At 75.5% G+C, this 113,698-nt stretch carries 103 protein-coding genes, 1 tRNA gene and 2 pseudogenes (1 of these 106 cut by a window edge); 56 read left to right on the top strand and 50 right to left on the bottom strand.

The features are described 5' to 3' along the window. The 3 genes and pseudogenes from nrfD to fdh form a co-directional block, all read right to left on the bottom strand. On the bottom strand, positions 1 to 476 hold the start of the coding sequence (gene nrfD / locus ACI79E_RS08700) for an NrfD/PsrC family molybdoenzyme membrane anchor subunit (protein ID WP_456932125.1). 565 nt of this gene lie to the left of the window's left edge; only the first 476 of its 1,041 coding nucleotides appear in the window; it begins with the start codon at positions 474 to 476; the stop codon falls past the left edge of the window. A 40-nt stretch (positions 477 to 516) separates the two neighbouring features. Then, positions 517 to 1,602 carry a 4Fe-4S dicluster domain-containing protein gene (locus tag ACI79E_RS08695; protein ID WP_456932124.1) on the bottom strand — a complete coding sequence of 362 codons (1,086 nt, stop codon included), beginning with the start codon at positions 1,600 to 1,602 and terminating at the stop codon, positions 517 to 519. Between the two features lie 37 nt (positions 1,603 to 1,639). Continuing rightward, a pseudogene (fdh, locus tag ACI79E_RS08690) lies at positions 1,640 to 4,936 on the bottom strand (formate dehydrogenase). Between the two features lie 156 nt (positions 4,937 to 5,092). Between fdh and ACI79E_RS08685 the strand changes: the two are divergent. From ACI79E_RS08685 to ACI79E_RS08655, 7 genes are all read left to right on the top strand, one after another. After that, on the top strand, positions 5,093 to 7,687 hold the full coding sequence (locus tag ACI79E_RS08685; protein WP_456932123.1) for a putative bifunctional diguanylate cyclase/phosphodiesterase: 2,595 nt from the start codon (positions 5,093 to 5,095) through the stop codon (positions 7,685 to 7,687). 215 nt (positions 7,688 to 7,902) lie between these two features. Continuing rightward, complete coding sequence (locus ACI79E_RS08680) at positions 7,903 to 8,712, top strand: MBL fold metallo-hydrolase (protein ID WP_456932122.1); 810 nt, start codon at positions 7,903 to 7,905, stop codon at positions 8,710 to 8,712. Next, complete coding sequence (locus tag ACI79E_RS08675; protein ID WP_456932121.1) at positions 8,709 to 9,338, top strand: DedA family protein; 630 nt, start codon at positions 8,709 to 8,711, stop codon at positions 9,336 to 9,338. Before ACI79E_RS08680 ends, ACI79E_RS08675 begins: the two co-directional genes overlap by 4 nt. After that, complete coding sequence (locus ACI79E_RS08670; RefSeq protein ID WP_456932120.1) at positions 9,335 to 11,485, top strand: phage holin family protein; 2,151 nt, start codon at positions 9,335 to 9,337, stop codon at positions 11,483 to 11,485. The genes ACI79E_RS08675 and ACI79E_RS08670 overlap by 4 nt, the downstream gene beginning before the upstream one ends. Before the next feature lie 85 nt (positions 11,486 to 11,570). Beyond that, positions 11,571 to 12,563: a glucosyl-3-phosphoglycerate synthase gene (locus ACI79E_RS08665; RefSeq protein ID WP_456932119.1), complete on the top strand. Its 993-nt coding sequence runs from the start codon at positions 11,571 to 11,573 to the stop codon at positions 12,561 to 12,563. A 130-nt stretch (positions 12,564 to 12,693) separates the two neighbouring features. Then, entirely contained in the window at positions 12,694 to 13,203 is a 510-nt protein-coding gene (locus tag ACI79E_RS08660) for a DUF5946 family protein (protein ID WP_456932118.1), read from the top strand. Beyond that, the gene (locus ACI79E_RS08655) at positions 13,196 to 13,891 is read left to right on the top strand and encodes a TetR/AcrR family transcriptional regulator (protein ID WP_456932117.1); all 696 of its coding nucleotides are present in this window, start codon (positions 13,196 to 13,198) and stop codon (positions 13,889 to 13,891) included. Before ACI79E_RS08660 ends, ACI79E_RS08655 begins: the two co-directional genes overlap by 8 nt. Before the next feature lie 16 nt (positions 13,892 to 13,907). On the opposite strand, the gene ACI79E_RS08650 is transcribed toward ACI79E_RS08655, so the two are convergent. From ACI79E_RS08650 to ACI79E_RS08635, 4 genes are all read right to left on the bottom strand, one after another. Then, entirely contained in the window at positions 13,908 to 14,501 is a 594-nt protein-coding gene (locus ACI79E_RS08650) for a TetR-like C-terminal domain-containing protein (protein WP_456932116.1), read from the bottom strand. 143 nt (positions 14,502 to 14,644) lie between these two features. Beyond that, complete coding sequence (locus ACI79E_RS08645; protein ID WP_456932115.1) at positions 14,645 to 14,977, bottom strand: hypothetical protein; 333 nt, start codon at positions 14,975 to 14,977, stop codon at positions 14,645 to 14,647. Between the two features lie 91 nt (positions 14,978 to 15,068). Continuing rightward, positions 15,069 to 15,956, bottom strand: coding sequence for a 1,4-dihydroxy-2-naphthoyl-CoA synthase (locus ACI79E_RS08640; RefSeq protein WP_456922743.1), 888 nt, complete (start codon positions 15,954 to 15,956; stop codon positions 15,069 to 15,071). A 32-nt stretch (positions 15,957 to 15,988) separates the two neighbouring features. After that, complete coding sequence (locus ACI79E_RS08635; protein ID WP_456932114.1) at positions 15,989 to 17,038, bottom strand: hypothetical protein; 1,050 nt, start codon at positions 17,036 to 17,038, stop codon at positions 15,989 to 15,991. 94 nt (positions 17,039 to 17,132) lie between these two features. On the opposite strand from ACI79E_RS08635, the gene ACI79E_RS08630 reads away from it, so the two are divergent. Continuing rightward, positions 17,133 to 17,939, top strand: coding sequence for an endonuclease/exonuclease/phosphatase family protein (locus tag ACI79E_RS08630; RefSeq protein ID WP_456932113.1), 807 nt, complete (start codon positions 17,133 to 17,135; stop codon positions 17,937 to 17,939). Between the two features lie 19 nt (positions 17,940 to 17,958). Here the strand turns inward: ACI79E_RS08630 and ACI79E_RS08625 are convergent, their stop codons facing one another. Next, positions 17,959 to 18,432 (bottom strand): NUDIX domain-containing protein, encoded by a 474-nt coding sequence (locus tag ACI79E_RS08625; RefSeq protein WP_456932112.1) that lies wholly within the window; start codon positions 18,430 to 18,432, stop codon positions 17,959 to 17,961. 87 nt (positions 18,433 to 18,519) lie between these two features. On the opposite strand from ACI79E_RS08625, the gene ACI79E_RS08620 reads away from it, so the two are divergent. Both ACI79E_RS08620 and ACI79E_RS08615 read left to right on the top strand, forming a co-directional pair. Continuing rightward, entirely contained in the window at positions 18,520 to 19,089 is a 570-nt protein-coding gene (locus tag ACI79E_RS08620; RefSeq protein WP_456932111.1) for an LOG family protein, read from the top strand. 48 nt (positions 19,090 to 19,137) lie between these two features. Continuing rightward, positions 19,138 to 20,259: an NAD(P)/FAD-dependent oxidoreductase gene (locus ACI79E_RS08615; RefSeq protein ID WP_456932110.1), complete on the top strand. Its 1,122-nt coding sequence runs from the start codon at positions 19,138 to 19,140 to the stop codon at positions 20,257 to 20,259. Here ACI79E_RS08615 and ACI79E_RS08610 read toward each other — a convergent pair. From ACI79E_RS08610 to ACI79E_RS08595, 4 genes are all read right to left on the bottom strand, one after another. Continuing rightward, positions 20,246 to 21,292: a GGDEF domain-containing protein gene (locus ACI79E_RS08610; protein ID WP_456932109.1), complete on the bottom strand. Its 1,047-nt coding sequence runs from the start codon at positions 21,290 to 21,292 to the stop codon at positions 20,246 to 20,248. The genes ACI79E_RS08615 and ACI79E_RS08610 overlap by 14 nt on opposite strands. Positions 21,293 to 21,522: 230 nt before the next feature. Beyond that, positions 21,523 to 22,152 (bottom strand): GerMN domain-containing protein, encoded by a 630-nt coding sequence (locus ACI79E_RS08605; protein WP_456932108.1) that lies wholly within the window; start codon positions 22,150 to 22,152, stop codon positions 21,523 to 21,525. Beyond that, positions 22,149 to 23,522 (bottom strand): sensor histidine kinase, encoded by a 1,374-nt coding sequence (locus ACI79E_RS08600; RefSeq protein WP_456932107.1) that lies wholly within the window; start codon positions 23,520 to 23,522, stop codon positions 22,149 to 22,151. The genes ACI79E_RS08605 and ACI79E_RS08600 overlap by 4 nt, the downstream gene beginning before the upstream one ends. 79 nt (positions 23,523 to 23,601) lie before the next feature. After that, positions 23,602 to 24,324: a response regulator gene (locus ACI79E_RS08595; RefSeq protein ID WP_456932106.1), complete on the bottom strand. Its 723-nt coding sequence runs from the start codon at positions 24,322 to 24,324 to the stop codon at positions 23,602 to 23,604. A 136-nt stretch (positions 24,325 to 24,460) separates the two neighbouring features. Here ACI79E_RS08595 and ACI79E_RS08590 point away from each other — a divergent pair, with 136 nt between their 5' ends. The 3 genes from ACI79E_RS08590 (at position 24,461) to ACI79E_RS08580 (ending at position 26,397) form a co-directional block, all read left to right on the top strand. Continuing rightward, positions 24,461 to 24,799: an STAS domain-containing protein gene (locus ACI79E_RS08590; protein WP_456932105.1), complete on the top strand. Its 339-nt coding sequence runs from the start codon at positions 24,461 to 24,463 to the stop codon at positions 24,797 to 24,799. Further along, positions 24,796 to 25,038 carry an STAS domain-containing protein gene (locus ACI79E_RS08585; protein ID WP_456932104.1) on the top strand — a complete coding sequence of 81 codons (243 nt, stop codon included), beginning with the start codon at positions 24,796 to 24,798 and terminating at the stop codon, positions 25,036 to 25,038. Before ACI79E_RS08590 ends, ACI79E_RS08585 begins: the two co-directional genes overlap by 4 nt. A gap of 66 nt (positions 25,039 to 25,104) precedes the next feature. Continuing rightward, positions 25,105 to 26,397 carry an Nramp family divalent metal transporter gene (locus tag ACI79E_RS08580; protein WP_456932103.1) on the top strand — a complete coding sequence of 431 codons (1,293 nt, stop codon included), beginning with the start codon at positions 25,105 to 25,107 and terminating at the stop codon, positions 26,395 to 26,397. Between the two features lie 4 nt (positions 26,398 to 26,401). On the opposite strand, the gene ACI79E_RS08575 is transcribed toward ACI79E_RS08580, so the two are convergent. From ACI79E_RS08575 to ACI79E_RS08505, 15 genes are all read right to left on the bottom strand, one after another. Then, the gene (locus ACI79E_RS08575; protein ID WP_456932102.1) at positions 26,402 to 26,641 is read right to left on the bottom strand and encodes a hypothetical protein; all 240 of its coding nucleotides are present in this window, start codon (positions 26,639 to 26,641) and stop codon (positions 26,402 to 26,404) included. 34 nt (positions 26,642 to 26,675) lie between these two features. Continuing rightward, positions 26,676 to 26,762: transfer RNA gene (locus ACI79E_RS08570), tRNA-Ser, on the bottom strand. A gap of 152 nt (positions 26,763 to 26,914) precedes the next feature. Beyond that, on the bottom strand, positions 26,915 to 27,622 hold the full coding sequence (locus ACI79E_RS08565) for a class I SAM-dependent methyltransferase (protein WP_456932101.1): 708 nt from the start codon (positions 27,620 to 27,622) through the stop codon (positions 26,915 to 26,917). A 43-nt stretch (positions 27,623 to 27,665) separates the two neighbouring features. Further along, positions 27,666 to 28,526 (bottom strand): LLM class flavin-dependent oxidoreductase, encoded by an 861-nt coding sequence (locus ACI79E_RS08560; RefSeq protein ID WP_456932100.1) that lies wholly within the window; start codon positions 28,524 to 28,526, stop codon positions 27,666 to 27,668. A gap of 13 nt (positions 28,527 to 28,539) precedes the next feature. Beyond that, positions 28,540 to 28,953 (bottom strand): TIGR03668 family PPOX class F420-dependent oxidoreductase, encoded by a 414-nt coding sequence (locus ACI79E_RS08555; protein ID WP_456932099.1) that lies wholly within the window; start codon positions 28,951 to 28,953, stop codon positions 28,540 to 28,542. A gap of 166 nt (positions 28,954 to 29,119) precedes the next feature. Continuing rightward, a complete protein-coding gene (locus tag ACI79E_RS08550) occupies positions 29,120 to 30,151 on the bottom strand; it encodes an ABC transporter ATP-binding protein (protein WP_456932098.1) in 1,032 nt (343 codons plus the stop codon). Then, on the bottom strand, positions 30,144 to 31,202 hold the full coding sequence (locus tag ACI79E_RS08545) for an ABC transporter ATP-binding protein (RefSeq protein WP_456932097.1): 1,059 nt from the start codon (positions 31,200 to 31,202) through the stop codon (positions 30,144 to 30,146). The genes ACI79E_RS08550 and ACI79E_RS08545 overlap by 8 nt, the downstream gene beginning before the upstream one ends. Further along, positions 31,202 to 32,143, bottom strand: a complete 942-nt coding sequence (locus ACI79E_RS08540) for an ABC transporter permease (protein ID WP_456932096.1) — start codon at positions 32,141 to 32,143, stop codon at positions 31,202 to 31,204. Before ACI79E_RS08540 ends, ACI79E_RS08545 begins: the two co-directional genes overlap by 1 nt. A 22-nt stretch (positions 32,144 to 32,165) precedes the next feature. Further along, entirely contained in the window at positions 32,166 to 33,107 is a 942-nt protein-coding gene (locus ACI79E_RS08535; protein ID WP_456932169.1) for an ABC transporter permease, read from the bottom strand. Then, on the bottom strand, positions 33,104 to 34,630 hold the full coding sequence (locus ACI79E_RS08530; RefSeq protein WP_456932095.1) for an ABC transporter substrate-binding protein: 1,527 nt from the start codon (positions 34,628 to 34,630) through the stop codon (positions 33,104 to 33,106). The genes ACI79E_RS08535 and ACI79E_RS08530 overlap by 4 nt, the downstream gene beginning before the upstream one ends. A gap of 258 nt (positions 34,631 to 34,888) precedes the next feature. Next, positions 34,889 to 36,373 (bottom strand): aldehyde dehydrogenase family protein, encoded by a 1,485-nt coding sequence (locus ACI79E_RS08525; protein ID WP_456932094.1) that lies wholly within the window; start codon positions 36,371 to 36,373, stop codon positions 34,889 to 34,891. Between the two features lie 150 nt (positions 36,374 to 36,523). Then, a complete protein-coding gene (locus ACI79E_RS08520) occupies positions 36,524 to 38,296 on the bottom strand; it encodes a glycoside hydrolase family 2 protein (RefSeq protein ID WP_456932093.1) in 1,773 nt (590 codons plus the stop codon). A gap of 47 nt (positions 38,297 to 38,343) precedes the next feature. Continuing rightward, complete coding sequence (locus ACI79E_RS08515; RefSeq protein WP_456932092.1) at positions 38,344 to 39,198, bottom strand: MaoC family dehydratase; 855 nt, start codon at positions 39,196 to 39,198, stop codon at positions 38,344 to 38,346. After that, complete coding sequence (locus ACI79E_RS08510) at positions 39,198 to 40,538, bottom strand: 3-oxoacyl-ACP reductase (RefSeq protein WP_456932091.1); 1,341 nt, start codon at positions 40,536 to 40,538, stop codon at positions 39,198 to 39,200. Before ACI79E_RS08510 ends, ACI79E_RS08515 begins: the two co-directional genes overlap by 1 nt. 11 nt (positions 40,539 to 40,549) lie before the next feature. Further along, positions 40,550 to 41,833: an acetyl-CoA C-acetyltransferase gene (locus ACI79E_RS08505; RefSeq protein WP_456932090.1), complete on the bottom strand. Its 1,284-nt coding sequence runs from the start codon at positions 41,831 to 41,833 to the stop codon at positions 40,550 to 40,552. A 74-nt stretch (positions 41,834 to 41,907) separates the two neighbouring features. Here ACI79E_RS08505 and ACI79E_RS08500 point away from each other — a divergent pair, with 74 nt between their 5' ends. Further along, the gene (locus tag ACI79E_RS08500) at positions 41,908 to 42,573 is read left to right on the top strand and encodes a TetR/AcrR family transcriptional regulator (protein ID WP_456932089.1); all 666 of its coding nucleotides are present in this window, start codon (positions 41,908 to 41,910) and stop codon (positions 42,571 to 42,573) included. Continuing rightward, entirely contained in the window at positions 42,570 to 44,597 is a 2,028-nt protein-coding gene (locus ACI79E_RS08495; protein ID WP_456932088.1) for an acyl-CoA dehydrogenase family protein, read from the top strand. Before ACI79E_RS08500 ends, ACI79E_RS08495 begins: the two co-directional genes overlap by 4 nt. A gap of 135 nt (positions 44,598 to 44,732) precedes the next feature. On the opposite strand, the gene ACI79E_RS08490 is transcribed toward ACI79E_RS08495, so the two are convergent. Beyond that, positions 44,733 to 46,268, bottom strand: coding sequence for an amidase (locus ACI79E_RS08490; RefSeq protein ID WP_456932087.1), 1,536 nt, complete (start codon positions 46,266 to 46,268; stop codon positions 44,733 to 44,735). Between the two features lie 113 nt (positions 46,269 to 46,381). On the opposite strand from ACI79E_RS08490, the gene ACI79E_RS08485 reads away from it, so the two are divergent. Further along, complete coding sequence (locus tag ACI79E_RS08485) at positions 46,382 to 47,107, top strand: trimeric intracellular cation channel family protein (protein ID WP_456932168.1); 726 nt, start codon at positions 46,382 to 46,384, stop codon at positions 47,105 to 47,107. A gap of 1 nt (position 47,108) precedes the next feature. On the opposite strand, the gene ACI79E_RS08480 is transcribed toward ACI79E_RS08485, so the two are convergent. Beyond that, positions 47,109 to 49,952, bottom strand: a complete 2,844-nt coding sequence (locus ACI79E_RS08480; protein WP_456932086.1) for a SpoIIE family protein phosphatase — start codon at positions 49,950 to 49,952, stop codon at positions 47,109 to 47,111. Between the two features lie 185 nt (positions 49,953 to 50,137). Here ACI79E_RS08480 and ACI79E_RS08475 point away from each other — a divergent pair, with 185 nt between their 5' ends. Beyond that, positions 50,138 to 51,226: an EAL domain-containing protein gene (locus tag ACI79E_RS08475; RefSeq protein WP_456932085.1), complete on the top strand. Its 1,089-nt coding sequence runs from the start codon at positions 50,138 to 50,140 to the stop codon at positions 51,224 to 51,226. Positions 51,227 to 51,287: 61 nt separating this feature from the next. Further along, the gene (locus ACI79E_RS08470; protein ID WP_456932084.1) at positions 51,288 to 51,461 is read left to right on the top strand and encodes a DUF1059 domain-containing protein; all 174 of its coding nucleotides are present in this window, start codon (positions 51,288 to 51,290) and stop codon (positions 51,459 to 51,461) included. Between the two features lie 37 nt (positions 51,462 to 51,498). On the opposite strand, the gene ACI79E_RS08465 is transcribed toward ACI79E_RS08470, so the two are convergent. Continuing rightward, complete coding sequence (locus ACI79E_RS08465; RefSeq protein WP_456932083.1) at positions 51,499 to 52,422, bottom strand: aldo/keto reductase; 924 nt, start codon at positions 52,420 to 52,422, stop codon at positions 51,499 to 51,501. A 184-nt stretch (positions 52,423 to 52,606) separates the two neighbouring features. Between ACI79E_RS08465 and ACI79E_RS08460 the strand changes: the two genes are divergently transcribed. The 6 genes from ACI79E_RS08460 to ACI79E_RS08435 all read left to right on the top strand — a co-directional run bounded on the left by ACI79E_RS08460 (position 52,607) and on the right by ACI79E_RS08435 (position 57,982). Continuing rightward, a complete protein-coding gene (locus tag ACI79E_RS08460; RefSeq protein ID WP_091223132.1) occupies positions 52,607 to 52,891 on the top strand; it encodes an HU family DNA-binding protein in 285 nt (94 codons plus the stop codon). A gap of 179 nt (positions 52,892 to 53,070) precedes the next feature. Beyond that, the gene (locus tag ACI79E_RS08455) at positions 53,071 to 54,327 is read left to right on the top strand and encodes a serine hydrolase domain-containing protein (protein ID WP_456932082.1); all 1,257 of its coding nucleotides are present in this window, start codon (positions 53,071 to 53,073) and stop codon (positions 54,325 to 54,327) included. A 190-nt stretch (positions 54,328 to 54,517) separates the two neighbouring features. Continuing rightward, positions 54,518 to 55,378, top strand: coding sequence for a dihydropteroate synthase (folP, locus tag ACI79E_RS08450; RefSeq protein ID WP_456932081.1), 861 nt, complete (start codon positions 54,518 to 54,520; stop codon positions 55,376 to 55,378). Positions 55,379 to 55,443: 65 nt separating this feature from the next. Then, the gene (locus ACI79E_RS08445) at positions 55,444 to 55,824 is read left to right on the top strand and encodes a VOC family protein (protein ID WP_456932080.1); all 381 of its coding nucleotides are present in this window, start codon (positions 55,444 to 55,446) and stop codon (positions 55,822 to 55,824) included. Between the two features lie 51 nt (positions 55,825 to 55,875). Beyond that, positions 55,876 to 56,301, top strand: coding sequence for a PaaI family thioesterase (locus tag ACI79E_RS08440; RefSeq protein ID WP_456932079.1), 426 nt, complete (start codon positions 55,876 to 55,878; stop codon positions 56,299 to 56,301). Positions 56,302 to 56,368: 67 nt separating this feature from the next. Beyond that, positions 56,369 to 57,982: a 4-coumarate--CoA ligase family protein gene (locus ACI79E_RS08435; RefSeq protein ID WP_456932078.1), complete on the top strand. Its 1,614-nt coding sequence runs from the start codon at positions 56,369 to 56,371 to the stop codon at positions 57,980 to 57,982. 19 nt (positions 57,983 to 58,001) lie between these two features. On the opposite strand, the gene ACI79E_RS08430 is transcribed toward ACI79E_RS08435, so the two are convergent. Then, complete coding sequence (locus ACI79E_RS08430) at positions 58,002 to 58,985, bottom strand: AraC family transcriptional regulator (protein WP_456932077.1); 984 nt, start codon at positions 58,983 to 58,985, stop codon at positions 58,002 to 58,004. A gap of 152 nt (positions 58,986 to 59,137) precedes the next feature. Between ACI79E_RS08430 and ACI79E_RS08425 the strand changes: the two genes are divergently transcribed. Further along, positions 59,138 to 59,821 carry an NAD(P)-dependent oxidoreductase gene (locus tag ACI79E_RS08425; RefSeq protein ID WP_456932076.1) on the top strand — a complete coding sequence of 228 codons (684 nt, stop codon included), beginning with the start codon at positions 59,138 to 59,140 and terminating at the stop codon, positions 59,819 to 59,821. A gap of 132 nt (positions 59,822 to 59,953) precedes the next feature. Next, entirely contained in the window at positions 59,954 to 60,943 is a 990-nt protein-coding gene (locus tag ACI79E_RS08420; RefSeq protein ID WP_456932075.1) for an NAD(P)H-quinone oxidoreductase, read from the top strand. Positions 60,944 to 60,964: 21 nt separating this feature from the next. Here ACI79E_RS08420 and ACI79E_RS08415 read toward each other — a convergent pair whose 3' ends face one another. Then, positions 60,965 to 62,188 carry a cysteine desulfurase-like protein gene (locus tag ACI79E_RS08415; protein WP_456932074.1) on the bottom strand — a complete coding sequence of 408 codons (1,224 nt, stop codon included), beginning with the start codon at positions 62,186 to 62,188 and terminating at the stop codon, positions 60,965 to 60,967. 90 nt (positions 62,189 to 62,278) lie between these two features. Between ACI79E_RS08415 and ACI79E_RS08410 the strand changes: the two genes are divergently transcribed. Continuing rightward, positions 62,279 to 62,836: a bacterial proteasome activator family protein gene (locus ACI79E_RS08410; RefSeq protein WP_456932073.1), complete on the top strand. Its 558-nt coding sequence runs from the start codon at positions 62,279 to 62,281 to the stop codon at positions 62,834 to 62,836. Positions 62,837 to 62,999: 163 nt separating this feature from the next. Here ACI79E_RS08410 and ACI79E_RS08405 read toward each other — a convergent pair whose 3' ends face one another. The 5 genes from ACI79E_RS08405 to serS form a co-directional block, all read right to left on the bottom strand. Further along, positions 63,000 to 64,631 (bottom strand): methyl-accepting chemotaxis protein, encoded by a 1,632-nt coding sequence (locus ACI79E_RS08405; RefSeq protein ID WP_456932072.1) that lies wholly within the window; start codon positions 64,629 to 64,631, stop codon positions 63,000 to 63,002. Between the two features lie 244 nt (positions 64,632 to 64,875). Further along, positions 64,876 to 66,471 carry a methyl-accepting chemotaxis protein gene (locus tag ACI79E_RS08400; RefSeq protein WP_456932071.1) on the bottom strand — a complete coding sequence of 532 codons (1,596 nt, stop codon included), beginning with the start codon at positions 66,469 to 66,471 and terminating at the stop codon, positions 64,876 to 64,878. A gap of 142 nt (positions 66,472 to 66,613) precedes the next feature. After that, entirely contained in the window at positions 66,614 to 67,417 is an 804-nt protein-coding gene (locus ACI79E_RS08395) for an HAD hydrolase family protein (RefSeq protein WP_456932070.1), read from the bottom strand. An 11-nt stretch (positions 67,418 to 67,428) separates the two neighbouring features. Further along, positions 67,429 to 68,340, bottom strand: coding sequence for an HAD family hydrolase (locus ACI79E_RS08390; protein ID WP_456932069.1), 912 nt, complete (start codon positions 68,338 to 68,340; stop codon positions 67,429 to 67,431). Further along, entirely contained in the window at positions 68,337 to 69,629 is a 1,293-nt protein-coding gene (gene serS, locus ACI79E_RS08385) for a serine--tRNA ligase (RefSeq protein WP_456932068.1), read from the bottom strand. Before serS ends, ACI79E_RS08390 begins: the two co-directional genes overlap by 4 nt. A gap of 97 nt (positions 69,630 to 69,726) precedes the next feature. Here serS and ACI79E_RS08380 point away from each other — a divergent pair, with 97 nt between their 5' ends. The 3 genes from ACI79E_RS08380 (at position 69,727) to ACI79E_RS08370 (ending at position 71,907) form a co-directional block, all read left to right on the top strand. Then, entirely contained in the window at positions 69,727 to 71,169 is a 1,443-nt protein-coding gene (locus ACI79E_RS08380) for a GuaB1 family IMP dehydrogenase-related protein (protein ID WP_456932067.1), read from the top strand. Further along, on the top strand, positions 71,166 to 71,513 hold the full coding sequence (locus ACI79E_RS08375) for a metallopeptidase family protein (protein WP_456932066.1): 348 nt from the start codon (positions 71,166 to 71,168) through the stop codon (positions 71,511 to 71,513). The genes ACI79E_RS08380 and ACI79E_RS08375 overlap by 4 nt, the downstream gene beginning before the upstream one ends. 64 nt (positions 71,514 to 71,577) lie before the next feature. Beyond that, positions 71,578 to 71,907: a GroES family chaperonin gene (locus ACI79E_RS08370; protein ID WP_456932065.1), complete on the top strand. Its 330-nt coding sequence runs from the start codon at positions 71,578 to 71,580 to the stop codon at positions 71,905 to 71,907. A 36-nt stretch (positions 71,908 to 71,943) separates the two neighbouring features. Here the strand turns inward: ACI79E_RS08370 and ACI79E_RS08365 are convergent, their stop codons facing one another. After that, positions 71,944 to 72,411: a MarR family winged helix-turn-helix transcriptional regulator gene (locus ACI79E_RS08365; RefSeq protein WP_456932064.1), complete on the bottom strand. Its 468-nt coding sequence runs from the start codon at positions 72,409 to 72,411 to the stop codon at positions 71,944 to 71,946. 78 nt (positions 72,412 to 72,489) lie between these two features. On the opposite strand from ACI79E_RS08365, the gene ACI79E_RS08360 reads away from it, so the two are divergent. Continuing rightward, positions 72,490 to 74,619, top strand: coding sequence for an MMPL family transporter (locus tag ACI79E_RS08360; RefSeq protein WP_456932063.1), 2,130 nt, complete (start codon positions 72,490 to 72,492; stop codon positions 74,617 to 74,619). A gap of 16 nt (positions 74,620 to 74,635) precedes the next feature. After that, positions 74,636 to 74,713: pseudogene (locus ACI79E_RS08355) on the top strand (hypothetical protein); the annotation flags it as partial. A 128-nt stretch (positions 74,714 to 74,841) separates the two neighbouring features. Here ACI79E_RS08355 and pheA read toward each other — a convergent pair. Further along, complete coding sequence (pheA, locus tag ACI79E_RS08350) at positions 74,842 to 75,777, bottom strand: prephenate dehydratase (RefSeq protein WP_456932062.1); 936 nt, start codon at positions 75,775 to 75,777, stop codon at positions 74,842 to 74,844. Between the two features lie 110 nt (positions 75,778 to 75,887). Between pheA and ACI79E_RS08345 the strand changes: the two genes are divergently transcribed. The 3 genes from ACI79E_RS08345 (at position 75,888) to larC (ending at position 81,632) form a co-directional block, all read left to right on the top strand. Next, a complete protein-coding gene (locus ACI79E_RS08345; protein WP_456932061.1) occupies positions 75,888 to 77,543 on the top strand; it encodes a diguanylate cyclase in 1,656 nt (551 codons plus the stop codon). Between the two features lie 128 nt (positions 77,544 to 77,671). Next, a complete protein-coding gene (locus ACI79E_RS08340; RefSeq protein ID WP_456932060.1) occupies positions 77,672 to 80,356 on the top strand; it encodes a diguanylate cyclase domain-containing protein in 2,685 nt (894 codons plus the stop codon). Between the two features lie 103 nt (positions 80,357 to 80,459). After that, positions 80,460 to 81,632 (top strand): nickel pincer cofactor biosynthesis protein LarC, encoded by a 1,173-nt coding sequence (larC, locus tag ACI79E_RS08335; RefSeq protein ID WP_456932059.1) that lies wholly within the window; start codon positions 80,460 to 80,462, stop codon positions 81,630 to 81,632. On the opposite strand, the gene ACI79E_RS08330 is transcribed toward larC, so the two are convergent. Continuing rightward, positions 81,617 to 82,735, bottom strand: a complete 1,119-nt coding sequence (locus ACI79E_RS08330; RefSeq protein WP_456932058.1) for an MFS transporter — start codon at positions 82,733 to 82,735, stop codon at positions 81,617 to 81,619. The two genes, larC and ACI79E_RS08330, sit on opposite strands and share 16 nt — an antisense overlap. 327 nt (positions 82,736 to 83,062) lie before the next feature. Between ACI79E_RS08330 and ACI79E_RS08325 the strand changes: the two genes are divergently transcribed. Beyond that, positions 83,063 to 83,665, top strand: a complete 603-nt coding sequence (locus ACI79E_RS08325; protein ID WP_456932057.1) for a TMEM165/GDT1 family protein — start codon at positions 83,063 to 83,065, stop codon at positions 83,663 to 83,665. Between the two features lie 130 nt (positions 83,666 to 83,795). After that, a complete protein-coding gene (locus ACI79E_RS08320) occupies positions 83,796 to 85,244 on the top strand; it encodes a diguanylate cyclase domain-containing protein (RefSeq protein WP_456932056.1) in 1,449 nt (482 codons plus the stop codon). On the opposite strand, the gene ACI79E_RS08315 is transcribed toward ACI79E_RS08320, so the two are convergent. Continuing rightward, positions 85,221 to 85,802, bottom strand: coding sequence for a TetR/AcrR family transcriptional regulator (locus ACI79E_RS08315; protein ID WP_456932055.1), 582 nt, complete (start codon positions 85,800 to 85,802; stop codon positions 85,221 to 85,223). The two genes, ACI79E_RS08320 and ACI79E_RS08315, sit on opposite strands and share 24 nt — an antisense overlap. A 66-nt stretch (positions 85,803 to 85,868) precedes the next feature. On the opposite strand from ACI79E_RS08315, the gene ACI79E_RS08310 reads away from it, so the two are divergent. Next, positions 85,869 to 86,249: an antibiotic biosynthesis monooxygenase gene (locus ACI79E_RS08310; protein ID WP_456932054.1), complete on the top strand. Its 381-nt coding sequence runs from the start codon at positions 85,869 to 85,871 to the stop codon at positions 86,247 to 86,249. Positions 86,250 to 86,324: 75 nt separating this feature from the next. Here ACI79E_RS08310 and ACI79E_RS08305 read toward each other — a convergent pair whose 3' ends face one another. Continuing rightward, a complete protein-coding gene (locus ACI79E_RS08305) occupies positions 86,325 to 87,230 on the bottom strand; it encodes a haloalkane dehalogenase (protein ID WP_456932053.1) in 906 nt (301 codons plus the stop codon). Between the two features lie 11 nt (positions 87,231 to 87,241). Continuing rightward, a complete protein-coding gene (locus tag ACI79E_RS08300) occupies positions 87,242 to 87,859 on the bottom strand; it encodes a DinB family protein (protein ID WP_456932052.1) in 618 nt (205 codons plus the stop codon). 90 nt (positions 87,860 to 87,949) lie between these two features. On the opposite strand from ACI79E_RS08300, the gene ACI79E_RS08295 reads away from it, so the two are divergent. Beyond that, positions 87,950 to 88,705, top strand: coding sequence for a MerR family transcriptional regulator (locus ACI79E_RS08295; RefSeq protein ID WP_456932051.1), 756 nt, complete (start codon positions 87,950 to 87,952; stop codon positions 88,703 to 88,705). Between the two features lie 88 nt (positions 88,706 to 88,793). Here the strand turns inward: ACI79E_RS08295 and ACI79E_RS08290 are convergent, their stop codons facing one another. Next, positions 88,794 to 89,591 (bottom strand): methyltransferase domain-containing protein, encoded by a 798-nt coding sequence (locus ACI79E_RS08290; protein WP_456932050.1) that lies wholly within the window; start codon positions 89,589 to 89,591, stop codon positions 88,794 to 88,796. Positions 89,592 to 89,693: 102 nt separating this feature from the next. Here ACI79E_RS08290 and ACI79E_RS08285 point away from each other — a divergent pair, with 102 nt between their 5' ends. Both ACI79E_RS08285 and ACI79E_RS08280 read left to right on the top strand, forming a co-directional pair. Next, positions 89,694 to 90,779 carry an FUSC family protein gene (locus ACI79E_RS08285; RefSeq protein ID WP_456932049.1) on the top strand — a complete coding sequence of 362 codons (1,086 nt, stop codon included), beginning with the start codon at positions 89,694 to 89,696 and terminating at the stop codon, positions 90,777 to 90,779. A 65-nt stretch (positions 90,780 to 90,844) separates the two neighbouring features. After that, a complete protein-coding gene (locus ACI79E_RS08280; RefSeq protein WP_456932048.1) occupies positions 90,845 to 91,936 on the top strand; it encodes an FUSC family protein in 1,092 nt (363 codons plus the stop codon). An 88-nt stretch (positions 91,937 to 92,024) separates the two neighbouring features. Here ACI79E_RS08280 and ACI79E_RS08275 read toward each other — a convergent pair whose 3' ends face one another. Further along, the gene (locus ACI79E_RS08275) at positions 92,025 to 93,557 is read right to left on the bottom strand and encodes a glycerol-3-phosphate dehydrogenase/oxidase (protein ID WP_456932047.1); all 1,533 of its coding nucleotides are present in this window, start codon (positions 93,555 to 93,557) and stop codon (positions 92,025 to 92,027) included. A gap of 16 nt (positions 93,558 to 93,573) precedes the next feature. Between ACI79E_RS08275 and ACI79E_RS08270 the strand changes: the two genes are divergently transcribed. Further along, on the top strand, positions 93,574 to 95,280 hold the full coding sequence (locus tag ACI79E_RS08270) for an FAD-binding oxidoreductase (RefSeq protein ID WP_456932046.1): 1,707 nt from the start codon (positions 93,574 to 93,576) through the stop codon (positions 95,278 to 95,280). Between the two features lie 68 nt (positions 95,281 to 95,348). Here ACI79E_RS08270 and ACI79E_RS08265 read toward each other — a convergent pair whose 3' ends face one another. The 3 genes from ACI79E_RS08265 to ACI79E_RS08255 form a co-directional block, all read right to left on the bottom strand. Beyond that, positions 95,349 to 96,428 carry an alpha/beta fold hydrolase gene (locus ACI79E_RS08265; protein WP_456932045.1) on the bottom strand — a complete coding sequence of 360 codons (1,080 nt, stop codon included), beginning with the start codon at positions 96,426 to 96,428 and terminating at the stop codon, positions 95,349 to 95,351. Positions 96,429 to 96,599: 171 nt separating this feature from the next. After that, positions 96,600 to 97,085: a SixA phosphatase family protein gene (locus ACI79E_RS08260; protein WP_456932044.1), complete on the bottom strand. Its 486-nt coding sequence runs from the start codon at positions 97,083 to 97,085 to the stop codon at positions 96,600 to 96,602. A gap of 21 nt (positions 97,086 to 97,106) precedes the next feature. Next, positions 97,107 to 98,219: an NAD(P)/FAD-dependent oxidoreductase gene (locus ACI79E_RS08255; RefSeq protein ID WP_456932043.1), complete on the bottom strand. Its 1,113-nt coding sequence runs from the start codon at positions 98,217 to 98,219 to the stop codon at positions 97,107 to 97,109. A gap of 215 nt (positions 98,220 to 98,434) precedes the next feature. Between ACI79E_RS08255 and ACI79E_RS08250 the strand changes: the two genes are divergently transcribed. The 3 genes from ACI79E_RS08250 to ACI79E_RS08240 are packed head-to-tail and all read left to right on the top strand — an operon-like array spanning position 98,435 to position 101,109. After that, on the top strand, positions 98,435 to 99,028 hold the full coding sequence (locus tag ACI79E_RS08250; RefSeq protein ID WP_456932042.1) for a carboxymuconolactone decarboxylase family protein: 594 nt from the start codon (positions 98,435 to 98,437) through the stop codon (positions 99,026 to 99,028). Next, positions 99,025 to 99,894, top strand: coding sequence for an RNA polymerase sigma-70 factor (locus ACI79E_RS08245; protein ID WP_456932041.1), 870 nt, complete (start codon positions 99,025 to 99,027; stop codon positions 99,892 to 99,894). The genes ACI79E_RS08250 and ACI79E_RS08245 overlap by 4 nt, the downstream gene beginning before the upstream one ends. Positions 99,895 to 99,924: 30 nt before the next feature. Continuing rightward, positions 99,925 to 101,109 (top strand): NAD(P)/FAD-dependent oxidoreductase, encoded by a 1,185-nt coding sequence (locus ACI79E_RS08240; protein WP_456932040.1) that lies wholly within the window; start codon positions 99,925 to 99,927, stop codon positions 101,107 to 101,109. A gap of 90 nt (positions 101,110 to 101,199) precedes the next feature. Here the strand turns inward: ACI79E_RS08240 and ACI79E_RS08235 are convergent, their stop codons facing one another. Continuing rightward, positions 101,200 to 102,084, bottom strand: coding sequence for a sigma-70 family RNA polymerase sigma factor (locus ACI79E_RS08235; protein ID WP_456932039.1), 885 nt, complete (start codon positions 102,082 to 102,084; stop codon positions 101,200 to 101,202). An 84-nt stretch (positions 102,085 to 102,168) separates the two neighbouring features. Here ACI79E_RS08235 and ACI79E_RS08230 point away from each other — a divergent pair, with 84 nt between their 5' ends. The 3 genes from ACI79E_RS08230 (at position 102,169) to ACI79E_RS08220 (ending at position 103,842) form a co-directional block, all read left to right on the top strand. Further along, on the top strand, positions 102,169 to 102,570 hold the full coding sequence (locus ACI79E_RS08230) for a VOC family protein (RefSeq protein WP_456932038.1): 402 nt from the start codon (positions 102,169 to 102,171) through the stop codon (positions 102,568 to 102,570). A 35-nt stretch (positions 102,571 to 102,605) separates the two neighbouring features. Beyond that, a complete protein-coding gene (locus ACI79E_RS08225; RefSeq protein WP_456932037.1) occupies positions 102,606 to 103,031 on the top strand; it encodes a cupin domain-containing protein in 426 nt (141 codons plus the stop codon). Positions 103,032 to 103,284: 253 nt separating this feature from the next. Then, positions 103,285 to 103,842 carry a dihydrofolate reductase family protein gene (locus tag ACI79E_RS08220; protein WP_456932036.1) on the top strand — a complete coding sequence of 186 codons (558 nt, stop codon included), beginning with the start codon at positions 103,285 to 103,287 and terminating at the stop codon, positions 103,840 to 103,842. A gap of 58 nt (positions 103,843 to 103,900) precedes the next feature. Here ACI79E_RS08220 and ychF read toward each other — a convergent pair whose 3' ends face one another. Then, a complete protein-coding gene (gene ychF / locus ACI79E_RS08215) occupies positions 103,901 to 104,974 on the bottom strand; it encodes a redox-regulated ATPase YchF (RefSeq protein WP_456932035.1) in 1,074 nt (357 codons plus the stop codon). Positions 104,975 to 105,165: 191 nt separating this feature from the next. Here ychF and ACI79E_RS08210 point away from each other — a divergent pair, with 191 nt between their 5' ends. The 8 genes from ACI79E_RS08210 to ACI79E_RS08175 all read left to right on the top strand — a co-directional run bounded on the left by ACI79E_RS08210 (position 105,166) and on the right by ACI79E_RS08175 (position 113,586). Beyond that, positions 105,166 to 106,446, top strand: coding sequence for an acyl-CoA dehydrogenase family protein (locus ACI79E_RS08210; RefSeq protein WP_456932034.1), 1,281 nt, complete (start codon positions 105,166 to 105,168; stop codon positions 106,444 to 106,446). After that, positions 106,443 to 107,486: a phosphotransferase family protein gene (locus ACI79E_RS08205; protein ID WP_456932033.1), complete on the top strand. Its 1,044-nt coding sequence runs from the start codon at positions 106,443 to 106,445 to the stop codon at positions 107,484 to 107,486. Before ACI79E_RS08210 ends, ACI79E_RS08205 begins: the two co-directional genes overlap by 4 nt. Positions 107,487 to 107,619: 133 nt before the next feature. After that, complete coding sequence (locus ACI79E_RS08200; protein WP_456932032.1) at positions 107,620 to 108,669, top strand: LLM class flavin-dependent oxidoreductase; 1,050 nt, start codon at positions 107,620 to 107,622, stop codon at positions 108,667 to 108,669. After that, positions 108,666 to 110,258, top strand: coding sequence for a long-chain fatty acid--CoA ligase (locus ACI79E_RS08195; RefSeq protein ID WP_456932031.1), 1,593 nt, complete (start codon positions 108,666 to 108,668; stop codon positions 110,256 to 110,258). The genes ACI79E_RS08200 and ACI79E_RS08195 overlap by 4 nt, the downstream gene beginning before the upstream one ends. A gap of 93 nt (positions 110,259 to 110,351) precedes the next feature. Further along, entirely contained in the window at positions 110,352 to 111,152 is an 801-nt protein-coding gene (locus tag ACI79E_RS08190; RefSeq protein WP_456932030.1) for an alpha/beta fold hydrolase, read from the top strand. Continuing rightward, on the top strand, positions 111,149 to 111,883 hold the full coding sequence (locus ACI79E_RS08185; RefSeq protein WP_456932029.1) for an SDR family NAD(P)-dependent oxidoreductase: 735 nt from the start codon (positions 111,149 to 111,151) through the stop codon (positions 111,881 to 111,883). The genes ACI79E_RS08190 and ACI79E_RS08185 overlap by 4 nt, the downstream gene beginning before the upstream one ends. 135 nt (positions 111,884 to 112,018) lie before the next feature. Beyond that, positions 112,019 to 112,444, top strand: coding sequence for a nuclear transport factor 2 family protein (locus ACI79E_RS08180; protein WP_456932028.1), 426 nt, complete (start codon positions 112,019 to 112,021; stop codon positions 112,442 to 112,444). A 50-nt stretch (positions 112,445 to 112,494) separates the two neighbouring features. Then, complete coding sequence (locus ACI79E_RS08175; RefSeq protein ID WP_456932027.1) at positions 112,495 to 113,586, top strand: LLM class flavin-dependent oxidoreductase; 1,092 nt, start codon at positions 112,495 to 112,497, stop codon at positions 113,584 to 113,586. The last annotated feature ends 112 nt before the right edge of the window (positions 113,587 to 113,698 follow it).

Below are 113,698 nucleotides of genomic sequence, written 5' to 3'. Positions count from 1 at the left end.
TCGACCGCCGCGGTCGCCCCGGCCGCGGCGCTGAACGGCGACAGGATGTAGGTGCCCACCGACAGCGGCGACGTCGGCTTGAGCACCCGCAGCATGTGCAGGAACCGCTCCGGCCGGCCCAGGTCGTGGACGAGGAAGCCCACCGAGGCGATCGCCCCGCCGCCGGAGAGCAGCCGGGTGACCCGGGTCAGCTGCGGCCGGTCGGTGAGGTCGGCGATGGCCCCGAGGATCGACGCCGAGCCGGCCGCGCCGCCGAGGAACAGGTACAGCGGGACGTCGGGGCTCTTCCACACCGGCGGCTTGATGATCGGCCGGCCGTAGTACGAGGTGAACTCGGCCTCGTCGACCATCGGCACCTCGCCGCCGCGCCGGCCGCGACCGTTGCCGCGCCGGCGGCGCCGACCGCCGTCGGCCGTGACGTCCGAGCCCCCGGCCCGCCGCCACCCGGCGCCCGGGGTGGTGATCCCCTCGGTCACAGCGCCCCCTCCAGCGGCAGAGATGGCCATCTCTGCCCCGTCACCGGGACCGCCTCGAGCCGAGGACGGCGGTCAGCGCCACCCCGACGATCATGACCGCGCCCTTCGCGGCGGCCTTCCACATCGCCGGGAGGTCCCGGGTGGTGACGATCGGGTCCGGCGGCAGGCCGTAGACCTCCGGCTCGTCCAGCAGCAGGAAGAACGCCCCGTTGCCGCCGACGCCGTCGTCCTCGTCCCGGCCGTAGAGCCGCGCGGTCTCCACGCCCTGCGCCTTGAGCGTGGCCAGCCGCGCGTCGGCCCGGGCCTGCAGCTCGTCGAGGTTGCCGAACTGGATCGACTGGGTGGGGCACGCGCTCGCGCACGCCGGCTGCAGCCCGTCGGTGAGCCGGTCGTAGCACAGGGTGCACTTGAAGACCCGGCCGTCGTCCTTGCGCTGGTTGATCACGCCGTACGGGCAGGACGGCACGCAGTAACCGCAGCCGTTGCAGATGTCGCCCTGGACGACGACCGTGCCGAACTCGGTGCGGAACAGCGCCCCGGTCGGGCAGACGTCGAGGCACCCGGCGTGCGTGCAGTGCTTGCACACGTCGGAGCTCATGAGCCAGCGGACCTGCCGGTCGCCGGACTGCGCGGTCTGCGGGTCGAACTCGGTGAGCGCCTCGGCGTTGAGCACGCTGGTCTGCGCCGACAGCACCTGGTCGGCGCCGGTGCCGAGCTCGTCGGCCGGGTGGGTCTGCGCGTCGCCGGTGCCGCCCGGCGCGGAGACGTGGGACGGCGGCCCGACGGTGGGCATCGGCAGGTCGACGGTGCGCACCTGCTCGATGAACGCCACGTGCCGCCAGGTGTTGGCGCCCAGCTGCCCGGTGTTGTCGTAGGACATGCCCGACAGCCCGATGACGTCGCGGGTGCCGTGCGAGTCGTCCATCGGCAGGAGGTTCCACTCCTTGCACGCCACCTCGCAGGCCTTGCAGCCGATGCACACCGAGGTGTCGGTGAAGAAGCCCACCCGCGCCGGGTGGTCGGCGTCGTAGCCGGCCTCCCCCTGGACGTCAGGCAGCGGCCCGTACAGCCGGTGCTGCGGGTCGTTCCCGGTGAAGGCCGGGCTCGCCGAGCTGATCGAGGTCACGCCGGCCTCCTCTCCCTGGTCACTGCCTGGACCACGGTCACTGCGTGGACCCCTCCCCCGCCGAGGCCTCGACCGGGTCGCGGCCGTTGAGGCCCACCCGCCCGGAGGGCACCCCGGCACGCCGCCGGTAGGACTCCACGAACTCCAGCAGCTCCGGCCCGCGGGGACGGCGTCCCGGCCGGATGTCGCAGGTGCTCGCCTTCGACTCCTGGATGTGGGTGTTCGGGTCGAGCACGATGCCCAGCAGGTCGTTGGCGGCGTCGCCGGTGGAGATGCCGCTGTAGGCCCAGTGGTAGGGCATCCCGATCTGGTGCACGACCGTGCCGTCCCGCAGCCGGATCGGCCGCATCCGCTCGGTGACCAGCACCTTGGCCTCGATCGCCGTGCGGGCGCTGACCAGCGTGGCGTACTCGCCGTTGCTCAGCCCGCGCAGCTCGGCCAGCTGCGGGCTCACCTCGACGAAGAACTCCGGCTGGAGCTCGGCGAGGTAGGGCAGCGTGCGGCTCATCCCGCCGGCCGTGTGGTGCTCGGTGAGCCGGTAGGTGGTCACCTGGAACGGGTAGACGTCGCTGCGCGTCGGGTTGCCCCGGTTCCACGGCCCCTCGATGTACTCCACCGTCGGGTTCGCCTGCTGCTTGTACAGCCCGTTCTCCACGACGGACTCCGCCGGCTCGTAGTGCGTCGGCAGCGGCCCGTCGACCAGCCCCGCGGGGGCGAACAGCCAGGCCTTGCCGTCGCCCTGCATGACGAACGGGTCGGTGCCGGCGATCGCGTCCTGCGCCCGCGCCCCCTCCGGCGGCACGTAGTCCGGCCGCTTCTCCGCCTCGAAGTCGGGGACGTCGTCCCCGGTCCAGCGGCCGGCCTCCTCGTCCCACCAGATGTACTTCTTGCGCTCGCTCCACGGCCGGCCCTCCGGGTCGGCCGAGGCGCGGTTGTAGAGCACGCGGCGGTTCAGCGGCCACGCCCAGCCCCACTCCGACGGGACCGGCCCCTGGTCGCGGTGCGACTTCTTCCGGGCGGCCTGGTTGACCTCGTCGGCGTAGACGCCGCAGTAGATCCAGCAGCCGCCGGTGGTGGAGCCGTCGTCGGCCATCTGCACGTAGGACGACAGCGCCCGCCCGTCGGGGCCGGTGCCGTTGATCTCCCGCAGCACCGCGGCCGCGCTCGGGTCCTGCGTCTCGCCCTCGAGCGGGTAGTCCCAGGTGAGCTCGAGCAGCGGACGGTCCCGCGGGTCGGTGGAGTCCTTGAGCCGCTCCCGCAGGATGCGGCCCAGGTGGTAGTAGAACCACAGGTCGCTGCGGGCGTCACCCGGCGGCTCGACCGCCTTGTGCCGCCACTGCAGCACCCGCTGGGTCTGGGTGAAGGTGCCCTCCTTCTCCGCGTGGGTCGCGGCGGGCATGAAGAACACCTCGGTGGCGATCGTCTCCGGCGCCAGCTCGCCGGTCTCGATCTCCGGCGCCTGGTTCCAGAAGGTCGCCGACTCGATCATCTGCAGGTCGCGGACCACCAGCCAGTCCAGGTTGGCCAGGCCGAACCGGTTCATCCGGCTGTTCGGGTGGCCGACCACCGGGTTCTCCCCGACCAGGAAGTAGCCCGACACCTCGCCCCGGATCATCGCCGCGATCGTCTGGTACGAGCTGTGGTCGCCGTCGATCTTGGGCAGGTGGTCGAAGCAGAAGTCGTTCTCGGCCGTCGCGGCGTCGCCCCACCAGGCCTTGAGCAGGCTGACCATGTACGACCGCTTGTTGCCCCAGAACCCGGCCTTGCCGGCCGCGTCGGCGCAGTACTCGTCCAGCGAGCCGTGCTGCAGCGCGTGCGGCATCGGCAGGTAGCCGGGCAGCAGGTTGAACAGCGTCGGGACGTCGGTCGAGCCCTGGATGCTGGCGTGCCCGCGCAGCGCCATGATCCCGCCGCCGGGACGGCCGATGTTGCCCAGCAGCGTCTGCAGGATCGACGCGGTGCGGATGTACTGCGCGCCGACGCTGTGCTGCGTCCAGCCCACCGAGTACACCCACGCCGTCGTCCGCTCGCGGCCGCTGTTGGCCGTCACCCACTCGGCCACCTTGAGGAAGACCTCGGGCTCCACGCCGCACACCTCGGACACCATCTCCGGCGTGTACCGGTCGAAGTGCCGCTTGAGGATCTGGAAGACGCACCGCGGGTGCTGCAGCGTCTCATCCCGCTTCGGCTTCGCCGGGATCGGCGGCCCGCCGCTGCCCGCGGCCTGCGCGCGGTCGGAGTGCCGGACGTCCGGGTGCTGCTCGGCCGCCTCCTGCTCGGCGGCCTCGGCCGGGTCGTCGGAGGAGGAGTGCGGCGCCTCCTCCGGCTCGTACTGCCAGCTGGCCTCGTCGTAGGTGCGGTTGGCCGGGTCGAAGCCGGAGAAGAGGCCGTCGAGGTCCTCGGAGTCGACGAACTCCTCACCCACCAGCGCCGCGGCGTTGGTGTACGCCGCGACGTACTCCTTGAAGTACAGCTCGTTGTCGAGCACGTACCTGATCAGGCCGCCGAGGAAGGCGATGTCGGTGCCGATGCGCAGCGGCACGTGCAGGTCGGCGATCGCGCTGGTCCGCGTGAACCGCGGGTCGATGTGCACGATCTTCGCCCCGCGGGCCTTGGCCTCGGTGACCCACTGGAAGCCCACCGGGTGGCACTCGGCCATGTTCGAACCCTCGATGACGATGCAGTCGGAGTTCGCGAGGTCTTCCAGGGTGTTCGTGGCACCGCCACGTCCGAACGAGGTCCCCAGACCGGGGACCGTGGCGGAGTGCTATATGCGCGCCTGGTTCTCGATCTGGATCGCGCCCAGGGCGCTGTAGAGCTTCTTCATGAGGTAGTTCTCCTCGTTGTCGAGGGTCGCCCCTCCGAGGCTCGCTACTCCCATGGTCCGGTTGACGCGCCTGCCCTGGTGCTCGTCCTGCCAGCCCTTGCGCCGGGCCTCCAGCACGCGGTCGGCGATCATCTCCATCGCCGTGTCCAGGTCGAGGTCCTCCCACTCCGTCCCGTACGGACGGCGGTACTTGACCGTGGTGACCCGGGTCGGGCTCGTCACCAGCTGCTTGCTGGCGCTGCCCTTCGGGCACAGCCGGCCGCGGCTGATCGGCGAGTCCGGGTCGCCCTCGATCTGGACGATCTGCTCGTCCTTCACGTAGATCCGCTGCGCGCAGCCGACCGCGCAGTACGGGCACACGCTCTGCACCACGCGGTCGGCGGTGGCCGTGCGGCTCACCACGTTCTCGGTCGCCTTGCTGCGGGCGGCCCTGCCGCGTCCCAGCGGGTCCGGGCCGGTGAGCTGCCGGAACACCGGCCACGCGTCTAGCCAGGTCTTCACCCCCAGGACTCTGCCACCACCGGGACGATCCGGCGCATCGGGGCGCGCCGCGTCCCTGGTCACCGGCCTGCACCCGGCCCGGCGTCCGGACCGCCGCCCCTTCCGGGTGACCCGGGGCACAGCCGCCTCCAGACCAACCGGACCGGTTCCGATACCTGGACCGTGACCTCCGCACGCGTCCCCCTCGGACCGGCCGCCCTCCTGGCGTCCCGGCCCCTGCGCGGCCGCACCGGCCTCCCCCTGGTCGCCGGGCTCGCCGTGGTCAGCTCCGCGCTCGCCGTCGCCGGCGCCCCGCTGCACGTCCTGGTCGCGACGGACGGCGTCCTCGGGCTGGCCGCCGCCGTCGTCCTCCTGGCCCTCGCCCGTCGCACGGTCACGCCGTCGGGCTGGCGCTGGTTCGCCGCGGCGGCGGTGATCACCCCGGTGACCGCTGCGGCCAGCTCCTGGGCCACCGGTGTGCCCGCCAGTGCCGTGCTCGGCGGCGGCCTCGGCCACCTGCTCACCGTGGTGGCGGTGCTGCGCCTGCGGGAACACCCCTGGCGCGGCGGCCGGGCCCAGCGGGCCACCGCCGCCCTGCTCTTCGTCGTCGCCACCCTGCTGGGCGTGCACGTCGTCCTGCGACCCGTGGCCGACCTCGCGCCGTCGGTCGTGTTCTCCGCCGCCGTCCACGTGTCGCCGGTCGTCGTCGCGGTCACCACCGCGGCCGCCCTGCTGTTCGTCGGTGGCGTCAGCTCCGAGCGGCGCCGGGTCGCCCTGCTGCTCGTCGGGGTGCAGTCCGCGCTGGCCTGCGCCGGCGTGGGCGCCACGCTCGCCTGGGGACTGGGCTCCCCGGAGCTCGCTGCCTGGGTGCGCCCGGTCATGGCCCTCGCCGTGCTCCTCCTCTGCACGGCCTGCCACCTCGACGTCCCCCGCCGCCCGCTCGGTGACCCGCGGCCGCCCACCGTCGGCGTCGTGGCCGCGCTGCTGCCGCACGCCATGGCACTCGTCGCCGGCACGCTGTTCCTCCTGCAGACCACCGTCACCGGGGTCGTGGACCGCTCCGACCTCGTCCTCGCGATCAGCGGCCTGCTGCTGGTCGCGGTGCACCAGGCCACGACCTGGCACACCCAGCGCCGGCTCACCACCGACCTGCTGAGCAGCCAGGCCTACTTCCGCACGCTGGTGCGGGGCAGCGCCGACCCCGTCGTGATCGTCGACGACCGGCTCCGCGTCACCTTCGCCTCGCCGGCCATCACCGACCTGCTCGGCCACCGCCCGGACGACGTCGTCGGCCGCTGCCTGGACGAGCTCGTGCACCGCGACGACACCGGCCCCGTCGTCGCCGCCCTCGGCGCCGCCGCCCCGAGCGGCCCGCCCGCCGTCCGCACCGCGCGGGTCCGGCACGCCGACGGCCGCTGGCGGCTCATCCAGGCCACCGTGCGCGACCTGCGCGACGACCCCGACGTCGGCGCGCTGGTCCTCTACTGCCGCGACGTGACGGGCACCGTGCCCGGCGCCGACGGCGACCCCGCGCTGGCCGAGCTCTGCCTCGCCGACCCGGCCACCGGGCTGCCCAACCGGACGGCGCTGGTCCGGCGGCTGGCCGCGCTGCGGCTCGAGGCGCCCGGGCGCCCGCGGGCCCTGGCGCTGCTCGGCGTCCCCGGCCTGGCCGCCCTGCCGCCCGAGGAGGCCGACGACGCCCTTCACGCGCTCACCGCCCGGCTGACCCGGGTGCTGCGCGCCGAGGACTGGCCGGCCCGCACCAAGGACGGCGACTTCGTCGTCGTCGCCTCCGGCAGCGTCGCCGACGCCGAGGTGCTCGCCGCCCGGCTCGTGACCGCCGCCGGCCCCGACCTCCGCCCCGCCGCGGGTGTCGCCGCCCTGCCCGACGACCTCGACCCGGGGGAGGCGCTGCGCCACGCCGACCTCGCCCGGCGCGCCGCCGGCCCCGGGCAGGTGCACCGGTACGACGACGCCGTGCGGGACCAGCGCGACCGCCGCGCGGCCCTGCGCGCCGACCTGGCCGGCGCCCTCGACCGCGGTGAGCTGCGCCTGGTGTTCCAACCGGTCGTCGACCTCGTGCTGCAGCGCACCGTCACCGTCGAGGCGCTGCTGCGCTGGCGGCACCCGGTGTTCGGGGAGGTCTCCCCCGCGGAGTTCGTGCCCCTCGCCGAGGAGTCGGCGCTGATCACCGAGCTGGGCCGGTGGGTGCTCACCGAGGCCTGCACCACCGTGGCGGCGATCCCCGGCGACGAGCTGGCCGTGGCGGTCAACGTGTCGGCCCGGCAGCTGCACGGCGGCTCGCTGGGCGCCGACGTCCTGGCCGCCCTCGACGCCAGCGGCCTGCCGGCCCGGCGGCTGTTCGTCGAGCTGACCGAGTCGATGCTGCTCGACGACGAGGCGGTGGTGGAGGAGCTCTCGGCGCTGCGGCAGCTCGGCATCCGGGTCGCCGTCGACGACTTCGGCACCGGATGGTCCTCACTGGCCTACCTGGTGGGCCTGCCGGTCGACGTCCTCAAGATGGACCGCCAGTTCCTTGCCGGCGTCGAGCACGACCAGCAGCGGCAGGCGCTGTGCCGGGCCGTGCTGCACCTGGGCGCGAGCCTCGGCCTGCCGGTCGTGGTGGAGGGCGTCGAGGGCGACACCGAGGCCGCGCTGCTGCGGGACATGGGGCACCGCTACCTGCAGGGCTTCGCGCTGTCCCGCCCGATGGAGGTGGCCCAGCTGGTGGCGGGCTCGTGGCCCACCGGTCTGCCGGCGGCTCCCGCCGTCCGGTGACCCGGGCTCTGCCCCCGACTCCCGGCGTCGATCATCGGATCGGTGCCCGCTGCGGCGGCGGGTCGTCGCGTGTCGCGTGCACCGATCCGATGATCGACACGGGCTGGGGCGCGGCGTGGGGCGCGGGGTGGGGTGCCCGCCGACCGGTGGTCAGGGTGTTCCCGGAGGGGGGAAACCGGTCCCGGGCTGTCACCGGTGAGGTCGATACTGGCGCGGTGGGCAACCCGGAGCTGCACTTCCTCGGCCACTCGACGGTGCGCGTCGAGCTGGCCGGGCACACGGTGCTCACCGATCCGCTGCTCACCGACCGCGTCGGCCCGCTCCGCCGCGTGGTCCCCGCGCCCGACCCGAGCACCTGGGCCGGCGTCGACCTCGTGCTGGTCAGCCACCTGCACGGTGACCACCTGCACCTGCCCTCGCTGCGGCTGCTCGGCCCGGACGTGCGCATCGCCGTCCCCCGTGGCGCCGGGGCGTGGCTGCGCTCGCGGGGCTTCCGGCACGTCGTGGAGGTGCTGCCGGGCGAGAGCTTCCCCCACGGCGCGCTGCGGGTCACCGCCGTCCCCGCCGACCACGCCGGCCACCGCTGGGGCCCGCGGCTGACCCACGGGCCCGACACCCAGGCCGTCGGCCACCTGGTCGAGGGCGACGGGCAGACGGTCTACGTCAGCGGCGACACCGACCTGTTCGACGAGATGCACCTGCTGGGCGAGCGCGGCCTCGACGTCGCGGTGCTGCCGGTGTGGGGCTGGGGTCCGACCCTCGGCCCCGGCCACCTGGACCCCGACGGCGCGGCCGAGGCCACCGCCCGGCTGCGCCCCCGGGTCGCCGTCCCCGTGCACTGGGGCACCCTGGCCCTCCCCGGCCACCGGGCCGTGCCGGGGCTGCGCGGCCGGATGCGCCCGCTGCTGAGCGAGCCGCCGCGCTCCTTCGCCGCCGCCGTCGCCGCCCGCGGGCTCGCCACGCACGTCGCGGTCACCGAGCCCGGGCGGCCGGTCGTGCTCCCCACCCCCACGGGGACGACGTGAGCGCGCTCGCGGCGTGGACCGACGGGTCGGCGATCGGCTACCCGGTGCTGTTCGGTGGCGTGCTGCTCGGGTCGATCGTGCCCGTCGTCCCCACCGGCGCGGTCGTCGGTGCGGGCGCGGCGTTCGCCATGACCGCGCACGAGCTGAACCTGCCGCTGGTGGTGCTCGTGGCCACCCTCGCGGCCTGGATCGGCGACGTCGTCACCTTCGCCATCTGCCGGTCCGGCGGGCCGGCGGCGGTGCGCTGGGTGGCCCGCGGCCAGCACGCGGACCGGATCGAGGAGGTCCGCGAGCAGTTCCGCCGGCACGGCTGGCAGATCGTCGTCGTGGGCCGGCTGCTGCCCGCGGGCCGCATCCCGGTGCTGCTGGCCGCCGGGGCCCTCGCCTACCCGTGGCGGCGGCTGCTGCCGGCCTCGCTGCTGGCCGCGTTCCTGTGGGCGGTGGCCTACGCGCTGCTCGGCGTGGTCAGCGGCGGCATCTTCGACTCCCCGCTCACCGCCGTCCTGCTGGCCACTGTGCTCGTGCTCGTCGTCGGCGCCCTGCTCAACCTGGTCGGCTCCCGCCGCCGCAGGCCGGCCCCGCCCGAGGAGCAGCCGGCCCAGCCCACCTCCTGCGGACCGGCATGAGCCGTCCCGTCCCCTCCGGCCGGGTCCTCCAGCGCGGCCGGACGCCGGCCCGCGTGCTGCTCACCTGGGCGGCCACCACCGGGGCGCTGGTGGCCCTCGACCGCTGGCTCGGCGACTTCACGATGACCTCGTGGTGGCAGCCGCCGGTCATCGCGCTGCTGCTGGGTCTGCTCACCGCGGTCGTGTGGCCCCTGGTCATGCGGATCGCCCTGCCCCTGGCCTTCTTCACCCTCGGGCTGGGCAGCTTCCTGCTGCTGGGGGCCGCGGTGCTGGGGCTGTCCTTCCTCGTCCCCGGGGTGGTCATCGAGAACCTGCGCACCGCGGTGGCGGTCGGCATCGGCATGGCCGCCGTCTCCGGGCTGGTCAGCAGCGTGCTGGCCATCGACGAGGACGAGCTGTTCTTCCGCCGCGCCCGCCGCCGCGCCCGGCCGGCGGCGCAGGACGCCCCGCGCCCGCCCGGCGTCCTCTTCCTGCAGATCGACGCGCTGTCGTACGACACCGCCCGCCGCGCCGTCCGCGACGGGTCGATGCCGAACCTGGCCGCCTGGCTGCGCGAGGGCAGCCACACGCTGACCTCCTGGCACACCGACTGGAGCTCCCAGACCGGCGCGGCCGTCTGCGGCATCCTGCACGGCTCCAACCACGACATCCCCGGGTTCCGCTGGTACGACAAGGAGCGCGACCGGATCGTCCGCGTCTCCTCCCCGCTCGACGCCGCCGAGATCGAGCGCGCGCACTCCGACGGCCGCGGGCTGCTCGCCGGCGGCGGGGCCAGCCGGGGCAACCTGTTCACCGGCGACGCCACGCACGTCAGCCTCACGATGAGCTCGCTGGCGCACGTCGTCCCGGCCACCAGCCGGCGTCCCCGCCAGGCGCGGGAGCGGGTCGGCTCGGGCTACTACGCCTACTTCGCGAACCCGGTGAACGCGCTGCGCACCATCGCCGTCTCGGCCGTCGACATCCACCGCGAGCTGGTCGCCGCCGCCCGGGAACGCCGTGACGACGTCCGGCCCCGGGTCTCCCGCGGCGGCATCTACCCGCTGGCCCGCCCGGGGACGACGGTCATCTCCCGCGACGTCGTCGTCTTCGCGCTGCTCGAGGACATGCTGGCCGGCCGGCCGGTCGCGTACGCGGACTTCCTGGGCTACGACGAGGCCGCCCACCACGCCGGGCTGGAGCGGGCCGACAGCCTGGCCGTGCTGCGCAGCATCGACCAGCAGATCGGCCGGCTGCACCGCGCGGCCCAGCTGGCACCGCGGGAGTACCACCTGGTGTGCCTGTCCGACCACGGGCAGACCCAGGGCGAGGCGTTCACCGCGCGCTTCGGGGAGTCGGTCGAGGAGCTGGTCGGCCGGCTGTGCGGCGGCCCGCGAGGGCTGGCCGAGCCGCACCTGACCGGCCCCCGGGACAGCCGCCGGCTCACCGAGCACTGGCAGGTGGGGGCGGCCCTGGCCGAGGGCGGCCCGATCGCCCGCCGGCTCCGGGAGCGGGTCGAGCGGGCCGAGGGCGTGCCGCACTCGCACGAGCTGCCCGCCGACCGGGTCGGGGGCGCGCCGCGGGTGGCGCCGGGGGTCGTGGTCGCGGTCTCCGGCCACACCGCGATGGTGTCCTTCGCCGACATCCCCGGCCGGGTCTCGCTGGAGGAGATCGAGCGGCACTGGCCGGGGCTGCTGCCGGGGCTGGTCGACCACGACGGCGTCGGCTTCCTGCTCGTGCACTCCGAGGAGTACGGGCCGGTGGTGCTCGGCCGCGACGGCGTGCACCGGCTCGCGGCGGGGCTGGTCATCGGCGAGGACCCGCTCGCCCCCTACGGGCAGCACGCGGCCGGGCTGGTGGCCCGCGCGTCGACGTTCCCGCACTGCGCCGACGTCGTCATCAACAGCCGCTACGACCCCGACACCGACGAGGCCTCGGCGTTCGAGCCGCACGTCGGCTCGCACGGCGGGCTGGGCGGGCCGCAGCAGCACGGGTTCCTCGTGCACCCGCGGTCGTTCCGGCCGCCCGGCGAGGTCGTGGGCGCCGAGGCCCTGCACCGGGTGTTCCGCGGCTGGCTGACCGACCTGGGTCACCCCGAGCCGGCCGGGGACGGCGCGGCCGTCGGCCCGCTGAGCGCGACCGCCCTGCGCCCCACCGGCGCGGAGGTGTGACACCGGGCGGGACAGTGGATGACGTGCACGTGAACTCCGTCGCGGGGCGTGGCGCCCGGCCGATCCCGTCCCGGAAGGTAGGGCGATGAGACCCGACGCGCGCGCCTGGTTCCAGCACCGCACGACCTCCGCACCGTCACTGGCCGCCCTGGACCTCCCCGCCCTGCTGCGCGCCAAGCGCCGCGGGCAGCACCGGGTGAGCGTCGTCCTGCCCGCGCGCGACGAGGAGGCCACGGTCGGCCGGCTGGTCACCGACCTGCGCGAGCACTGGGTCCTGGGCACGCCGCTGATCGACGAGCTGCTCGTCGTCGACTCCGACTCCACCGACGCCACGGCCCGCGTGGCCCGTGCCGCCGGCGCCGACGTCGTCGCCAGCGCCGAGGTGCTGCCGGGCCACGGCACCCGCCCCGGCAAGGGCGAGGCCCTGTGGAAGTCGCTGGCCGCCACCACCGGCGACCTCGTCGTCTTCCTCGACGCGGACCTGCTCGGTGACGTCACCCACTACGTGCCCGGCCTGCTCGCGCCGCTGCTCACCGACCCGCAGGTGGACTACGTCAAGGGCTGCTACACCCGCCCGCTCGAGGTGGACGGCGGCACCGTCCCCGCCGGCGGCGGCCGGGTCACCGAGCTGACCGCGCGGCCGCTGCTCAACGCGCTGTGGCCGGAGCTGGCCGGGTTCGTGCAGCCGCTGGGCGGGGAGTACGCCGGACGGCGGTCGGTGCTCGAGCGGGTGCCGTTCGTCTCCGGGTACGGGGTGGAGGTCGGCCTGCTGGTCGACCTGCTCGCGCTCGCCGGCCTCGGCGCGCTCGCCCAGGTCGACCTCGGCGTGCGGCGGCACACCTCCCAGAGCCAGGAGGCGCTCGGGCGGATGGCCGGGCAGGTGGTGTCCACGGTGCTGTCCCGCGCGGGGCAGCGCGGAGGGGCCTCGCTCCGGGACGACGCCGGCGGGCTGCTGACCCAGTTCCGTCACGACGGCTCCGGTTTCGTGCCGCACAGCACCCCGGTCGCCGTCGACGAGCGGCCGCCGATGGCGACGGTGCCGGAGTACCGCGCCCTCCACGCCGACGTCGTCGGCTGACGCCGGCGGGAGCACCGCAGCGAGCGCCGGCGAGCGAGGAGCGGACCGGCGGCGGGAGCCGACACATGGGCATCGTCGGCGGGAGCGGGTCGTCGAGGCGCCTGCCCGCGGGCTGCGGCACGATCGGGGGATGTCCTCCCCGCGGCCCACGAGCACCCCGCCCGGCCCGGACCCGGTGACCGTCCGCTGCCCGGGCTGCGGCTCGGTCCTCGCCCTGCCCCCGGGCGGGGAGGCGGCGGACACCGCCCCCGCCGCGGTCTGTGCCCGGCTGTTCGAGGAGACCGTGCGCGGGATCCGGGAGGAGGCCGCCGATCCGGCGGCGGCGAGCACCGTCGCTCTGGCCGACGACGCCTACGCCCTCCAGCACCCCGACGGCGACCCGCGGGCGCTGCGGGCCCGGCTGGGCAGCCTGTCCACCCGGCTGGCCGCCCGGCCCGTCCCTCCCGACGCCGTGCCGCCCACGCAGTGGCGGACCACGATCGCCGACGTGGCGGCCGACCTCGACGTCATCGACCTGTCCGTGCTGGTCGAGGCGTGGGCGCGCGCCGTCCTCGCCGACTGGACCCGGACGGACGCCGCCGTGGCGGGCCGCCCACCCAGCGATGCCTACGGAACGCAGTTACGCTCGCACGGTGAGTGAGCTCAACGACCGCCGTGCCCGCAAGAAGGCCCAGACCCGAGCCCACATCCGGCAGACCGCCCAGGACCTCTTCGCCGAGCGCGGCTTCGACGCCGTCACCATCGCCGACGTGGCCGCGACCGCCGACGTCGCGGTGCAGACCGTCTTCAACCACTTCTCCACCAAGGAGGAGCTCTTCTTCGACGGCCACGCCGAGTGGGTGGCCGGGCCCGCCGAGGCGGTCCGCGCCCGCCCGGCCGGGGTGGCTCCCCTCGAGGCGCTGCACGAGTACCTCACCGACCGGGTGGGCCTGCACGTCCGGTCGCTGACCACCGCCGAGGGCCGCGCCCTCGTGGCCACCCTGGAGGCCTCCCCCGCGCTGCGCGCCCACGAGCGCGAGCTGCACCACCGGTCGATGGCAGTGCTGGCCGAGGCGCTGCAGGAGGCCTGGGAGTCCGACGGCGGCGCCCCCGAGATCGCCGCCGACCCCTGCACGGTCGCATCGATCACCGCCTCGGTGTGGCTGGCCGCCGTCCGCACGCTGATCAGGGAGCAGCGCCGCGCCGTCGGCGAGGCCGCCGGGGCCTGCCCCCACCAGCGGGACGGCGGCGCCGCGGCCGCCCGAGCCGTGGCCGACCGGGTCTTCTCCGGCCTGGTCCGGGCGATCCCCACCACGCCGGCCGCGCCGCTGCTGAGCCGCACCGGCTGAGCAGCGCCCCGCCGCCTCAGACGGTGGCGTCCTCGCACGAGGGCTGCAGGATCGGCAGCAGCACCTCGTCGACGACCCGGCGCAGCTGCTCGGTGCTCATGACGCCGCTGCCCGAGGTGAACCGCTGCCACCAGAAGGCCTCGAGCACCGAACCGAGCAGCGCCAGGCGCGCCTCCGACACCTCGTCGCCGCGCTCGGCCTGGCGGGCACCCAGGGTGGCCACCGCCGCGGCCAGCGGCCGCACCAGCGCGTCGTCCAGGCCGGCCCGCAGGTCCTCGTCGTGCCGGGCGGCCCCGACCAGACTGGCGGTGGCCCGCTCCTCACGGTCCAGCGGCCGCCGCCAGCGGTCGACCAGGGCGGTCAGGTCGTCGCGGAGCGAGCCGGTGTCCGGGGGCACCCGCACCAGGGTGAACCGGCCCACGGCGTGCCGGGCCATCGCGGCCATGGTGGGCCAGCGCCGGTAGATGCCGGCCTTACCCGCCCGGGCACGCGCGGCGACGCGGTCGCTGTTGAGCTTCCCCCAGCCCTCCTCGGCGAGGATGTCGACGGCGACGGAGAGCAGCTGGTCGGAGAGTTCGGCGCTGAGAGGGCGCCCGGGGGTTCCCGTCACGCTGCGCCCCGTTCACAGGTGGAGTTCACCGCGACATCGTGGACGCTCAGTGGAGTGACCACAATGTCCAGGGCACGAAGTCACCCGGTTTTTCTTGAGACCCTCAACCTTGTGCGGGGAGCGCACGCCGTCCCGGCGCGGGATCAGGCGCCCGCGGCGCTCTCCACGTGCACCTGGAGGCTCGCGCCGTCGTCGGCCAGCCACCCCTTGCGCTCGGCGTAGGCCACCATCCCGTCCCACTGCTGCGCCCAGTCCTCGGCACCGGCCTGCGGCTCGGCGGCGGCCCGCAGCGCCGCGACGTCCAGGAACCCGGTCTCGGCGTCCTGCAGCCGGCCCAGCCCGGCGTCACGCAGCACCTGGTCGGCCTCCTCGTCGGTCACCGCCCCCAGCGCCAGGTGCAGCTTCGTCAGGTCGTCGACGTCGACCACCCGGACCTCGGGCAGCTCGTCGGCGCCCCCCACCACCTCGACGATCACCAGACGGACCCCCTTCTCCCCAGCCCTCGCACGCCCGCGCCGGGACCCGGGAGGGCCACGACGCCGATACCGTTGGCGTCCGGCGAGCTGCCTAAACGTGCCAGGGGAAGCGGGAGAAGTCGGGGTCGCGCTTCTCCAGGAAGGCGTCCCGCCCCTCCACGGCCTCCTCGGCCATGTACGCCAGGCGGGTGGTCTCACCGGCGAACAGCTGCTGGCCGACCAGCCCGTCGTCGATGAGGTTGAACGAGTACTTGAGCATCCGCTGGGCCGTGGGGCTCTTGGCCACGATCCGCCGTCCCCAGTCCAGCGCCGTCGCCTCCAGCTCGGCGTGCGGCACGACCTTGTTGACCATCCCCATCCGGTGGGCGTCCTCGGCGGAGTACTCGTCGCCCAGGAAGAAGATCTCGCGGGCGAACTTCTGGCCGACCTGCCGGGCGAGGTAGGCCGAGCCGAAGCCGCCGTCGAAGCTGCCGACGTCGGCGTCGGTCTGCTTGAACCGGGCGTGCTCGGCGCTGGCCAGGGTGAGGTCGGAGACGACGTGCAGGCTGTGCCCGCCGCCCGCGGCCCAGCCGGGGACGACACAGATGACCACCTTGGGCATGAAGCGGATCAGCCGCTGGGCCTCGAGCACGTGCAGCCGGCCGCTGGACCCCGCCGCGTGCTCGTACCCGTACCGGCCGCGCACCCGCTGGTCCCCGCCGGAGCAGAAGGCCCAGCCGCCGTCCCGGGGGCTCGGGCCGTTGCCGGTCAGGATCACGCAGCCCACGTCGGTGGACAGCCGGGCGTGCTCCAGCGCGGTGATCAGCTCGTCGACCGTCTGCGGGCGGAAGGCGTTGCGCACCTCCGGCCGGTCGAAGGCGATGCGGACCACGCCCGCGTCGACGGCCCGGTGGTAGGTCAGGTCGGCGAAGTCGAAGCCCTCGACCGGCTGCCACGCGGCGCTGTCGAAGATCTCGGAGACGTCGTTCCGGGCGGTCATCCCCCGAACCTAGTGCGCGCCCCGGGTGACCCTCAGGGGAGGAGCCCGCCGACGAGGTCGCTGGCGCCGCCGGCGGCACCGCCGACCACGCCACCGGCGCCCGCCGCCACGTCCCCGACGACGTCGCCCGCCCCCTCGGTCACCCCGCCGACCGCACCGCCGACCTGGTCGAGCAGCCCACCGCCGCGGCTGCCGCCGGTCGACTCGGGGGCGGACGGCGCCGGGGCGGACGGCGCCGGCCCGGGCGCCGCGGGACCGGACGGCGTGCTCGCCGCACCACCGCCGGTCGAGCCGCCGGTGCCGCCACCGCCGGTCGAGCCACCCCGGGCCGAGCCGTCCCCCTGCCGCGGCCGGTTCCGCTCCGGCGCGGGCGTGCTGCGCGCCACCGGCCCGCCGGCTCCGCCCGGCGGCGGTACGGGGCCGGCCGCCGGGGGCGCCGCCGGTCCCGGCGCCGGAGCGGGTGCCGCCGGTCCCGGCGCCGGAGCAGTCGTGCCGGGGACCGTCCCCGCGGCGCCGGGGACCGCGGGGGCCGTGCCCGGTGCCGTCGTCCCGGCCGCCGTCGTGCCGGCCGCCGTCGTCCCGGGAGCCGTCGGGTCGGGAGCCGTCGGGTCGGGGGCAGCGGGTGCACCCGCTGGCGCAGCCGCGGGGTCGCCGACGGCGGCGGAGGCCGCCGCGGCGAGATCGGCCCCGGTCGCGGCAGGGTCCGCGCCCACCGGGACGACTCCGGGCACCAGGCCGGCGACCAGCGACCCGACGTCCACCGCGCTGCCTGCCGCGTCGAGCCCCGGGGTGGCCGCGGCCTGCGGGCCGGCCGGGACCCGGGCCGCCGCGCCGATGCCCGCGCCGCCACCGTCCCGGGGTGCGGCGGTCGACCAGGCCGACGTGGCCGTGTCGGGGGCCGGACCGGACGAGGGCGCGATGGCGATCATGACCAGGGCCGCGGTCAGCAGGAACCCCGCGAGGAACAGGAGGGTCAGCGGCGCGGAGGCGCGGACGGTCTCCGGCCACCTCCCCGACGGAGCCGCGTGGGCCGGCCCGGCCAGGTGGGCCGGTGCGGCGAGGTGGCGCGGACGGCGGTGCACCGGGGGCTCCTCCAGGACGGGCGGACAGCGGTGCCCAACGTAAGCGCGTCCGCACGCAGCGGCACGTCGATCACCGGCCCGGTAACGTCGGGACGTGCCCGAGCCGCCCGCCGTGCGGATCGGCACCGCGAACATCGCCTCCGGCCGCGCCGCGTCCGGAGCGGTGCTCGACCGGGACGAGCTCCGCGCGGCCGTGGCCGGTCTCGACGTCGACGTGCTCGCCGTCCAGGAGGTCGACACCCGGCAGCCCCGCTCCTCCGGCACCGACCAGGCCGCCGTCCTCGCCGAGGGGCTCGGGGCGCCGCACTGGCGGGGCGCGGCCACCGTCGTCGGCACCCCCGACCCGTTCCGCAGCTGGACGCCTGCCGCCCCCGCGCTGCGCGGCCCGGACGACACCCCCGACCGGCCGGTCTACGGGATCGCGCTGCTCAGCCGGCTCCCGGTGCGGCAGTGGTCGGTGCTCGGCCTGGGCAGCGGGCGGGCCCGGCTGCCGGTCAAGGGCCCGGACCCGCGCACGGGCGGCCTGCGCTGGTGGTGGGTGCCCGACGAGCCGCGGATCGCCGTCGCCGCGCGGCTGGACGCGGTCACCGTCGTCGCGACCCACCTCTCCTTCGCACCGCACACCGCCGTCCGCCAGCTGCGGCGGCTGCGCGCGTGGACGGCGACGATGCCGGGGCCGGTCGTCCTGGCCGGCGACCTCAACCTGCCCGGGTCGCTGCCCGCCCGGCTGCTCGGGGCCACCGCGCTGGTGCGCACGCCGAGCTTCCCCGCCACCGACCCGCGGTTGCAGCTGGACCACCTGCTGGCGGTCGGCGACGGCGTGCGCGGCCGCGACGGCGCCGCCACGGTGCTCCCGGTGGGTGACCACCGCGCGCTGACGGTCACCGTGTCGTCGTCCTGACGCCGGCCGGGGGCCCTGGCTACGCCCCGGGGCCGAGCAGGTCGTGCAGGCGGGTCAGGGAGGCCTCGAAGCCGGGGTGCAGCGGCAGCGAGGCGAGCTCGTCGAGCGGGATCCAGGCGACCCCGTCGCTCTCGCCGTCCAGCCGCAGGTCGCCGGGCTCGATGCTGCGGACCGGCCGGGCCAGCACGGTCGTGTAGGACCAGCCGCCGTGGTCGTCGACCGAGGAGGCGCCCAGCTCCAGGTCGTACGGCAGCAGGCCGAGCTCCTCCCCCACCTCGCGCAGCGCCCCGCGCTCCGGGGACTCGCCGGCGTGCAGGGCGCCGCCGGGGGTGCCCCACGTGCCGCCGTGGTGGGACCAGCTCGCCCGGTGCTGGAGCAGCAGCTCGGTCCCCCCTTCGCCGACCCGGTGCACCAGCAGCCCGGCCGCACCGAGCAGCCCCCAGTGCCGGTGCCCGAAGGAGCACGTCACCCAGCCGTCGGTGGAGGAGAACACGCCCCCCAGTGAACCCCGAGCGGAGCGCGACGGCGCGGATCCCGCGCCCCTGCTCCCCCGCCCGGGGCGCCGTGACACGCTCGGGGCGTGCGCGTCGCCGTCTTCACCGGGTCCCAGGACGGGCCACCGTCCCACCAGCAGGCCGCCGCCGCCCTCGCCACGGACCTCGCCCGTGCCGGGGTGGGCATCGTCTACGGCGGCGGCCACGTCGGGCTGATGGGCGTCGTCGCCGACGCCGCCCTGGCCGCCGGCGGTGAGGTGGTCGGCGTCATCCCCCAGCACCTGGTGGACGACGAGCTGGCGCACCCCGGCCTGCCGCAGCTGGAGGTCGTGGGCTCGATGCACGAGCGCAAGGCGCGGATGGCCGAGCTCGCCGACGCCTTCGTGGCCCTGCCCGGCGCCGCCGGCACGCTGGAGGAGCTGTTCGAGGCCTGGACCTGGGGGATGCTCGGCCTGCACGCCAAGCCCGTGGTGCTGGTCGACGTCGACGGGTTCTGGCAGCCACTGCTCACCCAGCTGCGCCGCATGGTGGACGACGGCTACCTCGCCGCCCGCCGGTTCGAGGCGCTCGGCGTGGTCACCGACGCGGCCGGCCTGCTGGCGTTCGTCTCGGCGTACGAGCACCCGGCACGGAAGTGGACGCCCACCCCGCCGTGACGCCCGGTCCCGGAGCGGTGCGGGCGCCGTCGGCCTAGCGTCGGCGCCGTGGAGCGCTGGGACGTCGTCGTGGTCGGTGGGGGTCCGGCGGGGTCGGCCGCCGCGCTGGCCGCGCTGCGCACCGGGGCCTCGGTGCTGGTCCTCGACCGCGCCGACTTCCCCCGCGACAAGGTCTGCGGTGACGGCGTGGCCCCCGAGGCGCTCGACGTCCTCGCCGCGCTCGGGGTGGACCGGGCCGCCGTCGTCGACGGGTACCCGCCGGTGCCCCGGCTGGCGCTGCGCTCGCCGGGTGGCGCCACGGTCCGGCGCACCACCGCCCGCCCGTCGCACGTGGTCCCCCGGGCGGTGCTGGACGACCGGCTGCTGACGGCGGCGCTGACCCGCGGCGCGCGGTTCCGGCGGCGCACCGTGCGCACCGTGCGCGCGGACGCCGACGGCGTGACCGTCGACGGCCAGCTGCGGGCGTCGGTGCTGGTCGGGGCGGACGGCGCGGAGTCCGTCGTCCGCCGGGCGCTGGGCCTGGGCAGCAACCGGGCCGACCGGCTGGCCGTGGCGATCCGCGGCTACGCGCCCGAGCCGCCGGGGGCACCCGGCACGCTGTCGCTGGTGACGACGGGGCAGCGGTGGCCGGCCTACGCGTGGTCGTTCCCGATCGGCGACGGCCGCGCCAACGTCGGCTACGGGGAGCTGGTGTCCGGCGGGGCCACCCGCGCCGACCTGGTCGGTGGGCTGCACCGGCTGCTGCCCGGGGTGGCGCCGGGAGCGCTGCGGGCGCACCGGCTGCCGCTGTCCACCGGCCGGCCGCGCCAGCCCGACGGCCGGGTGCTGCTGGCCGGGGACGCCGCCTCGCTGGTCAACCCGATGACCGGGGAGGGCATCTTCTACGCCGTGGTCTCCGGGGCCCTGGCCGGTTCGGCGGCGGCCGCCGGGCCGGACGCGGGGGCCCGCTACCGCGGCATGCTGCACCGGCGGCTGGCCGCGCACCTGCGCTCCACGCGGCTGGCCTCGCAGCTGAGCCGCTGGCCGGCGGTGATGGACGCCGCCTTCCGCGCGGCCGCGGCCGACCAGCGGGTGTTCGACGACGTGGTCGACCTCGGGCTGGCCGACGGGCGGCTGACCCCGCGCACGCTGGCGGCCGCCGCGGGCCGGCTGGCCCTCAGGCGGCGCTGACCGCGACCTCGACCCGGCCGCGACCGGCCCGCTTGGCGCGGTACAGCGCCGCGTCGGCGGCGGCGTAGAGCTCCCGCATGCGGGTGGCGTGCCGCGGCGCGTGGGCGACGCCCACGCTCACCGACAGCGCCAGCAGCCCGCCGTCCGGCAGGGGCAGCGGTGCGGCCCGCACCGCCTCGAGTAGCTCCTGCGCGCGCCGGACGGCGACCTCGGGAGCGCACCCGCGCAGCAGCACCGCCAGCTCGTCACCGCCCAGCCGGCTGACGACGGCGTCGCCGGTGCGCACCTGCCGGCGCAGGATGCCGGCCAGGTGCACCAGCGCGTCGTCGCCGACCGGGTGCCCGTGCACGTCGTTGACCTGCTTGAACGAGTCGACGTCGACCAGGACCAGCGCCGCCCCGTCGCCGGGGCAGCCCCCGGACAGCTCGACGTCCAGCGCCTCGTCGAGGACCCGCCGCGTGACCAGCCCGGTGAGGGCGTCGACGTCGGCCTGCCGCTGCAGCGCCGCGACCAGCCGGTCCTGGGCGGCCATCGCCCGCATGAGCAGCGTGCCGATCACCGCGAGCATCGCGCCGAAGAACAGCAGGTCGGTCAGGGCCGCCCGGAGCTCCTGCTGGTGCAGCAGCATGACGCCACCGCCCAGCACCGCCACCACCGTCGCGACCACCGCCGCAGCGGGGCGCAGGTGGAACCCGGCGTACACGACGACGAAGGCGAGGAACGCCTGGGTCCGGGTGGAGGAGCTGCCCGAGGCCAGGCTGAGCGCGGCCAGCACCGTGACCCCGACGACGGCGAGGCCGAGGAACGCGCCCGCCCGGTCGAGCAACTGCGGGGGGATCCGCGCGTAGGCCGCGGCGCCCAGGATGAGCCCGACCACGCTGCCGAGCACCACCCCGCGGCTGGCGTCGTCCGGCCCGACCGGACCGACGAGCGCGACCACCGTCAGCATGGCCGCGCACACCGCGAGCACGAACGCGGCGGCGCGGGCGGCGGCGCGGGGCTCGCGGGCCCGGAGCGCGGCGGGGATCTGCACACCCGTCCATCGGCCCCGGTGAGGCGCCGCTGGAGCACCCGCTGCCCCTTCCGGGGGAGCAGCCCGGGGCTGCTCGGCGTCGGGCAGGCCGAAGGGCTCTGGGGGCGGACGGGCCCGGCTGCCAGGGTCCTCGCGAGCCGCGGCGTCGAGCGCTGGTCGACCGCCGACTTCCTGGGCCTGATGGTGCAGCTGGGCGCCGTCCCGGCCCCTCGCCTGACCCCGTCGCAGGTTCAGCTCGGCGGAGCCGGCACGGGCGTGGCCGCCGGCGGCGGCGCGAGGTAGGCGGCGTAGTCGGCGGCCGTCAGGGGTGCCGAGCTGAGCTGCCCCGAGGGCAGCGGCGCGTCGATCGGCTCCCCGTCCAGGGTCAGGACGACGGCGTCGACGCCGGGCACGCTGGTCGCCGACAGCACCAGCTGCGCCACCGCCCGCCGGCTGGCCGACCCCGCCGGGGGCTCGGCCGGGCCGGTCAGGTCGATGGTCGCGGTGCGGTCGGTGAGGTCGGTGACCGCCAGCTGCACGTCGGGGGGCAGCGCGGTGGACAGCTGGAGGTCCCGCTCGGCCGTCGTGGGGCCGGCGGCGAGCGCGCCGAGCAGGTCGTCGAGCCGGTCCCGCAGGGACGGACCGGTCACCTCCCGCGGGCGGGGCACGAGGCGGTCGTCCGGGGCAGCCAGGTAGACCCGGCCGGCGTCCGGCTGCGGTTCGGGGGCGACGGTCGGCGACGGTGGCGCGCTGGGCGAGGTCAGCCCGAACGGGACCTCCGACGCCGGGATGGTCTCCGCCGGCCCCCCGGTCGGCACCCCGCACCCGGCCAGGACGACGCCGAGGCCGGCCAGGCCCAGCCGCAGCCGACGGGCCGTCACCGCGCACCGCCGGGCAGCGACAGCGTGAAGCGGGCCCCGCCGGCGGGCGACGGGGAGCACCAGGCGGCACCGCCGTGCCGGGCCGCGATCTCGGCGACGATGGCCAGCCCGAGGCCCGCCCCGGGCAGCGACCGGCGGGCCGCCCGCAGCCCGCGGGCGAACCGCTCGAACACCCGCTCCCGGTCCTCGGCGGGGATGCCGGGGCCGGCGTCGTCCACGTCGACGACCACCGCGTCCTCCCGCCGCTGGACCGTGACGGCGACCGCCCCGCCGGCGTGCCGGTCGGCGTTGTCCAGGAGGTTGCGCACCGCCCGCTCCAGCCCGCCCTTGTCCCCGGTCACCACCGTCTGCTCCTCCGGGTCCCCGGCCAGCAGGCCTGGGTCCCGCCCGGAGGTGGCCAGCACCTCCCGCACCAGCGCGGTCATCGACACCGGCACGGCCCGGTCCGACGGCGGGGCGCCGTCGATGCGGGCGAGCTCGAGCAGGTCGTCGAGCATCCGCCGGAACCGCTCCAGCTCCCCCTCGACCAGGGCCAGCGCCTGGTCGGCGCGCGGGGACAGCTCCGCGCGCCGGGCGGCGAGCACCTCCACGCTGGTGAGGACGCCGGTCAGCGGGCTGCGCAGCTCGTGGCTGACGTCGCCGACGAAGCGGGCGTCGCGCTCGATCCGGGCCGCGAGCGCGTCGACCATGCTGTTGAACCCGGCCACGATCGCCAGCAGGTCGGGGTCGTCGGTGGGCGCCAGCCGGGTGTCGAGGTCGCCGCCGGCGATCCGGGTGGCCGCGCCGGCGACCTGCTCCAGCGGCTGCAGGGCGCGCCGGCTGGCCCAGCCGCCGAACGCCGCCCCCGCCGCGGTGGCCGCCAGCGCCCCCGCCCCCAGCACGGCGGCCAGGGTGCCCAGCACCATCTGCAGCTCGGTCAGCGGGGACAGCTCGTAGAACTCCACCCCCGCGGCGGCCACCGGCACCCCGACCAGCAGCGCCGGGCCGGCGGAGGTCTCGACCCGGACCGTGCCGGCCGACCCGTCGGCCACGATCGCGCGCAGCTCCGCGGGCACGTCGCGGGCCCCGACGTCCAGGCTCGAGGAGTACCAGGAGTCCCCGCTGCGGACGACGACGTCCGCCCCGCCCGAGGGCACCAGCTCGGCCACCACGTCGCCGACCTCGGTGCCCGCGGTGGCCAGCCGGCTGCTGAGCACGTTCGCGTCGGCGAAGGCCTGCCGGGTGAGCGACCGCTCCCGCTGGTCGAGCAGGTAGCCGCGGGCCAGCAGGAAGGTGGTGGTCACCAGCACCACCGAGACCAGGAGCGCGCCCGCGGCGAAGCCCAGGACGATCCGCGCCCGCAGCCCCCGCGACGCGAGGGCCGCTCTCACCGTGTCCTCGGTCCGCTTCCGCGGAGCGCTCCGCTCCTCGCCCGCTCGCGCTCGCCGCGGTGCTCGCGCCCTCGTCCGCTCACTGCAGGTCCAGCCGGTAGCCCAGCCCCCGCACGGTCACCACGACCCGCGGCGCCCCGGGGTCGAGCTCCACCTTGGTGCGCAGCCGCCGGATGTGGACGTCGACGATCCGCTCGTCGCCGAAGAAGCCGTGCTCCCACACCCGCTCCAGCAGCGCCTGCCGGCTGAACACCCGCCCCGGGGCGGAGGCGAGCTCGCACAGCAGCCGGAACTCGGTGAGGGTGAGCGGCACCTGCTCGTCGCCGCGGTGCACGGTGCCGCGCTCCTCGCGCAGCACCAGCGGTGCCGCCGGGTGCCGGTCGAGGACCACCTCCGCGGGTCCGGCCTCCGGCGCCCCCGTGGCGCCGGAGGCCGCCCGCCGCCGCAGGGCCCGCAGCCGCGCGGTGATCTCCTTGACCTGGAAGGGCTTGGTCACGTAGTCGTCGGCGCCGGCCTCCAGCGCGGCGACGATGTCGTGGGTGTCGGCGCGGGCGCTGACCACGATGATCGGCAGGTCGTGGTCGCGGCGGACCTCCCGGATGACCGCGAAGCCGTCCATCGAGCCGAGCATGAGGTCGACGACCATCAGGTCAGGGGGTGCGGTGGCGACGGCGGCCAGCGCCTCCTCGCCGCTCACCGCCTCCCCGACGTCGTAGCCCTCGTCCTCCAGCGCCCAGCGCAGGGCGGTGCGGATGGGGTCGTCGTCCTCGACGACCAGCAGACGCGGGGCCACTCCCGCCATGCTGCCACCGGACACCGGACGTTCGGCCGGCCGTCACGCGATCGCAAAGCAACGCCCAGCGGGATCTCAATCTCCTCCCACCAGGCTGTCAGGGGACGTCAGCAGGATCGGCGCCCGGACACCGAGGAGGACACAGATGACGATGGCCGCCGCGCGGCACCGGACCGACGTCGAGACCCGGTCGGACGTGGTCACGATCCACCTCGACGACGCCCTGCTCGCCGACGGCCTCGCCGACGTGCGCTGGCTCCTGCACGACGCGCTGCTGGCCGGCGCCCGCCGGATCGTGGTCGACCTCTCCGAGCTGCAGCACCTGTCCAGCCCCGCCGTCGCCAGCTTCCTGTGGGCGCACCGCATCTGCCGGGCGCGCGGGGGCGCGGTGGTGCTGCGCGGGGCCAACCGCCGGACCGAGGACCTCCTGCGCCGCACCGGCCTCTGGCGGGTCATCGGGGTGGAGGCGGGGGTGCCGGCATGATCGCCCTCACCGAGGTGGTCGACCGGGACGCCGGGCTCATCCGCGCCAGCGGCCACCTGACCTCCCTCGGCGCCGACCTGCTGCGCGGCACCGCCGACGGGCTGCGGGACAGCGGCCACGCCCGCGTGGTGCTCGACCTGCGCGGGGTGCGGGCCGCCGACGCCGGTGGGCTGGACATCCTGCGCGAGCTGCGGCAGGAGTTCGCCGCGGACGGCGGGGAGCTCGTCGTCCGCGCCTGATCCCGCGGTTGCCGCGCCGAGGGCCCTCGGCTGGACTGGACGGGGGCCGTCGAGACCGCGGAGGGCATGACCGTGCCGGACAGCGAGCACCTCAGCCAGGACGTCGCAGCGTCGTCCGACCAGCCGCAGCAGCGCACCCAGAGGTGGCGCCTGGTCGGCCCCGGGATCGTCGTCGCCGCGACCGGCGTGGGGGCCGGGGACCTCGTCGCCACGCTCATCGCCGGCTCGCGGTTCGGGTACGCGCTGCTGTGGGCGGTCGTCCTCGGCGTCGTCGTGAAGATCGCGCTGGCCGAGGCGACCGGCCGCTGGCACCTCGCCACCGGGTCGACGATCTTCGCCGGCTGGCGCTCCATGGGCGCCTGGACGTCGGTCTACTTCGTCGTCTACGTGGTGGTCTGGGGCTTCGTCTACGGCGCCACCGCCATGACGTCGTCGGCGCTGCCGCTGGCCGCGATGTTCCCGGCGCTGTCGATCCCGGCCTGGGGCATCCTCTGCGGCCTCGTCGGCCTGGCCATCGTGTGGTTCGGCAACTACCGCGTCTTCGAGCGGATCATGACCGTGCTCATCGGGGTCATGTTCGTCATCGTCGTGGGGCTGGCCGTGCTCGTCGTCCCCGACCTGGGCGCCACCCTCGGCGGGCTCGTGCCGCGGCTGCCGGAGGGGTCGGCGGTCTACACCCTGGGCCTGGTCGGCGGCGTCGGCGGGACGATCACCATGGCCGCCTACGGCTACTGGGTGAACGCCAAGGGCTGGCGGGACGCCTCGTGGATGAGGGTCATGCGGCTGGACAACCGGGTCGCCTACATCACCACCGGTGTCTTCGTCGTCGCCATGCTCATCGTCGGCGCCGACCTGCTGTACGCCAGCGGCACCTCCCTCACCGAGGGCGACCGCGGCCTGCTCGACCTCGACGAGATCCTCCGCGACCGGTTCGGCCCCGTCGTCTCGACCCTGTTCCTCGTCGGCTTCTTCGCCACGTCGTTCTCGTCGCTGCTCGGCGTGTGGCAGGGGGTGAGCCTGCTGGTCACCGACTTCGTCCGGACGTCGCGGCGCGCGTCGGGGCAGCTGGCGGAGGGCCCCGCCGAGCGCAGCTGGCCCTACCGCGCCTACCTGCTGTGGCTGACCTTCCCGCCGATGACGCTGCTGTTCCTCGGCCAGCCGTTCGCGCTGGTGGTGGCCTACGGCGCGCTCGGCGCCTTCTTCATGCCGTTCCTGGCGCTCACCCTGCTGTGGCTGCTCAACAGCCGGCGGACGCCGGGACGCTGGCGCAACCGGTGGCTGTCCAACCTGCTGCTGACCGCGGCGGCGCTGCTGTTCGTCGTCCTCTGCGTCAACGAGCTGGTGAACCTGACGGCGTGAGCGGTCAGGCCTCGGGCCCGGCCGGCTCGTCCCGCGCGGCGTCCTGCTGCCGGCGGAAGCGCAGCGACTCCACCAGCACGTAACCGAACAGCACGCCCCAGGCGAAGCTCAGGAACGCCTCGCCCCACTCCCCGTCGACGGCCTGGAGCACCAGCTGGACCAGCGAGTAGACCAGCGCACCGGCGGCGAGGACCTGCACCCCCCGGTTGCCGAACCAGGGCGGGCGGAACGGAGCGGTGGCCACGGCGGAACGCTAACCCGCGGCCCGGGACACTCGGCGGAGGGCGTGGGATTCGAACCCACGATGGGTTTGACCCCATAGCGGTTTTCAAGACCGCCGCCATCGGCCACTAGGCGAGCCCTCCTGGCGCCGTCGAGGCTAACCCGCGGCGCGGGTCGGTTCCCCGCCGAGTGCGCGCGGTTCCCCGTCGGTCATCGGATCGGTGCACGGTGACACGCCGGCCGGCGGCGTGTCGGGCGGCACCGACCCCGTGGTCCACCGCAGGGTGCGGGCCGCTCAGACCGCCGTCGCGGTGACGAAGGTGCAGATGCCGTCGCCGGAGTGCGCCCGCTGCCGGACGCCGATCAGCCGGAGCAGCGCGATCTCCAGCCGGTACCCGAGGCGCACCAGCCCCGTGTAGAAGGTGTTGCCGCCGTTGCGCACCTCGATCCGGTCGAACCCCGCCAGCCGGACGTGCTCGGTGAGCATCCAGTCCGGGAGGATCGTGATGTGCCCCGGTGAGTGGTAGAAGCCCGGCCCGAAGATGTACGGCGAGCCCTTGGCGAACATCTTCAGCCGCGAGTGCGGGTGGGTGATGTTCGGCGTGCTGACCAGCAGCTTGTCGCCGGGCCGGAGCAGCGAGCGGATCGACCGCAGCACCTGCCGCGGGTTCTCCACGTGCTCGAGCGTCTCCACGCACACGACCATGTCGAACGGGCCGCGGGTCTCGTCGGTCCACTGCGGGTCGTCGAGGTCCAGCCGGTGGATCCAGTCGTGCGGCGGGTCCAGGTCGGTCGGGACGACGTCGAACCCGGCGTCGCGGAGCCGCAGCGCCAGCGCGCCGCACCCCGATCCGACCTCGAGGATCCGCCCGCCGTCGGGCAGCGCGGCCCGCACCAGCTCCACGGCGTACTCGTGCACGCCGGGGGCGGCGTGGATGCCGTGGCCCCGGTAGGAGGTGACCGCCTGGGTCCGCTGACCGCTCCTGTGCTCAGCCACAGTCATCGCGTCACCGTGCCACACCGGCGCGCCGTCCACCCGGGATGAGCTACAGGGCCACCTCGGCGAGCAGGTCCACCTGCGCCGGGTCGGACACGGTGGGGTCGAGGACGAGCTCGTCGACGCCGATCTCGGCGAACGCCGCGACGACCTCCTTGATCTGCTGCGGCGACCGGTGCGCGCTGCCGGCGATCATCTCCGCGAGCTCGCGGCCCATCGGCTCGTAGTAGTCCAGCAGGTAGGCCCGCGACTGCTCCTCGGTGTCACCGAGCGAGAAGTAGTTCAGCGCCGCGATCCTCGGCTCCCCCTCCCGGCCGGCGTCCCGCCACGCCGCCCGCACCCGCTCGACGAACGGCGCCGTCATCTCCGGCGTCATCCCGCCCGCCGTCCACCCGATGCCGTGCTCGACGGTGCGGCGGACGGCCGCGTCGGTGTTGCCGCCGACCATGATCGGCACGTCCGGCCAGCCGATCTCGGGGGACGGCGGGCGGGTGCCCGCGGCGATCGCCTCCCCCGCCCAGGCCCGCCGCAGGTCGGCCAGCTGCTGGTCGAAGACCCGCCCGCGGCCGGCGTGGTCGCGCCCGGTGAGCGTGTAGTCCGCCTCGCGCCAGCCCACGCCCAGGCCCAGCGTCAGCCGACCGCCGGTGAGCTCCTGCACGGTCGCCGCCTGCTTGGCCAGTTCCGCCGTGCTGCGGGCCGGGGCGATGAGCACGTTGGGCATGAACCGGATCCGCTCGGTCACCGCACCGGCCGCGGCGAACACGGTCAGCTCCTCGTACGTCGGGTACGAGACCGCCCCGATCGAGGCCAGCGTGGAGAAGCCCGCCGCCTCCGCACGTCGGGCCCACTCCATCAACTGGGCGCCGGTGGTGCCGCGCACGCTGTTGGGGACGCCGATGCCGATCTCCACGCTGACCTCCTGGTTAGGACGTGCCGGACCAACCACTCCACCGCGCGACGGTGATCACGAGCAGCGGTCCGGTCGGGGGCTGCTCGCGGTACCGGGGGTGCCGACGCGCCAGCGCGGCGAGGCCGGGGTGCCCGGCGGGCGGGGCGTCGACGACCTCGGCCACGCCGTCCGCGCGGACCCACCACAGCCGCGACCAGTCGTCCTCGTAGTGGTCGACGAGCAGGGCGCAGCGGGGGTCGGCGCGGACGTTGGTCAGGCGCTGCAGCCGCGTCGTCCGCTTGGGCTTGGCGTCGACGGCCGAGTAGACCGTGTCCTCGACGAGCGCGAACACCAGGGGCACCAGGTGCGGGGCGCCGTCCGGGCGCACGGTGGCCAGCCGGGCGACGGCACCGGAGGCGAAGCGCTCGCGCAGGTCCGCCGTCCGCACGCGGCAGTCCTACCAGGGACGGCGCCCCCGCGGCGGGCTCGCGCCCACCCGTTCCCCGTCGATCACGGGATCCGTGCCGCCCGACACGCCGCCGACGGGCGTGTCACCGTGCACCGACCCGGTGATCGGCACGGGAGACGGCGAGGGACGGCGGCGGCCGCCGGCGTCAGGAGGCGACCTCGGCGCCCTCCCGGTGCACCGGCCGGCCCACCACCCCGTGCAGGTGGCAGGCGGCGACGTGCCCGGGGGCGGTGCCGACCGGCTGCAGCGCCGGGTCGACGTCGGGGCACGGCTCGAACGCGTGCGGGCAGCGGGTGCGGAACCGGCAGCCGCTGGGGACGTTCGCCGGCGAGGGGACGTCGCCGCCCAGCACGATCCGCCGGCGTGAGCGCTCCAGCGCCGGGTGCGGCACCGGGACGGCGGACAGCAGCGCCTGCGTGTAGGGCATCTGCGGGTCCGACCCGACCGCCGACGCCGGCCCGATCTCCACGACCCGCCCCAGGTACATGACCGCGATCCGGTCGGAGATGTGCCGGACGGCGGACAGGTCGTGGGAGATGAACAGCAGCGTGAGGCCGAGCTGGCGCTGCAGGCGGCGCAGCAGGTTGAGCACCTGCGCCTGCACGCTGACGTCCAGGGACGCGATCGCCTCGTCGCAGACCAGGAAGTCCGGCTCACCGGCCAGGGCCCGGGCGATGCCGACCCGCTGGCGCTGCCCGCCGGAGAACTCGTGCGGGTAGCGCCCGGCCACCGCGGGGTCCAGGCCCACCAGCTCCAGCAGCTCGCCGACCCGCTGGGCCCGCTCGCGTCGTCCGCCGCGCAGCCCGTGCACCTCCAGCGGCTCGGCGACCGTCTGCGCGACGGTGCGCCGCGGGTCGAGGGAGGCGAACGGGTCCTGGAACACCATGCCCGCGCGCCGGCGCAGCTCCCTCAGGCCGCGGCGGTCCAGCGCGGTCACGTCCGTGCCGTCGAAGGTCACCGTGCCGCCGGTGGGGGGCACCAGGCGCAGCAGCGCGTTGCCCAGCGTGGACTTCCCGCAGCCGGACTCCCCCACCAGGCCCAGCGTCTCGCCGCGCAGGATGTCGAGGTCCACCCCGTCGACGGCCCGGAGCACCCCCGCCGTCCGCCGCAGCGGGCCGCCGGAGCGGATCGGGAAGTGCACCTCCAGCCCCCGGGCGGAGACCAGCACGTCATCCACGAGGCGCCTCCTCACACCACGTCGCCGCCCGGTGCGGCAGCCCGGAGCGGCCTTCGTGGCCATCCTGGCCGTCCGAGGAGCGGCCTTCGTGGCCACTTCGGCCCCCGCGGACGACGGCCAGCGGCGGCTGTTCTGTCTCGCACCGGGGGTCCGAGCGCACCGGGCAGCGCGGCCAGAACACGCACCCCGGTGGCAGGTCGGTCGGGGCCGGCGGCACGCCCGGGACCGTGGCCAGCTCGGGCACCTCGCCGTCGACGGCCGGCGCAGCGAGGTCGGGCAGCGCGCCGAGCAGCCCGCGCGTGTACGGGTGCGCCGGGCGCTCGAGGACGTCGTCCACCGTGCCGTCCTCCACGCAGCGGCCGCCGTACATGACCAGCACCCGGTCGGCGATGCCCGCGACCACCCCGAGGTCGTGGGTGATCCAGATGACGCCGGTGCCGTGGTCGGCCTGCAAGCGCTCCACCAGGTCGAGGATCTGCGCCTGCACGGTGACGTCGAGCGCGGTGGTCGCCTCGTCGGCGATCAGCAGGGACGGCGAGTTCGACAGCGCGATCGCGATGACCACCCGCTGCCGCATCCCGCCGGACAGCTCGTGCGGGTACCGGTCCAGCGCTCCCTGCGGGTCGGGCAGGCCGACCTCGCCGAGCAGCTCGGCGGCCCGGCGCCGCGCGTCGGCCTTGCTGACCTCGCCGTGCGCGCGGATCCCCTCGACCAGCTGCCGCCCGACGGTGAGCACCGGGTTCAGCGACGTCATCGGGTCCTGGAAGACCATGCCGACGCCGGGGCCGCGCACCTGGCGCAGCCGCTCGGGCGGCATCGTGAGCAGGTCCTCCCCCTGCAGCAGCGCCCGGCCGGTGACCGTGGCGACCCCGGCCGGCAGCAGCCCGAGCAGGGCCAGCACCGAGACGCTCTTGCCGCTGCCGGACTCGCCGACCACGGCGACGGTCTCGCCCTCCCCCACCGCGTAGCTGAGCCCGTTGACCACCGACGCCGGCCCGCGGGGGGTGCGCAGCCGCACCCGCAGGTCCTCGACCTCCAGCAGCGGCGCCATCAGCGACCGCCCCCGGACATCAGGGTGCGCTGCCGCGGGTCGAGCACGTCGCGCAGGCCGTCGCCGAGCAGGTTGAAGCACAGCACCGTCAGGAAGATCGCCATCCCCGGGAAGAAGGCCAGCCACCAGGCCAGGTCGATGTAGCCGCGGCCCTCGGCCAGCATCAGCCCCCACGAGGGGTTGGGCGGCTGGGTGCCCAACCCGAGGAAGGACAGCGCCGCCTCGGCCAGGACGGCGAACGCCAGGCTGATCGAGGTCTGCACGATGATCGGCGGCGCGGCGTTGGGCAGCACGTGCCGGGTCAGCAGCCGGAGGTCCGAGGCCCCGACCGAGCGGGAGGCCCGCACGTACACCTCCTCGCGGACGCCGAGCACGCTCGCGCGGGTGACCCGGGCGAAGACCGGGATGTAGACGATGCCGATCGCCAGGGCCGTGTTGCCGGCCCCCGGCCCGCGGACGGCGAGCACCGCGATGGCCAGCAGCACCGCCGGGAAGGCGAACAGGACGTCCATGAACCGCATCAGGACGTCGTCCACCCAGCGGCCGTAGAACCCGGCCAGCAGCCCGACGAGGCTGCCGACGACCAGCGCGAAGGCGACCGCGAGGAAGCCGACCCGCAGCGAGACGCCGGCGCCGAGGACCACCCGGCTGAGGATGTCCCGGCCGAGGTCGTCGGTGCCGAACGGGTGGGCCCAGCTCGGCGCCTGCAGCCGGTCGCCGACCGAGATCTCGTTGGGCCCGCTGGGGGCCAGGGTCTCGTCGAAGACCGCGACGAGCACGATCGCGAGCAGCACGAGCGTGGCCGTCGCCGCCGTCGGGTTGCGGGCCAGCAGGCCGAGCGTCTCGCGCCAGCGCCCGCGAGGTGGGCGCTGGGCCGACGGGACGCCGGCGTCGGTCGCGGTGGGGGACGGCGCGGGCTCGGGGAGGGGCGCACCCGTCATCGCAGCAGGACTCGGCTGTGTGTCATCGGCGGATCCGGGGGTCGATGGCGGTGTAGAGCAGGTCCACCACCAGGTTGATCAGCAGGAACACCACCGCGAACAGCAGGATCGCGCCCTGCAGCACGGGGTAGTCGCGGGACTGCACCGCCTGCAGGGCCAGCTGCCCGAGGCCGGGCCAGGAGAACACGATCTCGACCACGACCACGCCCGAGAGCAGGTAGGCCAGCTGCACCCCGGTGACCGTGACCAGCGGCAGCAGGGCGTTGCGCAGCACGTGCCAGGTGAAGACCTGACGGGCCGGCAGCCCCTTGGCCTGCGCCGTCCGCACGTGGTCGGCGCCCAGCGCCTCCAGCACGCTGGACCGGACGAACCGGGTGATCACCGAGCCGGACACGACGCCGGTGACGACCGCGGGCATGACCAGCCGCTGCAGCCAGCCCAGCGGGTCGTCGCCCAGCGGCACGTAGCCGCCCGAGGGCAGCCAGCCCAGCGTCCCGGCGAAGACCAGGATGAGCACGATCGCCATCCAGAATTCCGGCACCGAGATGCCGATCTGGCTGAGCACCGTGGCCACCCGGTCGACGACCGAGCGGGGCCGCAGGGCCGAGATCGTGCCCAGCGGGACGGCGATGACCAGCGCCACGAGGATCGAGGCGAGGGCCAGCGTCAGCGTGGCCGGCAGCCGCTCGGCGATCAGCGAGGTGACCGTCTCCCCGCTGCGGAAGCTCACCCCGAGGTCACCGGTGAGCGCCCCGCCGGCCCAGCTGACGTACTGCTGCACCAGCGGCTGGTCCAGACCGGACCGCGCCAGCAGCGCGTCGTAGGTCTCCTGGTCGAACCGGGTGCCCAGCGCCAGCCGGATGGGGTCGCCCGGGACCAGCTGGACCAGGGCGAAGACGATGACGCTGACCCCCGCCAGGACGACGAGCGCCTGACCGACCCGGCGGAGGAGGTACCCGCTCAGGGCAGCTCCACGGTCTCGAAGTTGATCGCCTTGTCCGCCCGGATCTGGTAGCCGGACAGGCCGGGCGCCCAGGCCTGCACCACGTCGGGGTTGTAGAGGTACAGGTAGGAGACGTCGTCGACGATGAGCTGCGCGGCCTGGTCGTAGACCGCCTTGCGGGCGGCCTCGTCGGTCTCGGTCGCGCCCTGCTGGAGCAGCTGGTCGACCTGCGGGTTGCTGTAGCCCTGGTAGTTGTTCGGCCCGTCGGTCTGGTGCTGCTCCTGGTAGTAGGCGGCGGGGTCCAGGTTGCCCAGCCAGCCCAGGTAGAAGGCGTCGAAGTCGCCCTGGCCCTGGCGGTCCAGCCAGGTGGCGAAGTCCAGCGTCTCGATCTCCACGTCGATGCCGATCGGCTCGAGCTGGCTGGCGATCACCTGCGCGGCGGTGACGGTCTCCGGGAACTCGTCGGTGACCATGAGGCCCATCGTCAGCGGGGTCTGCACGCCGGCCTGGGCCAGCAGCTGGCGGGCCTGCTCGGGGTCGGGGGTGAACGGCGCGTAGTCGTGGTGGAAGAAGCTGTCCTCGGGGATCGCCGTCTGGTTGGCCTGGGCCGCCCCGAACCAGGCCGCCTCCGCCACCGCCTGGCGGTCGATCGCGAAGGAGATCGCCCGCCGGACGTCGCGGTTGTCGAACGGCGCCCGGGCGTAGTTCATCGACAGGTACCAGTAGTCGACGCTCGGCGTCCGCTGCAGCTCGACGGTGTCGTCACCCTCCAGCGACTCGATCTGCTGCGGCGGGACGTTGTCGGTCCACTGCACCTCGCCGTTCTGCAGCGCGGTGAGCGCCGCGGCCGGCTCGGTGATGTAGCGGAACTCGACCCCGTCGATGCTCGGGGCCCCGCCCCAGTGGTCCTCGTAGGCGGTGAGCACCGTACTGCTGGCGTCCGAGCTCTCCAGCCGGAACGGGCCGGTGCCCACGGCCTCGGTGGTCAGGTCGAGGTCCTCGGCCGCGCCCTCGGGGAGGATCGCCATCCCCTTGAACGCGCCGATCCGCTCCAGCAGGTTCGGGGTCGGCTGGCTCAGCGTGATGACGACGGTCTGCGGACCGTCGGCCGCCACCGACGCCACGTTGGCGAACCGGAACGAGTTGCTGAGCTCCTCGTCGATGATCCGGTTGTAGGAGTAGACGACGTCGGCGGAGTCGAACTCACTGCCGTCGTGGAACGTCACCCCGTCGCGCAGGGTGAACGTCCAGGTCAGCCCGTCCTCGCTGGTCGTCCACTCCGTCGCCAGGCTCGGCTCGAAGGTGAGGTCCTCGGCGTTGGGGACGACGAGGGTGTCGTACACGTTCTCCAGCACCTGGAAGCTCGGGTACGCCGTGGTCACGTGCGGGTCGAACTGGTCGGGCTGGGCGCTGACCGCGGCCACCAGCACGTTGTCGCCGCCCCCGCCACCACCGCCGCCGGTGTCGACGCTCTCGCCACCGCCGCAGGCGCTGAGCACCAGCGCCCCGGCGGCGATCAGGGGCAGGAGTCGGTTGCTGCGCACGGGTGACCTCCGGCGGGCTCGGCAGTTGCGACCTGCACCGACCCTGCCCCCGTCGCGTCGACCCCGCAGGTCGGGACGCTGATCGATACCTCTCCGCAACACACGGGCGGCCGCCGTCCCCGGGTGGGGACGGCGGCCGCCGCCGTCGAGCACGGGGTCCCTGCCGCGGGACACGCCGCCCACCGGCGTGTCGTCGAGCACCGATCCCGTGATCGGCACGCGGGCGTGCCGATCACGGCCGCGCGCGTCGCGCGGGGGTCAGAGGGCCACGTAGACCGACTTGGTCTGCAGGTACTCGTCGAGCGCCTCGGGGCCGTTCTCCCGGCCGTAGCCCGACGCCTTGTAGCCGCCGAAGGGCAGGCTGACGTCGAGCACGCCGTAGGTGTTGACCCAGACCAGGCCCGCCTGCAGCCGGGCGGCGACCCGGTGGGCCCGGGCGACGTCCCGGGTGTGCAGGCCGGCGGCCAGGCCGTAGGGCGTGCCGTTGGCCAGCGCGACCGCCTCCTCCTCGGTGTCGAAGACCTGCACGGTCAGGACCGGCCCGAAGATCTCCTCCTGCACGAGGCGGGAGTCCGGCGCCACGTCGGTGACCACCGTCGGGGCCATGTAGAACCCGGGGCGGTCCAGCCGCTCGCCGCCGGCGACGACCTTCCCGTCCGGCCCGCCGTCGGCGAGTGCCACGTAGCGCTCGACGTTGCGCAGGTGCCGCTCGCCGGCCATCGGACCGACGACCGTGCCCTCGTCCAGCGGGTCCCCGACCGGGACGTGGGTGGCCCCGCCGACGACGCCGGCGAGCACCTGGTCGTAGACCGAGCGCTGCACCAGCAGGCGGGTGCCACCCATGCAGAACTGGCCGGTGTTGAACACGAACGCGGAGACGGCGGCCTGCACGGCCTCGTCGAGGTCGGCGTCCTCGAACACGATGTTGGCCGACTTGCCGCCGAGCTCCATGGTCACCGGGGTGACGCTCGCGGCCGCGGTGGCCGCGATCAGGCTGCCGATCCTCGTGGAGCCGGTGAAGGCGATCCGGTCGACCCCGGGGTGCCGGGTGAGCGCGTCACCGGCGACGGCGCCGTCGCCGGTCACCACGTTGAGCACGCCCGGGGGCAGGCCCGCCTCGGTGAGCAGCTCGGCGATCCGGAGCGCGGTCAGCGGGGTGTCCTCCGCCGGCTTGTGGACCACCGTGTTGCCCGCCGCCAGGGCCGGGGCGATCTTCGACGTCGACAGGATCATCGGGAAGTTGAACGGGGTGATCGCCGCGACGACGCCCAGCGGCTCACGCCGGGTGTAGGCCAGACCCGGGCCGCGGATGCCGCGGGTCGCGCCCTCGATCGCGCCGGCCAGACCGCCGAAGTACGAGAAGTGCTCGGCGGTCGTCCCGGCGTCGATCATCCGGGCGAAGGCGATCGGCTTGCCGGTGTCCAGGCTCTCCAGCCGGGCCAGCTCCTCGGCGTGCTCCTGGATCAGCTGGGCGGCGCGGACCAGGATCCCGCCCCGCTCCCGCGGGCTCATCGTCGCCCACGGGCCGCTCTCGAAGGCCCGCCGGGCGGCCTGGACGGCGAGGTCGACGTCCTCGACGGTGCCCTCGGGGACCGTCGTGACGACCGCTCCGGTGGCGGGGTCGACGACGTCGCGCCGGGCGCTGCCGGTGCTGTCGCGGAACCCACCGTCGATGTAGAGCCGGCCCGGGGGCAGGGCCACCTGCGCGGTGGAGTCGCCGGCGGCCACGTCTGTCGTGCTCATGAGAGTCCTTTCCCGGACGGTCCGTCCGGACCGCCCTCGGACCCGACGGTACGACCCTGAGCAGGGCCGATGCCGCCACGCAGCCTGCGGGCACCACCCCGGGGGTGGGTGATCGTGCTCACCCTGCGGACGGATGTCCGGACACCGGCCTCACCGCCTGCCGAGGGTCGCCCGGCGCAGGTCGGCGGGGTCGCACTTGGCCAGCCGGTCCATGGTCAGCAGGCCGTTGACCTCCTGGTAGGTGTCGGTCAGCTGCGTCCAGCAGGCGCCGGCCAGCGCCTCGCTGGCGTGCACCGCCGCCCACTGGTCGCGGTACCGCGTCAGGAGGTCCTCCGGGGAGGAGGCGTCGGCGTACCCCCACGCCTCGGTGCGGTCCCCCTCGTCGGGCCGGCCGCGCAGCGCCTCGGCGTTGAGCGAGATCCCGCCGAACTCCGACAGGACGACCGCCCGGCCCGCCGTCCCGGCCCGTTCCAGGTCCGCCAGGCGCCCGTCGGGACGCCGACCGGTGGCCGTCCGCTCCAGGTCGGCCGCCGTCCGGTAGCGGGCGGCCAGCTGCGCGGGGTCCTGCCCGTAGTCGTGGATGCCGAGGACGTCGCCACCCAGCGCCTCCCAGCCGTCGTTGGCCGACACCGGACGGGTGCCGTCCAGGGCGTCGGCCTGCGCCGCCAGCGCCCGGACCAGCGCGCGCTGCCGGGGGTCGGTCTCGGCCTCGGGCACCCCCCAGGACTCGTTGAGCGGCACCCACGTCACGACGCTGGGGTGCCCCCGGTGGGCGGCGACGACCTCGGGCCACTCGCGCAGCAGGCGGGCGGCGGCGGTGGGCCCGGGCCGGTACGCCGAGGGCATCTCCGCCCACACCAGCAGCCCCATCCGGTCGGCGAGGGCGAGGTAGCGGGGGTCCTCGGTCTTCTGGTGCTTGCGCGCGCCGGTGAAGCCCAGGTCGCGGGTGAGCTCCAGGTCGCGGCGGAGGGCGTCGACGTCGGGCGGGGTGGCGCCCGTGTCGGGCCAGTAGCCCTGGTCGAGGACCAACCGCGGCCGCACCGGCCGGCCGTTGAGCAGGAAGTGCCCGTCGTCGACGGCCACCGACCGCAGCGCGGTGTAGCTGCGCACCTCGTCGAGCACCTCGCCCGCGTCGCCCACCAGCGCGATCTCGGCGTCCAGCAGGGTCGGGGAACCCGGCTGCCACAGCAGGGCGCCGCGGTCGTCGTGCCCGCCGTCGCCCACCTGGACGGTCCGCTCGACCACCGCGCCGTCCACCCGCGCGACGTCGTCGACCAGCAGCCGGTCCCCGGCGCGCAGCCGCAGGTGCAGCCGCGCCCCCGTCACCGGGACCGCCAGCTCCACGCGGACGTCGACCCGCAGCGTCCGCGGGTCGCCGCGCCACTGCACGTCGGCCACGTGCGCCCGCGCCACCTGCTCCAGCCAGACCGTGCGCCAGATCCCGGTGGTGCGCGGGTACCAGATCTCGTGCGGCTCGTCGCGCCAGTCCTGCTTGCCCCGCGGGGCCTCGAGGTCCAGCGGGTCGTCGTCGGCGCGGACGACGAGGTCCGCGCCGTCGCCGAGCGCGTCGGTCACGTCGACGGCGAACGGGGTGTAGCCGCCCTCGTGGTGGGCGACGTGGGCACCGCCGACCCACACGTCGCAGACCCGGTCGACGGCGCCCAGGTGCAGCACCGTGCGCCGGTCGCCGTCCGGGGCCGGCAGCGGGCGGCGGTACCAGGCGCGGCGCAGTGGGCCCTTCCAGTGCACGCCGCTGGCGGGCGTCTCGGGGGCGTAGGGCACCCGGATGCGCCGGTCGAACGCCACAGCGCCGGGGGTCCCGGTCAGGTCGGGGTCGGCGGCGAACTCCCACTCCCCGTCCAGGGAGGTCCAGGGACGGCGGAGCAGCGGGCGGGGGTGCTCGGTCGGGTCCATCCGGTCCATGCCCCCACCCCACCGGAGACCGGGCCCTCGCGCAGCCCCGGCCGTCGTCAGAGCGGCCGGACGGTGCCGCGCAGGTGCTCGGTGCCGGCCGCGGCGTTGCGGACGACGAGGTCCCAGCCGCCGTCCACCGGGGCGGTGGCCAGCGTGACCGTCGAGGGCAGGAACAGCGGCTTGCGGAAGGCGACGTCGGCGGTCAGCGCCTCGGGCAGCCGGCCCTCCAGCGCCGCCAGCGCCCGGGCCTCGATCCACATCCCGTGCGCGATCGCCCGCTTGAACCCGAACGCCTTCGCGGTCAGCCCGGACAGGTGGATCGGGTTCACGTCGCCGGACACCCCCGCGTAGCGCCGGCCGGCGTCGGCGGGCACCGTCCAGCGGACCGCGCCGTCCGGCAGCGCGCCGACGGTCACCTCGACGTCGGACCGGGGCGCCCCGTCGGGGGCGGTCGCCCCGCGGGCCAGGTAGGTCGACCGGCTCCGCCAGACCTCGGCCCCGGCGGCCGAGACCGAGGCGCACAGGTCGACCGTCGCCCCGCGTGGATGGCGGGCGAACCGCTCGGCCCAGACCTCCAGGTCGAGGGCCTCACCGACCCCGATCGGGCGCAGCGCGTCGATCCGGTTGCGGACGTGCACCAGTCCCGGCAGCGCGACCGGGAACGACCGGTCGGCCATGAGCGCGACGTGCAGCGGGAAGGCGAGCACGTGGAGGTGGGTCACCGGCAGCGTGCCGGTGACCCCGAACCCGCAGACGCGCGCGTAGGCGGCCACGTCCGCGGGGTCGGCCACGACCCCGGTGCGGACCAGCCGGGTGTCGGGCAGCTCACCACCCCGGCCGCGGGTGGTGGCCGCCGCCCGCGCGAACAGCGCCGGCATCGACGGCGCCGCCTCCAGCTCCCTGCGCTCCATCAGGCCCCCAGAACCGACTGTCCGCACACCCGCACGACCTGGCCGTTGACCGCCGCGGCCCCCGGCGAGGCGAGCCAGGCGATCGTCTCGGCGACGTCGACGGGCAGCCCGCCCTGGTGCAGGGAGTTGATCCGCGACCCGATCTCCCGGGGGCCGAAGGGCATCCTCGCCGTCATCTCGGTGACGATGAACCCCGGCGCGACCGCGTTGACCGTCGCACCGCGCGCGGCGAACTCCGCCGCCCACGCCCGCACCATGCCGATCACCCCGGCCTTGGACGCCGCGTAGTTGGTCTGCCCGCGGTTCCCGGCGATCCCCGACTGCGAGCTGACCGCCACCACCCGGGCACCCGGCCGCAGCAGCCCGTCGGCGTCCAGGAGCGCGCGGGTGAGGTCCAGCTGCGCCTGCAGGTTCACCGCCACCACCGACTGCCAGCGGGCGGCGTCCATGTTGACCAGCAGCTTGTCGCGGGTGATGCCGGCGTTGTGGACGACGACGTCGACCCCGCCGTGGCGTCCGCGCAGGTGGTCGACCAGCCGGGCGGCGGCGTCCGGCGCGGTGACGTCGAGCTGCAGCGCCGTCCCGCCGACCTCGTTGGCGACCTCGGCCAGCGCCTCCCCGGCGGCCGGGACGTCGACGGCGACCACGTGGGCGCCGTCCCGGGCCATCACCCGCGCGATCGCCGCGCCGATGCCGCGCGCGGCCCCGGTCACGACGGCGACCCGGCCGGCCAGCGGGCGCTCCACGTCCTCCTCCACCGGGGCGTCGCCCGCGGTGAGGGTGACCACCTGGCCGTCGACGTAGGCCGACCGGCCCGAGAGGAAGAAGCGGACCGGGCCCGCGACCCCGTCCTCGGCGCCGTCCGGGACCACCAGGAGGTTGGCCGTGGCGCCGCCGCGCAGCTCCTTGGCCAGCGACCGGACCAGCCCCTCCAGCGCCTGGCGGGCGGCGGCCCGGGCCGGGGTGGCGGCCTCCGCCGGCGGCGCCGACAGCACCAGCACCCGGCCGGAGGGTGCCAGGCGCCGCACCGCCGGGGCGAGCACGGCGAGCGCCTCGGCCAGGTCGCCCGGGCCGGTCACCCCGGTGGCGTCGAGCAGCACCGCGGCGAGCCGCTCGCCGGCATCGGCCGGGGACAGCACGGGGACCCCGGCGTCCTCCAGCAGCCCGGTCACCTGCTTGCCCAGCCGGCCCTCGCCGACCGAGGCGACGACGGCCGGGCCCGGCAGCAGCGGCTGACCGGGCTCGTACCGGCGCAGGACGGCGGGGCGGGGGAGTCCGAGCCGCCCCGTGATCATCGCGCCGAGGCCGGAGCCGGCGACGTCGCGGTACCAGTCGCTCACGGGTGCCCCCTTCAGGACTCGAGGATGGCGACGACGCCCTGGCCGCCGGCCGCGCAGATGGAGACCAGGCCGCGGCGGCCGGGGCCGGCCTCGTGCAGCAGCTTGGCCAGCGTCGCGACGATCCGGCCGCCGGTCGCGGCGAACGGGTGCCCCGCGGCCAGCGACGAGCCGTTGACGTTGAGCCTCGACCGGTCGATCGGGCCCAGGGGCGCGTCGAGGCCCAGCTTCTCCTTGCAGAACGAGGGGTCCTCCCAGGCCTTGAGCGTGGCCAGCACGGTGGACGCGAACGCCTCGTGGATCTCGTAGAAGTCGAAGTCCTGCAGGGTGAGGCCGTTGCGGGCCAGCAGCACCGGGACGGCGGAGGCCGGGGCCATCAGCAGCCCCTCGCCGGCGTGGACGTGGTCGACCGCGGCGGTCTGGGCGTCGACGAGGTGGGCCAGCACCGGCAGGCCGCGCGCCGCCGCCCACTCGTCGGAGGCCAGCAGCACCGCGGAGGCGCCGTCGGTCAGCGGGGTGGAGTTGCCCGCGGTCATCGTGGCGCCCTCGCCGGTGCCGAACACCGGACGCAGCGTCGCGAGCTTCTCCACGGAGGTGTCCGGCCGCAGGTTCTGGTCCCGGGTGAGCCCCAGGTAGGGGGTGACGAGGTCGTCGAAGAAGCCGCGGTCGTAGGCGGCGGCGAGGTTGCGGTGCGAGGCGACGGCGAGCGCGTCCTGCTCCTCGCGGCCGATCTCCCACTCGGCCGCGGTGATCGCCATGTGGTCGCCCATGGCCAGGCCGGTGCGCGGCTCGGCGTTGCGCGGGGCCTCGGGCACGAGCATCCCCGGGCGCACGCCGGCGAGGGCCTTGAGCCGCTGCTGCACGGTCTTCGCCTGGCTGAGCGTGATCAGCAGGCGGCGCATGTCGTCGTGGATCGCCAGCGGGGCGTCGGAGGTGGTGTCCACACCGCCGGCGATGCCCGACTCGATCTGGCCGAGGGCGATCTTGTTGGCGACGAGGACCGCCGCCTCCAGGCCGGTGCCGCAGGCCTGCTGGACGTCGTAGGCCGGGGTGGACGCCGCCAGCCGGGAGCCGAGGACGGCCTCGCGGGTCAGGTTGAAGTCGCGGGCGTGCTTGAGGACGGCGCCGGCGACGACCTCCCCGAGCTGCTGGCCCTGCAGGCCGAAGCGGGCGACCAGGCCGTCGAGCGTGGCCGTGAGCATGTCCTGGTTGGAGGCGGAGGCGTAGGCCCCGTTCGACCGCGCGAACGGGATCCGGTTGCCGCCGACGATCGCGGCCTTCCGGGGCGTGGGAGCCATCGAGGTACCTCCGGGGAGTGGGGTCGGCACGGGGACAACAGCAGGTACCGACGGTACTCGGTACCGTCGGTACCGTGGAACTCGGAGAGGCCCTCGGGACCGTGGTGGCACGCCGGCGCGACCGCCGCGACTCCCGGTGGGACGAGCACCGCCGCGCCCGCCGGGAGCAGCTGGTCGACGCCACCCTCGCCGCGGTCGGCCGGCACGGGGCCGGCGTGGGCATGGACGAGATCGCCGCGGCGGCCGGCACCAGCAAGACCGCCGTCTACCGGCACTTCGCCGACCGCGCCGAGCTGCACGTCGCCGTCTGCGCGCGGGTGGCCGAGCAGCTCACCGCGCGGCTGCGCGAGGCGATGACCTCCAGCACCGGGCCGCGGCAGATGCTCGCCGCCGCGGTCGACACCTACCTGGCGTTCCTCGAGGCCGACCCCGAGGTCTACCGGTTCGTCGTCCGCCGCCCGGGAGCCGACCGGCCGGCGGCGCCCGACCCCATCGGCACCCTCTCCGACCTGGTCGGCGACCAGGCCGCCGCGCTGGTCGCCGTGGCCCTCGAGCAGGCCGGCCGCGACCCGGCCGCCGCCGCTCCGTGGGGCCACGGCCTGGTCGGCCTGGTCCGCTCCGCCGCCGACTGGTGGCTGCAGGCCGACCGCCCCATGCCGCGCGCCGACCTCGCCGCCCACCTGACCGATCTCGCCTGGGCCGGCCTGTCCGGCGTCGTCCCCGAGGAGGACCCGAAGTGACGTCCCTGCTGCCGACCGCCGTGGACCCGAGGGCGCTCACCGAGGTGCTCGACGGCCGCTGGGCACACGTCCGCCGCGACGCCCGCGAGCACCTGCACGACCCCGACCTGCTGCCCGTCTACGGCGAGACCGTCGCCGAGGCCCGCGCGCGGGTCACCCGGGCGGCGCGGGTGCTGGCCGGGTCCGGCCGCGTGGCCCGCGGCTTCCCGGAGGAGTACGGCGGGGAGGACGACGCCGGCGGCTCGGTGGTCTCGGTGGAGATGCTCGCCTTCACCGACCTGTCGGTCATGGTGAAGGCCGGCGTCCAGTGGGGGCTGTTCGGCGGCGCCGTCCAGCTGCTCGGCACCCAGCGGCACCACGACGCCCACCTGCGCGACATCATGGGTTTCGACCTGCCGGGCTGCTTCGCGATGACCGAGACCGGTCACGGCTCCGACGTCCAGCAACTGCGGACGACGTGCACCTACGACCCCGAGACGCAGACCTTCGACCTGCACACGCCGCACGAGGCCGCCCGCAAGGACTACATCGGCAACGCGGCGCAGGACGGCCGGATGGCGGTGGTCTTCGCGCAGCTGGTCACCCGGGGCGAGCGGCACGGCGTGCACGCCTGGCTGGTCCCGATCCGGGACGAGCACGGCGACCCGCTACCCGGCGTCACCATCGGCGACGACGGCCCCAAGGCCGGGCTCAACGGCGTCGACAACGGCCGGCTCGCCTTCGACCACGTGCGCGTGCCGCGGGACATGCTGCTCGACCGGTACGGCTCGGTCGCGCCCGACGGCACCTACACCAGCTCCATCGAGAACGAGACCCGCCGCTTCTTCACCATGCTCGGCACGCTCGTCCGGGGGCGGGTGAGCGTCGGCGGCTCGGCGTCCTCGGCGACCAAGCTCGCCCTCGACATCGCCGTCCGCTACGGCGAGGTCCGCCGCCAGTTCGCCGCCCCCGGCGGCGACCGCGAGGTCGCGATCAACGACTACCTCGTGCACCAGCGCACGCTGCTGCCGGCCCTCGCCGCCACCTACGCGTACTCCTTCGCGCAGGAGGAGCTGGTCGGCAGGATGCACGACGTCCAGGGCGCGGAGGAGGTCGACGAGCGGGCGCAGCGGGAGCTGGAGTCGCGCGCCGCCGGGCTCAAGGCCGCCCAGACCTGGCACGCCACCCGCACCATCCAGCTGTGCCGCGAGGCGTGCGGCGGCGCCGGCTACCTGCAGGAGAACCGGCTGCCGCACCTCAAGGCCGACACCGACGTGTTCACCACCTTCGAGGGCGACAACACCGTCCTGATGCAGCTGGTCGCCAAGGGTCTGCTGACCGGCTACCGCGACGCCTTCGGCTCCCTCGACGGGTGGGGCCGGATCGGGTTCGTCGCCGACCTGGTCCGCGAGACCGTGCTGGAGCGGACCGCCGCCCGCGGGCTCATCGCCCGGCTGGTCGACGCCGTCCCCGGCCGGGACGACGAGGTGCCCATGCTCGACCGCGGCTGGCAGCTGAAGGTCTTCGAGGACCGCGAGAAGCACACCCTCGACAGCGCCATCCGCCGGCTCCGCCGGGGCGCGGCGCAGCCCGGCTCCGACCCGTTCGACGTGTTCAACGACGTGCAGGACCACGTGCTGGCCGCCGCGCAGGCGCACATCGACCGGATCGTGCTCGAGGCGTTCGTGGCCGGCATCGAGCGCACCGCCGACGACGGCGCCCGCGCCCTGCTCGACCGCCTCTGCGACCTGTACGCGCTGTCGACCGTCGAGGCGCACAAGGGCTGGTTCCTCGAGCACGGCCGGCTCTCCGCGCCGCGGGCCAAGGCCCTCACCGCCACGGTCAACGGGCTGCTCGCCGAACTGCGTCCGCACGCGGTCACGCTGGTCGACGGCTTCGCCATCCCGGCGGACTGGAAGCGGGCGGCGGTCCTGGAGGAGGAGCCGGCGCGGCAGGAGACGATGCACCGCCACGACCTGGCCGCCCACGACACCCGGGTGCTCGCGGGGACGGCGACCGCCGTGGAGGTCCCGCCCGCCCAGTGAGACGCCCGGGGCCCGCCTCCGCCTCCGCCTCCGCCTCGATCATGGGATCCGTGCACGCGACACGGTGGGACACACCGTGACAGCAGGCACCGATCCCACGATCGACGACGGCGAGCAGGTGGCGGAGGGCGGTCGTCAGCGGGCGGGTGGCCGCGGGAAGCCGCCGACCAGCTGCTCGAAGGCGTGCGCCACCTTGAGCGGGGTGGTGTCCTCGAACCGGCGTCCGACCAGCATCATCCCGACCGGCAGGCCCTGCGAGAGCCCGGCCGGGACGCTCGTGGCCGGGTGACCGCTGACGTCGAACGGCGCGCAGTTGACGATCATCTCCAGCGCGCGGGCCACCCGGGTCTCCAGCGGGTCGTCCGGTGCCGGGATCTCCGGGGCGACCATCGGCACGGTGGGCATCACCAGCAGGTCGACGTCGGCCAGCGCGGCGTCGTACTGCCGGCGGACCTCGGTGGCCAGGTTCCGCGCCATCGCGTAGTGGCGGGTCTGCTCCTGCTCGAACGACCAGCGGCCGGCCAGCGCCACCGCGGTCACCGTCGGCGACCACCGGTCGACCACCTCGCGCCGCTGGCGGCCGTAGTGCGCGACCAGGTCGGGGTCGTAGCGGCCCTCGTAGTTCCAGCCGTAGGCGTTGCCCTCGATCATCTGCACCGTCGCGCCGTCGGTGGCGATGACGTTCCAGACGTGCAGGGCGTGCCGGTGCCAGGGCAGGTCGAGGTCCACCACCTCGAGGCCGAGCTCCCGCAGCCGGCCGGCCGCCTCGCGCACGGTCTCGTCCACGCCGGGCTCGGAGAGCTCCTCCCAGCCGAAGCCCTGGGCGACCACCCCGACCCGCAGCCCCGCGACGTCCCCGCCCAGCGCGGCGGCGTACTGCTCGGGGACCAGGTCGGCCGGCTGGCGCGGGTCCTGGCCGTCGCGGCCGGCGAGGACGTCGAGCATCGCGGCGGCGTCGACGACCGTGCGGGTCATCGGGCCCAGGTGGTCGAGGGTCAGCTCGATCGGGAACGCCCCCGTGTACGGGACCAGGCCGTGGGTGGGCTTGTGACCGACGATGCCGGAGAACGCCGCCGGCATGCGGATCGAGCCACCCTGGTCGCCACCGATCGCGAGGTCCACCTCACCGGCGGCCACGAGCGCGGCGCTGCCGCTGGAGCTGCCGCCCGTCGTCCGCGAGGGGTCCCAGGGGTTGCGCACCGGCCCGGTGACGGAGGTGTGGCTGCCGCCGGAGAAGCAGAGGTCCTCGCAGACGGCCTTGCCCACGACCGTCGCACCGGCCTCGAGCAGCCGGGTGACGACGGTGGCGTCCTCGCGGGGGACGAAGCCCTCCACGGTGTACGAGCCGTTCATCATCGGGACGCCGGCGACCTCGACGTTGTCCTTGACCGCCACCGTCCGGCCGGCCAGCGGGCCCTCGGCGGCCCCCCGGATCTCGGTGGTGACGTACCAGGCGCCCAGCGGGTTGTCGGCGTCGGCCGGCCGCGCGCTCGTCCGGTCCGCGGGCACCTGCGGGGCGATGCCCTCGTAGAGCTCCTCGACCGCGTCGTAGGAGCTGAGGAAGGCGGCGACGATCGGCGTGTAGGACGCGACGTCCTCCGCGCTGGGCTTCATGCCGTAGCTGGCCGCGAGTGCAGCGACCTCGTTCTCGTCCGGCGGGCGTACGGGCACGGGGACCTCCCAGGGCGGCGGCGGGTGTGCTGCGCAAGCTAGCGACGTCACCACCGTGCTGTCACCGGGAACCGGACCGGCCGGAGGACCGGGGAGAATGCCCGCCCGTGGAGATGTTCGCCGCGGCCGCCGAGGCCCTGCGGGTGCCGGCCCCCGTCGACCTCGCCGCGATCGTCGTCGGCGCGCTCACCGGGGGCCTGCTCGCCGCGCGGGAGGGGTTCGCGGTCTCCGGCGTCCTGCTGCTGGCGGTCTGCGGCGGGCTGGGCGGCGGCCTCATCCGCGACGTCCTGCTGGCCCAGGGTCCGCCGGTCGCGCTGACCAACCCCGCCTACCTGCACACCGTGGCGATCACCGCGATGGTCACCTTCTACTTCTCCGGCTGGCTGTCCCGGCTGACCGGGCTGCTGGTCGTGCTCGATGCGGTCACCCTGGGCTTCTTCACCGTCATCGGCGCGCAGAAGGCGCAGCTGGCCGCCCTGCCCAGCGCCTCCGTCGTGTTCGTCGGCACGGTCACCGCGGTCGGCGGCGCAGTCATCCGCGACGTGCTGCTGGCCCAGCGGGCCGAGATCGTCCAGCCCGGCCCCTACAACGCGGTCGCCGCGCTGCTCGGTGCCACCGTGCTGACGGTGCTGGCCGGGCCGCTGGACGTGGAGCCGCTCCCGGTGGCGGCGGTGGTCATCACCCTGGTGGCCGCGCTGCGCGTGCTGTCGGTCTGGCGCGGGTGGGAGGCGCCGGTGGCCGTCGACCTCCCGGGGCGGGCCCGCAGCCGGCTGGTCCGCGTGCGTGGCGCCCGGACCCCGGGACGCCGAACGAAGCTGCGGCGGCGCGACCGCGGCTAGCTCACCGGTCGACGCCGGCCTCCGGGTTGACCTCGGGTGCCGGCTCGATGCCCGGCGGGAGGAGCTGCGGGCCGGCCTCGGCCGGGCGCGGCTCGGTCTGGGTGTGCAGGCGGACGGCCAACAGGGCGACGTCGTCCTCCGCGTCGGGCAGGAACAGCCGCTCGAGCACGCGGTCGCAGAGGCTCTCCAGCGGCAGGTCCGCGTACTCGCGCAGCACCGCCAGCAGCGCGTCGGTGCCGGCGTCGAGGTCGCGGTCGCGGCGCTCGATGAGCCCGTCGGTGTAGAGGAACACCGTGGAGCCGGCCGGCAGGACCGCCACCCGGTCGGCCCGCGGCCTGGAGGGGTCCACGCCCAGCAGCAGGTCGGCCGGGTGCCCGTCGAGGACCTGCACCTCCCCGTCGGGGGCGACGACCACCGGTGGCGGGTGCCCCGCGCTCGACCAGCGCAGCCGGGTCCGGTCCTGCCGCAGGTCGGACCGCTCCTGCTCCAGCCGGGCGACCAGGGCGGTGGCCACGGTGTCGAGCGCCAGCCCCCGGATGGCCCGGTCGAGCTCGCCCAGCACCTGCGCCGGGGCGGCGCCGCTGGAGTAGCTGATGCCCCGCAGCAGGCCGCGCAGCTGGCCCATGGCCGCCGCTGCCCGGCTGTCGTGGCCGACGACGTCGCCGATGGCCAGCACGGTGGCGCCGCCGGCCTCGAGGAAGGCGTCGTACCAGTCGCCGCCGATCTCCGCGCCCGCCGCGGCCGGCACGTACTTGACGACGATCTGGCAGTGGTCGGGCTCCGGCGGGGCGGTGAGCATGCTGTGCTGCAGGGCGTCGGCGAGCACCCGCTGCTGGCCGTAGAGCCGGGCGTGGTGCAGCGCCAGCCCGGCCCGGCGGCCGACCTCCACCGCGGTGTCGATCTCGGCCTGGGAGTGCGGTCCGCGCTCGGCGCTGCTGAACAACCCGAGCGCGCCGAGGGTCTGCCCGCGGGCCACGAGGGGCACGACCACGCCGGCGGCGAGGCCCAGCCGGTCCAGCAGCTGCCGGGTCGCCGGCTCGGGGATGGCCCGCTGGATCCGCTGCTCGTCGATCCGCGGCAGCACCAGCGGCCGCCCGGTGCGGGTGACGACGGTGGCCGCGGCCTGGTCGGTCATGACCGCGACCATCGAGTGCACGTAGAGCTCGAGCTCGGCGCGCAGCTCCGGGTCCCGGTGCGCCGAGGCCATCTCGTGCAGCCGCCCCTGCTCGTCGGTGACCACCAGCCAGCACCAGTCCCCGAGCGTGGGGACGACCAGGTCGGCGAGCTGGCCGACCTGCTGGCCGATGTCCAGGCTGCCCGACAGCACCCGCCCGGCGTCGGCGAGCAGCTGCAGCCGGGCGTTGGCCTCCACCATCGCGGCGACGGCGTCGGCGCGCACCCGGTCGGCCTGCAGCCGGGAGGCCGTGAGCGCGATCTGCGCGGTGAGCCCCTCGAGGAGCTCGAGGTCGGGCCCGGTGAAGGTGTGCTCGGTGGTCCAGACGACGGTGAAGCTCCCGATCAGCCGCCCCTCCACGCGCAGCGGCAGCGCGGCGAGGGCCCGCGTGCCCAGCACCGCGTTGATCCCGGCCATCTGCGGGAAGCGGGCCTCGGCCGCGGCCGCGTCGGTGAACGTCAGCCGTTCGCCGTGGCGGGCGACGTACTGGATCGGCAGGTCGTCGACGTCGTCCATCGGGACGCCGTCGCGCGGGAGCTCGACGTCGACCTCGCGGGCCACCGTCTCGAGGATCCGGCGGGTGAGGTGCAGGTAGAGGCGCTGGTCCTGCGGGTCCTTGACGGCCAGCCCGATGGCGTCGGCCCCGAGCACCCGCGCCCCGCGCAGGGCGATCTCGGCCAGCTGCGGGATGCGGGTGGCGTTGGCCAGCTCGGCGGCGACCTCGGCGATGGCCGCCGCGCGCTGCACCGCCGACATCCGCCGCTCGGCCTCCTCGCGGGGGGCCGTGACGTCGACGACGGTGCCGAGCAGCCGCACCGGCTCACCGCGCGGGTCGCTGACCACCCGCCCGCGCGACACCGTCCACAGGTAGGTGCCGTCGGCCCGGCGCATCCGCGCCTCGACCATGAACTCCGCGCGCTGCTCGATCGCCGAGCGCATGGCCTCCACGACGGCGGGGTGGTCGTCGGGGTGGACGTGGTCGGTCAGCACCTCCTGGAGGGAGGTGTGCTCGACGGCGCCGTCCAGGCCGAACAGGGCCGCGCAGCGCTCGTCCCAGAGCATCGTCCCGGTCCGGAGGTCCCGTTCCCAGATGCCGATGGAGCTGGCCTCCAGCGCGATGTCCAGCCGGGCCAGCGAGGTGCCGATCGCCGTCCGCGCGGCCGAGAGCTCCAGCTCGGCGATGACCGAGGCCGCCAGCTGCTCCAGCAGGGCCGCGGCCTCGTCCGACCACGCGCGGGGCACGGTGTCGTAGACGGCCAGGACGCCGACGACGTGGCCGGAGCCCGCGACCAGCGGCACGCCCAGGTAGGCCGCGACCTGGCCGGAGGTGACCGCCGGCAGGTCGGCGACCGAGGCCAGCGCCCGGGCGTCGGGGACGGCGAGGGGCGCCCCACGTCGCACGGTGATCGCGGAGATGGCGCCGGTCAGCAGCGCCGGGCCGCCGATGACCCCCGGCGGCAGGCCGTACCCGCCGACGACGGTGTCCTGGTCGGTGAAGAGGGTGACCTTGGCGTGGCCGGCGCCCACCAGCCGGGCGGCCAGCGCGGAGAGCCGGTCGAAGGCGGCCGGGCCCGGCACCTCGACCAGCAGCCGGCGGGCAGCGGCGATGCGGTGGGGGTCGTGGAGGACGTCGGGGGGACGCGGCGACGGGGACGGCAGTGGCGACGCCATGCTCTCCCCTTCCGCTGCTGCAGCGGACTCCGTGTGCTGACCGCGACACCTCCATGCTGTCACGCCGGTGATCCGCCATCGGACCGTGCGGGACGCGCGTCACCCGTGTCGCTCCCCCTGCGGGGTGAGCCGGTCCGCACGCCGGTCAAGCGGCGGGCGCGGTGAACCGATGGGACGGCATGTCGGTGACACGGACGAGCCACCTCCCGGACTGCCGTCCGCTGCTGGCCGACCCCGACGACCTGACGCTGGTGTTCCAGCCGATCGTCGACCTCGCCGCCGCCCGCGTCGCCGGCTACGAGGCGCTGTCCCGCTTCCCGGGCACCGCCGGGCCCGAGGTGTGGTTCGCGGCCGCCGCGGAGTGCGGCCTGGCCGCCCAGCTGGAGTCCCTGGCCATCGTCAAGGCGCTGGCCGCCGTCCCGCGGTTGCCGGACAACACCTTCCTGACCGTGAACGTCAGCCCCCACCTGCTCGGCAGCCCACCGGTGGAGGAGGCGCTGGCCACGCGGCCGGACCTCACCCGGGTCGTCGTCGAGCTCACCGAGCACACGCCGGTCGCCGACGTGGCCGCGCTGCGCCGCCAGACGCAGGCCCTGCGCGCCCGCGGCGCCCTCGTCGCGCTGGACGACGCCGGATCCGGTTACTCCGGCCTGCAGCAGATGGCCACCGTCCGGCCGCAGCTGGTCAAGCTCGACCGCGCCCTGGTGACCGACGTCGACACCGACCCCGTCCGGGCGGCGCTGGCCGAGATGCTCGGCGAGTTCGCCGGCCGGATCGACGCCTGGCTGCTGGCCGAGGGCATCGAGACCGCCGGTGAGCTGGCGGCCCTCGCGCGGCTCGGGGTGCCGCTGGCCCAGGGCTGGCTGCTCGGCCGGCCGAGCCCGGACTTCGCGCCGCTGACGCCGGAGGTCACCCGCCTGGTCCGGGCGCAGGTCGCCCGCGCCCGTCTCACCGAGAGCGTGGCGAGCCTGCTGCGCCCGGTGCGCCAGGTCGCCGCGGACGAGGCGCTGCCCGGCGTCCCCCCTGCGGTGCTGGTGGGCCCGCTGGGCGAGCCCGTCGGCCTGCTGTTGGCCTGCTCCCGGACGTCGGAGGTGTACACGGCGCCGGTGTCCCTGCGGGTGCAGCCGTCGGCGGACACCACCGAGACCCTCCAGCGGGCCCTGACCCGGCCCTCGGCGCAGCGGTTCGACCCCGTCGTCTGCACCGACCCGACCGGCGCCGTCCTCGGCCTGCTGCGCGTGGAGGACCTCGCCTCCGCCCACGCGGCGCGCTGACCCCGATCCCCGACCGCCCACCCGGGCGGGCGGTTGCCACCCCGCACCTCTGGAGAGACCGATGAAGAGCTTCGCCTGCGGCGACATCATCCCCGGCTGCGACGCCACCTTCACCGCCGCCGACGACGCCGGGATCCTCGCCCAGACCCGCCGGCACGCCGTCGAGGCCCACGGCGCGCCCGAGCCCGGCTCGAGCTCCGACGCCGCGGTCCTCCCCGCGATCCGGACGGTCTGAGCGAGGGGCCCCTCCGGCCGCGCCGTGGGGGCCCTGCTCAGGCCGACGCGTCGGTGAGCAGCTGCCGCTGGTCGTCGGTGAGCACGAGGTCCTGCATCGGCAGCAGGTCGGCCAGCTGGTCGACCGACCGGCCGCTGGCGATCGGCGCGACCACGGTCGGCTGGTCGGCCAGCCAGCGCAGCGCCACCGCCGCACCGGGGACCCGGTGCGCCTGCGCCACCTCCTGCACCGCGGCCAGCACGCGGTCGCCCCGCTCCCCCACGTACGCCGCCGCCCCCTTCGCGCGCGGCGAGTCGACCTGCTCCCCCGCGCGGTACTTGCCGGTCAGGAAGCCCCGGGCCAGGGCGAAGTACGGCAGCACCCCGAGCCCGCGCTCCTGGACCACGTCGCGCAGCTCCGCCTCGTAGGCCGGCCGCTCCATGAGGTTGTAGTGCGGCTGCAGCGCCGCGTACCGGGTCACGCCCAGCCGCTCGGAGGTGTCCAGGGCCTCGGTCAGCCGCTCCGCCGAGTAGTTCGAGGCCGCGACGTACCGGACCTTGCCGGACTGCACCAGCTCGTCGAACGCCTGCAGCGTCTCCTCCAGCGGCGTCGTCGCGTCGTCGTAGTGGGCGTAGTACAGGTCGATCCGGTCGGTCTGCAGCCGGCGCAGCGACCCCTCGGCCGCCGTGCGGATCGCCGCCGCCGACAGCGGGTGCTCCTTCTCCAGCGGGGAGGCCTTCGTCGCCACCACGACCCGGTCCCGCGCGTCGCGCGAGGCCATCCAGGCGCCGAGGATCTCCTCCGACCGCCCCTTCCCGTAGGACTCCGCGGTGTCCACGAACGGGGCCTGCGTGCTCGGGGTCGCGTCGGCGAAACGGTCCAGCACCGCGAAGGACGTCGCCTCGTCCGCCGTCCAGCCGAAGACGTTGCCGCCCAGGCACAGGTCGCTGACGGTCAGGTCGGTCCCGGGGAGCTGCGGCATGCTCCCACGCTAAGGGCGCGGGGTGCGCGTCGCCGCCCGATCGGGTGGGACCGGTGGTGCGTGAGGGACCCGTCCGACCCCCTCGGTGGCGGATCGTCAGACCCGCATGGCAGCGTGCCACCGGTCCGACCTCGGCGGATCCGCCGCGGTCGCACCTCCCACAGCCGCTCTCGGAAGGAAGATCGTGAACAAGGCCGAACTCGTCTCCGCCATCGCCAAGCGGGCCGACGTGCCCACCTCGACCGTCGACTCGGTGCTCGCCGGGCTCCAGGACGAGCTCGTCGACGCCATCACCCGCGGTGAGAAGGTCGCCGTCTCCGGCCTGCTGACCGTCGAGCGCACCCAGCGCTCGGCGCGCACCGGCCGCAACCCGCAGACCGGCGAGTCCATCGACATCCCCGCGGCCAACACCGTCAAGGTCACCGCCGGCTCGAACCTGAAGAAGGCCGCCAGCAACGTCCCGGTGTGACCGCACCGTCGTAGCGACGTCCCGGTGTGACCGCACCGTCGGAGCGACGTCCCGGTGTGAGCCACCGCGGGCCGTCGGGGCCGGCGGCCGCACCCGTGTGGCCTGACCCACAGCGTCGTGGGTCAGGATGCGGGGCGGACGCCGCCCGACGGCGGGCGCGCGGGGCGAACGGAGGGCACGTGACGACCGAGCTGCAGGTGGACACCGACCCGGCCGAGGTGGGGTTCGACCCCGGCCGCCTGAGCCGCATCGACCGGCGGCTGGCCCGCTGGGTGGACGAGGGCCGCCTGCCCGGCTTCCTCGTGACGGTGGCCCGCCACGGTCGCCTCGTGCACGTGGGCCGCTCCGGGCACCGGGACGTCGAGGCCGGGCTGCCGGTCGAGACCGACACCCGCTGGCGCATCTACTCGATGACCAAGCCGATCACCTCCGTCGCGGCGATGATGCTGTACGAGGAGGGCGCCTTCGAGCTCACCGACCCGATCGCGCGGTGGCTGCCCGAGTTCGCCGAGACCCGCGTCTACGTGGCCGGCTCGGCGCAGAAGCCGGTGACCGCGCCCCAGGTGGAGCCGATCCGGGTCTGGCACCTGCTCACCCACACCGCGGGGCTGACCTACGGGTTCCACCACGCCCACCCGGTCGACGCGATGTACCGGGCCGCCGGCCACGAGTGGGGCACCCCGGCCGGCGCCGACTCCGCCGAGGTCTGCCGGCAGTGGGCCGCGGTCCCCCTGGTCTTCCAGCCCGGCTCGGAGTGGAACTACGGGGTCTCCACCGACGTCCTCGGCCGGCTGGTCGAGGTGCTGTCCGGCCAGCCGCTGGACGAGTTCTTCGAGCAGCGCATCTTCGCCCCGCTCGGCATGCGGGACACCTCCTTCGGGCTGCGCGAGGGCGACGACCCCGAGTCGCTGGCCCGCCTCTACACCGCCGTCCCGGGGCAGCCCGGCGGCGCGCCCACGACCTACGCCCCGCTCGACACGATGGGCGCGGCGGCGCTGCGCAAGCCGGCGTTCCTCTCCGGCGGCGGCGGGCTGGTCTCGACCGCCGGTGACTACCTGCGCTTCATCGAGCTGCTGCGCCGCGGCGGTGCCCACGACGGCGGCCGCCTGCTGGGCCCGCGCACGATCGCGCACATGACCCGCAACCACCTGCCGGGCAACACCGACCTCGAGACCTTCGGCCGGCCGCTGTTCGCCGAGACGCCGCTGCGCGGGGTGGGCTTCGGGCTGGGCTTCTCCATGGTCATCGACCCCGTCCGCTACGGCGTGGTGGCCAGCGCCGGCGACTACAGCTGGGGCGGGGCGGCGTCCACCGCCTTCTACGTCGACCCGGTCGAGGACGTGACGGTGGGCTTCTACACCCAGCTGCTGCCCTCGAGCACGCTGCCGATCCGCAACTACCTGCGGGCGCTGGTCAACCAGGCCCTGGTGGACTGAACCGCACCGTCGAGATCGCGTGATCTCGCACGCAGGACCGCGAACCGCTCACACGTAGCGGCGGGAGAGGGCGGTCGCGAGCCGTGGTCGACCGTCAGCCGGACCGTCGTCGCTGCCATCCGTCGCCCTCCCGCCGTGCGGTCATCTGGTTGGCTGACCCCACCACAGGCACCGGGGGACGGAGGACGGGTTGCTGCGTCTGGGAGCCCTCGACGTACCGCCCGGGCGGCTGGTCGTCATGGCGATCGTCAACCGCACCCCGGACTCGTTCTACGACCGCGGCGCCACCTACGAGCTGGCCGCCGCCGTCGACCGGGTGGACCGGGTGGTCGCCGAGGGGGCGGACATGGTGGACGTCGGCGGGGTGAAGGCCGCGCCCGGGGAGGACGTCGACGCCGCCGAGGAGATCCGGCGCACCGTCGACCTGGTCGCCGCCATCCGCGCGGCCCACCCGGCGCTGCCCATCTCGATCGACACGTGGCGCGCGGAGGTGGCGCGGGAGGCGCTGGCCGCCGGTGCCGACGTCGTCAACGACGCGTGGGGCGGGGTCGACCCGGAGCTGCCGTCGGTCGCGGCCGAGGCGGGCGCGGGGCTGGTCTGCACCCACGCCGGCGGCCTGCCCCCGCGCACCCGTCCGCACCGGGTCACCTACGACGACGTGGTGGCCGACGTGGTGGCCCGGACGACGGCGCTGGCCGAGGCCGCCGTGGCCGCGGGCGTGGACCGCGAGCGGGTGCTGGTCGACCCCGGGCACGACTTCGGCAAGAACACCCGCCACTCGCTGGAGGCGACCCGGCGGCTGGACGAGCTGGTCGCCACGGGCTGGCCGGTGCTGGTGGCGCTGTCGAACAAGGACTTCGTCGGCGAGTCCCTCGACGTCCCCCTGGAGGAGCGGCTGACCGGCACCCTCGCGGCCACGGCGGTGAGCGCCTGGCTCGGCGCGACGGTCTTCCGCGCGCACGACGTCGCGGCGACCCGTCAGACGCTGGACATGGTCGCGGCCATCCGCGGCGACGTGGCCCCGCTGCGCACCACCCGCGGCCTGGCCTGAGGCCCTGGTGGCGCGCTCCCCGCGGGTCTAGCCTGCGCCGCACCGATCGGCCAGGAGGTGGCGGGATGAGCGGCAGGGTCGTGCACTTCGAGCTCCCCTTCGACGACGGGGACCGGGCGCGGGCGTTCTACAAGGAGGCGTTCGGCTGGCAGGTCCAGGAGATGCCGGACATGGCGTACACGCTGGTCGTGTCCGGTCCCAGCGGCGACCAGGGACCGACCGAGCCCGGCTTCATCAACGGCGGCATGATGGCCCGCGAGGGCGGCCCCGCGACCGCACCGGTCATCGTCGTCGACGTGGAGAGCATCGACGTCGCGCTGGAGCGGATCGGGGAGCTCGGCGGGTCCACGGTCGCGCCCAGGATGCCGGTGGGTGACATGGGCTTCGCCGCGTACGTGCGCGACCCGGAGGGCAACGTCATCGGCCTGTGGGAGACCGCCGGCTGATCCCGGGGGAGCTGCGACGGGTGGACGGCGGCGGTCGATAGGTTCCGCGCCATGGCCGCCACCGGGTTCCACACCGCCGACGAGCTCAACGCCCTGCTGCCGGGCACCCTCCCCGGCCTGCTGGGGCTGACGATCACCGCGCACGAGCCCGGACGGCTGGAGTCCGCCCTCGACGTGCGGCCGGAGCTGCTGGCGCCGAACGGCTACCTGCACGCGGCCACCGTGGTCGGGCTGGCCGACACCTCCTGCGGGCTGGCCACCCGCGCGCTCCTGCCCGAGGGCTCGTCCGGGTTCACCACCATCGAGCTGAAGAGCAACTTCCTGGGCACCGTCCGGGAGGGGCGGATCACCGCGGTCGCCACCAACGCCCACGCCGGGCGGACGACGCAGGTGTGGGACGCCGTGGTCACCGCGGTCGGCTCGGGGAGGACGATCGCGCTGTTCCGCTGCACGCAGTCGGTGCTCTGGCCGCGGTGACACGGGCGGGTGTCCCCCCTGTGGTGCAGGCCACGTGGGATGTGAGACTGGCGCCACACCTGACGAGATGAGGAGCTCCTCCGTGGCGCTGGCCAGCCCGTACCCCGACGTCGAGATCCCGGACCTGTCGGTCCCCGCCTACGTCCTGTCCGCCGGCGGAGCACGACCGGAGGCACCGGCGCTCGTCGACGGGCTCAGCGGCGACACGATCACCCACGGCCAGCTCGCCGCCTACGTCGACCGCGTCGCGGCCGCGCTGCACGCCCGGGGCCTGCGCAAGGGCGACGTGGTCGCCGTCTTCTGCCCCAACACGCCCTGGTACCCGGTGGTCTTCCACGGCATCGCCGCGGCCGGCTGTGTGATGTCGCCGATCAACTCCCTGTACACGCCCGACGAGATCGCCTTCCAGCTGCGCGACTCCGGGGCGAAGGTGCTCATCACCGTCTCGCCGTTCCTGGACCGCGCGAAGGCCGCCGTCCAGCAGGCGCCGGTCCAGGAGGTCGTCGTCATGGACGGCGCCGAGGGGCACTCCTCGCTGCTGGACCTGCTCAGCAGCGACGCGCCGTCGGTGCAGGTGGACATCGACCCGGCCGAGGACCTGGTGACGCTGCCGTACTCCAGCGGCACGACGGGGCTGCCCAAGGGCGTCATGCTCACCCACCGCAACCTCGTGGCCAACGTGCTGCAGATGCGGCCGATCATGAACGCCCACGACGGCGACGAGCGGATCATCGCCGTCCTGCCGTTCTTCCACATCTACGGCCTGACCGTGCTGATGAACCAGGGCCTGGTCGCCGGCACGGTCGTGACGCTGCCCCGCTTCGACCTCGAGGAGTTCCTCCGGGTCATCCAGGACCAGCGCATCACCCGCGCGTTCGTGGCGCCGCCGATCGTGCTGGCGCTGGCCAAGCACCCGCTGGTCGACCAGTACGACCTCTCCTCCCTGCGCACCATCACCTCCGGTGCCGCACCGCTGGACGAGGGGCTGGCACTGGCCGCCGAGCAGCGGCTGCGCAGGGGCGCCCCGGAGGGGGTCACCATCGCGCAGGGCTACGGCATGACCGAGCTGTCGCCGGTCTCGCACAGCACCCCCGACGCCGGCATGGAGCCCCCCGGCTTCACCGGCCCGGTGCCGAAGGGCTCGGTCGGGGTGGCGGTGCCCAACACCGAGTGCCGGCTGGTCGACCCGGCCACCGGCCAGGACGTCGGCCCCGGCGAGCGCGGGGAGCTGTGGGTGCGCGGGCCGCAGGTGATGAAGGGCTACCTCAACAACCCGCAGGCCACCGCCGACACCCTCGACCCCGAGGGCTGGCTGCACACCGGCGACGTCGCGGTGGTCGACGAGAACGGCGTCTACACCGTCGTCGACCGGGTCAAGGAGCTGATCAAGTACAAGGGCTACCAGGTGGCCCCGGCCGAGCTCGAGGCCGTGTTGCTCGGGCACCCGGAGATCGCCGACGCCGCGGTCATCGGGGTCAAGGACGACGAGAGCGGCGAGGAACTGCCCAAGGCGTTCGTCGTCCGGGCCGCCGGCTCGACGCTGACCCCGGAGGCGGTCATGGACTACATGGCCGGCAAGGTGGCGCCGCACAAGAAGGTCCGGCTCGTGGAGTTCATCGAGCAGGTGCCGAAGTCCTCGGCCGGCAAGATCCTGCGGAAGGACCTCAAGGCCGCCAACTGACGCCCCGCTCGCGCGGGCCTCACGGGGCGCCGTCCGCACCGGCTGCGGACGGCGCCCCGTGCCCCGGCCCGTTCCGGACCGCGCCCGGCGGCACGCCCACGACCCGCTTGTACGCGCGGGCGAAGGCGGCCTCGGACTCGTAGCCGAGCCGGCGGGCGAGCTCCCCGGCCGTCGTCCCGGACGTGAGGGCGACGGTGGCCAGGTGCATCCGCCAGCGGGCGACGTAGTGCATGGCCGGCTCGCCGGCGAGCTCGGTGAACCGGGCCGCGAAGGCCGAGCGGGACATCCGCGCCTCCCGCGCCAGCCGCTCGACGGTCCACGCCTCGCCCGGCGAGCGGTGCACCCGCGCGACCGCGCGGCCGACCTGCGGATCGCGCAGCGCGCGCAGCCACCCCGGCCCGGTGGCACCGGAGTCCAGCCACGTCCGGACCGCGTGGATGACGACGACGTCGGCCAGCCGGGTGACCACGGCCTCGGTGCCCGGCCGGTCGTGCCGTGCCTCGTCGGCCAGCAACCCGAGCAGCACCGGGAGCCAGCCCGCCCGGGCGGCGTCGTCACCGGGGACGTGCAGGACGGGCGGCAGCAGGTCCAGCAGGTGCACGGCACCGGGGCGCTCGGGCTCGACCACACCGCAGAGCAGCCCGGCCGGCGCACCGCCGCCCCCCAGCCGCATCACGGTGAAGTGCTCTCCGACGGGTTCCTGGGGCAGCACGTCGGCCCGGCCGGCGACCCGGGCGCCGGGTCCGCTGCGCAGCAGGTGCCCGCGGCCGTGCGGGACCAGGGCGAGGTCACCGGCCCGCAGGCGGTGCGTCGCGCCGTCCACCTCCAGCAGGCAGCCGCCCTCGGTGACCACGTGGAAGCTCATGCACCCCTCGAACGGCGGCATCTCCAGCCCCCACGGCGCGGTGGCCTCCACGCGGCAGTGGAACGTGCCCCGGACACGCAGGTCGAACAACACCCGGCCGACCGGGTCGACCGGCGTCCACGGCGGAACGGTGCTCACGACGCGAGCCTCACCGGCGCGCGGCCGGGCGTCCAGGGGAGCTGGACGAACGGTCACGGACGCCGGACGGGCGGGCATGGTCGGGGAGCTCCCGCGTCCACAGGATCGGTCGTGCCGGCCGGGAGGGCCGGCACAACCGGGAGGAGCAGGTCATGCGCGTGCTGGTCGTGGGTGCCACGGGAGGGTCGGGCAGGGCGGCGGTGGACGCGCTCGTCGCCCGCGGGCACGAGGTGACGGCGTTCGCGCGCCGCGCGGGGGCGGACCTCGGCGATCGCGGAGGGGTGCGGCCCGTCGACGGGGACGCCACCGTCGCCGCTGACGTCGAGCGAGCGGTCCGGGGGCAGGACGCCGTCGTCGTCACGCTGGGCATCAGCGAGCACCCGCTGCGCGTGCGGCTGCTCGGCGCCGCGGGCACGGCCCTGGACGTCCGGTCGCGGGGCACGGCGCAGGTCGTCGCGGCCATGCGCCGCCACGGCGTCCGGCGTCTGGTCGTGCAGTCGTCCTACGGCGTCGGGGAGACGTGGGCGCGGCTGCCGCTGTCCAGCCGGCTGGTCCTCGCCTTGCTGCTGGGTCCGCAGATCGCCGACCACGAGCGCCAGGAGCGGCTGGTCCGTGACAGCGGTCTGGACTGGGTCGTCGTCCGGCCCGTGTACCTGACCGACGGGGACGAGCCGGCCACCGTGTCGACCGTGGGTGCGGTCGAGGAGTGGCGGGTCTCCCGCCGGGCCGTGGGCGCCGTCCTCGCCGACGCGGTGGAGGGCGACGGGTGGCTGGCCGGCAGCATCGCGGTCTCGGGTGCCGCAGCACCGGCGCCCACGCCAGCCGCTCGGCGGTGAGCCGTCCCGGGCCCCGCCCCGGGCCCGCGAGGGGTGGGGAGGACGGGGTCCCCCTCGGCTCTCGGCCCCGTCCCGGGCCCCGCCCCGAGCCTGCGAGGGGTGGGGAGGACGGGGTCCTTCTAGGGTCGGGGTATGCGCGCGGTGACTCTGAGCGGACCGGGTGGGCCCGAGGTGCTGCAGTGGGGCGAGGTGCCCGACCCGGTGCTCAAGCCGGGCGAGGTGCTCGTCGACGTGGTCGCCACCGCGGTCAACCGGGCCGACCTGCTGCAGCGCGCCGGCAACTACCCGCCGCCCCCGGGCGCCAGTGAGGTCCTCGGCCTGGAGTGCAGCGGGGTCATCAGCGAGGTCGGTGAGGGCGTGACCGGCTGGTCGGTGGGCGACGAGGTGTGCGCGCTGCTGTCCGGTGGCGGCTACGCCGAGCGGGTCGCCGTCCCGGCCGGGCAGCTGCTCCCGCGTCCGGCCGGCGTCGAGCTGGCCACCGCGGCGGCGCTGCCGGAGGTGGTCTGCACGGTGTGGTCCAACGTCTTCATGCTGGCCGGGCTGACCCGCGGCGACGACTTCCTCGTCCACGGCGGCTCCAGCGGGATCGGGACGATGGCGATCCAGCTGGCGGCCCGCGCCGGCGCCCGGGTGTTCACCACCGCCGGCACCGCGGCCAAGCTGGACGTCTGCCGGGAGCTCGGCGCCGACGTGCTGATCAACTACCGCGACGAGGACTTCGTGGCCTGCGTGCGGGAGGAGACCGACGGCGCCGGCGTCGACGTCGTCCTCGACAACATGGGCGCCAAGTACCTGGCGCGCAACGTCGACGCGCTGGCCACCGGGGGCCGGCTGGTCACCATCGGCATGCAGGGCGGGACGAGGGCCGAGCTCGACCTCGGCACCCTGATGCGCAAGCGGGGCACGATCCACGCCACGACGCTGCGGGCCCGCCCCGCGACCGGCCCCGGCGGCAAGGCGGAGATCGTCGCCGCGGTGCGGCACGACGTGTGGCCGGACGTCGAGCGCGGCGTCGTGCGGCCGATCATCGACCGCCGGCTGCCGATGGCGCGGGCCGCCGAGGCGCACCGGGTGGTCGACGCCAGCGAGCACGTCGGCAAGGTGCTGCTGGTCAACGAGTGAGCCGGCCCGCGCGGGGACGGCTCAGCGGGGCCGCAGCGCGGCGACCGAGTCGACGAGGTAGCCGACCTCGTCGGCGGTGTTGTAGTGCATGAGGCCCAGCTGCACCGCGCCGCCCTCCTCGTTCACCCCGAGGGCGTCGAAGAGCTCGCGGGCGTAGAAGTCGCCGTCCCAGGCGCAGATGCCGCGGCGGGCGAGCTCGACGGCGACCTGCCGCGGCCGCATGCCGGCGACGGTGAACGACAGCGTGGGTGTGGTGCTGGCCGCCGAGCCGAGGACCTGCACGTGCCGCATGGCGCGCAGTGCCTGGTCCAGCCACGCGAACAGGTCGCTCTCGTACGCGGCGACGGCGGCCATCGACGTCCGCAGCCGCTCGCGGCGCGAGCCGGCCGCCCGGTCGCTGAGCCCGGCCAGGTGGTCGACGGCGGCGGTGACCCCGGCCAGCAGCTCGAACGGCGGCGTCCCGCTCTCGAAGCGGTCCGGCACCCGGTCGGGGACGGGCGCGAGCTTGTCCGGGTGCAGCTCGCCGAGCAGCGCGGGGTCGGCCACGACCGCGCCCACGTGCGGGCCGCACCACCGGTCCGCCGCGACGGCCAGGAAGTCCGCGCCGAGCTCCGCGACGTCGAGCAGGGTGTGCGCGGCGGCGTGCACCCCGTCGACGTAGACCAGGGCCCCGACCGCGTGCGCCCGCTGCGCGATCGCGGCGACGTCCGGGCGGGTGCCGAGGGCGCTGCTGGCGGCGGTGAGGCTGACCAGCCGGGTGCGGCTGGTCAGCAGCTCGTCGTACTGCCAGTCCGGCAGCTCGCCGGTCTCGATGTCCACCTCGGCCCACCGGACGGCGACGCCGTGGTGCGCGGCGAGCTGCACCCAGGGGCGGATGTTGGCGTCGTGGTCCAGCCGGCTCACCACGATCTCGTCACCGGGGCGCCACGTGCGGGCCAGGGCCCGGGCCATCGTGTAGGTCAGCGACGTCATGTTCGCCCCGAGGACGACGCCGGTGGGGACCCCGCCGACCAGGTCGGCCACCGCGGCGCGGGCGCTGGCGACCAGCCCCTCGGCGCGGGCCGACGCCGGGAACACCCCGCCGCGGTCGGCCACCGGGACCCGCATGGCCTGGGCGACGGCGTAGACGACGCTCTCGGGCAGCAGGGCGCCGGCCGGCCCGTCGGCGTGGACGAAGCCGTCGGACAGGCCCGGGAACAGACCGCGGACGCGCGCGACGTCCAGGTGCCCCTCCCCCGGTCCCATGGTCTTCGACCCTAGACGCTGCGGCCCGCGCCCCTGGCGGGCCGGCCGGGCGCCCGGCGGGGTCCGCGCCCGTCGGGGGAGGATGGGGACATGACCGCACCGGGAAACGGGAGTGAACGCCCTCAGCAGGTCGTCGTCGTCGGCCCCGACGGCCGGCCGGTCGGCACGATGCCCATGCCACAGGGCCAGGACGGCGACGGCGCCGACGGCGAGGCCACCATCGGCGACATGGTCGAGCAGCCGGCGAAGGTCATGCGGATCGGCACCATGATCAAGCAGCTGCTGGAGGAGGTCCGGGCCGCGCCGCTGGACGAGGCCAGCCGGCAGCGGCTGCGCGACATCCACGCCTCCTCCATCCGCGAGCTGGAGCAGGGCCTGGCGCCGGAGCTGCGCGACGAGCTGGAGCGGATCACGCTGCCCTTCGCCGAGGACGAGACGCCCTCGGACGCCGAGCTGCGGATCGCCCAGGCCCAGCTGGTGGGCTGGCTGGAGGGGGTCTTCCACGGCATCCAGACCGCGCTGTTCGCCCAGCAGATGGCCGCCCGCGCCCAGCTGGAGGAGATGCGCCGGCGCGCGCTGCCCGGCGGCCAGCCGGGGGTGCCGCCGCAGCAGCCGGACTTCCGCCCCGGCGGCGGGCAGTACCTGTAGCACCTCCCCCGTGACGCTGCGGAGCGGGCCGTTCCCCTGACCGGGTGAACGGCCCGCTCCCGTCGTTTCACCCCGGCCGGAGCCGCCGACCCCACCACCCCGGCCGGAGCCGGGACGTGGCGGCGCCGTCCCCCGCGGGGGTGGGGACGGCGCCGTCGTCCGCTCAGACGGTGAACCGCCGGACGGCGTCCTGCAGCTCACCGCTCATGCGGGCCAGCTCCGCCGCCGCGCGCTGGGCGTCGGCCACCCGGGCGTTGGTCTCCTCGGTACCGGCGGCCAGGCCGGTGATCGCCGCGGCGATGTCCCGCGAGCCCCCGGCGGCCTCGGCCACGTTGCGGTTCATCTCGTTGGTGGTCGCCGTCTGCTCCTCGACCGCCGCGGCGATGGTCGCCTGGAAGTCGTTGATCTCGCCGATCACCGAGCTGATCTGACCGATGGCCTCCACCGCCCCGGCGGTGTCGGCCTGGATCGCGTCGACCCGCCGCGAGATGTCCTCGGTCGCCCGCGCCGTCTCCTGCGCCAGCTCCTTGACCTCGCTGGCCACCACCGCGAAGCCCTTGCCGGCCTCCCCGGCCCGCGCGGCCTCGATCGTGGCGTTGAGCGCCAGCAGGTTGGTCTGCTCGGCGATGCCGTTGATCAGCTTCACCACCGTGGCGATCTCCTGCGAGGAGTCACCCAGCTTCCCGACCGTGCGGGTGGTGTCCTCGGCGACGGTGACGGCCTGCCCGGCGACCCGCGCGGCCGCCGTCGCGTTCTGGGCGATCTCCCGGATCGCGGTCTCCATCTGCGAGGACCCCGTCGCCACGGTGTCGACGCTGGAGGCGACCTCGCCGGCCGAGGCCACGACCACACCGGCCTGGCCGGCCGCGGTCCGCGCGTTGTCGGCGATCCCGTCGGCGGCGACGTTCAGCTTCTGCGACGCACCCTCCAGACGCCGCGCCGAGTCCCCGACCAGGGTCAGCACGTGCCCGATCGCGTCCAGGGTGTGGTCCACCGACCGGGCGACCTCACCGATCTCGGCACCACCGGTCTCCCCGACCCGCACGCTCAGGTCACCCTCGGCGACCCGGTCGAGCACCTCGCGCACCCGCTGCACCGGCCGGGTCACCGAACGGACCAGCAGCAGCGCCAGCACCACCGAGACGGCCAGGCCGAGGGTCACCACGACGACGGTCAGCGTGCGGGCCGCGCTGTAGGCGTCCTGCGCGGCCGCGGCGGTGCTCGACGCGACGGCGGCCTGGGCCTTCGTGGCCGCACCGAAGGCCTCGACCGCCGTGGCCTCGTACCCCTTGAGCTGGCCGATCGTGGCCGCCGCCGCCTGCATGTCCCGCGCGGCCAGGTGGCCCTGCAGCTCCAGCTGCAGCTGGAAGTACTGCCCGGCGGCCTCCTGGTAGGCGGCGAAGTGCTCGGCCACACCAGGGGCCAGCGGCTGCTGTGCCACGACGTCGCCCTGGGCCTCCAGGGCCTCCTGTGCCTCGGCCGCGGACGCCGCGTCCAGGGCGTTGACCTCCGGGCCCGCGCTGACGATGAGCGACCGGGCCGAGAACGCCTCGTGCGTCCACCAGGCGGTCTGCAGCTCCTCGAGCGCCTGGAGCGGGACGGTGCCCTCCCGGTACACCCGCTCCGCGCTGTCGCTGAGCACGCCCATCCGCTGCACCCCGATCGCCCCGACGGCGAGGGTGGTGAGGGCGACGAGCAACAGCGCGGCGAACAGCCGGCCCCGGAGGCCGACGCGGGCGAGGACCCCTGGCGTCGGCGGTGCGGCGGGCGGTGCGGGGGCGTGGGCGGCGTCCATGCGGGCTCCTGGGCGTCGTGACGGTCGGGCCGCCGTCCGTGACGGCCCTGGCCAGACTGTCGGCGGACACGTGTCCGCCTTGAGCCGAGATGTGTCCGTGCTCACCCCGACCGGGTCCCCGGTCCCACCCGTCACTCCGGCGTCCCCGGGCACGACGACGGCGCCGTCCCGGGGAGGGACGGCGCCGTCGAGCGCGGGCCGTGCTCATGGACCGTCGGGGCGGGCGGCGCCCCGACGGCGCCGGTCAGAAGCGGAAGCCGCCGACGAGGTCCCGCAGCCGCGTGGACACCGCGGCGAGCTCCTGCGCGGCCTCCTGGGAGGCCCCGACGTGCTCGGACGTGGCCCGGGCGACCCCCGCGACGCCCTCGATGCCGGTCGCGATCTGCCCCGACCCGGTGGCCGCCTCGGCGACGCTGCGGTTCATCTCGGCCGTGGTGGCCGTCTGCTCCTCCACCGCCGAGGCGATCGTCGTCTGGTAGTCGTTGATCCGGGAGATCACCTCGGCCACCTCGGCGATGGCGGTCACGGCGCTGCCGGTGTCGGCCTGGATGGCCTCGACCCGCCGGGCGATGTCCTCGGTGGCCCGCGCCGTCTCCTGGGACAGCTCCTTGACCTCGTTGGCCACGACCGCGAAGCCCTTGCCCGCGTCACCGGCCCGGGCGGCCTCGATCGTGGCGTTGAGGGCCAGCAGGTTCGTCTGCTCCGCGATCGAGGAGATCACCTTGACGACGTCGCCGATGGTGCGGCTGGACTCCCCCAGCCGGGACACCGTCTCGGTCGTCGTCCCGACGGCCACCACCGCCCGGCCGGCGACCGAGGCGGCCTCGGTGGCGTTCTGTGCGATCTCGCGGATGGAGGCGCCCATCTGCTCGGAGCCGGCGGCGACGGTCTGCACGCTGGAGGAGACCTCGCCGGCCGCGGTGGCGACGACGGCGGCCTGCGCCGAGGACTCCTCCGCGCCGCTGGAGATCTGCCGGGACAGGTCGCCCACCCGGCCGCTGGCGGTGGTCAGCGCCCCGATCGCCTCGTGGAAGGTGGCCATGAGGCGGCTCAGCGACTCCAGCGCGGTGTTGGTGGACGCCGCCATCCGGCCGATCTCGTCCCCGCTGCGCACCTCGAGCCGGCGGGTCAGGTCACCCTCGGCGACCGCGACGAAGGCGCTCTCGGCCTCGGCCAGCGGCCGGGTGATCCCGCGGGTGATCCGCCAGGCGATGACCGTGGCGAGCACGGCGGCGGCGGCGCAGATCAGCACCATCGTGAGCAGGAAGCCCGACGCGATGCCCCGCGCCTCGTCGCTCAGCGTGGCGTTCATCGCCTCCTCCATGTCGATGAGGACGTTGATCGCGGCCAGCCACTCCACGAACAGCGGCTTGGCCTGCGTGGTGAGCAGCTGCAGCGCCGCGGCGTCCTGCCCGGCGCGGGTCAGCTCGACCACCTGGTCGATCAGCGGCAGGGTCTCGGCCTCGATGCGCTGGATCTCGGCCAGCGCGGCGACCTCGTCGTCACCGACGTTGGCCGGGTCGGCGAACAGGTCGTCCATCGGACCGGCCGAAGCCGTGTACTTGGCGGCCAGCTCCGCGATGAGGTCGACCTCCTGCTGCAGCTCGGCCGGGGTGGTGCTGAGGACGACGTCCCGCAGCGCGATCGCACGGTCGTGGACGCTGCCCCGGAAGTTGATGGCGTAGCGCTGCTTGACGCTGTTGAGGTCGTTGATCGTCGTCAGGTGGGAGTTGATCGTCTCCACCCGCCAGACCCCGATGGCGGTCGACCCCACCAGCGCGAGGACGACGACGAGGAAGCCGAGGACGAGGCGTCGGCTGATGGACAGGTTCTTACCCATGGGGCGCTCCGGCTGACCGTGGACCGAGGAGACGGGCTCTCCGTCGCAGCAGGTGTCGGCGCGGCGGTCGGCCGTGTTGAGCCGAACGGTGGAGTGACTACACCGGGTCGGATGGGTGGTGCACGACACACCCGACCCGCGGTCAGAGCGTGGCGAGGAAGGCGGCGACCCCGTCGTCGTCGTTGGTGCCCGTGACGTCGGTGGCCGCGGCGAGCAGGTCGGGGTGGGCGTGCGCCATGGCCACCGCGCGCCCGCCGGCCTCGCGCACCCAGTCGAAGGCGGCGATGTCGTTGGGCATGTCCCCGAAGACGACGACGTCCTCCGGGCCGACGCCGTGCCCTGCTGCGACCTTCGCCAGGCCGGTGGCCTTGGTGACGCCGAGTGCGGAGATCTCGGCCAGCGCGTCGCTGGAGGAGTTCGTGACCGTGGCCCGGCCGGCCACCACCGTCTCGACCAGGGCGACGAACTCGTCGCGCGGCAGCCGCTCGTGGCGGGCCAGCAGCTTGGCCACGGGGACGGCCACCAGCTCCTCCAGCGGAGCGACGGAGACGCCGGGCGCGTCGACGTCCCAGCGCGGCTGGTAGACCGGCTCGTGACGGAACTCCAGGCCGTACTCGACGGCGAACCAGGTGTCCGGCTGCTGGCGGCGGAGCTCGGCGGTGACCACCTGCAGCACCTCGGGCTCGAGGTGGTCCTCGTCGAGGATCTCGAAGGACGCGAGGTCCAGCAGCACCGCGCCGTTGCAGCAGACGGCGGTGCCGTGGTGCAGCACCTCGCGGATGCGGGTCATCCAGCGCGGCGGCCGGCCGGTGGCCAGCACGACGGGGACGCCGTCGGCCCGCCAGCGCTCCAGCTCGGCGACGGTCTCCTCGCTCACCGTGTCGTCCCGGCGCAGGAGCGTGCCGTCCATGTCGCTGGCGATCAGCCTGGGCTTCCAGTCAGACATCGCGCACCCGGTCAGACACCGAGGACCGCCTCCAGGTACCGGGCCACGCCGTCCGCGTCGTGCCCGCTGGTGCGCAGCGGGGTGGCGGCGAGGACGTCGGGGTGTGCGTTGGCGACGGCGACCGCCCGGCCCCCGGCGGTCCGCACCGCCTCCAGCATCGGCAGGTCGTTGGGCATGTCGCCGAACACGAGGACGTCGCCGAACCCGACGCCGTACCGCTCCAGCGCGATGGCCAGCCCGGACGCCTTCGTGACGCCGACCGGCAGGACCTCGATGAAGCCGAGCCCGGCGTGGGTCAGCTCGGCCTCGGCCGGGCCGACGACCCGCCGGGCGCGGGCCAGCAGCTCGTCCTGGCCGAGGGAGGCCGACCGCAGGAACACCTTGAGCACCGCGCCCTGCGGCAGCACCTGGGCGCGCGGGAGGAGGTGGGCCGGCTCCGGGTAGGGCCAGTCGAAGCCGTGCTGGACGCGCAGCGCGCTGTGCACCTCGGCCTGCTCGGCGGCGTCCTCGACGGCGACGATCAGCTCACCGGCCACCGCCTCGATCCGCTCGATGACCGCCATCGCCTGGTCCCGGGGCAGCCCGACGGTGCGCAGCACCTCGTCGCGCTCCAGGTCGACGACGAACCCGCCCTGGGCCAGGACGGCGATGCCGCGGCCGTCCATCGCCTCCCGGACGCTGTCGAGCAGGCGCGGACCGCGGCCGGTCACGCCCACGACCGGGATCCCGGCGTCCCAGCAGGCCTCCAGCGCCGCCCGCGTGCGCGGGCTGACCTCGCCGTCGGAGCGCAGCAGGGTGCCGTCGAGGTCGCTGGCCACCAGCTTGGGGCGCCAGCCGTCCAGGTCGCCGGGCTCGACCACGCGGTCGGCGTGCGGGGAGGGGACGTGCCCGGAGAGCACGGCCCGGGGCGCGGTGTCGCTCATGCGGGCACCGGCGCCGCCAGGGTCATGCCGGGGGTGAGGACCTCGGAGCCGCCGAGCCACGGGCGCAGCGCCGCCGGGACGTGCACCGAGCCGTCGGCGCGCTGGTGCACCTCGAGCAGGCAGGCGATGGTGCGGGCGATGGCGCACAGCGTGCCGTTGAGCGTGGCCGCGGGCTGGTTGCGCCCGTCGGCGTCGCGGTACCGGATGGCCAGCCGGCGGGCCTGGAAGGTGGTGCAGTCCGAGGTGCTGGTCAGCTCGCGGTAGGTGCCCTGGCTGGGGAACCAGGCCTCGATGTCGTACTTGCGGGCGGCGCTGGTGCCCAGGTCACCGGCGGCGATGTCGACCACCCGGTAGGGCAGCTCCAGCAGCTGGAGGAACTCCTCCTCCCAGGCCAGCAGCCGCAGGTGCTCCTCGGCGGCCTCCTCGGGCCGGCAGAAGCTGAACATCTCGACCTTGTCGAACCAGTGCACGCGGATGATGCCGCGGGTGTCCTTGCCGTAGGAGCCGGCCTCGCGGCGGAAGCAGGAGGACCAGCCGGCGTAGCGGCGGGGGCCGGCCGAGAGGTCCAGCACCTCACCGGAGTGCATGCCGGCCAGCGCCACCTCGGAGGTGCCCACGAGGTAGAGGTCGTCGCGCTCGACCCGGTAGACCTCCTCGTCGTGCTCGCCGAGGAAGCCGGTGCCCTCCATGGCCTCGGGCCGCACCAGGGCGGGGGCGACGACGGGGGTGAAGCCGGCCGCGACCGCCCGGCTGATGGCGAGCTGGGCGAGGGCGAACTCCAGCAGTGCGCCCGGGCCGGTGAGGAAGTAGAACCGGGCTCCGGAGACCTTCGCCCCGCGCTCCATGTCGATCGCGCCGAGCGCCTCGCCGATCTCCAGGTGGTCGCGCACGGGGAAGTCGTAGGCGGGCACCTCACCGACGGTGCGCATCGTCACCGCGTCGTCCTCGCCGCCGGGCGGCACCTCGTCGTGGACGACGTTCGGGATCCGCAGGTGCGCCTCCCGCAGTGCGGCGTCCGCGGTGCGCAGCGCCTCCTCGGCCTCCTTGACCTGGGCCGCCAGGGCCCTGGCCCGCTCCAGGACGGCGGGCCGCTCCTCCGGGGAGGCCTTCTTCACCGCCTGCGAGGCGGCCTTCTGCTCGGCGCGGAGGTCGTCGGCGCGCTTGACCGCCTCGCGGCGGGCGGCGTCGGCGGCGAGCAGGTCGTCGACCCGGGACTCGTCGGCCCCGCGGGCGCGCTGGCTGGCCTTGACGAGGTCGGGGTGCTCACGCACGAGTCGCAGGTCGATCACCCAGCCGATGGTACGGACGCGCCGCGCCGCGCCGTCCCGCCCGGCGGGATCGGGTGATCGCGTCCGGCCGGGGGCGCTCGTGCGGGACAATGGGGTCATGCGCTTCCTGGGTGGCACCCGTCCGGCGACCGACCTGACCTACGCCGACGTGTTCATGGTGCCCAACCACTCGACCGTGGGGTCCCGGCTCGAGGTCGACCTGACCACGCCCGACCGGGTGGGCACGACGATCCCCGTCGTGGTCGCGAACATGACCGCGATCTCCGGACGCCGCATGGCCGAGACCGTCGCCCGCCGCGGCGGGCTCGCCGTGCTCCCGCAGGACATCCCGGTGGACGTCGTCGGCGAGGTCGTGTCGTGGGTGAAGTCCCGGCACCCGGTCTACGACACCCCGATCACGCTCGACCCGTCGTCCACCGTCGCCGAGGCGCTGTCGCTCATGCACAAGCGCGCGCACGGCGTCGTCGTGGTGGTGTCCGAGGGCCGTCCGGTCGGGGTGGTCACCGACGGCGCCTGCCAGGGCGTGGACCGCTTCACCCAGCTCGCGCAGGTCATGACCGAGCCGCTCACCGTCCCGGCCGGCACCGACCTGCCCAAGATCTTCGACGTCCTGTCCGACGAGCGGGTCAACGCCGCACCCGTGGTGGAGGGCGACCGGCTGGTCGGGCTGATCACCCGCAAGGGCGCGCTGCGCTCGGCGCTGTACCAGCCCGCGGTCGACGCCGAGGGCCTCCTCCTCACCGCGGCCGCCGTCGGCATCAACGGCGACGTCGCGGGCAAGGCCGGCGCCCTGCTTGCCTCCGGCGTCGACGTGCTCGTCGTCGACACCGCGCACGGGCACCAGGAGAAGGCCGTCGAGGCGGTCCGCGCGGTGCGGTCGGTGGCCGGCGGGGGCGGGCGGGAGATCCCGATCGTGGCCGGCAACGTGGTGACCGCCGAGGGCACCCGCGACCTCATCGAGGCCGGCGCGGACGTCGTCAAGGTCGGCGTCGGGCCCGGCGCGATGTGCACCACGCGGATGATGACCGGCGTCGGCCGGCCCCAGTTCTCCGCCGTCGAGGAGTGCGCCGCGGCGGCGCGGGCGCTGGGCCGGCACGTGTGGGCCGACGGCGGCGTCCGCCACCCGCGCGACGTGGCGCTGGCGCTGGCCGCCGGTGCGGCGAACGTGATGGTCGGCTCCTGGTTCGCCGGCACCTACGAGTCGGCCGGCGACATCCACGACGACGGCAACGGCCGGCAGTACAAGGAGTCCTTCGGCATGGCCTCGGCCCGCGCGGTCAAGGCCCGGACGTCGGCGCAGAGCGGCTTCGAGCGGGCCCGCGCCGGCCTGTTCGAGGAGGGCATCAGCTCCTCGCGGATGTACCTCGACCCGGCCCGCCCCGGCGTCGAGGACCTCATCGACCAGATCGTGGCCGGGGTGCGGTCCTCCTGCACCTACGCCGGTGCGCGCACCGTCGACCAGCTGCACGAGCGCGCGGTCCTGGGGGTGCAGAGCGCGGCCGGCTACGAGGAGGGCCGGCCGCTGCCGACCAGCTGGTGAAGCCGCTCCCGCTCCCGGTGTTCGAGGCCCTGGTCGCCGACGCCCTCGACGAGGTCCCGGCCGAGCTCATGGCGCTGCTGGACAACGTCGTCGTGCTGGTCGAGGACCGCAACGAGGAGGAGCCGGACCTGCTCGGCCTCTACGACGGCCACGCCCTGACCGAGCGCGGCTGGCACTACGGCGGCGCCCTGCCGGACCGGATCATGATCTACCGCGAGGCCATCTGCGCCATCTGCTCGACCGCCGAGGAGGTCGTCGAGGAGGTCACGATCACCGTCGTCCACGAGATCGCGCACCACTTCGGCATCGACGACGAGCGGCTGCACGAACTCGGCTGGGGCTGAGCGGGGCCGATCCGGCCGAAGTGGCCACATCGGCCGCTCGCGGCGCCGCGTAACGTGACCCGGCGTGGCTGACGTCAAGGGCTCAGGGCTGCCGATCAAGATGCTGCACGACCGCATCCTGGTGGCGCTCCGCAAGGAGGACGGCGAGCGCCGCTCCACCGGCGGCATCCTCATCCCGGCGACCGCCCAGGTGGCCAAGCGGCTGGTGTGGGGCGAGGCGCGGGGCGTCGGCGCCGGCGTCCGCCAGGTGAAGGTCGGCGACCAGGTGCTGTTCTCCCCCGAGGACCAGCACGAGGTCGAGGTGCACGGCGAGGAGCTGATCATCCTGCGCGAGCGGGACGTGCACGCCGTCGCGGCCGAGCGGATCGAGGAGTCCACCGGCCTCTACCTCTGAGGCCCCGCCGCACCACGCCGTGTGCACGGGATGCGGTCAGTCGGCGGGGCGGGCGTGGCGCTCGATCACCGCGGTCATCTCCTCCAGGAACCGGCGGACGACGGCCAGCTCCTCGTCGTCGAAGCCGGCCATCGCCGCGGTGAGGTCGCGGTTGAGGCCGCCGAAGTACTCCGCCCCGGCCGCCATCGCCTCCTCCGACATCTCCAGGGCCACCCGGCGCCGGTCCGCGGGGTCACGGACCCGCCGCACGTGGCCGACCCGCTCCAGCCGGTCGACCAGCGCGGTCACCGACGCCGAGCTGAGCTCCACGGCCGAGCCGAGGGCACCGGCGGTCAGCGCCTGACCGCGGCGGGCGGCGTCCATGATCGCCACCAGCGCCCGGACGTCGGTGCGGTTGAGCCCGTGCAGGACGGCGAACCGCTGACCGACCGCGTCCAGCTCGACGGTCAGCCGCCGCAGCAGCAGCGCCAGCTCCTGCCGCGTCCGGGCTGCGTCCTCGGCCACGCACCACCTCCGATGGCGCGCGGCCTCCGCGCGCCGTAATCTCTCGACGATCGAGATTATCGACCGCCGAAGGACATCATGCCCCGCTCCCGGTCCGTGGCCCGCTGGCTGGTCCCCGCCCTCATCGCCCTGGCCTGGCTGGCAGTGGCCGGCCCCCTGGGCTCCTTCAGCGGCAAGCTGGGCGCGGTCTCGGAGAACGACTCCGCGGCCTTCCTGCCCAGCAGCGCCGAGTCCACCCGCGTCACCGAGCTGCAGGCCGGCTTCCGCACCGAGCGCAGCCTGCCGGTCGTCCTGCTGTGGGAGAGCGAGGACGGCGCGCTCGACGCGGCCCAGCTCGCGGAGATCGGCGAGCGCACCACCGAGGCCGTCGCCCTCGCCGAGGAGGCCGGTGCCCTGACCGGCGAGGCGTCCCCGCCCATCCCCTCGGAGGACGGCGTCGCCGCGCAGGCCGTGCTGCCGTTCAGCCCCGACCTCGGGGACGTGCTGGGCGAGGTGGTCACCGGGCTGCGCGACCTGCCCGCCGTCGAGGGCACCACCGCGCACGTCACCGGCCCCGGCGCGGTCTTCAGCGACTTCGCCGAGGGCTTCTCCGGGATCGACGGCCTGCTGCTGCTCGCGGCGTTCGGCGTCGTCCTGCTGATCCTGCTGGTCGTCTACCGCAGCCCGGTGCTGCCGCTGCTGGTCATCGGCACCGCCGGCATGGCCCTGGTGGTGTCCCTGGCCGTCGTCTACCTCCTGGCCGAGCGGGGCTGGATCGCGGTCAACGGGCAGAGCCAGGGCATCGCCTCGATCCTGGTCGTCGGTGCGGCCACCGACTACGGCCTGCTGCTGGTCGCCCGGTACCGCGAGGAGCTGCGCCTCGAGGAGTCGAGGTACACCGCGATGCGGATCGCGCTCCGGCAGTCGTGGGAGCCGATCGTGGCCAGCGGTGCCACCGTCGTCCTCGGCGTCCTCTGCCTGCTGTTCTCCGACCTCGGCTCCAACCGGGGCCTGGGGCCGGTCTCCGCGGTCTGCATCGCGTTCGCCGTGCTGGCGGCGCTCACCTTCCTGCCGGCGGTGCTGGTGCTCTTCGGGCGCGCGGCGTTCTGGCCGTTCCGGCCGCGGTACGGCGTCGAGCAGCCGCAGGGCCGCGGCTGGCAGCGGGTCGCGACCGGCGTGGGACGCCGTCCGGTCCGCGTGCTGCTGGGCAGCGTCGGCCTGCTGGTCGTGCTCGCCGCCTTCGCGCCCACGTTCGACGCCGGGGGCATCGCGCTCTCCGATGCCGTCCGCGGCGGCTCGCCGTCGGCCACGGGCCAGGAGGCGCTGGCGCGCCACTTCGACGCCGGCGGCGCCAGCCCGGCGGTGGTGGTCACGCCCGCCGACGCCTGGCCGGCGGTCGCCGAGGCGGCGCAGGGCATCGACGGCGTCACCTCCGTCGCACCCTTCACCGGCGAGCGCGCCGGCCCGCCCGGGGCGGGCGCCACCGAGCCGGTGGAGGTCGACGGGCTGGTCCGGCTCGACGTCACCCTCGACGACGCCCCCGACAGCGAGGCGGCCCAGCAGACCGTCACCGAGGTGCGGACGGCGGTGCGCGACGTCGACCCCGAGGCGCTGGTCGGCGGCTCCAGCGCGAGCGACCTGGACACCCAGGACACCGCGGCCCGCGACCTGGCGGTGATCGTGCCGCTGGTGCTGCTGGTCATCACCGCGGTGCTCGCCCTGCTGCTGCGGGCGCTGGTCGCGCCGGTGCTGCTCGTCGCCACGGTCGCGCTGAGCGTGCTCTCCACGGTCGGGGTGAGCGCGCTGGTGTTCGAGCACCTCTTCGACTTCCCGGGCAGCGACCCGCAGGTGCTGCTGATCGGGTTCGTCTTCCTCGTGGCGCTCGGGATCGACTACAACATCTTCCTCATGACCCGGGCCCGCGAGGAGTCGATGCGGCACGGCACGCGGGACGGCGTGCTGCGGGCCCTGGCGGTCACCGGCGGCGTCATCACCTCGGCCGGGCTGGTGCTGGCGGCCACCTTCGGGGCGCTCACCGTGCTGCCGCTGGTGATCCTCACCCAGCTGGGGTTCCTCGTCGGCTTCGGCGTCCTGCTCGACACCTTCCTGGTCCGCTCGCTGCTGGTGCCGGCCGCGGTGCACCTCATCGGCGACCGCGTGTGGTGGCCCGGCGCGCTGGCGAAGGGCCCGACGCGGGCGGAGCCCGAGCGCGAGCCGGCTCGCGTGTAGCCGCCACGACGTCGAGGCGGGCAACCGCACGGAGCTGGAGGCGATCGGCGGGGCCGTGGTGCGCGCCGCCGACCGCGCCCGGGTCAGGACCTGAGGCCCGGCGTCGATCATGGGCTTGGTGCCCGCGACGCGCGCCGACACGCCGCGTGGGCGAGCACGAACCCGATGATCGACACGGGGAGGCGGGTGGAGAGGTCGGGCGCGCGTGCGAAGGGCCCTTCCTCAGGCGCGGCCCTCGCGCACGGCCTGCACCCAGCCGGCGGCCTCGGCGAAGGCGTCGTCGGCGGCCGTCGGCGGCACCGGCTTGTTCTCCCGGCCGTCGGCCCGCGGGTAGGAGCCGAGGAAGCGGACGTCGTCGCACACCCGGTGCAGCCCGGCCAGCGCCTCCCCCACGCGGGCGTCGGCGGCGTGGCCCTCGCAGTCGAGGGAGAACGAGTACACGCCCAGCCGCTCCCGCGTGGGGCGCGACTCGATGCGGGTCAGGCTGATCCCGCGGACGGAGAACTCCCGCAGCAGCTCCAGCAGGGCGCCGGTGCGGTCGCCGACCACCGCGACCAGCGAGGTCTTGTCGTTGCCGGTGGGGGCGGGCAGCGGTCCGGGCGGGGCGACGAGCAGGAAGCGGGTGACCGCGCCGGGGTGGTCGGCGACGTCCTCGACCAGGGCGGTGAGCCCGTACCGCTGCGCGGCGATCGGGGCGCAGACCGCGGCGTCGAACTCCCCCTCGGCGACCTGCCGGGCCGCGCCCGCGGTGGACGTCGCCGGCAGCGGGACGACGCCGGGCAGCAGCTCGGCCAGCCGCCGGGCGGTCTGCGCCAGAGCGTGCGGGTGGCTGGCCACGCTGCGGACGTCGGGCAGCCCGGTGCCCGGCCGGACGGCGAGCACGAAGGAGACCGCCAGGAACACCTCGCGGGTGATCAGCAGCGGGGCGCCGTCGGCCAGCGCGTCCATGGTCGCCGGCACCGAACCCTCGACCGAGTTCTCGATGGGCACCAGCGCCGCGTCGGCCTCCCCGGACCGGACCGCGGCGAGCGCCGCCGGGACGCTGGCCGCGGGCTGCCGGACCCCCTCCCCAGGGGGAACGACGCTGCTCAGGGCCGCTTCGGCGAAGGTACCCTCGGGCCCGAGATAGGCGAACCGCGTCGGGGGCATCGCAGGCATCCGACGAGGGTAGTGCGATGGGCCCGGGGCGATCGCCCCGCCGGGGAGAGCTGCGTCACTCCCCGCACCCGGCGGCCGCCCCGGTCGTTGACCCGTCGATGGAGGGATGCGTGACCGCCGGCCCGGACCGCCTCGTCGAGGACGAACTCGACGGCGCGCTCTGGCGGCTCCTGGCGGCCAGCTCCCAGGACGACCCCACCGTGTTCACCGCCGAGCACGACCGGGCCGAGGCGCCGCTGGCCGCGGCCACCGAGCCGCGCTGGACGGCCTGGCGGCACGCCTTCACCGCCCGGCGGGGCCTGCTCGACGGGGACCGGGAGGTCGCCGCGGACGGTGTGCGGGCGGCCCGCGACGCGCTGGTCCGGTGCGCGCCCACGGCGCAGACGGCGCTGACGCTGGCCTACCTGGCCCACGTGGAGGTCGCCTCCGACCACTTCGACGCCGCGATGCTGACCGCCATCGACGCCAGCCTGATCGCGGAGGGCCCCGGCGCCGGTGGGCCCTCGCGGGCGCTGCACCAGGCCCACCGGTGGCTGTCGCTCACCCTCACCGCCCTCGACCTCGAGGAGCTCGCCGTCGCCCAGGCGCTGTCCGGGCACCGGGTCGCCGCGGCCCTGCCCGACCTCGCCGACCAGTGGCTGCTGCTGCAGCTGTGCGCCCAGCAGCACGCGGAGCTGGCCCAGACGCTGCACCGGCGCGGCGACCTCGACCGCTCCCGGGAGCTGGCCGACGTCGCCGTCGAGTGCGCGCAGACCGCCCGCGCCCTGGACTGGGAGCCCGAGCCGGCCGACCAGGACCTGCTCGACGTCGTCCAGGCGTGGGGGCTCACCTGCCGCGGCGACCTCGACGACGCCCTCGGCCCGCTGCGCAGCGCGCACCGGCGGGTGCACCGCGACGGCGGCATCTGGCTGCGCGGGTACACCGACCTGGTGCTCGCCCGGCTGCTCACCCGGCTGTCGCGGTCCCAGGGCGGTGGCGGGCACGGCGCCGAGGCCACCGACCTGCTGGTCGACGCCGCGGGCGCCTTCGCCGCCACCGGGGACCGCCGGCGCTACCGGCAGTGCCTGCTGGAGCTGGGCCAGAGCACCGCCGCGATGGGCCGCCCCGCCGAGGCGCTGCACTGGCTGGAGGCCTACCGCGCCGACACCGGGCGCGCGCACGCCCGCGGCCGGGAGCTGTGGGCGGAGATGTTCGTGCGGCGCAGCCGGCTGCGGGAGGCCGAGCGGCAGACCGCCGTCCTGCGGCGGCACGCGATGGAGGACCCCCTCACCGGCCTGGGCAACCGGCGCAGCGCGGAGCGGCGGCTGGGCACGCTGCGGCTGGGCGAGGAGCCCCTGTCGCTGGCCGTGGTCGACGTCGACCGGTTCAAGGAGGTCAACGACGACACCTCCCACTCGCACGGCGACGAGGTGCTGCGCCGGGTGGCCGCCCTGCTCCTGGAGCACAGCCGCACCGGCGACGAGGTGTACCGCTGGGCCGGCGACGAGTTCCTCGTCGTCCTGCCGACGGCCACCGAGAGCCAGGCGCTGGTCGCCATGGACCGGCTGCGCGCGGCCGTGGCCGGCGCCGACTGGGCGGACCTGCAGCTGACCGGGCCGGTCACCGTGAGCATCGGGGTGGCGACCGCGGCCGGTCCCGCCGAGGAGCCGCTCGCGTGGCGCTCGCTGTTCGACACCGCCGACCTGCACCTGTTCACCGCCAAGCGCAGCGGCCGCAACCGGGTGCGCGCCCCGGGCGGCCGGGCGCCGCGCGAGGACGCCTCGTGACCGGCCTCGCCGGATGGGACGGCTGTGACGAAACGGACGACCGTCGGCGCGCCCCCCGGCCGGTGCTCGACTCGGCGCGGGACGCCGTGCACAGTGCGCTCGTGCCACCGGGGACCCTGCACCAACGGGTGACCGCTGCGCTGGCCAACTGGCAGCTCGACGACGCCGAGGAGCTGCTCGCCGACGTCGGGACCGGCACCTCGCCCTACGAGGCCCCCTCCCCCGACGACGCGCCGGACGCCCTCGGCCGGGCCTGGGCCGACACGCTGCGCGCCGAGCTGCTGGTCCGCCGGCTGCGGGTGGCCGGGTTCACGCTGGTCGGCGACCCGGTGGAGCCGCCGCACGGCACCGGCACCCCACCCGCCCTCGACCTGCACGCCGGGGTCGCCGGGCTCCTCGACGGCCCCCCGGCCGGCTCGGACCCCACCGACGACGGCGACCCGCGGGCGGAGTCGGCGGCCCGCGCCGCCCTGGCGATCGCGCTGGTGCGCTCGGCCAAGGCGGCGTTCGACGCGGCCGACGACGACCTGCAGCGCGCCGCCGGCCTGGCCCGGCACGCCCGCATCGAGCTGCTGTCGCGCCGCATCGACGCCGCGATGGACGAGGCGGTCGAGGCCGCCAGCCTGCTGGACCCCGCGCTGCCGCCGTCCCCGCTGCTGATCGACACCCTCGGCACCCTCGCCGCGGTGCTCGCCGACCTGGAGCTCATGCCCCTGGCCCTGGACTACCAGCGGCGGGCGCACGAGGCCGCCGCGGTGACGGCCGGGGAGCCGGCCCGGGGGGACGGCGCCCCCGGCGTGCTCGTCGCCCGCACCGCGACCCGCCTGGGCGAGCTGTGCGCCGAGCTGGGCGAGGCGCTGCTGGACGACGGGCTCCCCGACGCCGCGGAGACGCACTTCGCCGAGGCCCGGGAGCTGGCCGAGCAGGCGCTGGCCCTGCTGCCGGCCGAGGCCGCCGACGCGGTCGTCGCCGCCCAGGTGGTGCACGGCTGGGCGCTGGTGGGTCTCGGCGAGCACACCGCGGCCGCCGCCCCGCTGCGCGCCGCCGTCCGCGTCACCTCCGGCGGCGGCGACCGCGCGCTGCTGGCGGCCGCGCTGCTGGCGCTGGGCCGGGCGCTGCGCCGCCAGGGCGACGGCCGCGGCGCCGACGAGCAGCTGGCCCGGGCGCTGGCCATCGCCACCGAGCACGGGCTGCCGCGACTGCGCCGGGCCGCGCTGCGGGAGCTGTGCACGCTGCACTCGGAACTGGACGACGCCGGCCGGGCCCTGCCCTACCTGCAGGCCTACCTCGCCGACGAGCTGGACCGGGTCGACGAGCGGCGCACCCGCTGGGTGGAGCTGTTCGGCCGGCGCAAGAGCCTGCTGGAGACCGAGCGCGCCGCCGGGCAGCTGCGCCGGCAGGCCTACGAGGACCCGCTCACCCACCTGCCCAACCGGCGCTACGCGGAGGCCCGGCTGGACGTGCTGCTGTCCTCCGGCGCCGCCCCCGCCCTGGCCGTGGTCGACGTCGACCGGTTCAAGGAGGTCAACGACACCGCCGGGCACCCCACCGGCGACACGGTGCTGCGCACGGTGGGCGAGCTGCTGGTCGCCGGCGTCCGCGACACCGACGAGGTGTGCCGCTGGGCCGGGGACGAGTTCGTCGTGCTGCTGCCGGAGACCACCGCCGAGCAGGCCGAGCGGGCGCTGGAGCGCACCCGCCGCGCGGTGGCCGCCCACGACTGGGCGGCCCTCGGCGTGCCCCTCCCGGTCACCATCAGCGTCGGCATTGCCTCGGCCACCCTGGGCGACGACCGCCGCACGCTGTTCGCCGCCGCCGACGGGGTGCTCTACGACGCCAAGCGCCGCGGCCGCGACCGCGTCGTCCGCCTGTCGGCCAAGACCCAGACCCGCGCCGGGGACAGCCCGCTCGACGCGCTGTTCGGCGCGCCGCCGGCCGGTGCGACGCCTGTGACGGACGAGCCCGGAGGGACCGACACGGCCCCCGCCGGTGCCCGGGAGCCGGTCGTCGCGGCGCCTAGGGTCCCTGCCGTGCAGCCTTCCCCGCTGGACGACCCCGCCGGTGACCCCGGCGGCTTCGCCCCCCTCCTCGTCGACCCGGTCGACCCGCCGCTGGGCCTGGGCAGTCCCGTCGAGCCCGCGCTCGGCCCGGTCCCGCCGGCCGAGCCCGCTCCCCCGGCGCCGCTTCGCGACGCGCCGTCCGAGCCCGACGTCATCTGGGCCACCGGCCGCAGCACCGAGCAGGTGCTGGCGCTGGTCCGCGAGGCCCGCCGGCAGTTCCCCGCCCGGCCCGCCGTGGTGGTGCGCGCCACCGCCGAGACCCTGGTGGCGCTGGCCAGCGAGCACGACGCGTACACCACCGTCGACGCCGCGGCGATGTCCGCGGCCGTCGGGCCGCTGCCCGACCCCGCCGGACGCATCGGCGTGCTGTGCGGCGCGGGCGGCGACCTGCCCGTGGCCGCCGAGGCCGCCTTCGCCGCCCGGGTCACCGGCACCTCGGTGGTGCGGGTGGACGACGTCGGCGGCAGCCGGATCCGGCCGCTGCTGACCGACCGCTCGCTGCTCGACGACGTCGACTGCCTGGTCGTCGTCGCGGGCATGGACGCCTCGCTGGCCGGCCTGGTCGGCGCGATGACCGACGTGCCGATCGTCGCCGTGCCCACCTCCACCGGGCAGCCCGGCTCGTTCGGCGGGTTCAGCGCCCTGCTGACCATGCTGAACTCGGCCTCACCCGGGGTCGTGGTCAGCAACATCGACAACGGCCACGCCGCCGGCGTCTTCGCCGCGCGCATCGCCCGGAGGACGCGCCGCTAGGTACCTCCTGCGGTGTTCGGCCCGCCCTCGCGGCTGTGCACCACCGCAGGAGTGCGCGGAACGCCGCAGAAGCAGGTCGGCGAGCGGCGGTTACGGTCCTCGCGTGATCGGCTGGCTGGACCTCGCGGCGGGGGCGTCGGGTGACCTGCTCCTGGGCGCGCTGGTGGACGCCGGGGTGCCCCTGGAGGTCCCGGCCGCGGCCGTCGCCGCGCTGCCGGTGGAGCCCGTCCGCCTGGTCCCCGAGCAGGTGAGCCGGCACGGGCTGGGGGCGACCCGCGTGCACGTGCACGCCCCGCCGTCGACGGCGCACCGCACCTGGGCCGACGTCCGCGAGCTGCTCGGCGGCGCCGACCTCGCCCCCGCGGTCCGCGCCGGCGCGCTCGCGGTCTTCGAGCGGCTGGCCGTCGCCGAGGGCCGGGTCCACCGCGTCGCCCCGGACGACGTCCAGTTCCACGAGGTCGGGGCGCTGGACGCGCTCGCCGACGTCGTGGGCGTGGTGGCGGCGTTCGAGCACCTGGGCCTGTCGCGGCTCACCGCCTCCCCCGTCGCCCTGGGCAGCGGGTCGGCCCGCAGCGCGCACGGCGTCGTCCCGGTCCCCGCGCCGGCGGTGCTGGAGCTGCTGGCCGGGGTGCCGGTGCACGCCGGCCCGGTGCCCGCCGAGGCCTGCACCCCCACCGGCGCCGCGCTGCTGGCCGCCCGGGTGGACGAGTGGACGACGCTGCCGCCGATGCGGGTGACCCGCGTCGGCACCGGCGCCGGCGCCCGCGACCCCGAGCAGCTGCCCAACGTCGTCCGGCTGGTGCTGGGCGAGCCCGAGCGGCCCACGCCGGCCTCGGCGGTGGTGCTGGAGGCCAACGTCGACGACCTGGACCCGCGGCTGTGGCCCGGCGTCCTGGACCGGCTGCTGGCCGCCGGCGCCTCGGACGCCTGGCTGACCCCGGTCCTCATGAAGAAGGGGCGCCCGGCGCACACCCTGTCGGTGCTGTGCCCGCCCGGCGCGGTCGACGGGCTCCGGGCGACGGTGTTCGCCACGACGTCGACGATCGGGCTGCGGGTGGTGCCGGTCGGCAAGGTCGCCCTGGAGCGGACGTCGGCGTCGGTCGCCGTGCTCGACGGCCGGGTGGGGGTCAAGCTCGCCGTCCTCGACGGCCGCGTGGTGAACGTCAGCGTCGAGTTCGACGACGTGGCCGCGCTGGCCGCGCGGCTGGGGGTGCCGGTCAAGGAGGTGCTGCGGGCGGCCACGGCCGCCGCCGAGGCGGCCTACCCCGTCGCCTGAGCCGCCGCGGGCGGCCGGCGCAGCCCCGCGGCCACCAGCGGGACGACCGCGAGGACGACGACCGCGACGCCACCCAGCCCGCCGAGCGCCCAGGCCGCGAACACCGGCAGCGAGGCGAGCTCGAGGCCCAGCCCCGCCACCGAGGTGACGGTCGCGCGGTGCGGCCCGGTGATGCGGTGCTGCAGCCGCGCCTCCCCGACGACCAGCACCGCGACGTAGACGCCGTAGGCCGCCGCGAGCGCGACCAGCGCCGCCGGCCGGGCCCACAGCGCGGTGACGACGAGGAGCAGGCCGGTGAGCGCCAGCAGTGCCGGCAGCCAGCGGTCGGGCAGCCGCTCGGCCCGGCCGGCCAGCGCCCCGCCGAGCGCCCCGGCCAGCGCGGTGGCCAGGACGGCGAAGGGGACGGCCTCGGTCGGCACGCCCCAGTCGCCGGCGAGGACGGGGAAGTACTCCTCGACCGCGTCCAGGCCGCCGAGGAGCGCCACGGCGAGCACGGTGAGCCGCAGGCCCGGGCGCAGCGCCTCGGCCACGCCCTGCCGCAGCGGCACGTCCTCGTCCTCGTCGTCCTGCGCGACGTGCCGCGCCTCGGGGAAGCGCAGCGCGAGCGCGGCGGCGGCCAGGCACACCGCGACGCTCACCCAGCCGACGGCCGGGTACCCGCCCAGGGCGAACAGTGCGCTCGCCGCGGCCGCCGTCGGGATCTGCACCAGCAGCTCGGCCGCGGTCATCCAGCCGTTGACCCGGGCGTAGGACGACTCCGCGCCGACCGCGGCCAGCCCGTCGTAGACCAGGGCCTCCGCCGCGCCGGACACCAGCGCCGAGGACACGCCCCACAGCGCGAACCCGACGGCGAACGCGGGGGCCGCGGGGGCGGCGGTCCACACGGCGAAGGCGGCCGCCTGCAGCACGCCGCCGAGGACGACGACCCCGCGGCGCGACCAGCGGTCGGCCAGGACGCCGGCCGGGACCTCGGTGAGCAGGCCGGTCACCGACCAGACGGCGAACAGCGCGGACACCTGCGCGCCGGACAGGCCGGTGTCGAGGAACAGCAGCGCGTAGAGCGGGTAGTACGGGACCAGCTCGGAGAGCGCGGCCCAGCCCACGGCCAGCCGGGCCAGCGGCCGGGCGGCGGGGGTCAGGGGGGCCGTGGCCGGGCGTCAACGGAACGGCATGACCCGACGCTAGTGCCGCACCTCACCCCCGCGCACCCGGATTCCCGGGTGCGCTCGGCTACGCTGGCGGGCCGAGAAGGGGAGTAGCCCCCCGTCCGCTGGTCGACACGCTGGCGCACCACCTCGCGGTGGTCGCCCGGTCAGCGGGCCCACGCCCCCGGCGTGGGTGGGCGAGACCTTCGGCCTGTGCAGTCCCGTGCTGCCGGTCGGAGGCGCGCCCGCACCCGCCCGGCAGTGCCGAGCGGAAGAGAGAAACCCGTGCTGTCCCTGTCCGTCATCGCGACCGCGTTCGTCCTCGTCCTCCCGGTCGAGCTGCCGGACAAGACGCTGTTCGCCAGCCTGGTGCTGGCCACCCGCCTCCCGCACTGGCCGGTGTTCGTCGGTGTGGGGGCGGCCTTCGGCCTGCAGGTGGCGATCGCCGTCACGGCCGGCAGCCTGCTCTCACTGCTCCCCGAGGCGCTGGTCAGCGGGGTCGTGGCCGTCCTCTTCCTCGTCGGCGCGGTGCTGCTGTGGCGCAGCGCGGGCAGCGGACCGGAGGACGCCGACGACGTCGCCGCCGGTCGCGAGGGGACGTCGTTCTTCCGCGCCGCGGCCATCTCCTTCGGTGTGCTCTTCGCCGCGGAGTGGGGCGACCTCTCCCAGCTGGCCACGGCCGGTCTCGCGGCCCGCCTCGACGACCCGGTGTCGGTGTTCGTCGGCGCCTGGGCCGCGCTGCTCACCGTGTCCGGGCTGGCGGTGTTCCTGGGCAAGAAGCTGGCCGACCGCCTGCCGGTCGCGCTCATCCGGCGGGTCGCGGCCGTGCTGTTCCTGGTCTTCGCCGTCGTGGCCGCCGTGGAGACGGTGCGCGTCCTGGTCTCCTGATCCGAGACCACCCCGTCCGGGGGAGGCCCCGCGCGGTGCGCTCAACCGGGCCCGGGAGCACGTCGATGCACCTGCAGGACGGCGGGAGGTGCCGGCCGCGCCGGGACGACACCGAGGAGCAGTGGGACCAGTGACCGAGCCAGCGGGCAGACGCGCCGCGCTGCTGCACGAGCTGGAGGTCCTCGACGTCCGCCGTGACCCCGAGGTGGACGGGGTGGTCCGCGTGGCCGCCGCCGTCACCGGGATGCCCTACGCGACCGTGCACCTGCTCGACGCGGACGACCAGCACCAGCTCTCCCCGCACGGCTTCCCCGGTGGGGTGTCACCGGGCGACACGTCCATCAGCGCCGTCCTGGCCGGCTGGGGCCCGGGCGTGCACGCCTTCGAGGACCTCGGTGCCGACCCCCGCTTCGCGACCAACCCGTGGGTCGACGGCCGTCGCGCCCGGGTGCGCGGGTACGCCAGCGCCGCGCTCGTCGTCGACGGCACCACCGTCGGGACGCTGGCGGTGATGGACGAGCGCCCGCGCCCCTTCACCGCGGAGGACCGCGACCGCCTCGGCGACCTCGCCGACGTGGTCGTCGGCATCTTCGAGCGGCGCCGCGCCGTCCGGCAGCTCGCCGACGTCGCCGCCGCCACCGCGGTCGCCCGCCGGGAGGCCGAGCAGGCGCACGCCGAGCTCGCCCGCTCCGAGGCCTTCGTCCGCGCGCTGCTGGAGGCGCTGCCCGTCGGCGTCGTCGCCGCCGACCCCGACGGCCGGGTGGTGCTCTTCAACGAGGTGAGCCGGCGGTGGCACGGGGTCGACGCCGACCCCCGGGTCGACGTCGCCGACCTGCCCACCGCCTTCTCCCTCACCGAGACCGACGGGCGCGCACTCGCCCCGCACCGCGTCCCGCTCACCCGGGTGTTCCGCGAGGGCCGGCTGGCGGACGTGGAGATGCGGATCGCCCCGGCGGGGGGCGCCGCCCGCCAGGTGGTGGCGTCCGGCACGCCCATCCGGGACGACGACGGGGGGCTGCTGGGCGCGGTGGTGACCCTGGCCGACGTCACGGAGCAGCGCGAGCTGGAGCGCGCCCTGCGCGCCGCGGCGCTGCACGACCCGCTCACCGGCCTGCCCAACCGGGCCCTGCTGATGGACCGGCTCGGCCAGCTGCTGGAGCCCACGCGGCGGGCACCGGAGCCGCTCGCGGTCCTGTTCTGCGACCTCGACGGGTTCAAGCCGGTCAACGACACCGCCGGCCACGCCGTCGGGGACGAGGTGCTGGTCCAGGCCGCCGGCCGGCTGCAGGCCGCGGTGCGGCCGGGCGACACCGTGGCGCGCCTGGGCGGTGACGAGTTCGTCGTGCTGTGCACGGGGCTGGACGGGCCCGGTGCGGCCCGGTCGGTGGCCGACCGGATCACGGCGGCCTTCGACACCCCGCTGGGCGACGACCGCGGGGGCGAGCACCGCGTCGGCGTGAGCATCGGCGTCACGATCTGCGACCTCGGCGACACGCCCGAGACGGCGCTGGCCGCCGCCGACGCGGCGATGTACCGCGTCAAGAGCGCGCGGCGCTCAGCCCGCGCCGTCCCCGCCTGAGGTATCCGGCGCCACCAGGGCGAGCCGGCCGACCAGGTCGCGCAGCCCGCCGTCGAGGTCCGGGGCCCCGACGCCCGCGGCCCGCAGCGTCACCACCCCGTGCAGCGCTGTCCAGACCAGCGTGGCGTCCCTGCGGGCGTCCCGGCCCGCCGAGCGCCCGGCCTCCTGGCAGGCGGTGACGGCGTCGACGAGGACGTCGAAGGCACCGGCCCCACCGGGGACCTGCCGGCCCTGGAACATCGCCCGGTAGCGGGCGGGCGCGGCGAGGCCGGCCGCGACGTAGGCCCGGCAGCCCGCCACCAGCCGCTCCACCGGGTCCGCGACGCCGGCCACCGCCGCCTCGATCGCCGCGCGGAGGGCGAGGAAGCCCTCCTCGAGGACGGCGTCGACCAGGGCGTCCAGGTCGGCGAAGTGCCCGTACACCGCCGGCGCGCTGACCCCGGCCTCGCGGGCGACCGCGCGCAGCGTGACGGCCTCCACCGCTCCGGTCCGCTCGATCAGCGCGGCGGCGGCGGCGACGAGGTCCGCGCGCAGCCGGCCGGGGGTCCGTGGGGGCACAACGTCACTTTACATGCGTTAAGAACAGGCCTAGCCTGCTCCTTAACAACTGTTAAGGAGGTTGTCGTGCCGCACATCCCCGACCTGCCGTGGGAGGCCGGCGCCGTCGGTGACGGACCGGGCGTCGTCGTGCTCACCCAGCTGCACCTGCGCCGGTTCCGCGACGTCCCCGCCTTCTTCCGGGACTCGCTCGCCATCCGCCGGCAGGCCATGCGCTCCCCGGGGGCGCGTTCGCTGCACCTGCGGGCCCGGCCCCTGGCCCGCCACTTCACGACCGTGTCGTGGTGGGACGACCAGGCCGCGGTGGCCGCGTTCGTCCGGACCGATCCGCACCGCACGGCGATGCGCCGCTGGGGGCCGCAGATGCGGGAGTTCAGCAACCGGTCGTTCCCGGGGGCCGCCGGCGTCGTCCCCACGGTGGCGGCGGCCGAGGCCCAGCCCGCCTGACCGGCGGGTCCGCCGGGACGTGCGCCCCCCTCGGTCCAGCTGCGTCACGCCGGGGGCGCGCCCCCGCCCGGGCGCTCAGCGCAGCGTCGGGATCCACTCGGCCAGCGCCCGGCCGATCTCGTGCGGCGAGTCCTCCGGCACGAAGTGCGCTCCCGGCACCGTGACCTCGGTCAGCGCCGCCCACTTGCGCACGAAGGCGCGCTGCCGGCCGACCAGGATGGAGCCGGGGTCGGCGTTGAGGAACAGCTTCGGCACGTCGCTGGTGCGCAGCCACTGCCCGTATCCCGCCACGACGTCCCGGACCTTCGGGGGCACGTTCTCGATCGGGATCTGACGGGGCCACTCCAGCGTCGGCCAGCGGTCCTCGGGGTCCCGGAAGGGCTGCCGGTACCGCTCGTGCGCCTCGGGGCTGAGCCCGCGGGCCACCGAGGCGGGGAGGATCCGCTCGACGAAGGCGTTCTTCTCCAGCACCGCCGCCGGCCCGTCGGGACCGCGCATGGTGCGGAAGATGCCCCGCGCGGCCGCCGGCCAGTCCGCCCAGGTCAGCGGGGTCACGATCGCCTCGGTGAAGGCGAGCCCGCGGACCGCGCCGGGGTGCCGGTGGGCCCAGTCGAAGCCGAGCGCGGAGCCCCAGTCGTGCGCCACGACGGTGACCCGCTCGGTGGCGCCGACCTCGGCGAGGAAGCGCTCCAGGAAGCCGGCGTGGGCGGCGAAGGAGTACGTGCCGGGCCCCGGGTCGGGCAGCTTGTCCGACTCCCCCATGCCGATGAGGTCGGGCGCCAGGCAGCGGCCCAGGTGCTGCACGTGCGGCAGCACGTTGCGCCACAGGTAGGACGACGTCGGGTTGCCGTGCAGGAAGACGATCGGATCACCCTCCCCCACCTCGACGTAGGCCATCTGGAGGTTGCCGTCGGCCCGCCGGTCCACCCGGACACGCTTGCGGGGGAAGGGGTCCTCGGGCGAGACGTCGTCGGCGGCCATGCGTGCGATCCTCACCCATCCGCGCGAGGGCCACCCGTCGGGTCCGGCGCACCGTCGCGACCGGCCGCCTGCCGTGCCGCCGCCTCGATCCGCTCGCGGAAGACGGCCCACTCCGCGGCGCTGCGCTCGGGGACGTTGGGGTTGGCCGCGCTCATGCCCACCGAACCGTCGACGAGCTCCCGGACGACGTCGGCGTGGCCGGCGTGCCGGGCGACCTCCACGCACACGTGAACCAGGACCGTGTGCAGCGTCGGCCGGCGCCGATCCTCCCGCCACCAGGGCACCTCGCCCACCGCGTCGAGCGGGAGGGCCTCGATCGTCGCGTCGGCGTGCGCCGCGGAGAACCGGTGGAGCTCCACCACGTCCTCGCGGCGCTCGTCGGCGGTCGCCCACATGTCGGCGTCGTCCTCGCCGTCGTCCCACGGGTAGGAGCGGCCACTGGGCCGGCCGAAGACCTCCCCGAAGTACCCGAGCTGCACGTAGGCCACGTGCTTCACCAGCCCGAGCAGGTTGGTGCCGGTCGGGGTCATCGGCCGGCGGACGGCGTACTCGTCGAGCCCGTCGAGCTTGGCCAGCAGGTCGGCCTGCCGGGCGTGCAGGTACGTGAGCAGGTCCTCCTTGGCGTCCATGGGGGCAGCCTGGCGCACCGCGGTGACATCGCGCTTGACCCTGACGCGACGTCAGGCTGTGCACTCGTCCCCGTCAGAGAGGAGGGACCCGTGAACGTGGGTGAGGTGGCGGCCCTGGCCGGGGTCACGGTGCGCACGCTGCACCACTACGACCGGATCGGGCTGCTGTCGCCGTCCGGGCGGACGGCGGCCGGCTACCGCCGGTACTCGCCGGCCGACCTGGACCGGCTGCACCAGGTGCTGCTCTACCGCGAGCTCGGGTTCCCCCTCGAGGAGGTCGCGACCCTGCTGGACGACCCGTCCGCCGATCCCGCCGAGCACCTGCGCCGCCAGCACCGGCTGCTGCAGGACCGGCTGGAACGGACGCAGGCGATGGTCGCGGCCGTGGAGAAGGAGATGGAGGCGAGAGCGATGGGGATCTCCCTGACCCCCGAGGAGCGGTTCGAGCTGTTCGGCGACTGGCTGCCGGAGGAGTACGAGGCCGAGGCCGAGCAGCGCTGGGGCGACACCGAGGCGTGGGAGCAGTCCCAGCGGCGCACCCGCGCCTACACCAAGGACGACTGGGTGCGGGTCAAGGCCGAGGGTGAGGACGTCGAGACGCGGTTCGCCGCGGCGCTGCGGGACGGCGTCCCCGCCGACTCGGAGCCGGCGATGGACCTGGCCGAGGAGCACCGGCAGCAGATCAGCCGGAACTTCTACGACTGCGGCTACGAGATCCACGCGGGTCTGGGCCGCATGTACGTGGAGGACGAGCGGTTCACCGCCCACTACGAGCGGATCGCGCCCGGCCTGGCCCGGTACGTGAGCACCGCGATCCAGGCCAACGCCGCCCGGCACGGCGCGTGACCCCCTCCGTCGAGATCGCGGGATCTCGCACCGTCCCGGGCCTCCGGGCGTGCGAGATCCCGCGATCTCGACGGGGTCGGCCCGCGGCTCAGACGCGGATCAGCAGCTCGCCGTGCATCATCCCGAGCCAGCCGTCGTCCGCGGCCGACCAGCGCAGCCACGCCGCGGCGACCTCCTCGAGGTCGCCCGGCGTGGCCAGCCCGTACGCCAGGGCCTGCTCGGCGAAGGCCGACGCCGTCGCGCGGCCGGCCCAGGAGGAGCCCCACCACTCCCGCTCGGCCGGCGAGGCGTAGCACCACGACGACGTCGTCGCGGTGACGTCACGCAGCCCCGCGGCGTGCGCCCAGGCCAGCAGCCGGCGCCCGGCGTCGGGCTCGGCGGCGTTGCGGCGCGCGACGCCGTAGTACAGCTCCAGCCACCGGTCCAGGCCCGCGTCGGCGGGGAACCAGGTGACCGTGGCGTAGTCCACGTCCCGGACGGCGACCACCCCGCCCGGCCGGCACACCCGGGCCATCTCGCGCAGCGCGGCGACCGGGTCGGTGAGGTGCTGCAGCACCTGGTGGGCGTGGACCACGTCGACGGAGTCGTCGGCCACCTCCAGCGCGTAGACGTCGCCGACCGCGAACGTCACGTCGACCCCGGCCGTGGCGGCCGCCGCGCGGGCCTCCTCGAGGGGTGCGGCCGAGACGTCCAGCCCGACGACCCGCCCCGGGGCCACGCGCGCGGCCAGGTCGACGGTGATCGTCCCGGGCCCGCAGCCGACGTCGAGGAGGTCCTGGCCGGGGCGCAGCAGCGGGAGCAGGTACGCCGCGGAGTTCTCCGCGGTGCGCCAGCGGTGGGACTGCAGGACGGCGTCGGCGTGCCCGTGCGTGTAGGTGTCGGCCATGCCCCAGTCCTACTCCGCCGTCCCACCCAACGGAACAGCCTTCCCACTAAGTGGGATGGGCCGAGGAGCGGACCGCACGGTTCCTCCCCATGCTGGGTCGACGTGACCGGCTTCCGCGCGTTCCTCCGCCACCCGCAGGCCCAGCGGGGGATCCGGGCGGCGATCGCCGCGGGCCTGGCGTGGCAGGTGGCCGTGCTGCTGCCGGCCCCGTTCCCCGAGTACGCCTACTACGCCCCGATGGGGGCGATCATCGCCGTGCACCCCACGGTGGCCGACTCGGCCAGCGCGACCTGGCGGACGGTGCTGGCCATCCTGCTCGGCTCGGGCCTGGCGGTCGCCGTGGACCGGCTCGCCGGCGGCCTCCCCGAGGCCGCGGTGCTGGCCCTGCTCGTGGCGCTCGCCGTCGTCCTCGAGCAGTGGCGGGTGCTCGGCGAGAACGCCGGCTGGGTGAGCTTCGCCGCCGTCTTCGTGCTCACCATCGGCATCGGCGACACGGCGGACTTCGTCCTCTCCTACGCCGGGCTGGTCCTGCTCGGCGCCGGGATCGGCGTGCTGGCGACCCTGCTGCTCTTCCCGCCGCTGCAGCTCACGCGGGCCACCCGCGAGATCGCGCGCACGCGCACCCTGGTCGCCGAGCACGTGGGCCGGACCGCCGCGGAGCTGCGGGCCGGGCGCTTCCCCACCCCCGAGGACGAGCGGGCCCGCGGCGCCGCCCTGCGGACCGCGCTCGACGCGATGCGCGACGCCGAGCGGACGGTGGAGCGGGCCCGGCGGGCCAACCCCCGCGCCGCCCGGTGGCAGGACGCCGCCGCGCGGGTGCACGACGAGTCCCGCGCCCTGGACCGGGTCGCCGTCCTCCTCGACGACGTCACCGCCGTGGTGGCGGAGTACCCGTCGCACCGCCGCGACACCGACCGGCCGGACGCCGACACCGCGCGCCGGCTCGCCCTCGCGCTGGACGGGCTGGCCGGGGTGGTGCGGACGCCGTACCACGCCGCCGACGGCACCCGGCCCGACGACCGGGACCGGGCCGTCGCCGCCGCCACCGCGGCCCTCGACGGCCTGGTCGACCGGCTGCGGCGCACGACGCTCGACGACGACCCCGCCTTCCTCGCCGTGGCGGCCGTGGCCGTCGGTGTGGAGCGCTCCCTGCTGGCCCTCGACGCGGTCGAGGCACCGGCGGCCTGACTGCGACCAGCGTCACTCCCCCGGGTCGACACCGGCGCCCGGCACACCGGTCATCCTGGGTGCCCGTGGACACCCTGCTCGCCCTGCTGCGCCGTCCGGCCCTCCAGCGGGGTGTGCGGGCAGCGGTCGCCGCGGGGCTGGCCTGGCAGGTCGCGGTCCTGCTGCCGCCGGCGCTGTCGGACTACGCGTACTACGCCCCGCTCGGCGCGGTCATCGCCGTCCACCCCACGATCGCCGACTCCGCCAGCGCGGCCTGGCGCAGCGTGCTGGCCATCCTCACCGGCTTCGGGCTGGCGGTCGCGGTCTACGAGCTGACCCGGGCGGTGCCCAACGCCCTCACCATCGCGCTGATCGTGGCGCTGGCGGTCGCCGTCGAGCAGTGGGGGCTGTGGCGCGAGCAGGCCAGCTGGGTCAGCTTCGCCGCCGTCCTCATGCTCACCGTCGGGCTCGACGACCCGGACGCCTACGTGCTGCGCTACGCCGGGCTGACGCTGCTGGGCGCGGCGACCGGCGTCCTCGTCACCACGGTGCTCTTCCCGCCCCTGCAGCTGACCCGGGCGGTGCAGCAGATCGGCCGCACCCGCACCCTGCTGGCCGCGCACCTGCACGACATCGCCGCGACCCTGCGCGAGGGCCGGGTGCCCGACGCCGCCGAGTGGGCCGGCCGCGCCGGGCGCCTGGACCGCGAGCTGGACCACATGCGCGCGGCCGAGGCACAGGTCGAGCGGTCCCGCCGGGCCAACCCGCGCGCCCGCCGGTGGCAGGGCCGCGCCACGAGCATCCGCGAGGAGTCCCGCGCGGTCGACCGCGTCGCCGTCCTCGTCGACGACCTCACCTCGCTGGTGGTCGAGTTCCAGCCGCACCGCCGCGGGGTGGACCTGGTGGACGCCGGCACCGGCTGGGTGCTCGCCGACGCGCTGGACGGCCTGGCCGGCGTCGTGCGCACGCCGTACCACAGCACCGACGGGGCGACGCCGGACCAGCGCGACGCCGTCATCGCCGGTGCGACCGCCGCCCTCGACCGGCTGGTCCGGCTGCTGCGCACCGCGACCGTCTCCGACGACGAGGGGTTCTTCGCGATGGGTGCGGTGGCGGTCGGGGTCCGCCGCGGCCTGCTGGCCCTCGACGCCCACCTGCGCGAGGTCCCCGCCGGCTGACCAGCCTCCCCGCCTCCCCGTCGAGATCGCGTGATCTCGCACGCCCCACGGGGCGCGACGGTGCGAGATCACGCGATCTCGACGCGGTTCAGAGCTCCTCGGCGAGCACCCGCTCGGCCACCGGGACGGCGCGCTCCCGGTCGGCCGGCACCAGGCCGATCCGCACCCGCCGGTCCAGCAGGTCGGCCACGGTCCGCGCCCCCTCCGCGCGGACGGCGAACCGCAGCTCCCCCACCGTCTCCGGCCGCCCCGCGACCACCGGGTCGGCGCCGAGCCCGGCCACGACCGGCGCCTCGGTGCCGTACCGCGCCACCAGCCGCGGCGGCGCCTCCACCCGCTCCAGCGCCCGGTGCGGCGCGGCGCCCACCAGCGGCAGCCGCGCGGTGCAGGACCGCGGGACGCCCCGGCCCAGCCGCGCCACCACGGCGTCGACGGCCTGCTCGGCCATCGCGCGGTAGGTGGTGAGCTTGCCGCCGACCAGGGTGAGGACCGGTCCGTCCCAGCGCAGCAGGTGCCGGCGGGAGAGGTCGGCGGTCGCGTCACCGGGGCCGGCGCCGGCCGACGCGGGCAGCACCAGCGGCCGCAGCCCGGCGTAGGCGCCCACCACGTCGGCCCGGGTCAGCGGCTCGGCGAGCACCTGGTTCACCGTCTCCAGCAGCTGCGCCACCTCGGCGTCGTCGGGCACCGGGTCCTCGTCGCCGACCGGGCCGGGCACCGGCTCGTCGGTCAGGCCCAGGTACACCAGCCCGCCCGGCTGCGGCAGCGCGAAGACGTACCGCGACCGCGACCCCGGCAGGGGCACGGTGAGCGCGGCCGACGGCGAGCCCAGCCGCGCGGCCGGCACCACCAGGTGCGAGCCCCGCGACGGCACCAGCCGCACCCCGGGGGCCAGCTGCTGCGCCCAGACACCGGTCGCGTTGACCACCACCCCGGCCCGCAGCGACAGCGCCTCACCGTCGTCGGTCTCCACGTGCACGTCGGCGCCGTCCACCGCCCGGACCGCCGCACCGGTCAGCACCCGCGCCCCGTGCTCGGCCGCCGTCCGGGCCAGCGCTACCACCAGCCGGGCGTCGTCGGTGAGCTGGCCGTCCCAGAAGACGAGCCCGCCCTGGCGCCCGCGCACGCCGGGGGTCAGCCGGGCCACCTCGGCGGCGTCCACCCGGCGGGTACCCGGCAGCGACCGACGCCCGCCCGGCACCGACGCCCGGACGGCGTCCCCCAGCCGGCCCCCGACGCCGGCCAGCGCGCTGACGCCGCGCCCGGCCGCGTCGGGCACGAGGAAGGCCAGCGGGCGGACCAGGTGCGAGGCGGTCGCCCCCATGAGGACGGCGCGTTCCCGGGCGCTCTCCCGCGCCAGCGCGAACTCCCCGTGGGCCAGGTAGCGCAGCCCGCCGTGCACCAGCTTCGACGACCAGCGGCTGGTGCCCGCGGCGAGGTCGGTCCGCTCCAGCAGCGCGACCGACAGCCCCCGCGCCGCCGCGTCGAGGGCCACGCCGGTACCGGTCACCCCGCCGCCGACGACCACCACGTCGACCCGGCCGCCGGCCACCGCGTCGAGGTCGGCGACCCGCCGTGCGGCGGAGAGCACACCCGCGCCGTCGGCAGGTCCCCCGCGCAGCACCCGGCAGACTGTAGCCGTGCCGGAACAGCCCGAACTGACGATCCAGGGCTGGGGCGCCCCCACCCGCCCCCGCGACGCGACGGTGGCCGTCGGGCGGGAGGGCGGCGACGGCACGCTCGAGTTCGCCCCCTTCCCGCCGCTGGCCGAGGTGCTGCCCAAGGCCGCCCGCCGGCACCTGGCCCGGGAGCTGGACTGGACGCCGCGGTCCACGCCGCCGGTGCCCGTCGACGAGATCCGGCTGGCCCCCTCCCGGCTGGCCGAGGAGTGCCGGCTGCGGCTGGTCGAGCTGCTCGGCGAGGAGCACGTGCGCACCGACCGCGACAGCCGGCTGCGGCACGCCGGGGGCAAGAGCTACCTGGACCTGCTGCGCCGGCGCGAGGGCGACGCCTCCGACGCCCCGGACGCCGTCGTGACCCCCGGCAGCACCGAGCAGACCGCCGCGCTGCTGACGCTGTGCAGCGAGATGGGCGTCGTCGTCGTGCCCTTCGGCGGCGGCACCAGCGTCGTCGGCGGGCTGTCGGGCATCGACGCCGACGACCGGCCCTCGATCTCGGTCGACCTCGCCCGCATGGCGGGGGTGACCGGCCTGGACGTGCCGTCGTCCCTGGTCACCGTGGGCCCCGGCCTGCGCGGCCCGGCGCTGGAGGAGCACCTGGACCGGCACGGCCTGACCCTCGGCCACCTGCCGCAGAGCTGGGAGTTCGCCACCCTGGGCGGCTACGCGGCGACCCGGTCGGCGGGGCAGGCCTCCACCGGGCTGGGCCGCTTCGACGACCTCGTGGCCGGGCTGACCCTGGCCACCCCCACCGGCGTGCTGCAGCTCGGGCACCCGCCGGCCTCGGCCGCCGGACCGGACCTGCTGGCCCTCGCGCTGGGCTCCGAGGGCGCGCTGGGGATCATCACCGAGCTGCGGCTGCGGGTCCGGCCGCGGACGCCGGCCGGCCGGTACGAGGGCTGGTCGTTCCGCTCCTGGGCGGCCGGGCTGGCCGCGCTGCAGCGGCTGGCGCGCCACGGTCTGCTGCCCGACGTCGTCCGGCTGTCCGACCCCGACGAGACCCGGGCCAACCTGCTCATGAGCGGCGGCGCCGGCGCGCGGGCCCTCCGCGGCTCGCTGCGCGCCCGCCGGCGCGGCGGGGGCTGCCTGCTCGTGGTCGGCTGGGAGGGGCTGCCGCAGCTGGTGCGGGCGAGGAGACAGGCCGCGGCGTCGGAGCTGCGCGACGGCGGGGCCGCGCGGGTGGGTCGGCGGGTCGGGGAGTCCTGGCGCAGGCACCGCTTCGGCGCGCCCTACCTGCGCGACTCCCTGATGGACGCCGGCCTGCTGGTCGAGACCCTCGAGACCGCGGCCACCTGGACCGATCTGCCGGGGGTCTACGACGCCGTCCGCCGGGCCCTGCGCGAGTCGCTCGGCGGCCGGGGCCGGACGCCGCTGGTGCTCAGCCACGTCTCGCACGGCTACGCCACCGGCGCCTCGCTGTACGTCACGGTGCTCGCCGACCGCGACGACGACCTGCCCATCCAGCAGTGGCTGGTCGCCAAGCGGGCGGTGACCGACGCGCTGGTGGCCGCCGGGGGCACGCTCACCCACCACCACGCCGTGGGCGCCGACCACCGCCCGTGGCTGGAGCGGGAGCTCGGCCCGCTCGGGGTCGACGTGCTGCGGGCGGTCAAGCAGCGGCTGGACCCGCGGGGCGTCTGCAACCCCGGCGTCCTCCTGCCCGACTGAGGCGGGGGGGGGGGGGGGGGGGGGGGGGCCGGGCCCCCCCCCCCCCCCCCCCCCCCCCCCCCCGCCGGTCAGACCGGCGAGGTGAGCAGCTCGGTGAGGTGGTCGTCGACCTCCTTGAGGTAGGTCTCCTCGAACCCGAACAGGCCGAAGTGGCCGGCGACGGAGTGCAGCACGCGCAGCTCGCTGCCGGGGACCAGTTCCTGCTCGGCCTGGACGTCGCGGACCGGGAAGAACATGTCCTCGTCGATCGGCATCGCGAACACCTTGGCCGTGATCCTGCCCAGCGCGGCCGAGAGGTCGCCGTCGGTGTTGCAGGTGACGTCGCACCGCTGCCACTTCCACCCCTGGACCAGCAGCGAGTTCGGGTCCATGGCGCTGAACACCGCGCGGATGAACCGGTCCTTGAACTCGATCTCGTCGTCCCAGGTGACGTCGGGCAGCTCGACGTTGCGCCAGAACTCGGTCTTCCAGAACTCGGTGGACAGGCCCATCACCGCCCACAGGTCCGCGTGCCGGGCCAGACCGCGCGCGACGTCGGCGTTCGACGCGTACTCCCCGCCGTTCCAGCCCGGGTCGTCGGTGATCGCGTCGAGCAGCGTCTGGGTGAAGAGGAAGTCGTGCGGGGTGTTGCGGGCGGTGCCGGCGATCGGCGCGGCCCGCAGCACCTTCTCGGGGAACCGCACCGCCCACTCCCACGTCTGCTGGGCACCCATCGAGCCGCCGACGACGGCGTGCAGCCGCTCGATGCCGAACACCTCGCGGAGCAGCTGCTCCTGGGCCCGCACGTCGTCGCTGATCTGCACCTTGGGGAACCGCGACATCGCGATGGAGCTGTTGGGCCCGTCGGCGTTGTGCGGCGACGTCGACAGCCCGTTGCCGATCTGGTTGACCACGACGATGAAGTACTTCTCCGGGTCCAGCGCCCGGCCGGGACCGATGTAGACCTGCTCCCAGGTCTGGTGGGTGCCGGAGAACCACGTCGGGATGAGGATCGCGTTGCCCTTGGCGTCGTCGAGCGTGCCGTAGGTGGCGACGGCGAGCTGCAGGTCGGGGATGACCCCGCCCTCGTCGAGCCGGAACTCGCCCAGCCGGTGCAGCTCGTACGGGCCCTGCACCTCGGGGCTGTAGAAGGGGTTGTCCAGTGCCATGGGAGGCCTCTCTGTCCGGGTCGGCCCGCGCCGCACCTGGTCCGGGGGGATCGACCTCGGCGCACGCGATCTCGTGGTCGCCCGGCCGTCGACCTCCGGCCGGGCTCGACCTGGAGGCTGGAGTGCCCCCGATCACGTGTCAAGGGCGCAGCGGTGCCGGCCCGGTACGGGTCAGGCGCCCGGGACCGTGGCGCCGGTCAGCGTCGCCGCCCCCGGGACGACGTCGGTCCAGCGGGTCCCCAGGTCGAACACCGCCACGCCGCCGGCCGGGAAACCGGGCCCCACGTCGCGCCGGTCGTCGAGGACCGTCGCCAGCTCCCCGACCGCCGGGTTGTGCCCGACGACGACCAGCGTGCCGACGTCCTCCGGGGTGTCGCGCACGGCCGCGAGCAGTGCCTCGACGGTGTTGTCGTGCACCCGCCCGTCGACGGTCGGCTGCGGTGCCGACGTCAGGACGCCGCCGGCCCGCGCCCAGGTCTGCACCGCCCGGCGCGCCGGGGACACGAGCACGCGGTCGGGCACCAGCCCGGCCCGGTCCAGCCAGGCCCCGATCGCCGCGGCCCGCTGCTCCCCCCGCGCCGTCAGCGGCCGCTCCGGGTCGACCGGACCGGGAGCGGCCTCGGCGTGGCGGATCAGCACGAGCCGGTGCGACGACACCCGGCCAGTCTGGCCGCCTCGTCACGGCGCGGGGAAGGAGCGGTCGCCGAAGAGGACGCGGCGGGCGGCGGCCCGCCCGAACGGCGTCCGCAGCGCGGTGAACGCCACCGTCGCGACGGCGGGCGTGCGGACCTGGGCCAGCCCCCGCCGCAGCGCCAGCCGCCCGCGGAAGCGGGACCGCAGGGCGGCACCGTCGTAGGAGGCCAGCGCGTCGGGCCGCCCGCTCCGCAGCGCGTCGTCGAGGACGGCGGCGGCGTGCTCCGACAGCCGCAGGCAGGGGTCGAGGCCACCGGCGGTGAGCGGGGAGACCGCGCCCGCCGCGTCCCCGACCAGGAGGCCGTCGGCGCAGCCGATGCGGCGGAGCAGTCCGCCGACGGGGATCGGTCCCCCGCGCCGCTCCACCTCCCGCGGTCGGGCACCCCGGGGCAGCCCCGGCGCGGACGGGGCGAACCGCTCCAGCGCCCGGCGCATGCCGCCCGGGAAGCGGTCGGCGTAACCGGCGACGCCCACGTGCGCGTGCCGCCCGTCGTTGACCACCCAGGCCAGGTAACCGGGAGCCAGCGAGGGGTCGAGCACGCAGTGGAACGCCGGAGGCTGCTCGCCGCGGGGCACCGCGAACACCTCCTCCGCACCGACCAGCAGGTGCTCGTTGCGGTCGAGGCCCAGGTCGCGGGCGACCCGCGAGCGGGCGCCGTCGGCCCCGACGACGAACCGCGCCCGCACCTCGATCGGCCCGTCCGCCCCGACGAGCAGGGAGGTGCCGTCCCGCCGGCCGGCGTAGCGGGTCCCCAGCGCGATCCGGACGCCGGCGTCGGCAGCCGCACGGGCCGCGGTCACGTAGAGGGGCGCCATGTCGCCCACCCGGTACTCGTCGCGGTCGCTGTCCAGGGTCACCGGGCGGCGCAGACCGGGTGGGTAGAGGACCACCCGCCGGATCGGCGGCCCGAGGCACTCGGGCGGCAGCGGGAAGTCGTCGAGCGTCTTCCGGACGAAGATGCCGGTGGTGCGGATCGCGCCGGTGAGGCCGGGACGGCGCTCGGCCAGCAGGACGTCGTGGCCCCGCTCGGCCAGCCTCGTGGCCGTGTGCAGCCCGGCCAGGCCCGCTCCGACCACCAGCACGTCGACGCTCTGCATGCAGCCCTCCTCCACCGCCGGCGCACCGGTCTCCGACCGTCGCCGCCTCGGGACCCACCGGAGCCCCAGACCCATCGAGTCTCGGTTACTACCTATCGACTGTCAATCGACCACGCGCGTGGGGGCCGCTCCCGGAGCCGATCCGCGTCCGCGGTGTCACACGCGAGCCCTGGCCGGTGTCTCCATGTCGACACCCCCGCACCCCTGGAGGAGACATGGCGAGCAGCACCCGGGTCCCCGCGACGGAGGTCACCGGCATCTACGGGACCCTGCTCACGACGATGAGCCGCAAGGTCTTCGGCGTGGTCCCCGACGCGATCGGGGTCATGTGGCACCACCCCGCCGTCCTCAAGGACATGGCCCGTCTCGGCCGCAGGGCCGACTCGTGGAACCGGCTGGACCGCGACCTGGCGTCCTTCGCCGCCATGGCCGCCGCCGGCGTGGTCGGCTGCAGCTTCTGTCTGGACCTGCACTACTTCCTGACGCACAACCGGGGGCTCGACGAGGCCAAGGCGCGCGAGGTGCCGCGGTGGCGCGAGTCCGCCGTCTTCACACCGCTGGAACGGCGGGTGATGGAGTACGCCGAGGCCATGAGCCAGACCCCGCCGGCCGTGACCGACGAGATGACGGCCGCCCTGCTGGCGGACCTGGGCGCGCCCGCGCTCGTCGAGCTGACCGCCCGGGTCGGCGTGATGAACATGACCGCCCGCAGCAACGTCGCGCTGGGCATCAGGTCGCAGGAGTTCTCGGCGTCCTGCGGCCTGCCCCCGCTGGCGGCCCCCTCGACGGAGGGCGTCGCGCCGGCATGACCGACGACCCGTTCCTCGCCCACCGCGGCCTGCTGTTCACCGTCGCCTACGAGATGCTCGGCTCGGCCGCCGACGCCGACGACGTGGTGCAGGAGACCTGGCTGCGGTGGGCGGAGGTCGACCGGACGACGGTGCGGGACCCGCGGGCCTACCTGGTGCGGATCGTCACCCGCCAGGCGCTCAACCGGCTGCGCACGCTGGCCCGCCGTCGGGAGGACTACGTCGGGGAGTGGCTCCCCGAGCCGCTGCTCACCAGCCCGGACGTGGCCGACGACGTCGAGCTCGCCGAGAGCGTCTCGATCGCGATGCTGACCGTGCTGGAGACGCTCGGGCCCACCGAGCGCGCCGTCCTCGTGCTCCACGAGGTCTTCGCCGTGCCCTACGAGGAGATCGCCGAGGCGGTCGGCAAGTCGAGCGCGGCCGTGCGGCAGATCGCGCACCGGGCACGCGAGCACGTGGCCGCGCGACGCCCGCGGATGGTGGTGAGCCGCACCGAGCAGCAGCAGGTCGTGGACCGGTTCCTCGCCGCGGTCACCGCCGGCGACGTGCAGGGGCTCCTGGACGTGCTCGCACCCGACGTCGTCGCGGTCGCGGACAGCGGCGGGCTCGCGCCGGCCGCCCGGCGCCCCCTCACCGGCCGCGAACGGGTGGCCGGCGCACTCTCCCGCTTCGCCGAGCTCGCTCCCGGCGTGGAGATCACCACGCCGCTGCTCAACGGCGCGGTCGCCGCCCGGATCGACCCGGGCGGCGTCTTCGACACCGCGCTCACCTTCGTCGTCGAGGACGGCCGGATCACCCGGCTGTACGCGATGCGCAACCCGCAGAAGTTGGGCAGGCTCGGCACCGTGGCCGAGCTGCGGCGGTGACGGGTCCGCGGCCCATCCCCGGGAGCGGACGTGGAGCACTCCGAGGTACTCGTCGTCGGTGGCGGCAACGCCGGCATCTCACTGGCCGCGCGGCTGCTGCGCGACGGCGTCCGCGACGTCACCGTCGTGGCTCCCCAACCGGTGCACCGGTACAAGCCGCTGCTCAACTACGTCGGCGGCGGCCAGGCGGCGATGGCGGACCTGGAGCGCCCGATGCGGGACGTCGTCCCCGACGGGTGCCGGTGGGTCCGCGACGGTGTCGAGGCGGTCGACCCCGACGCGATGACGGTGCGGACGCGCGGCGGGCGCACACTGCGCGGCGAGACCCTCGTGCTCTGCCCCGGTCTCGTGGAGGACTGGGATGCCACGCCGGGGCTGCAGCCGGCCTACCACGACGGCTGGGCCGCCTCCACGTACGTGCCGGGCAGCACGCCGCAGGTGTGGCCGCGGCTCGCGTCGCTGCGCGCCGGCTCCGTGCTGTTCACCGTCCCACCGGAGCCGGCGTCCTGCGGTCCGACAGCGCTCAAGCCGCTGTTCCTGGCGTGCGACCACTGGCGTCGCACCGGTGTGCTGCGGGACCTGCAGGTCCGGCTGGCGCTGCCCGACGCGACCGCGACGGGTGTCCCGGCGGCCGACGACGTGCTGGAACGGGCCTTCGCCGGCCACGGCATCGAGGTGCTGCGTGAGGCCCGCATCGAGCGCGTGGACTGGGACGTCCACGCGGTCACCCTCACGACCGGCGCCGGACGGCGGGTCCTGGAGGACGTCGCCTTCGCCCACGCCGTCCCCCACCAGCGGGCGCCGCGCTGGATCGCGGACGCCGGCCTCGCCGCCGACCCGACCCCCGGCCTGGTCGACGTGGACGCGCACACGCTGCGGTCGCGCCGGCACGGCTCGATCTGGGCGCTGGGCGACGCGGCCGACGTGGCCACCCGCCCCTCGGGCGGAGCCCTGCGGCGCCAGGTCGACGTCCTGGCGCAGAACATCGCGGCAGCCCGGGACGGGGAGCCGCTGCAGCGGTACGACGGCTACACGGTCATCCCCATCACGCTGAGCCGGCGCGAGCTCGTGCTGGTCGAGGTCGACCGCGACGGGCGACCGTCCCCGTCGGTGCCGTTCGTCGACCCCGTCAAGCCCCGCCGCACGACCTGGTTCATCGACCGCTACGTGCTGCCGAGGATCTACTTCCGTCGCATCCTCCGCGGACGGGTCTGACCGGCTGCCGGGTCCCGGGCACCCGACGGCGCTCGTCGGCGTCCGGTCCCCGCCTCGTCGCGACTGGCGGGGCCACGAGCCCGGCGGCGCTCAGGTCTCGAGCAGCACGACGTCGAGGGCGGCGAGGACGACCGGGTCCGAGACGACCTCCACCGCGACGATCCGACCGCCGGACACGACGAACTCCAGCGCCCCGCGGAGCCGGCCGTCCGACACGAACCCGGCACCGACGGCTCCGTCGAGCAGCGCGGCGCGCGCGGCCTGCGCCTTGCCGAGGAAGGCACGGGCGACCGCCTCGCGGCCGCTGAGCCGCTCGAGCCCGCCGAGGTCGGGGACGGCGGCGTCGGCCCGGAGCACGACATCCGGGTCGAGGACGGCCAGCAGCCCCGCGAAGTCCCCCTCGCGTGCGGCGGCGAGGAACGCCTGCACCACCTCCTGACGGCGCCCGGCGTCCGAGGCACCCGCGGCGTCCGGAGCCGCCCCCTGCACCCGGCGCCGGGCACGGCTGGCGAGCTGGCGCGCAGCGGCCGGGCTCCGGTCGAGGACGGCCGCGACGTCGGCGAACGGGACGGCGAAGAGGTCGTGCAGCACGAACGCGAGTCGCTCCGGGGGCGTCAGCGTGTCCAGCACGACGAGCAGCGCGAGGCCGACGGAGTCGGCCAGCACCGCCTCACCCTCCGGCTCGGGCCCGCCCTCGGGGTCCGCCACGTCCGGCCCCAGCGGCTCCTCCCGGCGCGCGCTCCGGTGGCGCAGCATGTCAAGGCACACCCGGCCGACGACCGTGGTCAGCCAGCCGCCCAGGTTGTCCACGCCGGTGACCCCGTTGCGCTGCACGCGCAGCCACGCCTCCTGGACGGCGTCGTCGGCCTCGTCGGTGGAGCCGAGGATGCGGCGCGCGACCGCTCGCAGGTGGACGCGGTGCGCCTGGAACTGCTCCGCCAGCAACCTCTCGGCTCGTTCCGGGTCCTCGCCCACCGGTCACATCCTCCCGCCGCGGTCCGTCAGTGCTGTGACGGCGCCGACCGCGTCGTTGTGACAGCCAGTGGAGGAGAACCGCCCGTGGACACTCGTGAGCACACCCACGCCACGCTGGGCAGCGTCCGGTACCTGGTCGACGACGTCGATCTCGCCGTCGCGTTCTACGCGGGCCGACTCGGCTTCGCTCTCCGGGCCGACGCCCGGCCGGCCCTCGCCGAGCTGGTGCGGGGCGCGCTACGGCTGCTCGTCAGCGGCCCGGCCAGCACGGCAGGACGGCCCGGACCCGACGGCCGCACACCGGCGCCCGGCGGCTGGAACCGCATCCACCTCGTCGTGGACGACCTCGACGCCGAGGTGAGGCGGCTGCGCGCCGCGGGCGTCGTCTTCCGCAACGACGTCGTGACCGGCCCCGGAGGCCGGCAGGTCCTGGTCGAGGACCCCGCCGGCAACCCCGTCGAGCTGTTCGAACCCGCCGGCGCCTGACCGCGCCGCCCACCGAGGACCCCGAGGAGAAGGCCATGCCGGTCGACCTCCGCAGCACCGTCCTCCTGCGCAGTGAGGACAGCCACGGCCTCCTGTCCGTCGTGGAGAACGTCGTCCCGCCCCGCAGCGCGGGGCCGCCGCTGCACCGCCACGACTTCGACGAGACCTTCTACGTCCTGGGCGGCGAGCTCGTCTTCCGCGTCGGCGAGGCACTCCTCGCCCGGACCGCGGGACAACTGGCCTTCGCCCCGCGCGGCGCGGCGCACGCACTGGCCAACCGCCGTGACGCCGCAGCGCGGTACCTGCTCGTGTGCACCCCCGCCGGCTTCGAGCGCCAGTTCGCCCGCACAGCCGCGCAGGTGCACGGCACCGAGCCGCCGGCGTGGGCGCTCCAGCCGGTCCCGGACGTCGCCTGGCTGGGCCCGCCCATCCTGCAGGAGGTCCTCGACCCCCTGGGGTGATCCTCCGGGCGCGACGCAGTGAGCGGTGCGGTCCTCGTGACGACGCCGGACCACCTCCCCTCACGGGAGGTGCCGACACACGGACCGGATCCGGAGGCTCCGGGACGGTGCAGGTGCACCCACGACGCGGGCCGCGGTCCGTACCGGACCCGACGGTACGGGCCGGCCGCCCGATCGATGAGTTCCGGGTCCCGCGCCGGTCACCGCCTCCAGACCGCCAGGGAACGGACGACCTCGTACCCGAAGGGGACGCATGGCCTCGCTCATCTACGGGATGATCACCTCGCTCGACGGCTACGCCGAGGCAGCCGAGGGCGACCTCGGCACCGGAGCCGAGGACCCGGAGGTGCACACCTTCATCGGCGACCGCTTCCGGCCCGTCGGCACGTACCTCTACGGCCGACGCATGTACGAGACGATGGTCTTCTGGGAGACCGCGCACACCCTGCCCGACGCGCCGCCGCACATCGTGCAGTACGCGCGCGACTGGCAGGCCGCGGAGAAGGTCGTCTACTCCACGACGCTGGAGTCGGTGTCGAGCGAGAGGACCAGGATCGAGCGGACCTTCGACCCGGACGCGGTCCGCCGGCTCAAGGCCGAGGCCGACCACGACCTCACCGTCGACGGCCCGACTCTCGCTGCCCAGGCGATCGCGGCCGGCCTGGTGGACGAGTACCACCTCTTCGTCACGACGAGCGTGGTCGGCGGCGGCAAGCGGTTCTTCCCCGACGGCGTGCGCCTCGATCTGGAGCTGCTCGAGGAGCGTGCCTTCGACAGCGGACTGGTCTACCTGCGCTACCGGACCCGCTGAGCCGCATCGGGTGATGAGCCAGCGCGACGGCGGCGGGAGGGGCGCGCTCGTCCGAGGGTCAGACGTTGAAGCGGAACTCCACGACGTCGCCGTCGGCCATGACGTAGTCCTTGCCCTCCATGCGGACCCAGCCGCGGGCCTTGGCCTCCTGCATCGACCCGGCCTCCACGAGCTGGTCGAAGGAGACGATCTCGGCCTTGATGAAGCCGCGCTGGAAGTCGGTGTGGATGACGCCGGCCGCCTGGGGCGCGGTCGCCCCGACCGGGATCGTCCAGGCGCGGGCCTCCTTGGGCCCGGCGGTCAGGTAGGTCTGCAGGCCGAGGGTCGCGAAGCCGACGCGGGCCAGCTGGTGCAGCCCGGGCTCCTCCTGGCCGATGCCGGCGAGCAGCTCGGCGGCCTCCTCCTCGGGCAGCTCGGCGAGCTCGGCCTCGATCTTGGCGTCCATGAGGATCGCCTCGGCCGGCGCGACCATCGCCCGCAGCGAGGAGATCAGCTCCTCGTTGGCCAGCTCCTCCTCGTCCACGTTGAACACGTAGAGGAAGGGCTTGGTGGTCAGCAGGCTCAGCTCGCGCAGCGGCTCGGGGTCGACGCCGGCGGCGAACAGGGTCCGGCCCTCGTCGAGCACCTTCTGCGCGTCGAGGGCGGCGGACAGCAGCGCGGCGCGCTCCTTGTCCTTCTTCGCCTCCTTCTCCAGCCGCGGGAGCGCCTTCTCCAGCGTCTGCATGTCGGCGAGGACGAGCTCGGTGTTGATCGTCTCGATGTCGTCGGCCGGGTCGACCTTGCCCTCGACGTGCACCACGTCGGGGTCGGTGAACACCCGGATCACCTGGCAGATCGCGTCGCTCTCCCGGATGTTGGCCAGGAACTTGTTGCCGAGCCCCGCCCCCTCGGACGCGCCGCGCACGATGCCGGCGATGTCGACGAACGACACCGTCGCCGGGATGACCTTCTGAGAGCCGAAGAGCTCCGCCAGCTTCCCCAGCCGCGGGTCCGGGACGCCGACCACACCGACGTTGGGCTCGATGGTGGCGAACGGGTAGTTCGCGGCCAGGACGTCGTTCTTGGTCAGCGCGTTGAACAGCGTCGACTTGCCGACGTTGGGCAGCCCGACGATGCCGATGGTGAGACTCACGGAAGTCGAGGGTACGGCCCCGGTCCGGCGCCCCCGTCGGGCCGCCCGACCCCCTTGTGCATCCCTACAACCGGCACCGCGCCGGGCGCTGGCCGCCCCTGCGGCCGCTTCCTAGCGTCGTCTCCGTCGGGGCAGGAGCTACGGCACCCGGCCGTCGACGACCCCCGCGCGAAGCTGATCGAGGAGGCCGCATGGCCTGGGACTTCTCCACCGAGCCGGACTTCGCCGCGAAGCTGGACTGGGCCCGCGAGTTCGTCCGCACGGAGATCTACCCGCTGGAGACCCTGGACCTCGACCACGCCGAGTTCCGCCGGCTGGCCGCTCCCCTGCAGGAGCAGGTGAAGGAGCAGCAGCTGTGGGCCGCCCACCTGGACCCGGCGCTCGGTGGCCAGGGGTACGGGCAGCTCCGCCTGGGGCTGCTCCACGAGATCCTCGGGACGACGGAGCTCGCGCCCTACGTCTTCGGCTGCCAGGCGCCGGACTCCGGCAACGCCGAGCTGCTCGCCATCGCCGGCACCGAGGAGCAGAAGCAGCGGTGGATGCACCCGCTGCTCGACGGCCGGCTGCTCAGCGCCTTCTCGATGACCGAGCAGGGCACCGGCTCCGACCCGCGCCAGTTCACCAGCAACGCCCGGCTGGTGGACGGCGAGTGGGTGCTCAACGGGCGGAAGTGGTTCGTCGGCAACGCCGGCCGCGCCGACTTCCACATCGTCATGGCGGTCACCGAGCCCGACGCCCCGCCGCACCAGCGGATGTCGATGCTGATCGTCCCGCGGTCGACGCCGGGCATCGGGATCCGGGAGCTCGGCCTGATGAACGACACCGACGGCCGGCACCCCGTGTGGTCGCACTGCGAGGTCACCTACGACGACGTCCGCGTGCCCGCGGAGAACCTGCTGGGTGAACGCGGGCAGGCCTTCACCCTGGCGCAGAAGCGCCTCGGCCCCGGCCGCATCCACCACTGCATGCGCTGGATCGGCGTCTGCCGGCGCGCGTTCGACATGCTCTGCGAGCGCGCGGTCAGCATCGACGTCCACGGCAGCCTGCTGTCGGAGAAGCAGACGGTGCAGAACTGGGTCGCCGACTCCAAGGCCGCGATCGAGGCGGCCCGGCTGCTCACCCTGCAGGCGGCCTGGAAGATCGACCAGGTCGGCGCGTCCGCGGCCCGCACCGAGATCGCGATGATCAAGTACCACGGCGCGACCGTGCTGCACGACGTCATCGACCGGGCGATCCAGGTACACGGCTCGCTGGGCTTCTCCACCGACATGCCGCTGGAGCAGATGTACCGGTGGGCGCGGGCGGCCCGCATCTACGACGGTCCCGACGAGGTGCACCGGGTGACCGTCGCCCGGCGGGTGCTGCGCGACTACACGCCCCGGGCGGTCCCCACCGAGCACGTCCCCACCCGGCGCGCCGAGGCCCTCGCCCGCTTCCGCGACCACCTCGAGGTCGCCGTGGCCGCCCAGTGACCGGCACGACGACGGGCACCCGGGTGGCCGACGCGCTCGCGGAGTGGCTCGGCCGCCACACCGGCTCGCCCGGCCCGTGGGAGCTGGCCCGCCTGACCGGGGGCAACTCCAACGAGACGTGCCTGGTCCGCGGGGACGGCGTCGAGTACGTGCTGCGCCGCCCACCGCGGCACGCGCTGTCGACGTCGGCGCACAGCGTCGCGCGCGAGCACCGGCTGCTCACCGCGCTCGCCGGCACCGCCGTCCCCGCTCCGGCGCCGGTCGCGCTGTGCGAGGACCCCGCCGTCCCCCTCGCGCCCTTCCTGCTGATGGAGCGCGTCCCCGACGCCGTGTCGATCACCGACACACTGCCGCCGGCCTACGCCGGCGACCCCGCCGCTCCGGTCGCGCTCGCCGACGCCGTGGTCGACGCGCTGGCCGCCGTCCACCGGGTGGACTGGCGCGCGGCCGGGCTGGAGGGGTTCGGCCGGCCCGAGCAGTTCCTCGCCCGGCAGGTGCCCCGCTGGTACGGGCAGTGGCAGTCCATCGCCCGCCGGCCGCTCCCCCGCATGGAGGCGCTCGCCCGGTGGCTGGAGGACCACCGCCCCGCCGACCCGCCCCCGGCACTGGTGCACGGCGACTACCACCTCGACAACTGCCTGTTCTCCACGGCCGGCCCGCGGCTGCTCGCCGTCATCGACTGGGAGATGGCCACCATCGGCGCGCCCCTGCTCGACCTGGGCCTGCTGCTGGCCTTCTGGGGGCCGCGGCCGGTGACTCCCTGCGCCATGCCGCGGATCCAGGCGGTCTCCCGCGTGCCGGCCGCCCCGCCCCGCGAGCACCTGCTGGCCCGGTACGAGCAGGCCACCGGGGCCGCCGTCCCCGACCTGCCCTACTACCAGGGGCTGGCCTTCTTCAAGCTCGCCGCCATCGTCGAGGCCGCCTACACCCAGCACCTGGGCGGGCAGCTGCAGACCGAGTACGCCGCCGCGCTGGAGGACGACGTCCCCGCGCTGCTGGAGGAGGCGGCCGCGACCGTGGGCCTGGGCGCCGCCGGCTGAGACCCGGCCCGTTGGAGGGGGCTACAACCGCGCCCGCACCCGACCGGTGACGGCTCCCGGCGTCCCGCCCCAGGCTGTGCCGCGACGATCCCCGCCCGGGGCGGGGCCGGTGAGCACCTCGAGGGAGACGCCCGTGAGCGAGCGCGACTGCACCTTCGGCCTCTGGTACGACTTCCGGAACCCCGCGCGCTGGCCGCGCTCCTTCAGCACCCTCTACGCCGAGGCGCTGGACCAGATCGCCTGGGCCGAGTCGCTCGGGATCGGCTCGGTGTGGCTGACCGAGCACCACTTCGTCGAGGACGGCTACACCCCCTCCCCCTTCGTCCTGGCCTCGGCGATCGGCCAGCGCACCAGCACCATGCGGATCGGGACCAACCTCATCGTCGCCCCGCTGCACAACCCGGTCCGGCTGGCCGAGGACGCCGCGACCGTCTCGCTGCTGACCGGTGGGCGCTTCGACCTCGGCCTGGGCCAGGGGTACTGGGCGCCGGAGTTCGCCGCCTTCGGCCGCGAGCTCAAGCAGCGCCCGAGCCTGCTCGAGGAGAGCATCGAGCTGATCCGGCGGGCCTGGTCCGGGTCGCGGGAGCCCTACGAGGGCAGGCGGTTCCGCCTGCCCGGCGTCCCGGTCACCCCGGTCCCGGAGCAGACGCCGCGCATCCTGGTCGGGGCGATGGCCGACCCGGCGATCGAGCGCGCCGCCCGCATCGGCGACGGGTTCCTCAGCACGCAGAACGCCCACCAGCCGTCCTACCTCGACGCCCTGGAGCGCCTCGGCAAGCCGGTCGAGGAGGGCCGCATCTACGCCGGGCAGTGGGCCGTGATCGCCGACGACCCGGAGCGCACCTGGGCCCGCATCGGGGAGCACGCCCTGTACCAGATCAACAACTACGTCACCTGGGGCGCCTTCGGCCCGCCCGGCCAGGTGCCCGAGTTCGCCGACCCCGACCAGCTCGTCGCCGGCGGCGCGTTCACGCTGTGGGACCCGGCGACGGCGGTCGACGAGCTCACCGCCCTGCTGCGCGAGCGCCCCCAGATCAAGGACGTGCACTTCTGGGCGCAGCTGCCCGGTGAGTCCGTGGAGAGCGGATCGGAACGGATCGAGGTCCTCGCCACCAAGGTGGTGCCGCAGGTGCGGCAGCGGCTGGCGGCCGAGGCCGAGGCCGAGGCCGTGGTGGCCGGATGAGCAGCCCCCTGCTGATCACCGGCTTCGTCCGGCGGGCCCGCGACTTCTTCGGCGACCGGGAGGTGGTCGAGTACCGCGCGGGCACCGAGGTGCACCGCTACACCCACCGCGAGCACCACGACCGCGTCATCCGCCTGGCCGGGGCGCTGGTGCGGCTCGGGGTCCGCCCCGGCGACCGGGTGGCCACCCTGGCCTGGAACCACCACCGGCACCTGGAGCTCTACTCGGCCGTCCCGCTGGCCGGCGCGGTGCTGCACACGGTGAACCTGCGCCTGGACCCGGGCGAGATCGCCTACATCGTCGAGCACGCGGAGGACAGGGTGGTCGTCGTCGACCGCTCCCTCCTGCCGCTGCTGGAGCAGGCGCGCGCCCGGCGTCCGGACCTGCTCGTCGTCGTCACCGACGGCGCGGACGGCGAGCCCGGGCTGCTCGACCACGAGGACCTCGTGGCCACCGGCCCGGAGCTCGACGCCCCGCCCGCGGTCGACGAGGAGGCGCTGGCCGCGCTCTGCTACACCTCGGGCACCACCGGGCCGCCCAAGGGCGTCGGCTACTCCCACCGCGCCCTCTACCTGCACACCTTCGCCGCCTGCCTCGCCGACGGGCACGCCATCTCCGAGCGGGACACGGTGCTGCACGTGGTCCCGATGTTCCACGCCAACGCCTGGGGCATCCCGTTCGCCGCGCTGATGGCCGGTGCCCGCCAGGTGCTCCCCGGCCCGCACCCGACCCCGCCGGACATCGCCCGCATCATCGAGGCCGAGCGGGTCACCTACGTGGGCATGGTCCCCACGGTCGCCGTGGACCTGGCCCGTCACGCCAGGGCCACCGGCGCCGACCTCAGCAGCCTCCGGGCCCTCGTCCTGGGCGGTTCCACCCCCAGCCTGGAGCTCATCCGCACCCTGGAGTGCGACCTCGGCGTCCCGGTCTACCAGGGCTGGGGCATGACCGAGATCTCGCCCATGGGCACGTTCGCCCGGCCCCCGGCCGGCACCGACGGCGACCCCGCCGCCCGCCACGCCCACGTCCGCACGCAGGGCCGGCTGCTGCCCGGCCTGGAGTGGCGGCTGGTCGACGACGAGCTGCGCGACGTCCCGCACGACGGCGTGCACCGCGGTGAGCTGCTGATGCGCGGGCCCTGGGTGGCGACCCGGTACTTCCGCGACGAGCACCCCGAGTCCTTCCACCAGGGGTGGCTGCGCACCGGGGACATCGCCACCATCACCCCCGACGGGTGGCTGGAGATCGTCGACCGCAGCAAGGACCTCATCAAGAGCGGCGGGGAGTGGATCAGCTCCGTCGAGCTGGAGCAGGCGCTGCTGTCCCACCCCGCCGTCCGGGAGGCGGCCGTGGTCGCCGTGCCGCACGAGCGCTGGCAGGAGCGGCCGCTGGCCCTGGTGGTGCTCGACGACGGCGCCGCGGCCGGTCCGGAGGAACTGCTGGACCACCTGCGGGACCGGGTGCCCGGCTGGTGGCTGCCCGAACGGGTGCTCGTCGTCCCGGAGCTGCCGCGGACCAGCGTCGGCAAGATCGACAAGAAACGCCTCCGCGCGACCGTGCCGCCGTCCGGGTCCGCGCCCTCGTTGTAGGGGTCTCCAACGCCGCTCGGCACCGACCGGTGCCCCGCGCCCGCCGGCGCCCCTAGCGTCCGCCGCACCGTTGCGAGCCTGGAGGGAGACACCATGGCGTTCCTGGAGGTCGAGGGGACTCGGCGCATCTACTTCGAGCACCACAAGGGGTCCGGCCGCCCGATCGTGCTGATCCACGGCTGGGGCATGGCCACCCGCTGCTGGGACGGCGTCCTGCCCGCCCTGCGGGCCCACGGCAACACGGTTGTCACCCTCGACCACCGCGCCTGCGGCCGCTCGGACAAGGACTTCGACGACGTCAGCACCGCGGCCATCGGCGCCGACGTGGCCCGGCTGTGCGAGGAGCTGTCCCTGGACGCCCCCGTGCTCAACGGCTGGTCCTTCGGCGGGGCGGTGGCCGTGGAGGCCGCGGCCCGGCTCGGGTCGAACCTCTCCGGGCTGGTCCTGACCGGCGGCGCCACCCCGCGCTACACCGCCGCACCGGACTGGCCGCACGGCGGCGGCGTGGCCGACGTCGAGGCGGTGCTCGCCGGCGTGGAGAGCGACCCCGCCACGACGTTCAAGGGGGTGGCCTCCGCGGTCTGCGCGGCCCCGGTCAGCCCCGAGGTCGTCGACTGGATGTGGGCGATGTTCCTCGAGATGGGGCCGCGCGGCACCGACTCGCTGCGGGACCTCGCCGAGCTGGACCAGCGCAAGACCCTCGCGACGATCGAGGCGCCGGTCCTGGTGCTGCACGGCCGGCAGGACGCCTTCGTGCCGTTCTCCGGCGCCGAGGCCGCCGTGGGCCTGTGGCCGGACGCCCGGCTGGTCGAGTTCGAGCACAGCGGGCACGCCCCGTTCATCGAGGAGCGCGACAAGTACCTCGCGGAGCTGGTCGGCTTCCTCGACCGGTGAGCGCGACGACGCAGCGGGTGCGCACCTGGCTGGTCACCGGCGGGTCGCGTGGCATCGGCCGCGCCGTCGCCGACCGGGCGGCCGCGCTCGGGGACCGGGTGGCGACCCTCGCCCGGTCCCCGAGCGGGGACGCCGAGGCCCCCGGGCGGCTGGCGGTCACCGCCGACGTCACCGACGCGGCATCGGTGCGGGCCGGGCTCGACGCCGTGCGCGAGCGGTTCGGGTCGCTGGACGTCGTCGTCAACTGCGCCGGCGTCCACCGCGGCGGCCGGGTCGAGGACCTCGCGCGCGAGGCCTGGGACGAGGTCCTCGGCACCAACCTCAGCGGGGCCTTCGAGGTCTGCCGCGCCGCGGTCCCCCTGCTGGGTCCCGGCTCGGCGGTGGTCAACGTCGGCGCGGTCGTGGGCCTGCGCGGCTTCCCCGGGGACGTCGCCTACGGCTCGGCCAAGGCCGGGCTCAGCGGGCTCACCCAGGTGCTGGCCGTCGAGCTCGCGCCGCGCGGGATCCGGGTCAACCTCGTCATCCCGGGGTTCGTGGACACCGAGATGACCGCCGGGCTCAGCGGCCGGGCCCGGGACCGGATCCTGGCGGCCATCCCGGCCGGGCGGGTCGGCACCGCCGAGGAGATCGCCGACGTCGTCGTCGCCGTGGCCGGCGCCAGTTACATGACCGGGGCCACGGTGCCGGTGGACGGCGGGCTGCTGGCCTCCTTCGGCGGCACGGCCCGCTAGCGGTTGTGCGGACCTCCAACCGCCTCGGCGCACGGGGATGGTCCGCCCCTCCCGCCGTCCCTAGCGTCGGGACACCGCTGCAGGCACGGCCCGCCGGGACGCCGGTGGCCTCCCCACCGAGACGAGGAGTGGCGCATGAGCACCCAGCAGGAGACCCGCAGCCGCGAGGAGGCGAACAAGGCGCTGGTCGCGGAGTTCATGGAGGTGTTCTCCACCGGCGACGTCGAGGGGATCCTGTCCTTCCTGGCGGACTCGGCCACCTGGTGGGTCGCCGGCAGCATCGAGGGGATCTCCGGCACCAAGGACAAGGCCGCGTTCGGCGAGATGCTGTCCTCGCTGTCCGGCCTGGCCACCACCGGGGCCATCCGCCTCACCCCGCACGCCTGGACCGCCGAGGGCGACCGCGTGGCCGTGGAGACCGAGTCCTACTGCGAGCTTCGCAACGGCCGCGTCTACAACAACGCCTACCACTTCCTCTTCACCGTCCGGGACGGCCGGATCCAGAGCGTCAAGGAGTACCTGGACACCGAGCACACCCGCGCGGTGTTCGCCACCCCCTGACCGTCCCGCCCGCCCCGCCCCACCCGGAACCCCACCAGAGGAGATCGTCCATGGACGTCGGTGTGCTGCTCGTCTTCCAGAACTGGTTCGAGGACATGAGTGACGAGGAGGTCTTCACCCGGGACCTCAACCTCGGCGTGCTCGCCGAGGAGTACGGGTTCGACTCGGTGTGGTCGGCCGAGCACCACTTCGACGACTACTCGATGTGCCCGGACAACCTGCAGATCATGGCCTACCTGGCCGCACGCACCTCGCGGGTCAAGCTGGGCACCGGGGCGGTGATCCTGCCGTGGAACGACCCGCTCCGCGTCGTCGAGAAGGCGATCATGCTCGACCACATGTCCCAGGGCCGGGTGCTGCTGGGCATGGGCCGCGGGCTGGCGAAGATGGAGTACGAGGGCTTCCACACCGACATGGGCTCGGCGCGCGAGCGCTTCGACGAGGCCGCGGCGATGGTGATCCGCGGCCTGCACGACGGCTTCGTGCAGAACGACGGCCCGCTCTACCCGCAGCCCCGCGTCGCCGTGCGCCCTGGGCCCAGCAGCACGCGGACGTGGGACGGCCGGCTCTTCGGCGTGGCGATGTCCCCGGACTCCATCCCGCCGATCGCCGACCTCGGCGTCCAGCTGATGACGTTCATGCAGTACGACATCGAGACCCACGCCGAGGCGCTGAACCGCTGGCGGGACCTGCACCAGGAGAAGCACGGCCGGCTCCCCGGCCCGCCCCTGCTGCAGGACTTCACCTACTGCCACGAGGACGAGGAGGAGGCCCGCCGCGTGGCGCAGGAGTACATCTCCAAGTACTTCCTGTCGGTCATCAAGCACTACGACTTCGCCGGGAAGCACTGGCGGGAGACCAAGGGCTACGAGGCCTACCAGGCCGGCGCCGACATGATCCGGGAGGCCGGCATGGAGGCCGCCGCGGCCGCCTACGTCGAGGCCAACGTCTACGGGACGCCGGAGCAGATCGTGGAGAAGTACGCCCACCGCCGCGACGTGGTGGGGGACTTCCTGGCCAACGCGGCGTTCTCCTACGCGGGGCTGCCCTACGACAAGGTCGAGGCCAGCCTCAAGCTGTTCGGGGAGAAGGTGGTCCCCGAGCTGCACAAGATGAAGGCCAAGACCCCGGTCGGCGTCTGACCGGGTCCGGGGGGGGGGGGGGCCCCCCCGCCCCGCCCCCCCGCCCCCGCGCGGGGGCCCCCGCCCCCCCCCCCACCCCCCCCCCCCCCCCCCCCCCCCCACACCCCCCACC

It is taken from the genome of Geodermatophilus sp. SYSU D00079, assembly GCF_054050635.1.
This window is presented reverse-complemented; position numbering and strand designations above follow the sequence as displayed.

Bases quoted from the DNA above. Each gene is read 5' to 3' on its own strand.
- ACI79E_RS08415 (WP_456932074.1), bottom strand. From the start codon at position 62,188: ATGGGACCGGGGGAGGGGCACCTGGACGTCGCGCGCGTCCGCGGTCTG.
- ACI79E_RS08245 (WP_456932041.1), top strand. From the start codon at position 99,025: ATGACCGACGACCCGTTCCTCGCCCACCGCGGCCTGCTGTTCACCGTC.
- ACI79E_RS08305 (WP_456932053.1), bottom strand. From the start codon at position 87,230: ATGGCCGCCGACGACGTCTCGCCCGAGGACCCCTTCCCCCGCAAGCGT.
- ACI79E_RS08300 (WP_456932052.1), bottom strand. From the start codon at position 87,859: ATGGACGCCAAGGAGGACCTGCTCACGTACCTGCACGCCCGGCAGGCC.
- ACI79E_RS08595 (WP_456932106.1), bottom strand. From the start codon at position 24,324: ATGGCGGGAGTGGCCCCGCGTCTGCTGGTCGTCGAGGACGACGACCCC.
- ACI79E_RS08250 (WP_456932042.1), top strand. From the start codon at position 98,435: ATGGCGAGCAGCACCCGGGTCCCCGCGACGGAGGTCACCGGCATCTAC.
- ACI79E_RS08520 (WP_456932093.1), bottom strand. From the start codon at position 38,296: ATGGACCGGATGGACCCGACCGAGCACCCCCGCCCGCTGCTCCGCCGT.
- ACI79E_RS08485 (WP_456932168.1), top strand. From the start codon at position 46,382: ATGTTCGCCGCGGCCGCCGAGGCCCTGCGGGTGCCGGCCCCCGTCGAC.
- ACI79E_RS08425 (WP_456932076.1), top strand. From the start codon at position 59,138: ATGCGCGTGCTGGTCGTGGGTGCCACGGGAGGGTCGGGCAGGGCGGCG.
- ACI79E_RS08545 (WP_456932097.1), bottom strand. From the start codon at position 31,202: ATGGCGCCGCTGCTGGAGGTCGAGGACCTGCGGGTGCGGCTGCGCACC.
- ACI79E_RS08410 (WP_456932073.1), top strand. From the start codon at position 62,279: ATGACCGCACCGGGAAACGGGAGTGAACGCCCTCAGCAGGTCGTCGTC.
- ACI79E_RS08395 (WP_456932070.1), bottom strand. From the start codon at position 67,417: ATGTCTGACTGGAAGCCCAGGCTGATCGCCAGCGACATGGACGGCACG.
- ACI79E_RS08445 (WP_456932080.1), top strand. From the start codon at position 55,444: ATGAGCGGCAGGGTCGTGCACTTCGAGCTCCCCTTCGACGACGGGGAC.
- ACI79E_RS08515 (WP_456932092.1), bottom strand. From the start codon at position 39,198: ATGGAGCGCAGGGAGCTGGAGGCGGCGCCGTCGATGCCGGCGCTGTTC.
- ACI79E_RS08405 (WP_456932072.1), bottom strand. From the start codon at position 64,631: ATGGACGCCGCCCACGCCCCCGCACCGCCCGCCGCACCGCCGACGCCA.
- ACI79E_RS08420 (WP_456932075.1), top strand. From the start codon at position 59,954: ATGCGCGCGGTGACTCTGAGCGGACCGGGTGGGCCCGAGGTGCTGCAG.
- ACI79E_RS08210 (WP_456932034.1), top strand. From the start codon at position 105,166: ATGGCCTGGGACTTCTCCACCGAGCCGGACTTCGCCGCGAAGCTGGAC.
- ACI79E_RS08590 (WP_456932105.1), top strand. From the start codon at position 24,461: ATGACGATGGCCGCCGCGCGGCACCGGACCGACGTCGAGACCCGGTCG.
- ACI79E_RS08225 (WP_456932037.1), top strand. From the start codon at position 102,606: ATGCCGGTCGACCTCCGCAGCACCGTCCTCCTGCGCAGTGAGGACAGC.
- pheA (WP_456932062.1), bottom strand. From the start codon at position 75,777: ATGCCTGCGATGCCCCCGACGCGGTTCGCCTATCTCGGGCCCGAGGGT.
- ACI79E_RS08290 (WP_456932050.1), bottom strand. From the start codon at position 89,591: ATGGCCGACACCTACACGCACGGGCACGCCGACGCCGTCCTGCAGTCC.
- ACI79E_RS08175 (WP_456932027.1), top strand. From the start codon at position 112,495: ATGGACGTCGGTGTGCTGCTCGTCTTCCAGAACTGGTTCGAGGACATG.
- ACI79E_RS08380 (WP_456932067.1), top strand. From the start codon at position 69,727: ATGCGCTTCCTGGGTGGCACCCGTCCGGCGACCGACCTGACCTACGCC.
- ACI79E_RS08585 (WP_456932104.1), top strand. From the start codon at position 24,796: ATGATCGCCCTCACCGAGGTGGTCGACCGGGACGCCGGGCTCATCCGC.
- ACI79E_RS08255 (WP_456932043.1), bottom strand. From the start codon at position 98,219: ATGCAGAGCGTCGACGTGCTGGTGGTCGGAGCGGGCCTGGCCGGGCTG.
- ACI79E_RS08480 (WP_456932086.1), bottom strand. From the start codon at position 49,952: ATGGCGTCGCCACTGCCGTCCCCGTCGCCGCGTCCCCCCGACGTCCTC.
- ACI79E_RS08390 (WP_456932069.1), bottom strand. From the start codon at position 68,340: ATGAGCGACACCGCGCCCCGGGCCGTGCTCTCCGGGCACGTCCCCTCC.
- ACI79E_RS08470 (WP_456932084.1), top strand. From the start codon at position 51,288: ATGAAGAGCTTCGCCTGCGGCGACATCATCCCCGGCTGCGACGCCACC.
- ACI79E_RS08440 (WP_456932079.1), top strand. From the start codon at position 55,876: ATGGCCGCCACCGGGTTCCACACCGCCGACGAGCTCAACGCCCTGCTG.
- ACI79E_RS08220 (WP_456932036.1), top strand. From the start codon at position 103,285: ATGGCCTCGCTCATCTACGGGATGATCACCTCGCTCGACGGCTACGCC.
- ACI79E_RS08435 (WP_456932078.1), top strand. From the start codon at position 56,369: ATGAGGAGCTCCTCCGTGGCGCTGGCCAGCCCGTACCCCGACGTCGAG.
- ACI79E_RS08670 (WP_456932120.1), top strand. From the start codon at position 9,335: ATGAGCCGTCCCGTCCCCTCCGGCCGGGTCCTCCAGCGCGGCCGGACG.
- ACI79E_RS08400 (WP_456932071.1), bottom strand. From the start codon at position 66,471: ATGGGTAAGAACCTGTCCATCAGCCGACGCCTCGTCCTCGGCTTCCTC.
- ACI79E_RS08580 (WP_456932103.1), top strand. From the start codon at position 25,105: ATGACCGTGCCGGACAGCGAGCACCTCAGCCAGGACGTCGCAGCGTCG.
- ACI79E_RS08195 (WP_456932031.1), top strand. From the start codon at position 108,666: ATGAGCAGCCCCCTGCTGATCACCGGCTTCGTCCGGCGGGCCCGCGAC.
- ACI79E_RS08565 (WP_456932101.1), bottom strand. From the start codon at position 27,622: ATGACTGTGGCTGAGCACAGGAGCGGTCAGCGGACCCAGGCGGTCACC.
- ACI79E_RS08265 (WP_456932045.1), bottom strand. From the start codon at position 96,428: ATGGCACTGGACAACCCCTTCTACAGCCCCGAGGTGCAGGGCCCGTAC.
- ACI79E_RS08660 (WP_456932118.1), top strand. From the start codon at position 12,694: ATGTCCTCCCCGCGGCCCACGAGCACCCCGCCCGGCCCGGACCCGGTG.
- ACI79E_RS08665 (WP_456932119.1), top strand. From the start codon at position 11,571: ATGAGACCCGACGCGCGCGCCTGGTTCCAGCACCGCACGACCTCCGCA.
- ACI79E_RS08180 (WP_456932028.1), top strand. From the start codon at position 112,019: ATGAGCACCCAGCAGGAGACCCGCAGCCGCGAGGAGGCGAACAAGGCG.
- ACI79E_RS08540 (WP_456932096.1), bottom strand. From the start codon at position 32,143: ATGACGGGTGCGCCCCTCCCCGAGCCCGCGCCGTCCCCCACCGCGACC.
- ACI79E_RS08525 (WP_456932094.1), bottom strand. From the start codon at position 36,373: ATGAGCACGACAGACGTGGCCGCCGGCGACTCCACCGCGCAGGTGGCC.
- ACI79E_RS08465 (WP_456932083.1), bottom strand. From the start codon at position 52,422: ATGCCGCAGCTCCCCGGGACCGACCTGACCGTCAGCGACCTGTGCCTG.
- ACI79E_RS08360 (WP_456932063.1), top strand. From the start codon at position 72,490: ATGCCCCGCTCCCGGTCCGTGGCCCGCTGGCTGGTCCCCGCCCTCATC.
- ACI79E_RS08505 (WP_456932090.1), bottom strand. From the start codon at position 41,833: ATGGCTCCCACGCCCCGGAAGGCCGCGATCGTCGGCGGCAACCGGATC.
- ACI79E_RS08640 (WP_456922743.1), bottom strand. From the start codon at position 15,956: ATGACCGCCCGGAACGACGTCTCCGAGATCTTCGACAGCGCCGCGTGG.
- ACI79E_RS08190 (WP_456932030.1), top strand. From the start codon at position 110,352: ATGGCGTTCCTGGAGGTCGAGGGGACTCGGCGCATCTACTTCGAGCAC.